Genomic DNA, 115,343 nt, shown 5'->3' on the forward strand with positions numbered 1-115,343 from the left:
GGAGTTCACGAACCCGGTGATCAGCAGGATCGAGCCGATCGCGATGAAGCAGTCCTCGCCGAAGAAGAGGCCGACGGTGTCGGCGGAGGCCGAGTAGGAGCGGACCTTCTCGCGCAGCTTGTCGGGGAGCCTGGCTCCGGCGGTGCGTTCGGCGGCGGCCTCGGCCATGGGCGCGACGAGGGGCCGCACGGTCTGCGCGGGGCCGCCGAGGTTGTTGAGCCCGAAGGCGGCCGTGACCTGGCGGACCAGCAGGTAGACGGTGAGGAAGCGGCCGGCGCTGAGCTTGCCGAGCTTCCCGATGAGGGTGCGGGCCTGCTCGCGCAGCCCGTAGCGCTCCAGGAGGCCGATCACGGGGAGCACGATGGCGAAGACGGTGACCGACCGGCTGTCGGCGAACGCGTGGCCGAAGGCGGCGAGGATCTCCCGCGGGTTCATCTTGCCGAGCAGCCCGGTGGCGATACCGGCGACGCCGACCACCAGGACGGGATTGCGGCGCGTGACGAATCCGAGGATCACCACGAGCACGCCGAGGAGCACGATCATGCGGCCGCCTTCTTCGGGACGAGGGGCACGGGGAGGGCACGGAACCGGACGGTCCGTCTCCGTGGGGATTGCACGGACCCTAGGTGATCGTTGAACGATCGAACAAGAGGTTGTGGCCCATCACCCATCAAAGTGACCCCTTGTCGGATTGTTGAACGATCGCTTACGTTGAGCGGGTGACCCAGGACCACCGCCCAGGCGGGACCGACGACCCCGGCGTGATCGACCTCAACGCCGATCTCGGCGAAGGCTTCGGCCGCTGGACCCTCACCGACGACGAGGCCCTGCTCTCGGTCGTCACCAGCGCCAACGTCGCCTGCGGCTTCCACGCCGGCGACCCGTCCGTGATGCGCCGCGTCTGCGACCTGGCCGCCGAGCGCGGCGTGCGGATCGGGGCGCAGGTCTCCTACCGGGACCTCGCCGGGTTCGGGCGCCGCGCGATGGACGTACCGCCGGACGAGCTGGCGGCCGAAGTCGCGTACCAGATCGGCGCGCTCAGGGTGTTCGCGCAGGCGGCCGGGGCCGACGTGAGCTACGTGAAACCGCACGGCGCGCTCTACAACCGCACGGTGCGCGACGACGCCCAGGCCCACGCCGTGGTGGCCGGGGTGCGGCTGGCGGGCGGCGCCCTCCCGGTGCTCGGCCTGCCCGGCTCGCGCCTCCTCGCCGCGGCCCAGGAGGCCGGTCTGACCCCCGTACGGGAAGCCTTCGCCGACCGCGCCTACACCCCCGAAGGCACCCTCGTGCCGCGCCGCGAACCGGGCGCGGTGGTCGAGGACCCGGACGCGGTGGTGCGCCGGGCCGTCGGCTTCGCCGTGGACGGCGGGGTCACGGCGGTCGACGGTACGCACGTCGTGGTCGCCGCCCGCTCGCTGTGCGTCCACGGCGACACCCCGGGCGCGGCCAGGACCGCCGCACGGGTGCGGGCCGCCCTCGCCGACGCGGGGGTCCCGGTGGGTGCGTTCGCGTGAGCGCGGACCACGGACTCGTCGTCCACCGCGCCGGACGGCACGCCCTCCTGGTGGAGCTGCCGGACGCCGAGCGCACCGGCGCCCTCCACGCGGAACTGCTGCGAAGGCGGGCCGCGGGCACCCTGCCCCCGGTCGGCGAGATCGTCCCCGGCGCGTGCACCGTGCTGCTCGACGGCGTGCCCGACCCCGCCGCGCTGGCCCGCCGCCTCACCTCCTGGACCGTCCCGGCGGCGCCCCCGGCCGACGGTGACGTGGTGACCCTCCCCGTCGCGTACGACGGCCCCGACCTCGCCGACGTGGCCGCGCTGTGGGGCGTGCCCGAGGACGAGGTGGCGGCGCGGCACGCCGCGTGCACCTACCGCGTCGCGTTCTGCGGCTTCGCGCCCGGCTTCGGTTATCTGACCGGCCTGCCGCGGGCGCTGCACGTGCCGCGCCGCGCCACCCCGCGCACCCGGGTCCCGGCGGGCGCGGTGGCCCTGGCGGGCCCGTACTCGGCGGTGTACCCGAGGGCGACCCCGGGCGGCTGGCAGATCATCGGCACGATGCGGGACCCGTCCCGGCTGTGGGACCCGGCCAGGGAGCAGGCGGCCCTCCTGTTCCCCGGGACCCGCGTCCGGTTCGCCCCGGCACAGGCGCGGGGCGGTGCCGACGAGCGGTTCCGGCACACGGGACGACAGCCGGGGGCGGACGGGCGATGACCGCGAAACTGACCGTCGTCCGGCCCGGCGCCCTCACCACGGTCCAGGACGCGGGACGCACCGGCCACGCCCACCTCGGCGTCCCCCGGTCCGGCGCCCTGGACGCCCCCGCCATGCGCCTGGCGAACCGGCTGGCCGGAAACCCGGAGGGCGCCGCCGTCCTGGAGACGACCCTCACCGGCTGCGCCCTGCGCCCCGACACCGATCTCACCCTGGTCGTCGGCGGAGCCCCGTGCGCGGTCACCGTCGACGGGCGCCCCGCGCCCTGGGGCGCCCCGGTCCGGGTCCCGGCGGGCGCCACCCTCGACATCGGCCCGGCCACGCACGGCCTGCGCACCTACGTCGCGGCAGCCGGAGGCATCGCCGTCCCGCCCGTGCTGGGCAGCCGCTCCACCGATCTCCTCTCGGGCCTCGGCCCCGCCCCGCTCGCCGAGGGCGACCTGCTCCCCGTCGGCCGGGCCGCCGACACCGCTCCCTGGGCGCTGCCCGTCGCCGCGCCCTGGCCCGCGCCCCCGACCGAACTGGTCCTGCCGGCCCGGCTCGGCCCCCGCGCCGACTGGTTCACCGCCACCGCCCTGCGGACCTTCCTGAGCGCGACGTACACGGTCTCGGTGCACAGCAACCGCATCGGGCTGCGGACGGAAGGGCCGGCCCTCAAGCGGAGGTCGGCGGGCGAACTGCCCAGCGAGGGCATGGTGCTCGGCGCGGTGCAGGTGCCGCCGGACGGCCGCCCGGTGGTCTTCCTGCACGACCACCCGACGACCGGCGGCTACCCGGTGATCGCCGTCGTCGCCGAGGAGGCGCTGGCCGCCGCGGCGCAGGCCGTCCCGGGCACTGCGGTGCGCTTCGCGCCCTGCTGAGCCCCCGGGCGCCGCAGGGCGTCACGCCTCGGGCACGGCCAGCGCCTCGTCGATGAACTCCCGCACGTGCGCCAGGGCGTGGGCCCGTTCGGCGCCCCGCAGCCCGATCGCGACATGGATGGCGAACCCGTCGAGCAGCGCCCGCAGCCGCGCCGCGAACCGGTCCGGGTCGACGGAGCGGAACTCGCCGCCCGAGATCCCCTCGGCGAGCAGCGCCACCAGATCGCGGTGCCAGGCCCGCTCGATGGCGGACTGCCGGGCGCGGGCCGAGGTGTCGGCGGCGGCGTTCTGCGAGCGGTTCCACACTTCGAGCCAGAGCGTCCAGTGCGGGTCGCGGTGCCCGTCGGGCACGTAGAGCTCCACGTACGCGTCGAGGCGTTCCCGCGCGCCGCCCTCCCGCACGAGCAACTGCCGCCGCTCCTCGCCGAGCCGGCCCTCGCTCCACTCCAGGGTCCGCAGCAGCAGCTCGTCCTTGGAGCCGAAGTGGTACGCGAGGTGCCCGCTGCTCATGCCGACCTCACGGCCGAGCGCGGCCATGGTGAGTCGTTCCATGCCGCTCTCGGCGATCATCGCCATGGTCGCGGCCAGCACGGTGTCCAGAGGCGGGGCGGGGGTACGGCTGTGGCGACGGGTCACGTCAGAAGCCTGCCACGGGCTGCTGCTGGGTGATGCAGTGGATGCCGCCACCGCCCGCGAAGATCGCCCGGGCGTCGACGAGGGTGACCTCCCGGGACGGGAAGAGGCGGCGGAAGAGCGCGGCGGCCTCCTCGTCGCGCGGGTCGTCGAAGCCGCACAGGACGACGCCGCCGTTGCACAGGTAGTGGTTGATGTAGGAGTAGTCCACCCAGCCCTCGTCGTCCGCGAGCACGGTCGGGGCGGGGACCTCGACGATCTCCAGGGGGCGGCCCTGGGCGTCGGTGCGCCCGGAGAGCAGGCCGATGATCTCCCGGCTCACCTCGAAGTCGGGGTGGGCGGGATCGCGCTGGGAGTGCACCATCACCACGCCGGGCGCGGCGAACGCGGCGACGATGTCGACGTGCCCGCGCGTGCCGAACTCGCCGTAGTCGCCGGTCAGCCCGCGGGGCAGCCAGATCGCCTCGGTCGTGCCGACCCGGGCGTGGATCTCGGCCTCGACCTGCTCCTTCGTCCAGCCCCGGTTGCGGTCGGGGTCGAGCTGCACCGTCTCCGTCAGCAGGACCGTGCCCGCGCCGTCGACATGGATGCCGCCGCCCTCGTTGACCAGGGGCGAGGAGTGCACGGGCACGCCCACGAGGTCGGCGACGTGCCCGGCGATCTTGGAGTCGTGTTCCCAGCGGGCCCAGTCCTGCGCGCCCCAGCCGTTGAACGTCCAGTCCACGGCGGCCAGTTCACCGCTGCCCCGGTCCTTGACGAAGGTCGGGCCGATGTCCCGCATCCACGCGTCGTCGAGGTCCCGCTCGACCAGCTCGATGCCGTCGGCGAGGAGGTCGCGGGCCGAGTCGAGTCGGCCCGTGCCGACCACCATGGTCAGCGGCTCGTAGCGGCGTACGGCGCGGGCGACCGAGGCCCAGGCGGTCCGCGCCTCGGCCAGTTCCCGCTCGTCGGTGAAGGTGGGGTTGGGCCCCGGCCACGCCATCCAGGTGCGCTCGTGCGGGGCCCACTCGGGCGGCATCAGATACGTCATGGCAGGTCCTCAGAGGAAGTAGAGACGGTTCAGGGCGACGGAGTCGGCGGGCTCGGAGCGCAGCGGTTCGCCGTCGAGGGTGACCAGGCCGGTGCGCTGGTCCACGTCGACCGCGCCGGTGCGGGAGTTGAGGCGCAGGTCGGCCGGGCCGATGCCCCGGGTGCCGCGCACGGCGACGCGGCGCCTGCGCGTGGGCATCCCGTCGTTGCCCTGGTCGACGGCGGCCCGCGCGACGAAGGCGACGGACAGCTCGGCGGCCGTGGCCCCGTGGGCGCCGAACTGGGGCCCGAGGACGAGGGGCTCGCAGGTGTCGGTGGCCGCGTTCGGGTCGCCGACGACGCCGTACGCGGGGAACCCGGACTTGAGGACGAGCTGCGGCTTCGCGCCGAAGAACTCGGGGCGCCACAGCACGATGTCGGCCATCTTGCCGGGCTCGATCGACCCGATCTCGTGCGAGAGGCCGTGGGCGATGGCGGGGTTGATGGTGAGCTTGGCGATGTAGCGCAGGACGCGCTCGTTGTCGTGGCCGACGCCCGGGTCGCCCAGCTCGGCCTTCATCTTCCCGGCCATCGCGAACGTACGGCGCACGGTCTCGCCCGCGCGGCCCATGCCCTGCGCGTCGGACGAGGTGATGCCGATGGCGCCCAGGTCGTGCAGGACGTCCTCGGCGCCCATCGTCCCGGCGCGGATCCGGTCGCGGGCCATGGCGGCGTCGCCGGGCAGGTCGGTCTTCAGGTCGTGGACGGAGACGATCATGCCGTAGTGCTCGGCGAGGGCGTCCCGGCCGAAGGGCAGGGTGGGGTTGGTGGAGGACCCGATGACGTTCGGGACGCCCGCCATCTTCAGCACGTTCGGTACATGACCGCCGCCGCAGCCCTCGATGTGGAAGGCGTGGATGGTCCGCCCCTCAAGGACCTTCAGGGTGTCCTCGACGGACAGGCATTCGTTCAGCCCGTCGCTGTGCAGGGCCACTTGGACGTCGTGCTCCTCGGCGACGCGCAGTGCGGTGTCGAGGGCGCGGGTGTGCGCGCCCATGTCCTCGTGCACCTTGAACCCGCAGGCGCCGCCCTCCGCGAGCGCTTCCACCAGGGGTGCCTGGTCGGAGGAGGAGCCACGGCCCAGGAAGCCGATGTTGACGGGCCAGGCGTCGAAGGCGGAGAAGGCGTGCTTGAGCGCCCACGGGGAGTTGACGCCGACGCCCCAGACCGGACCGAACTCCTGCCCGATGATCGTGGTGACCCCGGAGGCGAGCGAGGCCTCCATGATGCGCGGCGACAGCAGGTGGACGTGGGTGTCGACGGCCCCGGCGGTGGCGATCAGCCCCTCGCCGGAGACGATCGAGGTGCCCGTCCCGACGACCACGTCCACGCCGTCCAGCGTGTCCGGGTTCCCGGCGCGGCCGATCGCGTGGACGCGGCCCTCGCGGATGCCGATGGAGACCTTGCGGATGCCGAGCGCCGCGTCGATGACGACGACGTTGCTGATGACGACGTCGCAGGTGTCGCGGACGGCGGCGGCCTTGAGGTGCAGTCCGTCGCGCGCGGTCTTCCCGAACCCGGCCAGGAACTCGTCGCCGTACGCCTGGGCGTCCGTCTCCACCTCGATGGTCAGCCCCGAGTCGCCGAGCCTGACCCGGTCACCGGCGCGCGGGCCGTGCGTGGAGGCGTACTCGTGCGGGGTGAGGCGGCGGGCCTCTGCGGGGTGTCCTCCGGGGCGGCTCATCGGCCCGCCTCCTCGTCCTCGTCGCGGATGCCGAGATACCCGCAGGCCGCGGCGCGGCGCAGGGCTTCTTCGCGGGCGCCGGGGGCGTCGAGGGGTCCGTCCACGAGCCCGGCGAAACCGATGGCGACCCGGGCCCCGCCGATCGGCACGAGCCCCACGTCGTGGCTCTCCCCCGGCCCGAACCGCACGGACGACCCGGCGGGGACCGCGAGCCGCATGCCGTACGCCTCGGCGCGGGGGAAGTCGAGGCGCGGATTGGCCTCGAAGAAGTGGAAGTGGGAGGTCACGGAGACCGGCACGGGCGCGGTGTTGGTGACGGTGAGCGTCACGTGCGGTGCCGGGTCGGCGTGCTCGGGGCCGGGGAGCAGCGCGCCGGGGGCGTCCTGCCCGGCCGTGCCGCCGATCGGGTCGCCGACCACCGCGAGCCGCGAGCCGTCCTCGAAGACCGCCTCGACGTGTACCTCGGTGACGATGTCGGCGACGCCGGGCAGGACGTCGTCCGGGCCGAGGACGGACCGCGCCGCCTCGATCGCCTCGGCGAGCCGCTTTCCGTCCCTGGCCGCCTCGCAGACGGTGTCCGCGATCAGGGCCGTCGCCTCGGGCACGTTGAGCCGCAGCCCGCGCGCCTTGCGGGACCTGGCCAGTTCGGCCGCGCCGAACAGCAGCAGCCGGTCGCGCTCCGTCGGGGTCAGTCGCACAGCCGCCCACCTCCTCATGGTTTGAACGCCACTCTAAACACTGAGGCGGCGCGAGCAAAGCCATGGGAGGTGGTCAGCGGTTTTGTTCGTTAGAACGCTGCTCTATGAAGTTATAGGCGGGCGGGTGGGAGCGGGCTTTTCAGCCGAGCTGGTGCATCCAGCCGTGCGGGTCCTTCGCCGTGCCGCGCTGGATGTCCAGGAGCGCGTTGCGCAGCTTCATCGTGACCTCGCCGGCCACGCCGCCCGACTGCTGCCACTCGGCGCCCGCGCGCTTGACCGTACCGACGGGTGTGATGACGGCGGCCGTGCCGCAGGCGAAGACCTCGGTGAGTTCACCGGAGGCGGAGTCGGCCTGCCACTGCTCGATGGAGACGCGGGACTCCTCCGACTTGTAGCCGAGGTCCTCGGCGACCGACAGGAGCGAGTCGCGGGTGACGCCCGCGAGCAGCGAACCGGTGAGGGTCGGCGTGACGATCCGGTCCCCGTAGACGAAGTACAGGTTCATGCCGCCCAGTTCCTCGACCCACTTGTGCTCGACGGCGTCGAGGTAGGCGACCTGATCGCAGCCCTTGGCGGCGGCCTCGGCCTGCGCGAGCAGCGAGGCCGCGTAGTTGCCACCGGTCTTGGCGTCGCCGACGCCGCCGGGGACGGCGCGCACGCGGTCCTCGGAGAGCCAGATGGAGACGGGCCGCACGCCGCCGGGGAAGTAGGCGCCGGCCGGGGAGGCGATGACGATGAACAGGTACTCGTTGGCGGGCTTCACGCCGAGGCCGACCTCGGTGGCGATCATGAAGGGGCGCAGGTAGAGGGATTCCTCGCCACCGTGGGCGGGGACCCAGTCCCGGTCCTGGCGGACGAGCGCGTCGCAGGCCTCGATGAAGGTCTCGACCGGCAGCTCGGGCATACCGAGACGCCAGGCCGAGTGCTGGAAGCGCTTGGCGTTCATGTCGGGGCGGAAGGTGGCCACGGTGCCGTCGGGCTGGCGGTACGCCTTGAGCCCCTCGAAGATCTCCTGCGCGTAGTGCAGGACGTTCGTCGCCGGGTCGAGGGAGAGCGGGCCGTAGGGCACGAGCTGGCCGTCGTGCCAGCCGCGGCCCTCGGTCCAGCGGACCGTCACCATGTGATCGGTGAAGTGGCGGCCGAATCCCGGATTGGCCAGGATCGCCTCGCGCTCCGCGGCGGCCAGCGGGGTGGCGGTGGGCTTGAGCTCGATCGTGGGCGTCGTCATGGTTGCGTGTCCTTCACCGTTGGTTGTGACGGACCGCGTTCACGCCTGCACTCCTGGTACTAGGACGTCCGAGCTTCCCTACGTACATCGCGGCCCACGTTCGATTATCGCGCGTGGGGAGGTGTGCTCGGAACGGGCCTGGTGAGTGCCGTGGTGTGCGCGGCCCGGGGTTGTCGATGGTGACACCCGGGGCCGCGTACGAGAAGCCGCCGGGTGCGTCATGCGTCCCGGCGGCTTCTGCGGTAAGAGTCTGTCTTCGAGCGCCGGGGTCAGCCGGCTACTCGGCCGGCGAGCGCGTCGCCGATCTCCTCGGTGCTGCGGACCGTGTCGCCGCGTTCGCCGAGGTCGGCGGAGACGGCCGCCTCGATGCGGACGGCCTCGGACTCGTGGCCGAGGTGGCGCAGAAGCAGCGCGACGGACAGGACGGTGGCGGTGGGGTCGGCCTTGCCCTGGCCCGCGATGTCCGGGGCCGAGCCGTGCACGGGCTCGAACATGGACGGGAACTCGCGGCTCGGGTTGATGTTCCCGGAGGCCGCGACGCCGATGCCGCCGGAGACGGCCGCGGCGAGGTCGGTGATGATGTCGCCGAAGAGGTTGTCGGTCACGATGACGTCGAAGCGGGCCGGGTCGGTGACGAGGAAGATCGTCGCCGCGTCGACGTGCAGGTAGTCGGTGGTGACCTCGGGGAACTCCTTGGCCACCTTGGCGAAGATGTTCGTCCACAGGTGACCCGCGAAGGTCAGCACGTTGTTCTTGTGGACCAGCGTGAGCTTCTTGCGGGGGCGGGCCTGGGCGCGGGCGAAGGCGTCCCGGACCACGCGCTCCACACCGAAGGCCGTGTTGACGGAGACCTCGGTGGCGACCTCGTGCTCGGTGCCCTGGCGGATCGTGCCGCCGTTGCCCGTGTAGGGGCCCTCGGTGCCCTCGCGGATGACGATGAAGTCGATCTCCGGCTGGCCGGCCAGCGGCGTCGCGACCCCGGGCAGGAGCTTGCTCGGGCGCAGGTTCACGTGGTGGTCGAAGGCGAAGCGGAGCTTCAGCAGGAAGCCGCGCTCCAGGACGCCGGAGGGCACGCTCGGGTCGCCGATGGCGCCGAGCAGGATGGCGTCGTGCTTCTTGAGGGCGTCGATGTCGGCGTCGGTGAGCGTCTCACCGGTCGCGAGGTACCGCTTGGCGCCGAAGTCGTACTCCTCGGTCTCCAGCTTCACATCCTGCGGAAGGACGGCGGAGAGGACCTTGAGACCCTGAGCCACGACCTCTTGGCCGATGCCGTCACCGGGGATCACTGCGAGATTGATGCTGCGAGACATGCACAGCACCGTACTCCCGGTCCCATGGGATGACACGTCATGTCCAGAATGCGGACGTCGGTTCCGCGCGCGGTACCGCCTTGTCAGCGAGCGTTCACCCTTATGGCGCACGGGCGTTGGGCCGCGGCGGGAAGGGACCAGGACATGGACCTCCCCGACTTCGGCGTCCCGCCGCGGCTCGCGCGCCGGATGAGCATGGCCGAGCAGTACGAGTACGTGCGCACCAGGCTGACCCGGCGGCGCGCCCTGGTGACGGCGGGCGCGGTGGCCGGCGGCCTGCTCACCGGCTGCGCGCCGGGCGGGACCCAGGACGCGAAGGGCGCCGCCGCGTCGCGGGCTTCCGCCGCGCCGGTGGCCCGGCGCACCGCCGCCCCGCCCTTCGGCCGCCACCTCGCCTTCGGGGCCGACCCGAAGACCCAGATGCGGGTCTCCTGGCAGACGCCGGTCGCGGTGCGCGGGCCGTACCTGCGCCTCGGCACCTCCCCCGGCGACCTGAGCCGGAGGATCGAGGCCGAACTCCGCGACCTGCACACCCCCGGCGTGGACGGAGTGCGCCTCGGCCTCGACCAGTTCTACGCGCACGCGGCCCTGGACGGCCTGCGCCCCGGCACGACGTACTACTACGGCGTCGGGCACGACGGCTTCGACCCGGCCTCCCCCGCGCACCGCTCGACCCTCTCCGCCTTCCGTACGGCGCCCGCGCACCCGGCCGCGTTCACCTTCACCGCCTTCGGCGACCAGGGGGTCGGCGCCGCGGCGGCGGACTGCGGCCGTCTCGTGCTGCGCCAGGACCCGGCCTTCCATCTGCACGCGGGCGATCTCTGCTACGCCGACGGGTCCGGCCGCGGCAGGACGTCGGACGCCTACAACCCGGGGTCCTGGGACCTGTTCCTGCACCAGAACGAGCAGGTCGCGCGAGCCGTGCCCTGGATGGTGACCACCGGCAACCACGACATGGAGGCCTGGTACTCCCCCGACGGCTACGGCGGCCAACTGGCCCGCTGGTCGCTGCCGGACAACGGGTTCGACGCGCGCGCGGTCCCGGGCGCGTACTCCTTCGTCCACGGCAACGTCGGCGTCGTGGCGCTGGACGCCAACGACGTCTCGTACGAGATCCCGGCCAACCTCGGCCACAGCGACGGCCGGCAGACGGCCTGGCTGGACCGGACCCTGCGCACGCTGCGGGCCGCGCGGGGCGTCGACTTCCTCGTCGTCTTCTTCCACCACTGCGCGTACTCCACGTCCTCGCACGGCTCGGACGGCGGGGTGCGGGCGGCATGGCTGCCGTTGTTCGCGCGCCACCAGGTGGACCTGGTGATCAACGGGCACAACCACGTCTACGAGCGCACCGACGCCGTCAGGGACGGCGCGGTGGGCCGGGCGGTGCCGGTCGGCGGCACGACGGACCCCACGCGCGACGGCATCGTGTACGTGACCGCGGGCGGGGGCGGCCGCGACCTGTACGGCTTCCGTCCCGGCAGCAAGGAGAGCTACGAGGGACACGAGCACCACCACGAGTCCATCGACAGCCTGGTGTGGCGCAAGGGGCGGCGGTCCACGCCCGAGACGGTCGAGTGGTCACGGGTGCGCTACCGCGGGTTCTCCCTGCTCAAGGTGGAGGCGGTGAGCGGTGCGCAGCCGCGTCTGACGGTGTCGGCCCTCGCCCGGGACGGCCGCCGCATCGACCACTTCGAGGTGCGGCGGACGGCCGGCCGGAGCGGGCCGGGCCCTCAGTGACCGGTCTCGCCGCCGTTGTCCCTGCGGTCGAGAGCGCGCTGGAGGGCGGCGGCGGCGATCTTGGCGGTCTGCCGGTCAGTCTCGCTCGACGGGGAGACGTGACGGACTCGGCGGCGGACGGGCGTCGCAGTGGCCATGACGGATCGACTCCTTGAGATCACGGGGGATTTCGAGGGCCGGAAGGGGCGGGGGGCCAGGAGCTGCAGGGGTTGCCTGCCAGGTGCTCCGGCCCACGGCCGCCATTCGCCAGGTAAGCGATACGTTCGGCTCCTACAAAGCTAGGACAGGTCGCTGCTCCTGTCTCCACAATTACTCGGACTTCCTACTATCTGAGACGGACCTCACGCCCCGGCCTGTGCGCGCAGGGGTCAGAGGAGGTCGCCGTCGCGCCAGTCCAGGAGCAGGTCACGGGCCGGATCGAGGGCGTGCGCGGCGGGCGCGGGGAACAGGAACGGCGGCCCCTCGTCGTCGGGCAGCCGGACCGTGCCCGTCGGGCCGTACGCCGCGAACGGGCCGCTCCAGCGGGTCCAGCCGCGCCCCAGGTACAGCCGCTCGCCGTCGGACGACGCCGCAAGCGCCCCGATGTCGTAGGCGCCGACGATCACCCGTTCCAGGGCGTCCATCACCCGGCCGCCGAGGCCGGTGCGGCGCGCGTCGGCGCGGACGGCGACGGCCTCGACGTATCCGACGCGCAGCGTGCGCCCGTCGTGCACGGCATGGCGCTGGGCGACAGAGCCGTGGGCGAGGAGCGCGCCGGAGTCGTCGTGCACGAGGGCGTGGACGCCGCCGAGGCTGTGCGCCCAGTCGGCGTCGGAGAAGTCCCCGTCGAAGGCGTCGTCGAGCAGGGCACGGGCGGCGGCGAGCTCGGATCCGGTGAGGTCGGCGGTGTGGGCGGTGCGCAATGTGGTCACCGGGACACGATAACGGGCCCTAACTCCCTTCGTCCGAGGCGTGGTTGACGCCCGGCGCCCGCCCTGGACGATGGAGCCAGAACCGGCCGGGCGCCTCGGGACGGCCGGGCCCCTGGGGAGGAGTCCCACCATGCGTGTGCTCAGCCAGCGCCGTCTCGGCGGACCCGAGGTGCTGGAGGTGGTGGAGGTGGAGCGGCCCCGGCCGCGCGCGGACGAGGTGCTCGTCCGGGTGCACGCGGTGGGCGTGAACGCGGTGGACCGCCTCGCCCGCTCCGGCGCGTCCCCCTTCTTCGGCGATCCGCCGTTCGTCCTCGGCCGGGACGTCTCCGGGGTGGTGGTGCGGGCGGGCCGGGACGTCACCGCGTTCCGGCCGGGCGACGAGGTGTTCGCGATGACCGGGGGCGGCGGCTACGCCGAGTACGTCACCGTCCGCGCCGACCACGCGGCGCCGAAACCGGCCAGCGTCGACCACGTCCACGCGGCGGCGGCGCCCACGGCCTGCCTTCTCGCGTGGCAGGCGCTCGTCGGCGTCGGCCGGGTCGGCCCCGGCAGCCGGGTCCTGGTCCACGCGGCGGCGGGCGGCGTCGGGCACATCGCCGTACAGATCGCGAAGGTGGAGGGCGCGTACGTCATCGGCACGGCCCGCGCCGACAAGCACGGCTTCCTGCGCACGCTGGGCGTCGACGAACCGCTCGACTACACGACGACCGACTTCGCGCTGACCGTCCGGGGTGTCGACATCGCCTTCGACCTGGTCGGCGGCGACTACGGGCCGCGCTCCGTGGCCACCCTGCGCCCGGGCGGCCTGCTGGTCTCGGCGGCCCTGGACGATCTCGGCCTCTCGCCGGACGAGGCGGCGGTCCGCGGGGCCCGGTTCGAGCCCGTCGCGGTGCGGCCGTCGGGCAGCGTCCTCGGCAAGGCCGCGGCGCTGATGGCGGCGGGCCGCCTGCGCCCGCACGTCCTCGCGGTGCTGCCGCTGGAGGAGGCCGGCAAGGCGCACGAGATGGGGGCGACGGGCCGGACGCAGGGCAAGATCGTGTTGACGGTGACGGAGGAGGACCGGGCGCCTGGCCTCTAGGACTCCCCCTATGGACACCCCTTTAGGACACCCCTTTTGGACATGACACCGCCCCCGGCCGGGGTGGGGCCCGTGGCCGGGGGCGGAGTGCGGGGGGCGGGCGTCAGGCCCGCCGGGGCCTGGGTCAGCCCATGTGCGGGTACGTGTAGTCCGTCGGCGGGACCAGCGTCTCCTTGATGGCGCGGGTCAGCGTCCAGCGCATCAGGTTCTGCGGGGCGCCGGCCTTGTCGTTGGTGCCGGACGCGCGACCGCCGCCGAAGGGCTGCTGGCCGACGACGGCGCCGGTCGACTTGTCGTTGATGTAGAAGTTGCCCGCGGCGTAGCGGAGCTTCTCCATCGTGTACGCGGCGGCGGCGCGGTCGTTGGCGATGACCGAGCCCGTCAGCGCGTAGTCGGAGGCCGACTCCATCTGCTCCAGCATGGCGTCGTACTGGTCGTCCTCGTAGACGTGGACGGCGAGGATGGGGCCGAAGTACTCGGTCGTGAAGACCTCGTTGGCCGGGTCGGTGCACTCGATGACGGTCGGGCGCACGAAGTAGCCGACGGAGTCGTCGTAGGTGCCACCGGCGATGATCGTGCAGGCCGGGTCTTCCTTCGCGCGGTCGATCGCCGCCTTGTTCTTGGCGAAGGAGCGCTCGTCGATGACGGCGCCGATGAAGTTCGACAGGTCGGTGACGTCACCCATGGCGATGCCGTCGACCTCGGCCGCGAACTCCTCCTTGAAGCCGGAGTTCCAGATCGAGGCCGGGATGTACGCGCGCGAGGACGCCGAGCACTTCTGGCCCTGGTACTCGAAGGAGCCGCGGGTCAGCGCCGTCTTGAGGACGGCACGGTCGGCGCTCGGGTGGGCGACGACGAAGTCCTTGCCGCCGGTCTCGCCGACGAGGCGCGGGTAGGTGCGGTAGTTCTCGATGTTGTTGCCGACCGTCTTCCACAGGTGCTGGAAGGTCTTGGTCGAACCCGTGAAGTGGATGCCGGCCAGGTCGCGGTGGTTCAGGGCCACCTCGGAGACGGCGAGGCCGTCGCCGGTGACGAGGTTGATGACGCCCTTGGGGAGACCGGCCTCCTCCAGGAGCTGGAGGAGCAGCACGGCGGCGTGCGTCTGCGTCGGGGACGGCTTCCAGACGACCACGTTGCCCATGAGGGCGGGGGCGGTCGGCAGGTTGCCCGCGATGGCCGTGAAGTTGAACGGCGTGATCGCGTAGACGAAGCCTTCGAGCGGGCGGTGGTCCATGCGGTTCCACACGCCCGTGGAGTTGGCCGGCGGCTGCTCGGCGAGCAGGTTGCGGGCGTAGTGGACGTTGAAGCGCCAGAAGTCGACGAGCTCGCAGGGCGTGTCGATCTCGGCCTGCTGCGCGGTCTTGGACTGGCCCAGCATCGTGGAGGCGGCCAGCGTCTCGCGCCAGGTGGTGGAGAGCAGCTCGGCGGCGCGCAGGATGATCGCGGCACGGTCGTCGAAGGCCATCGCGCGCCAGGCGGGGGCGGCGGCCAGGGCGGCGTCGACCGCGTCCTTGGCGTCCTGCTCGGTGGCGTTGGCGTACGTACCGATGACGGCCTTGTGGTTGTGCGGCTGCACGACGTCGAAGCGCTCGCCGCCGCCCATCCGACGGACGCCGCCGATGGTGCAGGGCAGCTCGATCGGGTTCTCGGCCAGCTCCTTGAGCTTGGCCTCCAGGCGGGCGCGCTCCGGCGAACCGGGGGCGTAGCCGTGCACCGGCTCGTTGACCGGGGCGGGGACTCGGGTCACGGCGTCCAGCGTCATGGGTCCGTATCTCCTTCGGGGGGTCGGGGTGTCGGAAAGCGTGGGGGCCCGGTGCGGGAATCAGCCCTTGGTGAGGACCGAGCGGGCGAAGAAGAGCAGGTTGGCCGGCTTCTCCGCGAGGCGGCGCATGAAGTATCCGTACCAGTCGGTGCCGTACGCGGTGTACACCCGCATCCGGTGTCCTTCGGCGGCGAGCCGCAGGTGCTCGTCGCTGCGGATGCCGTACAGCATCTGGAACTCGTACTCGTCCAGCTTGCGCCCCGCGGTCCTGGCGAGCTCCTGCGCGATGGAGATGAGGCGCGGGTCGTGGGACCCGATCATCGGGTAGCCCGAGCCCTCCATGAGGATGCGCATGATCCGCACGTACGCCTTGTCGGTCTCGGCCTTGTCCTGGTACGCGACCTCGGCGGGCTCCTTGTAGGCGCCCTTCACGATGCGTACGCGGCTGCCCGCGGCGGCGAGACGGCGGGCGTCCGCCTCGGTGCGGAACAGGTAGGCCTGGATGACGCAGCCGGTCTGCGGGAAGTCCTTCCGCAGCTCCTCGTGGATGGCGAACATCGAGTCGAGGGTGGTGTGGTCCTCGGCGTCCAGGGTGACGGTGGTGCCGATGGCGGCGGCGGCCTCGACGACGGGCCGCACGTTGGCGAGGGCCAGCTCGTGGCCGCCTTCGAGCGACTGACCGAACATCGACAGCTTCACGGACATCTCGGCCTTCTCGCCGAGGCCCAGCTCCTCCAGGCGGCCGATCAGCTCCAGGTAGGCGTCGCGGGCGGCGTGCGACTGCTCGACGGTGGTGATGTCCTCGCCGACGACGTCGAGGGTGACTTCGAGGCCCTTGGCGGTGGCGTCCTCGATGACCGGCACGACCTGGTCGACGGTCTCACCGGCGATGAACCGGTCGACGACCTGCTTGGTGCCCGGCGCCGCCGACACGAAGGCGCGCATCTTGTCACTGCGCGACGCGGCGAGGATCAGGGGAGCCAGCACGGGGCACCTCCATGGAGCAAGAGTTGCGGAGAGGCCGGACCAGCACGCGGCGGGAACGGCACGGGGAACCACCGTGAAATCTAGGGATCCCCCCGATCCTGTGCCATCGACACCTGTCACGCATCCGTGGCCGTCACCTCAGACATCTGTATGAGGAAGGGCGCGGGCTGCGGGAGAATGGCGGGGTGAAAGGCGACTACCAGGAACTGGTCGACGAGATCTCGGCGCTGCTGGGCGCCCCCGCGACCCTGGAGAACCGCGACTTCCGGCTGATCGCCTTCGGGGCGCAGCTCAGCGACGCGGACGCCGAGAGCGACTTCGACGCCTCGGCCCTGGACCCCGTTCGCACGCGTTCGATCCTGACGCGCGGCTCCACCGCGGCCGTCCGCACCTGGTTCGAGGGCTTCGGCATCACCCGTGCGACGGAACCGGTCCGTATTCCCGCGACGCCCGAGGCCGGGGTCTACCGCGGCCGTATCTGTCTGCCCGTCCGCCATCGGGGCGTCGTCCTCGGCTACGTGTGGCTGCTCGACGACGATCCGGGGCCGACGCGGGAGCAGCTCGACGCGGCGATGGAGGTGGCGGGCCGGATCGGTGCGCAGCTCGCGGACGAGGCGCAGGCGGGCGCCGATCTGACCCGCGAGTTCCACTCGGTCCTGACGGCGGAGCGCGGCTGGCAGCGGGACATGGCGGTGGCCGCGCTGCGCACGGCGCTCGGCAGCCGCGCCGAGGGGCTGCACACGGTGGTGTGTGTCGCGCCCTGGCAGTCCGCCGACCCGCTGAACGCGCCGTCCGTCCGTACGATCCCGGCGGCGGACGCGCTGTGCACGGTGCCCTGGGGCGTGTCCGGCCAGTGCCTGGCGCTGCTGGTGCGGCTGCGGTCGGCGGAGGTCCTGGACCCGGCCCTCGGCGCGGCGGCGAAGCTGCGGGCGCGGGCCGGCGCGGGCTCGGCGGCGGGCATCGGGGCGCCCCGCACGGATCTCGCCGAGCTGGCCGCGGGCTGGCAGGAGGCGACGGCGGCGGCCCGGGCGGCGCTGGCCGAACCGCGGCTCGGGCCCGACACACGGTGGTCGGCGATCGGCCCGTACCGGCTGCTGACCGCGCTGCCCCCGGAGGCCGCCCACGACCCGGTGGTGGCGCCACTGCTCGCCCCCGCCCACCGGGAACTGGCCCGCACCGCCGAGGTCTTCCTCGACTGCGCGGGCCAGGCGGGCCGTACGGCGGCGGCGCTCGGCATCCACCGCCAGACGCTGTACTACCGGCTGTCGCGCGTCGAGCAGCTCACCGGCCTCGACCTGGACGAGGGCGAGGACCGGCTGCTGCTGCACATGGGGCTGAAGGCGTCACGCCTGTGACGGCCAGGCCGTTTCCATCAACTGCCTCAGCCCTTCGGTGAGTTGGTCGGCGCTCGGCGAGTACTCCTGGTCGAAGGTGTGCTGGGCGATCAGGCCGAGCACCAGGACCGAGAAGAACTTGCCGAGGGTGTCCACGCTCGGGTGGTCGGCGGGCGGCTCCTCGTCCCCCATGATCATGCCGATCAGGCCGCGGCCCGCCTCGCGCTGAGCCACCGCCAGGTCGGCGCGCACGGCCGGGAGCTTGTCCCCCATCGTCACCAGCTCGATGCTCAGGTGCCAGATGGAGCCCGGTTTGCCGAGGCTGTCGATGAGCCCGGCCATGACGCCGTGGAAGCGCTCCAACGAGCCGGGGGCGCCGGGCAGTTCGCGCGGTTCGCCCCACGCCTGCGCGGCACCCTCGGCCAGGGCCACGTACGCCTGCGCGAGCAACGCGTCCTTCGAGCCGTAGTGGTAGCCGATGGACGCCAGGTTCGTCCCCGACTCCCTGACGATGTCGCGCGCGGTCGTGCGCACGAACCCCTTCTCCAGAAGGCAGCGCTTGGCGCCTTCGAGCAGATCCTCGCGATGTCCCATGCGCCCACCCTACCCAGAGTCCAGACGAGCGTATTAGACGCCCGTACTAGACAAGCGTTTAATACGCCCGTACATTTCCTGGCATGACGAATCCGACGGGCACCGCCCCGACCCCCGACTCCCGTGCGGGGCGCCGCGAATGGGTCGCGCTGAGCGTCCTGATGCTGCCGCTCCTCCTGGTCTCCATGGACGTCTCGGTCCTCTACTTCGCGATCCCGGCGATCAACGCGGACCTGGCGCCGACCGGCACCCAGCAGCTCTGGATCTTCGACATCTACGCGTTCGTGCTCGCCGGCCTGCTCATGACCATGGGATCGCTCGGCGACCGCATCGGCCGCCGCAAACTGCTCCTGATCGGCGCCGCCGCCTTCGGCACCGCCTCCGCGCTCGCCGCCTACGCGGACAGCGCGGAGACGCTGATCGCCGCCCGCGCGCTCCTCGGCGTCGGCGGCGCGACCCTCATGCCGTCCACCATGGGCATCGTCCGCACGATGTTCACCGACCCCGGCCAGCGCGCGAAGGCGATCGGCCTGTGGTCGGGCGTCATGACCGGCGGCATCGCACTGGGCTCGGTGATGAGCGGCATCCTCGTCGAGCACTTCTGGTGGGGCTCGGTCTTCCTCGTCAACCTGCCCGCGATGGTGCTGCTCCTGGTCCTCGGCCCGGTCCTGCTGCCCGAGTCGAAGAACCCGGAGCCCGGCCGCTTCGACCTGCTGAGCGTGCCCCTGTCGATGGCGGCCGTCCTGCCCGTGATCTACGGCATCAAGGAGATTCCGTCCGAGGGCTGGAACGTGCGGTACGTCGTCTCGATCACCGTGGGCCTGCTGTTCGCCGCTCTGTTCGTGCACCGCCAGCGCACCGCGAGGTCCCCGCTGATCTCCCCCGCCCTGTTCCGCGGTCGCGGGTTCTCCCCCGCCGTCGCCCTGAACCTCGTCTCCGCCTTCGGGATGATGGGCTCCGCGTTCTTCACCACCCAGTACATCCAGTCCGTGCTCGGCAAGAGCTCCCTGTCGGCGGCGCTCTGGTCGCTGCTCCCCACGCTCCTGGTCGGCCTGGCGGCGCCCGTCGCCGCGCAACTCGTCGAACGGGGCGTGCACCGCGCCCATGTGGTCGGCGGCGGCTTCACCGTCGGCGCCTGCGGATACGCCCTGCTGGCCTTCGCCGGCACCGGCTCGCTGTGGCTCGTCCTGATCGGCGCCGGCATCCTCGCCGCCGGGATCGTCACCGTCATGTCGCAGATGATGGACCTGGCCCTCGGCACCGTCCCGGTCTCCCACGCGGGCTCCGCCGCGTCCCTGCTGGAGACGGGCACCGAGTTCGGCGGCGCCCTCGGCATGGCCGTCCTCGGCTCCATCGGCACCGCGGTCTACCGCCACGACATCCCGGCCGGCGCACCCGCGGCGGCCCGCGACACGCTGGGCGGCGCGCTGGCGGTCGCGGACCGGCTGCCGGGCGACGCGGGCCGTGCTCTGACCGCCGTCGCACGGGAGGCCTTCACGCACGGCATGCGGGCGGCGGCGGCCACCGGAGCGATCCTGCTGCTGGCCGCCGCGGTCCTCGCCGTCGTGACCCTGGGCAAGGTGGCACTGCGCGACCCCGCGCCGGAGCCGGCCGAGCCGGTCACCACCGACCCGGCGACCGTCTGACACCGGGCCCGCCGGGCCGCCGCCCACCCCCGGGCCCCGGCCCACGAGCGGCTCCGGCGGGGCGTGCCAGGATGGGCCCGTGGCACAGACATTCGATACGCCGTTCATCGGCCGGGCGGACGAACTCGCCGGGCTCAAAGGCGTGCTGGAACGGGCCGCGGCCGGTGACCCGCGCGCCGTCCTGGTCGCCGGGGACGCCGGTGTCGGCAAGACCCGCACGCTGACCGAGGCCGCCGCGCACGCCGCCGCCACCGGCATGACCGTCCTGATGGGCCACTGCGTGGACCTCGGCGACGTCGGCCTGCCGTACCTGCCGTTCACCGAGATCCTCGCCGCGGCCGCCGCCGACGAACGGCTCGCCCCCGCCTTCGCCGGACGCCCCGCGGTGGACCGCCTCATCGGCGCCGCCCCTGGCGGCGGCCCCGCGCCCGACCCCGGCAGCCGCCTCCAGCTCTTCGAGGGCGTCGCGGGGCTCCTCGCCGACCTGGCCGCCCTGACCCCGCTCCTCCTCGTCATCGAGGACCTGCACTGGGCCGACCGCTCCTCCCGCGACCTGCTCCGCTTCCTGCTCAGCCGGGGCATCCTCCAGCGCCCCACGCCCGGCGGCCCACCGCACCGCCTCGCGCTGTTCGCCTCCTACCGCGCGGACGACCTGCACCGCCGCCACCCCCTGCGTCCCCTGCTCGCCGAGCTGATCAGGCTCTCCGCCGTCGACCGGCTCGACCTGCGCCCGCTCGCCGACGCGGACGTGGCCCGGCTCGTGCGGGCCCAGCGCACCGGCCCCGTCCCCGACAGCACGGTCCGCCGCATCGTCGACCGCGCCGAGGGGAACGCCTTCTACGCCGAGGAGTTGCTCGCCGCGCTGCCCGGCGACGCCGCACCCGGCGCCCTGGCCGCACCCGGCGAACTCGGCGGGCTCGCCGATGTTCTCCTCATCCGGGTCGAGCAACTGACGGAGACCGCCCAGCAGGTCCTGCGCACGGCCGCCGTCGCGGGCCGCCGGGTCGGACACGACCTGCTGCGCGACGCCGTCCAACTGCCCCAGGAGGAGCTGGAGTCGGCGCTGCGCGAGGCGGTCGAACGCCAACTGCTGCTGCCCGGGGACGACGCGACGTACTCGTTCCGGCACGCCCTCACCCGCGAGGCCGTCTACGCGGACCTGCTGCCCGGCGAACGGGTCCGGCTGCACGGCCTGTTCGCCCGCCTCCTCGCCGCGGAGGGCCGGTCGGCCACGAGCGCGGCGGAGCGCGCCCACCACTCGCGCGAGAGCCATGACCTGGCCGACGCGCTGACCGCCTCCCTCGAAGCCGCCGACCACGCCCAGCGCGTCGGCGCCCCCGCCGAGGAACTGCGCCACCTGGAGACCGCACTCGAACTGTGGACCGTGGTCGACGCCTCCGCACGCCCCGGCAACACCGACACGGTCTCCCTCACCCTGCGCGCCTCGGCCGCCGCCGCCCGCACCGGCGAGCCCCACCGCGCGGTCCAGCTCACCCGCTCCGCGCTCGCCCGGGTCGGCTCGGACACCGACTCCGAACTCGCCGCACGCGTCCGCTACACCCTCGCCGGCAACCTCATGCGGATCGACCACCTGGAGGCCGCGTACGCCTACAGCAGCGAGGCGCTCGCGCTGATCCCCGCGCAGCCGCCCTCCGCCACCTGGGTGTGGGCGGCCTCGACCCATGTCATGGCCGCGCGGTACGTGGGACGGAACGCGGACGCCGAACGGGTCGCCCGCCAGGCCCTCGACGTCGCCGAACGGCTCGGGCTCGCCGACGCCCAGGCAGACCTGATCATCTCCCTGGTCGGCCTGGAACCGGACGACCGGCGTACGACACGGGGCCGGGACCGGCTGCTCGGGGCCCGTGAACTCGCCGCCTCCGCCAACAACCTCCCGGTCGAGATGCGGGCCCTGTACGGCCTCGCCCTCGGCTGTTACGAGTCCGGGGACCTGGACGCGTGTCTGACCTGGACCGCCGACGGACTCGACCGCGCCCGCCGCGCCGGACTCCTCTCCTCGCCGTACGCCCTGGAACTGCGCTACCTCCAGTCCCTGCTCCTGTACACGCTGGGCCGCTGGGACGAGTGCGCGCGGGCAGCCGCCGCCGACGCCGACCTGCTGCCGACCGCGGGTGGCTTCACGACCGCGCCCGCGCTGTACGTCGCCCTGGCCCGCGGCGAGTTCGAGACGGCCGGAGCCGGGGCGCGGGCGCTGCTCGCCGGTTTCCCCGACTGGATGGGGACGCTCGTCGCGAGCATCGTGCTGACCGACTCGGCGGCGCTGCGCGGCGACGCCGAGGACTGCGTACGGCAGATGCGCACCGCCGTCGAGGCGCTGATGGAGGGCTCAGGCGACGACCGGCCGGACGCCCTGGTCCGGCTCGCCGCGCTCGCCCTCGCGGCGGTCGCGGACGCGGCGGAGGAGGCCCGCCTGACCGGCGACGCGGAGGGCGTCGCCCGCTGGACGCGGACCGCCGCCGAGCTGGTGGAGCTGGCCCGCGACACGGCGGCCCGGCGCGCGGGCGGCACCGGGCAGGGCCCCGAGGGACTGGCCTGGCTCGCCCGCGCCGAGGCCGAGGCGGAGCGCGCCGCGAGCGGCCCGTCCGTCGCCGCGTGGGAGTCGGCCGTGACAGCGTTCGACTACGGCGAGCCGTACGAACAGGCCCGGTGCCGACGGCGGCTCGCGCAGGCCCTGCTGGTCGCGGGGCGCCGCGAGGAGGCCGCCGAACAGGCGCGGGCGGCCCGGTCGGCGGCGGTGCGGCTCGGCGCCGAGCCGCTGCGTGAGGCGCTGGACGCGCTGGTCCGGCGGGGCGGCCTCACCGACGCGCCGGCCGACGGGGAGCGGATCGCGGCGCTGACCGCCCGGGAGAGCGACGTGCTGCGGCTGCTCGGCCGGGGCCTGACCAACCGGCAGATCGGCGAGGAGCTGTTCATCAGCGGCAAGACGGCGAGCGTCCACGTCTCGAACATCCTGGCCAAGTTGGGCGCCGCGAGCCGCACCGAAGCCGTCGGCATCGCTTACCGCGAGGGCTTGATCGAGCCGGAGAACGCATGAGGGCCGGGCCACCCTGGGGTGGCCCGGCCCTCGGTCGCGTCTTTGCGACGGGTCTCAGACGAGGTTGACGGAGCGGGCCGAGGTGGCGCCGATCTCCGCTGCGACCTCGGTCAGGACGCTCTGCGGAACCGAGTCGTCGACCGTCAGCACGGCCAGCGCCTCGCCGCCGACATCGGCGCGGGCGACCTGCATGCCGCCGATGTTGATGCCCGCCTCGCCGAGCACGCGGCCGACCGTGCCGACGACGCCGGGACGGTCCTCGTAGCGCAGGACGACCATGTGGTCGGCGAGCGCCAGGTCCACGTCGTACTCGCCGACGGCGACGATCTTCTGGAGGTTCTTGGGGCCGGCGAGCGTACCGGAGACCGCGACCTCCTGACCGTCACCGAGGGTGCCGCGCACCGTCACGACGTTACGGTGGTCGGGCGACTCGGAGCTGGTGGTCAGACGCACCTCGACACCGCGCTCCTGCGCGAACAGCGGGGCGTTGACATAGGAGACCGTCTCGTCGACGACGTCCTCGAACACGCCCTTGAGCGCGGAGAGTTCGAGCACCTTCACGTCGTGCTGGGTGATCTCGCCGTACACCTCGACATCGAGCCGGACGGCGACCTCGCCCGCGAGGGCGGTGAAGATCCGGCCGAGGCGCTCGGCGAGCGGCAGGCCCGGCTTGACGTCCTCGGCGATGACACCGCCCTGCACGTTCACCGCGTCCGGCACCAGTTCACCGGCGAGCGCGAGCCGCACCGAACGGGCGACGGCGATGCCCGCCTTCTCCTGCGCCTCGTCGGTCGAGGCGCCGAGGTGCGGGGTGCAGACGACCTGGTCGAACTGGAACAGCGGGGAGTCCGTGCAGGGCTCCTTCGCGTACACGTCGAGGCCCGCACCGGCGACGCGGCCCTCCTTGAGCGCCGAGTACAGCGCCTCCTCGTCGACGATCCCGCCGCGCGCGGCGTTCACGATCCGCACCGAGGGCTTGACCTTGTGCAGCGCCTCGTCGCCGATCAGGCCGATCGTCTCGGGCGTCTTCGGCAGGTGCACGGTGATGAAGTCGGAGACCTCGAGCAGCTCGTCGAGCGAGAGGACCTTGACGCCCATCTGCGCGGCGCGCGCGGGCTGCACGTACGGGTCGTAGGCGACGACCTTCATGCCGAAGGCCGACATGCGCTGGGCGACGAGGGCGCCGATCCGGCCGAGGCCCACGACACCGAGGGTCTTCTCGGCCAGCTCCACACCGGTGTACTTGCTGCGCTTCCACTCGCCGCCCTTGAGGGCCTGGCTGCCCTGCGGGATGTTGCGCGCGGTGGCGATGAGGAGGCCGCAGGCCAGCTCGGCGGCGGTCACGATGTTCGACGTCGGGGCGTTGACGACCATCACGCCGGCCTTGGTGGCGGCGGAGACGTCGACGTTGTCCAGGCCGACGCCGGCTCGTGCGACGACCTTCAGCTTCTTGGCGGCGGCGACGGCCTCGGCGTCGACCTTGGTGGCCGAGCGGATCAGGATCGCGTCGACGTCGGCGATGGCGGGCAGCAGCTCGGCGCGGTCCCCGCCGTTGCAGTGGCGGATCTCGAAGTCCGGGCCCAGGGCGTCGACGGTGGCGGGCGACAGCTCTTCGGCGATGAGTACGACGGGTTTGCCGGTGGCAGCAGTGCTCACGTGAGTCCTCACAAGTCCCAATGCGGACGGCCGTCCCGACGGCCGCAAGCGGTGGAGGTGGCTAGCCGCGTGGAAGACGCACGACGCTGTGGGCCCGACGCGAATTTAGTTCAGCAGTCTAGTGGCGGGCGGGAGGTGTTCTTGCGCCTCCCTGGAAGGATCACTCGTCCGTGGCTGGACGGGATGGACAACGGGCCGCGGCATCCGCCGCGGCCCGTCGTCCCAAGGCTTACGCCTCCTCGTTGTCCACCCAGCTCATGAGCTTGCGCAGCTCCTTGCCCGTGGTCTCCAGGAGGTGGTTCTCGTCCTGGGTCTTGTACTCGTTGTACTTCTTCAGGCCCGAGTGGTACTCGTCCATCCAGTTCTTGGCGAACGTGCCGTCCTGGATCTCGGCGAGGACCTTCTTCATCTCGGCCTTGGTGGCGTCCGTGATGATCCGGGGGCCGGTGACGTAGTCGCCCCACTCGGCGGTCTCGGAGATCGACCAGCGCATCTTCTCCAGGCCGCCCTCGTACATGAGGTCCACGATGAGCTTCAGCTCGTGCAGGCACTCGAAGTAGGCGATCTCCGGCTGGTAACCGGCCTCGGTCAGCGTCTCGAAGCCCGCCTTGACCAGCGCGGCGGTACCGCCGCAGAGCACGGCCTGCTCACCGAACAGGTCGGTCTCGGTCTCCTCGGTGAAGGTCGTCTTGATGACGCCGGCGCGGGTGCCGCCGATGCCCTTCGCGTAGGACAGCGCCAGCTCGAAGGCCTTGCCGGTGGCGTCCTGCTCGACGGCCGCGATACACGGGACGCCGCGGCCCTCCTCGTACTGACGGCGCACCAGGTGGCCGGGGCCCTTGGGGGCGACCATGCAGACGTCGACACCGGCCGGCGGCTTGATGAAGTCGTAGCGGATGTTGAGGCCGTGGCCGAAGAACAGCGCGTCGCCGTCCTTCAGGTTGTCCTTGATGGACTCCTCGTAGACCTTCGCCTGGATCGGGTCCGGCACGAGGATCATGATGACGTCGGCCTCGGCCGCCGCCTCGGCGGGGGTGACCACGCGCAGGCCCTGCTCCTCGGCCTTCGCCTTGGACTTGGAGCCCTCGTGCAGACCGACGCGCACGTCGACGCCCGAGTCGCGCAGGGACAGCGCGTGGGCGTGGCCCTGGCTGCCGTATCCGATCACCGCGACCTTGCGGTTCTGGATGATGGACAGGTCGGCGTCGTCGTCGTAGAACAGCTCGGCCACTGGGGTTCTCCTTGGTGTGCTGGTGTTGCTCCCACCGTACGGCGGGCGAAGGGCGGAAAGTTTTCAGGTCTCGCTATGCGAGCGGTGGAGCCGGGGTTCAGGCCGTGCGGTCGAGCGCGCGCAGGCTCCGGTCGGTGATGGAGCGCGAGCCGCGGCCGATCGCGATGGTCCCGGACTGGACGAGCTCCTTGATGCCGAAGGGCTCCAGCATCTTGAGCATCGCCTCCAGCTTGTCGCTGGAGCCGGTGGCCTCGATGGTGACGGCCTCGGGCGAGACGTCCACGGTCTTGGCGCGGAACAACTGGACGATCTCGACGATCTGGGAGCGCGTCTCGTTGTCGGCGCGGACCTTGGCGAGCACCAGCTCGCGCTGGACGGCGGCGCCCGGCTCCAGTTCGACGATCTTCAGGACGTTGACCAGCTTGTTGAGCTGCTTGGTGACCTGTTCGAGCGGGAGTCCCTCGACGTTCACGACGATGGTGATGCGTGAGATGTCGGGGTGCTCGGTGATACCGACGGCGAGCGAGTCGATGTTGAAGCCGCGGCGGGAGAACAGAGCGGTGATACGGGCGAGGACGCCCGGCTTGTTCTCGACCAGGACGGAGAGCGTGTGCTTGGTGGACATGGTGCGTGTTCCCTCTTCCCTGACAGCTCTCAGTCGTCTTCGTTGTCGCCGAAGTCGGGGCGGACGCCGCGCGCGGCCATGACCTCGTCGTTGGAGGTGCCGGCGGCGACCATCGGCCACACCATGGCGTCCTCGTGGACGATGAAGTCGATCACGACCGGGCGGTCGTTGATCGAGTTCGCCTCCTCGATGCACTTGTCGAGGTCCTCGGGGCGCTCGCAGCGGATGGCGTAGCAGCCCATGGCCTCGGACAGCTTCACGAAGTCGGGGACGCGCGTGCCCTTGTTGGGCGGGGTCTCACCGTCGGGGCCCGCGTGCAGCACGGTGTTGGAGTAGCGCTGGTTGTAGAACAGCGTCTGCCACTGGCGGACCATCCCGAGGGCGCCGTTGTTGATGATCGCGACCTTGATCGGGATGTTGTTCAGGGCGCAGGTGGTGAGTTCCTGATTGGTCATCTGGAAGCAGCCGTCGCCGTCGATCGCCCAGACCGGCTGGTCCGGGGCGCCCGCCTTGGCGCCCATCGCGGCGGGCACCGCGTAGCCCATGGTTCCGGCGCCGCCCGAGTTCAGCCAGGTCGCCGGCTTCTCGTACTGGATGAAGTGCGCGGCCCACATCTGGTGCTGGCCGACGCCCGCGGCGAAGATGGTGTTCTCCGGGGCGAGTTGCCCGATGCGCTCGATGACCTGCTGCGGGGAGAGCGAGCCGTCGGCGGGCTGGTCGTAGCCGAGCGGGTACGTCTCGCGCCAGCGGTTCAGATCCCGCCACCAGGCGTCGTAGTCGCCGGTGTGGCCTTCGCTGTGCTCCTTCTGCACGGCCTGCACGAGGTCGGCGATGACCTCGCGGGCGTCGCCGACGATCGGCACGTCCGCGGCCCGGTTCTTGCCGATCTCGGCCGGGTCGATGTCGGCGTGTACGACCTTGGCGAAGGGGGCGAAGCTGTCCAGCTTGCCGGTGACGCGGTCGTCGAAGCGGGCGCCGAGGGCGACGATCAGGTCGGCCTTCTGGAGCGCGGTGACGGCGGTGACCGAACCGTGCATGCCCGGCATTCCCACGTGCAGCGGGTGGCTGTCGGGGAACGCGCCGAGCGCCATCAGGGTGGTGGTGACGGGCGCTCCGGTGAGCTCGGCGAGGACCTTGAGCTCGGCGGTGGCGTGCGCCTTGAGGACGCCGCCGCCCACGTACAGGACGGGCCGCCTGGCGCTCGTGATCAGCTTGGCGGCCTCGCGGATCTGCTTGGCGTGCGGCTTGGTCACCGGGCGGTAGCCGGGCAGGTCCGTCTGCGGCGGCCAGGAGAACGTCGTCTGCGCCTGGAGCGCGTCCTTCGCGATGTCCACGAGGACCGGGCCCGGCCGTCCGGTGGAGGCGATGTGGAACGCCTCCGCGATCGTCTTCGGGATGTCCTCGGCCTTGGTGACCAGGAAGTTGTGCTTCGTGATCGGCATGGAGATGCCGACGATGTCCGCCTCCTGGAAGGCGTCGGTGCCGATCGCCTTGGAGGCGACCTGGCCGGTGATCGCGACGAGCGGCACGGAGTCCATGTGCGCGTCGGCGATCGGCGTGACCAGGTTGGTGGCGCCCGGGCCCGAAGTGGCCATGCAGACCCCGACCTTGCCGGTGGCCTGGGCGTAGCCCGTGGCCGCGTGCCCCGCACCCTGCTCGTGACGGACGAGCACGTGGCGCACCCGGCTCGAGTCCATCATGGGGTCGTACGCGGGAAGGATCGCACCGCCGGGGATACCGAATACGGTGTCGGCCCCGACCTCCTCGAGCGAGCGGATGAGGGACTTCGCTCCCGTGACGTGCTCGACGGGGGCGGACTGCTGTCCTCCGGAACGGGGCCGCGGCTGCGGATGGTGGGCCCCGGTGGCCTGCTCGGTCATCGGCATTCTCTTCTCGATGCTGAGGGTTTTTGCGAGGGTTGTGCAGGGGTCTTACGGGTTGCGTCCTGTGCCGGTGCAACAAAAAACCCCTCGTGCCGGGAGGCAAGCGAGGGGAGCGCGCCGGGTGCGGTCGCTGGGGATTCTGATGGTCACATCAGTGGGTCCCAGCTTCAGCCGACGCGCTTTCCAAGTACGAGAATTCGGGTGCGCATGGCATTGACCCTCCCCCCGGCACGCATGGCGTGTCAAGTGGGTGGGACGGGAGTCTCATCATGTGAGCGCCGAGCGGGTGCTCCGGCGAACACCGGTTCGCCCTTCTCCCGGGGTACGGGGTACGCCCCCAGGACCAGCGCGCGCCGCAGCCGGTACTCGTCCAGCGCACCGGAGAACGCCATGCCCTGCCCGTGCGTGCACCCCATCGCCCGCAGCGCGAGGACCTGCTCGGGCCGGTCCACGCCGTCGGCCACCGACGCCAGTCCGAGATCGCCCGCGATCCGCAGCAGCCCACTGGTGATCTTGTGCAGCCGTGCGGACTCGACGACGCCCTCGACCAGTGACCTGTCCAGCTTCAGTACGTCCACGGGGAGGCGGCGCAGCGCGGTGATGGCCGCATAGCCGCTGCCGAACCCGTCCAGGGCGATACGGACGCCGAGCCTGCGCAGCGCGGTGAGACGGCGCTCCAGCTCGTCGAGGGGCACCCGCGGGTCGCTGTCGGCGAGTTCGATGACGAGCGCCCCGGACGGCAGCCCGTGCCGGGTCAGCAGCGCCTCGATGGAGCCGAGCGGCATGGCGCGGTCCAGGAGTCGGCGGGCGCTGATCCGCACGGCGACCGGCGTCGCGTGTCCGCTGCGACCGCGCTCGGCGGCCTGTTCGACGGCCTCCTCCAGGATCCAGCGGCCCAGTTCCGCGGTGCGCTCACTGTCGTCGGCCACGCGCAGGAACTCGCCGGGGGTGAAGAGGATGCCCTGGGAGGAGCGCCAGCGCGCCTGCGCGGCGACCGCCGTGATCCGGCCGTCGTCGAGCGAGACGATCGGCTGGTGCAGCAGCGCGAACTCGCCGTCGTGCAGCGCGGAGCGCAGCCGGGTGGCCAGCTCCGCCTTGCGCACGACATCGGCCTGCATCTGGGGCGCGTACAGCTCGACGCGGCCCTTTCCGGCGGCCTTGGCGCGGTACATCGCCAGGTCCGCGTTGCGCAGCAGCTCGCCCGCCGTGATGTCGGGCTCGGCGAAGGAGACGCCGATGGAGGCGGCGACGCGTACGTTGTCGTGGCCGTCGATGGTGTACGGCTGGGACAGGGTGATTCTGAGCCGGTCGGCCAGCTCGTAGATCTGCTGTTCCCTGGCGGTGTGGTCGCGACCTCCGTCGCCGACGATGAGCGCCGCGAACTCGTCACCACCGAGACGGGCCGCGGTGTCTCCGGATCTCACGGAGTCGGCCAGCCTTCTTGCCGCCTGCACGAGCAGTTCGTCGCCCGCCTGGTGGCCGATCGTGTCGTTGACCTGCTTGAAGCCGTCCAGGTCGATGAAGAGTACGGCGGTGCCCCGGTCGGTGGCCCGCCGCCCGGTCAGCGCCTGGCCGACCCGCTTGGTGAACAGGGCCCGGTTGGGCAGGTCGGTGAGCGGGTCGTGCTCGGCGTTGTGCTGCAACTGCGCCTGGAGACGCACCCGTTCGGTGACGTCTCTGCTGTTGAGGATCAGTCCGCCGTGGTGGCGGTTGATCGTGGACTCCACGTTCAGCCAGGCCCCGGTGCCGGACCGGAAGCGGCATTCGATGCGGGTGGTGGGCTCCTCCACCTGGCTCGCGGCGAGGAACCTGCGCACCTCGTGCACCACGCGCCCGAGGTCCTCGGGGTGGATGATCGAGGCCAGTTCGGACCCGACCAGCTCCTCCGCCTCGCGTCCGTAGACTCCGGCGGCGGCCGGGCTGACGTATCTCAGGATCCCGTTCGGAGCGGCGATCATGATGACGTCGCTGGAGCCCTGCACCAGGGAGCGGAAGTGGTTCTCCTTCTGTGCCAGTTCCTGGGTGAGCGTGATGTTGTCCAGGAGCATGATGCCCTGGCGCACGACGAGGGCGAGGACCACGGTGCAGGCCGTGAACAGCACGACCCGGTCCACGCTGTGCCCGTTCAGCACGTTGTAGAGAATGCCCAGCGTGCAGACGGCGGCGGCCAGGTACGGGGTGAGCGCGGCCAGCGAACCCGAGATGGGGCGGGTGTGACTGACCTGGTAGCGCCCCCCGGGCCCCTGGGCCCGCTCCTCGTACGTCGTCTCGTGCTCGGGTCCGACCCACGGCGCGTAGGCGAGCAGCAGCGACCCGGCGAACCAGCCCGCGTCGAGGATCTCCCCCGAGCGGTAACTGGCGTGCAGCAGCGGTGAGGTGAACAGGGCGTCGCACATCACGGTCAGGGCGAGCGCGCCGATCGCGGTGTTCACCGCCGTGCGGTTGCCGGGCGAGCGCCGGAAGTGCAGGGCGAGGACCATGCTGACCAGCGCGATGTCCAGCAGCGGGTAGGCGAGGGAGAGCGCGGTGCGGGTGACGCTCTGTCCCTCGAACTCGGCGGTGTGGGCGAGAGCCAGGCTCCACGACAGGGTCAGGAGCGACCCGGCGATCAGCCAGGAGTCGAGCCCGAGGCAGATCCAGCCCGCTTTGGTCACGGGCCGCTTCGCCAGCACGAGGAGGCCGATGATCGCGGGCGGCGCGAAGCAGAGGAAGAACACGTCGGCGAGGCCCGGAGTCGGTACGGGCACCCGCAGCACCACTTCGTACCAGCCCCACACCCCGTTGCCCAGCGCGGCCATCAGGGAGGACAGCGCGAACAGGAGCCAGGCGGGTCGAAAGCGGCTGCGCCGGCTGCGCGCGTACAGGAAGTTCGAGACAGCGGCGACGGCGGCGGCGACGCTCAGTCCGAAGTCCCCCATGAACAGGGCGACTTCCTCGCTGCCCCAGCCGAGCGCGGAGCCCATGGCGTAGCCCGCGCACAGGACGGTGAGCATCACCTGTGGTCCGGCGCCCGCGCCGCGCCGGGCGGCGCTCGGGCCGGCCGGGGTGCGCGCCTGCCGGGGTGCTGCCAGCGGGGCGGTCTCCGTCGGCTGGGCGGTCACCGCGCCGCCTCGGTCCGTCGAGCCGCTCCCGCGTCCCGCTCGCCGCGCCCGGTGTGCGCATGCCTTCTGCGTCCGCCGCGGGGCCCGATCCGGTGCGCGCCGCTCCTGCGGCGGCCCGGACTTCGTCCGCGCAGCGGTGCGTGTGAGGGTCGCCGTCGGCGGCCCCGCCGCGTCGGATCGTTCACCCATAGGCCGTGCATCGCCCGTCGCCCCCCTCGCAGTCCGTCATTCATCCCCGGCGCCGCGTACCCGAACGGCGCTGCCCCAGTCGGGACGATACACCAGTCTCGTCACTCAGGGACATAGTCGCTCTACTCTCCGTGACGACCAGCGGTGATGGAGACACAGGGTGCATCCGGGCGGGCGCGGAGCGTGCCCGCCGCGCCTCCGGCGACCGCACCCGAGGGGCGTACGGGGCCGCCGATCCGCCGGTCAGCTCACGGTGTGCACGATGTTGGCGAGGGGCTGCCCGGCCGCGAAACGGGTGAGCTGGGCGGCAAGCAGCCGCTTGGCGCGCGGCAGGAAGGCGGAGGTCGGGCCGCCCACGTGCGGGGAGATGAGCACCCCCGGGGCCTGCCACAACGGATGTTCCCGGGGCAGCGGTTCGGGGTCGGTGACGTCCAGGGCGGCGGTGAGGCGACCGCTCTCCAGTTCCGCGAGGAGCGCCTTGGTGTCGACGACGGGGCCGCGGCTGACGTTGACGAGGAGCGCCCCGTCCTTCATGCGGGCCAGGAACTCGGCGTCCACCAGGCCGCGGGTCTCCTCGGTGAGCGGCGTGACCACCACGACGACATCGGCCTCGGGGAGCAGTCCCGGCAGGTCGGCGAGGGCGTGCACGGGCCCGCGCTCCATCGTGCGTGCGGAGCGTGCGACGCGTGCCACCCGCGCGACCTCGAAGGGGACGAGCCGGTCCTCGACGGCGGAGCCGATCGCGCCGTAACCCAAAATCAGGACGTTCTTGTCGGCGAGCGCCGGACGGAATCCGGAGCGCCACTCCCCGCGCTCCTGGGCGCGGACGAAGTCGGGGATGCCGCGCAGGGAGGCGAGGATCAGGGCGAGGGCGAGTTCGGCGGTGCTGGCGTCGTGCACACCGCGCGCGTTGCACAACTGCACGCCGGGGCGCAGGTGGACGAGCCCGCTCTGGACGTGGTCGACGCCCGCGGAGAGGGTCTGCACCGCGCGCAGGGACGTCATGCGCGGCAGGGGGCGCACGGCGACCTCGGCGCCCTTCATGTAGGGGACGACGTAGTACGCGCAGTCGGCCGGATCGGCCGGAAAGTCCGGCTCACCGTTCCAGTAGCGGTAGTCGAGCCCGTCGGGGAGGCCCGGGATCTCGTCGGCGGGGAAGGGCAGCCACACATCACCAGTCATGGTCAGGAGGCTATGTCAGCCGCTCCGACGTGCAGAGGTTAGGTTGGTGGCCAAAGACAGGGAGGGTCACGAGCAGGTGGAGCGCAAGGCGATCGGGGCGGCGGCGCTCGAGGTGGGGGCGATCGGGCTCGGCTGTATGCCGATGCACTGGGCGTACACCGGCTCACGACAGCGTGGCGAGGAGTCGCTGCGCACCGTGCACGCGGCGTTGGACCGTGGCTCCAGTCTGCTCGACACGGCGGACATGTACGGGCCGTTCACCAATGAGCTGCTTCTCGGCCGGGCCTTGAAGGAGCGGCGCGCGGACGCGTTCGTGTCGACGAAGGTGGGGCTGCTCGTCGGGGAGCAGCACGTTGTCGCCAACGGCCGCCCCGGTTATGTGAAACGGGCGTGCGACGCGTCGCTGCGGCGTCTCCAGACGGACGTCATCGATCTGTACCAACTGCATCGGGCGGACCCGGAGGTCCCGGTCGAGGAGACCTGGGGCGCGATGGCGGAGCTGGTGAGCGCCGGCAAGGTGCGCTCGCTGGGGCTGTGTGCGGTGGGGGCGCGGGCCGCGCGCCGCGGTGGCCGGGCCGGAATGCACGCCGGAACGATTCGCCAATTGGAGCGGATCCAGCAGATCTTCCCGGTGAGCGCGGTGATGGCCGAGTTGTCGGTGTGGTCACCGGAGGCGCTGGAGTCGCTGTTGCCCTGGTGCGCGGTGCGCGGCGTCGGGTTCCTCGCCGCGATGCCGCTGGGCAACGGGTTCCTGACGGGCACGCTGACACCGGGCCAGGGTTTCGAGCCGGACGACGTGCGGGCCCGGCACCCCCGGTTCACCGCGGAGATGATGGCGGCGAACCAGCCGATCGTGGTGGGGCTGCGCCGGGTCGCGGCCCGTCTCGGCACGGACGTGACGCCCGCGCAGGTGGCACTGGCGTGGGTGCTCGCGCAGGGACGGAACGTGGTGCCGGTGCCCGGCGCCAAGCACGAGCGATGGGCGCGGGAGAACGCGGCGGCGGCCGAACTGGACCTGTCCGCGGCCGACTTGGCGGAGATCGCGGCACTGCCGAGGGCACAGGGCTCCTGGGACTGAGGGCGCGCGCGGTGTATGAACGGTGGAACCGTCGCGTCGAAGGGACCTGATCGTGCAACATCTAGCTGTGCGCCCCGCGTTGGCCGTGGCCGTCTGTGCCGCGCTCCTGTTCACGGCGGGGTGCTCCTCCGGTGACGACGGGCGGCCGGACAAGGCGCGGACGTCCGCGCCGAGCACGAGCGCGGACGGGTCGGCGACATCGCCGAAGCCGGGTGCCGTGCCGCCCGCCGAAGGGACCGTGACCGTGGGGCGCACGGCGGCCACCGGCCTCAGGTCGCCGTGGGGCCTGGCCCTGCTGCCGGACGACGACCTGCTGGTCTCCTCGCGCGACGAGGGCACCCTCACGCGCGTCGAGCCGCAGTCGCGGAAGAAGACGGAGCTCGGCTCGGTGCCCGGCGTCGCCCCGGGCGGCGAGGGCGGCCTCCTGGGCATCGCGCTCTCCCCGGACTACGCCACGGACCACATGGTCTACGCGTACTTCACGACGGAGTCGGACAACCGGATCGCGCGGATGCGGTACGACGCGAAGCAGCCCCCCGGTGAGCAGTTGGGCGCTCCGGACACGGTGTTCAAGGGCATCCCCAAGGGCACGAACCACAACGGCGGACGGATCGCGTTCGGCCCGGACGGCATGTTGTACGTGGGGACCGGCGAGACGTACAGGACCGAGCTGGCGCAGGACAAGAAGTCGACGGGCGGCAAGATCCTGCGCCTCACCCCGGAGGGCGAGCCCGCGCCGGGCAACCCGTTCGGCGACTCGCCCGTGTACTCCTACGGCCACCGCAATGTGCAGGGTCTGGCCTGGGACGGGAGTGGGCGGCTGTGGGCCTCGGAGTTCGGTCAGGACACCTGGGACGAGCTGAACCACATCGTGGCGGGTGACGACTACGGCTGGCCCGACGCCGAGGGCAGGAGCGGCCGGAGCGGCTACCACGACCCGATCGCGCAGTGGCGGACCGACGAGGCCTCCCCCAGCGGCATCGCCTACGCCGAGGGCTCGATCTGGATGGCGGGCCTGCGGGGCGAGCGCCTGTGGCGGATCCCGCTGCACGGTGCGAAGGCGGCGCACGAGCCGCGGGCGTTCCTGGAGGGGAAGTACGGGCGGCTGCGCACGGTCCTCTCCGCGGGCGGCGGCAAGCTGTGGCTGGTGACCAGCGAGACGGACTCCCGGGGCACGCCGAAGAAGGGCGACGACCGCATCCTGGAGCTGCGGGTGAGCTGACCGGCGCCGAGGTCAGCCCGTGCCGCCGGGCGGTACCAGGACCGGCCGCTCCGGGAAGAGGTGCAGGCGGTGGACGAGGGCGGCTGCCTCGCCCCGGCCCGCGACGTCGAGCTTGGCGAGGATGTTGGAGACGTGGACGCTGGCCGTCTTCGGGGAGATGAACAGTTCCTCGGCGATGCTCCGGTTGCTGCGTCCCGCGGCGACCAGGCGCAGGACGTCCCGCTCGCGGCTGGTGAGGCCGAACTCCTCGGCGGGGTCGGCCGGTGCCGCACGGCGCGGCTCGTCGCGGGTGAGGCTGAGCCGGGCGCGCTGGGCGAGCAGGGCGACGTACTCGGTGAGGGGGCGGGCGCCGAGCCGGTCGGCGACGGCGCCGACGAGGCGGAGCAGTTCGGTGGCGCGGTCGCGGTCGGCGTCGGTGGGGGCCGGGGCGAGCAGGGACTCGGCGAGGCGGAGTCGGGCGCGGGCCAGGTCGTGCGGGCGGGCGAGGGGTTCGAGGGCGTCGACCACGGCGGACCAGTCGTCCGGGGTGTCGCGGCCCTCGGCGCGCCGGAGTTCGGCCCGCACCCACCGTTCGTGCGCGTGCCAGACGGGGACCGGGGTGGCCTGGCGCTCGGCGGCGTCCCGGATGCGGGCGACGGCCTCGGCGCGGCCGGTGTCGGCGGCGGGCAGGCCGCGGGCGTCCGCCTCCGCGGCCGCGGCGGTGCGCAGCATCGGCCAGATGTAGCGGTGCATGGAGGGCGGCAGTCCGGCGGTGACGACGCGGTCGAGTGCGGCGCGGGCGTCGAGGACGCGGCCCTGCGCGGCGGCGAGCGCGAGGGTGAGATGGGCGAGCGGCAGAGCGTACTGCGGCATCGGGTCGTGGGTGCCGTAGTGCTCGTGGGCGGCGGCGAGATGTCCCGCCGCCTCCCCGAGGTCGCCGCGGCCCAGCGAGACGGTCGCGAGGTGCACGCAGGAGGTGCCGCGGGGTTTGGTGCTCAGGGACGAGCGGCGGGTCCAGTCCGCGGCCCGGACCGCCTCGTCCCAGCGTCCGAGGGAGAGCAGGGACTCGGCCTTGTTGGCGCGGACCCAGCCCTTGGTGTCGGTCAGGCCGTAGCGGCGGCACAGGGCGATGCCCTCGTCGCAGATGCGGACGGCTTCCTCGGAGCGGCCCACGCCTTCGAGTGAGGACGGCAGGTTGACGTTGACGTTGTTGATCCGGGCGATCAGGCCGAGTTCGATGGAGCGGTCCCGTACCGCGTGCATCTGGGCGAAGCCCTCCTCGACGGAGCCCGCGTCGACGAGGAGGCTGCCGAGGACGACACGGGCGTGGAGCTCGGTCTCCTCGTCGTCGACCATGTGCGCGTACTCGACGGCGCGCTCGGCGGCGGCGAGGGTCTCGGCGCCGGGGCTGTGCAGCATGCCCCAGGCGGCGGCGTGCGTGAGGACCTGGGCGTGCACCGCGGAGGGCGGCAGGCCGCGGACGAGTTCCTGGGCGGTGGCTATCTCGTCCCAGCCGTTGCCGCGGCCGGTGTGCGAGCTGATCCGGGAGCGCTGGATCCAGAACCAGGCGGCGCGCAGGGGGTCGCCCTCGCCCTGGGCGGCGGCCTCGTCGAGAATCCGGATCGCGCGCTTGCTGATCTTCAGCGCGCGCTCCCGTTCCCCGCACAGGCGGCCCGCGACGGCGGCCTCCCCCATCAGGTCGAGATAGCCGAGCGGGGTGTTGGCCGGGTCGCCGCCGTAGGCCGGGTAGGACTCGAAGTCGTCGCCGAGGCGCAGGGCGGCCCTGATCTCCTCCGGCGCCGCGTCCCAGAGCTCCATCGCGCGCTCCAGGAGCCGCAGTTGCTCGGAGTAGGCGTGCCGGCGGCGCGCCTCGGCGCAGGCGTCGAGGACGGCGGGCAGCGCCTTCGCCGGATCGTGGGCGTGGTACCAGTACGTGGCCAGGCGCATGGCGCGGGCGTCGGCGGGGACGAGCGCCGGGTCGGCCTCCAGGGCTTCGGCGTAGCGGCGATTGAGGCGGGAGCGCTCGCCGGGCAGCAGGTCGTCGCTGACGGCCTCGCGGACCAGGGAGTGGCGGAAGCGGTAGCCGTCGCCGTCCTCGGTGGCGAGGAGGATGTTGGCGCCGACAGCGGCGCGCAGGGCCTCGATGAGTTCGTCCTCGCCGAGCCGGGCGACGGCGGCGAGCAGCGGGTACTCGACGGTGGAGCCGCCCTCCGCGCAGATCCGGGCGACGCGCTGGGCGGACTCGGGCAGCGACTCGACGCGGACGAGGAGGACGTCGCGCAGGGAGTCGGTGAGCCCGGTGGCGCAGCCCTCGGTGGCGGCCACGGCGAGTTCCTCGACGAAGAAGGCGTTGCCGTCGGAGCGGCGGAAGATGTCGTCGACGACGGCCCGTCCGGGTTCCGCGGCCATGATCCCGGCGACCTGGCGGGCCACCTCGTCGCGGCTGAGGCGGCCGAGCTCGATGCGGGTGACGGTGCGCAGCCGGTCGAGTTCGGCGAGCAGGGGGCGCAGTGGGTGGCGGCGGTGCACGTCGTCGGCGCGGTAGGTGGCGACGACGGCGAGACGGCCGCTGCGCAGCGTGCGGAAGAGGTAGGAGAGGAGGTGGCGGGTGGAGGCGTCCGCCCAGTGCAGGTCCTCCAGGACGACCACGACGGTGTGTTCGGCGGCGACGCGCTCCAGGAGCCGCGCGGTGAGTTCGAAGAGCCGGGCCATGGCGCTCTCGTCGCCGCGTCCGTCGAGGCCGCGGCCGTGGGGCGTCATGTCGCCCAACTCGGGAAGCAGCCGCGCCAGTTCGTCCTCCCGGCCGGCGGCGGCGGTGTCGAAGGCGTCGGGCACCCTGCGGCGCAGCGCGCGCAGGGCCGCGGAGAAGGGCGCGAAGGGCAGTCCGTCGGCGCCGATCTCGACGCAGCCGCCGGTGACGACGACCGCGCCGTGCAGATGGGCCTCCGCGGCGAACTCCTCGACGAGCCGGGTCTTGCCGACCCCGGCCTCGCCGCCGAGCAGCAGCGCCTGGGGCGCACCGTCGGCGGCGCGCGCGAGGGCGGTGTTCAGTACGCCCAGTTCATCGGCGCGGCCGACGAACACCGGGCTGACGGACCTGGTCTCCACACCGCCGAGCATCGCACACGGATACGACGGCTCGGCGGTGTTTTCGACGCGGGGCGGGCGGCCCGCCCGGCGGGGCGGAGCGTTCACGCGGTGCGCGGGGCGCGGTGGCGGCGCGGGCCTCCCGTACTCACCCGCCCCTCGGTCTCCTGGCCGGCCGAGTGGCCCACCACGCGGCGGGCCTTGGCGGCGGCGCGGGCCGTGCGGGCCAGCCGGTACTCGTCGGCACGCCGGATGAGTTCGGCGGAGCGGGTCTGGTGGAGTTCGTACTCGAACATGTCGTCCCCCTGGTGACGATGGTCTGCGGTTCTCGCGGAGTGCTTTCCGCGATGCCTCAACTCTCGTTTCCCAGGGGGGTGCGCCACATCGGGAGAGTGCCGCATCTTCGGCGGCTCGGGTGCCTTAGGCGGGGTCTCAGGGTGCCTTAGGCGGGGCCGGGGATGCTTAGCTGGTCCTGGGGAGGCCCAGGAGCAGGTCCGTGTACTTGGCCGCGGCGAGCAGCAGGCCGAGGACGCCGAGCGAGACGCCGGCCCACGCGGCCGACTTGATCCAGGTCGCCTGGGCCCTGCCGGGTACGCCAAAGGCGGGCTTCACCAGGACGAACGCGCCGACGAGGAGGGCGAGCAGCGAGAAGGCGCCGCCGACCAGGGCGGCGGCGTGCCAGGAGTCGCCGTAGACCTCGGAGACCTGCTTGGCGACGCTCGCGGACTGCGCGGTGTTGAGCTGCCCGATGAGCGATTCGCGCGCCGAGGCGACGGTGCCGAGCCAGCTCCCGCTGAGGGCGATGACGCCCAGGCCCGCGGAGACGATGGCCCCCGCGCCCTGTCCTGCCCCGGCCGGGCGCGGAGCGGTGGCGGCGTCCTCCTCCGCCTGCTCGACGTCGGCCTCGGCCTCGACCTCGACCTCGGTGGGCTGGTCGGTCGCCTCGACGGCCTCCTCGTTCTCCTTCCGCTCGACGGCGTCGGGCTGCGCATCAGTCTTCGTAGTCATGCTGCGCACCGTACGGACGGAGTCTGAGAGGTGTCTTAACGTTCCCTGTGCGCGTCGCGTGCGCCGCGCCACTCCGGGGCCAGGAGCGACCAGACCTCGATGTCGTGGCGGACCTCCCGCCACAGGTCCGCCTCGCGCAGGACGCCGTCCCTGGTGAATCCGAGCCGCTTGGCGACGTTCAGGCTCGGTGTGTTGCCGGAGGCGGCGACCCATTCGACGCGGTGGATGCCGCGCTCCTCCACGGCCCAGTCGATCAGGGGCCGCATCGCGCGGGTGACGAGGCCGCGGCCCGCCGCGGCCGGCTCCAGCCAGCAGCCGACCTCGCAGGTGCCGGCGCCCGCGTCGAAGTTGAGCGTGAGGACGCCGCCGACGAGCGTCCCGTCCAGCCAGATGCCGTGGTGGGCGGCCTTGTCGGCGGCGCGCATGTCGGCGTACCGCTGAAGGGTCTCCCGCGCGGAGGCCAGGTCGGTGACCTGGGAGCCGAACGGGATGAACTGGTTGATGAAGTCCCGGCCGCGGTCGAGGTGGTGGAGAAACTCCTCCGCGTGCCAGGGCTCCAGGGGGCGCAGCTCGGCGCTGCCGTCACCCAGCGGTATCGCGTACATCGGGCTCCTTCGTCGGTACGTCGTCCCGCGCGTCGCCTGTCGCGTCGCGCTGCCCGGGGATCTTCGCACCGACGGCCGCCGCACGGCACTCCGGCGGCTCGATGCTGAGGCGCGGCAGGCGGCGCTCCAGCCAGCCGGGCAGCCACCAGTTGGCACCGCCGAGCAGGTGCATCAGGGCGGGGACGAGGAGCGTACGCAGGATGAACGCGTCGACGGCGACGGCGGCGGCCAGCGCGATGCCGAACATGGCGATCACCCGGTCGCCGCTGAGCACGAAGGCCAGGAAGACCGAGATCATGATGACGGCCGCTGAGTTGATCACGCGGCTGGTCTCGGCCAGGCCGACGCGCACGGCCCGCCGGTTGTCGCCGGTCTCCAGCCACTCCTCGTACATCCGGCTGACGAGGAAGACCTGGTAGTCCATGGACAGGCCGAACAGCACCGAGACCATGATGACCGGCAGGAACGGTTCGATCGGGCCGGACCGGCCGAGGCCCAGAAGGTCGCTCCCCCAGCCCCACTGGAAGATCGCGACGACGACCCCGAAGGCGGCGGCGACGGCCGCGACGTTCATCGCGGCGGCCTTCAGCGGGATGCCGAGGGAGCGGAACGCGAGCAGCAGCAGGACGCAGCCGAGACCGACCACGACGCCCACGAACAGCGGTAGCTTGCCGATGACGACCTCGGCGAAGTCGTCGTAGCTCGCGGTGACGCCGCCGACCTGGACATCGAGCGAGCTGCCTTCCTCGGCGCCGGGGACGACGTCGGCGCGCAGTCGGTCGACGAGGTCGCTGGTCCGGTCGGACTGGGGCGCCGAGTCCGGGACGACGGTGAGGTAGGCGGTGCTGTCGTCGTGGTTGTACGTCACCGGGGAGACGGCGGCGACGCCCTCCGTGTGGCGCAGCTCGCCCGCCAGGTGTCCGAGCGCGCGCTTGTCCTGGGCGCCGTCCACACCGCTGACCAGGGTGAGCGGCCCGTTCACGCCGGGCCCGAAGCTGCTCGCGAGCAGGTCGTAGGCCTGCCGGGTGGTGCTGGTTCTGGGGTTGTTGCCCTGGTCGGAGGTGCCGAGGTGGAGGGAGAGGGTGGGCAGCGCGAGGACCGTGATGACGGCGAGGGCGATGCCGCCGAGCAGTTTCGGGTGGCGCTCGACGAAGGCGGCCCAGCGGGCGGCGAGGCCGGTCGGCAGCTCGGGTTCGGGTCCGCGTTCGGCGAGGCGGCGCCGCTCGCGCCGGGACAGGGCCCGCATCCCGATGAAGGAGAGCAGGCCGGGCAGCAGGGTCACGGAGGCGGCGACGGTGAGCAGCACCGTCACGGACGCGGCGACGGCGACGCCGTTGAGGAAGCTGAGCCGCAGGACGAGCATGCCGAGCAGGGCGATGCAGACGGTGGCGCCCGCGAAGACGACGGCCCGGCCGGTGGTGGCCACGGCCTGTTCGGCGGCGACCGCGACGGGCAGGCCGCGCTTCAGTCCGCGCCGGTGGCGGGTCACGATGAACAGGGCGTAGTCGATGCCGACGCCGAGCCCGACGAGCATGCCGAGCATCGGCGCGAAGTCCGCGACGGTCATGGCGTGACCGAGCAGTCCGATGCCCGCGTAGGCGGTGCCGACGCCGATCAGCGCGGTGGCGATGGGCAGCGCGGCGGCGGCGAGCGAGCCGAAGGCCAGGAAGAGCACGACGGCCGCGACGACGACGCCGATGACCTCGGAGAGGTGGGCGGAGGTCGGCTCGGTGAGGGCGACGGCGCTGCCACCGAGCTCCACCTGGAGGCCGTCGGGGCCATGGGTCTCGGCGTCGCGCGCGGTGTCGACGACGGCCTGCGCCTGGCTGCGCGGGATGTCGTCGGCCTGCTCCCGGAAGGTGATCGTGGCGTAGGCGGTGTGTCCGTCGGCGCTGATCTGCGCGGCGCCCCGGGCTCCGTAGGGGGAGCCGACGGAGGAGACGCCGGGCAGTTCCCCGATGCGGTCCAGCGTGTTGCTCATCGCCGTCTCGACGTCGGCGGCCCGCACGGTGGAGCCGTCGATGTGCCAGACGACGGTGTCGCTGTCGCCGCCGAGGCCGGAGAAGCCCGCGTCCAGGAGCTGGGTGGCCCGCCCCGACTCGGTGCCGGGTGCCTCGTAGTCGTTGGAGTAGGCGGATCCGGCGGCCGTGGCCGCCGCGCTCGTGCCGCCGAGCGCGAGCAGCCACAGCAGAACGACGACGAGCCGGTGCCTGACACACCACCGTGCGAGTGCGGCCACGGATGTGCTCCCTGGGGTTTCTGTGGATCTTTATCGGGAGCGGCCCGCAAAGAACGCATGAGCAAGGGTCAGTCACTCTTGCAGGCAGAAATGATCCTTTGTCGCATTCGTGGGGTTACTCACACAGGTGGCCGTCAGCCGGACACGCTGGGCCGCCCGTTCTCGATGTGGCCCATGAGACGGCGGCGGAAGGCGTCGCCGGAGGTGATCTCGATGTCGTACCAGCCGTGCGTCCTCTCCGTCTCGTGGACCACGGTGACGGTCCTGCCGGGCCGCACGACGACCGTCCGCCCGTCCACGGTGAAGGTCCGCGGCGTCTTCCCCGTGCCGCGCAGCCGGATGCGCAGGGCACGCGCGCGTGCGTCCACGCTCGTCGTGACGTCGGCCCCGAAGTCGGTGCTCCCGCGGAACTCGCGCCGGAACCCGTTCGGCCCGGTCACCACGAAGTCGTACGTGCCCTCGCGCACCGGCACGGTCGCGTCCCGGACGACATCGAGGTGGAGCGGCGCCGGGAACTCCCCCGCGTACGGGTAGAGCGCGAAGTGCGTGCTGGAGCGGCCGGTGTTGGCCAGGCTCAGCGTCAGCTTTCCCTCGTGCACGCGCGCGTGGGCGTCGGGCTGGTAGGGCAGGGCGCGGGCGGGCCGGGTGCCGGGCTCCTGCTCGGGCATCGACTGCTTCACCGGCGGTCGCGGGGCCCAGCGGCCGGTGAACTCGGGGATGGGACCGGGCTGTTCGACCGCGGGCTGCCGGTGGCCGCGTCGGAAGTCGAAGGCGCCGGTCAGGTCGCCGGTGACCTGGCGGCGCCAGGTGCCGATGTTGGGTTCGCGGACGCCTGTCCACTGTTCCAGGAAGCGGATCACCGAGGTGTGGTCGAAGACCTCCGAGCACACGTACCCGCCCACCGTCCACGGCGAGACGACGAGCATCGGCACCCGCACGCCGAGCCCGGTGGGCAGCCCCTGCCACCGCTCCTGCGTGACGTCCGGTCCCGGCACGGGCGGCGGCACGTGGTCGAAGAATCCGTCGTTCTCGTCGTAGTTGATGAAGACGGCGGTCCTGCGCCACACCTCGGGGTGCGAGGCGAGCGCGTCGAGCACCTTGTAGACGATGGTCGCGCTGTGGGCCGGCGAGGAGACGGACGGGTGCTCGGAGTCGACGGCGGACGGCACGAGGTAGGAGACGCGGGGCAGCGTGCCGCGCGCGACGTCGCGCGCGAACGTCTCCGCCAGCTTCCCCGTCGGCACGCGCCGCAGGCCCCGCTCGAACAGCGACCGCTCGCGGCGGCCGAGCGTCGCGACCCCCTCGTCGAGCACGGCGAGCAGCTTCGCGCGCTCCGCCTCGTCGGCGGCGTCGCGCACCTTCGCGTAGAAGGCCTCCATGTACGTGAGACCGGTCTTGGCCAGGACCTTCCTGGCGATGGCCTTGAAGGTGGTGAAGAACTCGATCTGGTTGTCGGTGAAGTTCTCCCACTCCGTGTACGTCTGCCAGCTCACGCCCGCCCTCTCCAGGCGCTCGGCGTACGTGCCCCAGTCGTAGCCGGGGTGGGTGGCCTCGTCGTAGGCGTCGTTGCCGACGGCCCGCTCGCCGCCGGCCTCGTAGCCGGTCCTGCCGCTCCACAGGTGGTTGCGGTTCGGGCTGGTCGAGGAGTGGATGGAGGAGTGGTAGGCGTCGCAGACGGTGAAGGTGTCGGCGAGTTCGTAGTGCAGCGGGATGTCCTCGCGCGTGTAGTACGCCATCGTGGCCGCGGTCTTCGCGGTGACCCACCCGTCGTGCCAGCCGTCGTGCCACGCCTTGGCGCCGCCCGACCAGGAGTGGTCGAGGGCGCCTATGTACTGGAGGTCCTTCTTCTGCGTCGCCGCCGCTTCCCGCACGGGGAACGGCAGGACGGTGTGCGGCCCGCCCGGTTGCTCGAAGACGCTCGTGCCGCCGGGCAGCCGGATCGCGTTGCGGTCGCCGAAGCCGCGCACGCCGCGCAGGGTCCCGAAGTAGTGGTCGAAGGACCGGTTCTCCTGCATGAGGATCACGACGTGCTCGATCGCGTCGAGCCCACCCCGCGGAGGTGTGCCGTGCGCGGCCTGGGCGGCGAGGGCCTGCTGCACGGACGGCGGCAGGAAGGAGCCGGCCGCGGCGGCGCCCAGCGCGCCGCCGCCGAGGGCCATGAGGCGTCTGCGGGACAACTCGGGGGACTCTGAGGACGAGGACACGGGACCTCCGCGCATAAGGGGCAGCGCGTAATGGTCTGCGACTGACCCATTGACTGGTTCGGCGGGGACGGTAGCCACGCCAGATGACCCTGGGAAGTACGAGAACCAGCCGAAACGTAAACGTCCAAGCATCCGGTACAAAGGTCCAACCGCTCCCGGCGGTCAGCCGAGCAGCGCCAGCCCCGCCCAGAGGGCCACCGTCGAGGCGAGCAGCGTCGCGGGCACGGTCAGCAGTCCGAGGCGGGTGAAGTCGCCCAGCTCGGGTTCCGTGCCGTGGGCGTGGACGATGCGGCGCCACAGCAGGGTCGCCAGGGAGCCCACGTAGGTGAGGTTCGGACCGAGGTTGACGCCGATGAGCGCGGCGAGCACCGGGCCCGCTCCCGCCGGGGCGACGGCCGGCAGCAGGGCCAGGATCGCGGGCAGGTTGTTGATGAGGTTCGCGAGCACCGCGGCCACACCGGCGATCGCGAGCAGCGTGGGCAGTGACGAGCCGTCGGGCAGGACGTGCGCGATGCCGTCGCCGAGCCCGTTGTCGACGACGGCCTTGACCACGACGCCGAGGGCGAGGACGAAGAGGCAGAAGGGCACGTTGAGGGCGTTCGCCAGTTCCAGGGGGGTGCTGCGGCGCCGTCCGAGCGACCGGGCGCCGAGCACGGCGGCGCCCGCGAACGCCGCCCACAGCGGCTCGATCCCCGCGAAGGAGGTGACGACGAACCCGGCGAGGGTCAGCGCCAGCACCACGAGCGTGAACACCGGGACTCGCGTCGTCTCCCCGGGGTCGGGCTCGTGTGCGGGGGCCGCGAGGTCGTCGGCGAAGTACCGGCGGAACACGGCGTACTCGACGCCGATCGCGACCAGCCAGGGCAGCGCCATCAGCCCCGCGAACCGGCTGAACGTCAGGCCGCTCGCCGTGAACGCCAGCAGGTTCGTCAGGTTGGAGACGGGCAGCAGCAAGGACGCCGAGTTGGCGAGGTGGGCGCCGGCGTAGAGGTGGGGGCGGGGGCGGGCGCCGATCCGGGTCGCCGTGGCGAAGACGACCGGGGTGAGCAGGACGACGGTGGCGTCCAGGCTGAGCACGGCGGTGACCGCGGCGGCGACCGCGAAGACACCGCCGAGCATCCGCTTCGGGCTGCCGTGGCAGGCCCGGCCGACCGCTTCACCTGCGGCTTTGAACAGGCCGTCGTCGGCGCAGAGTTGGGCCAGGAGCAGGATCGCGGCGAGGAACCCGACGACGGGGAGCAGTTCTTTCGTCTCGTCCCAGGCGTGGGCGGCGGTGACGGTCCCCGTCCCGACGGCGAGGGCGGCTGCGGGTACGGCGACGACGGCCTCGGGCAGGTTGCGAGGCCGTAGGACGGCGAAAGCCAAGGTGACGGCAAGCAGAGCGAGGGAGATCAGCACGTGCAGGCCCCGTTTTTCGAACGAGAGGCAGCGGGGTCCGGGGCGGGGCCCCGTGAGGGTGCGGGCAGGCTGCCCGCACCCTCAGGATCACCTGGCGGCGCGGAACCGCTCAGCCGTCGGAGACGCCCAGCTTCTCCAGGATCAGCTCCTTGACGCGGGCGGCGTCGGCCTGGCCCCGGGTCGCCTTCATGACGGCGCCCACGAGGGCACCGGCGGCGGCGACCTTGCCGCCGCGGATCTTGTCGGCGACGCCCGGGTTCCCGGCGATCGCCTCGTCCACGGCCGTGTTCAGCGCGCCCTCGTCGGAGACGACCTTCAGGCCGCGCTTCTCGACGACCTCGTCCGGGGTGCCCTCGCCCTTGAGGACGCCGTCGATGACCTGGCGGGCCAGCTTGTCGTTCAGGTCGCCCTTCGAGACCAACTCGGAGACGCGCGCGACATGCTCGGGCGTGATGGGCAGTTCGCCCAGCTCGACGCCCTGCTCGTTGGCGTTGCGCGCCAGCTCGCCCATCCACCACTTGCGCGCGGAGGTGGCGTCCGCACCGGCGTTGATCGTGGCGACGATCGGGCCGATGGCCCCGGCGTTGCGGATCGACTGCATGTCGTGGGCGGTGATGCCCCACTCCTCGATCAGCCGGTTGCGCTGGGCGAGCGGCAGCTCGGGAAGCTCGGCGCGCAGCGCCTCGACCCATTCGCGGGACGGGGCGACGGGCACCAGGTCGGGCTCCGGGAAGTACCGGTAGTCCTCGGCGTTGTCCTTGATGCGGCCCGACGTGGTGGAGCCGTCCTCCTCGTGGAAGTGACGGGTCTCCTGCACGATGGTGCCGCCCGAGGACAGGACGGCGGCGTGGCGCTGGATCTCGTAGCGCGCGGCACGCTCGACGGAACGCAGCGAGTTCACGTTCTTCGTCTCGGAGCGCGTACCGAACTCCTCGCGGCCGTGGGGCCGCAGGGAGAGGTTGACGTCGCAGCGCATCTGGCCCTTGTCCATGCGGGCCTCGGAGACGCCGAGCGCCTTGATGACCTCGCGCAGCTCGGCGACGTACGCCTTGGCGACCTCGGGGGCCCGCTGGCCGGCGCCCTCGATCGGCTTGGTGACGATCTCGATGAGGGGGATGCCGGCGCGGTTGTAGTCGAGCAGCGAGTGCGAGGCGCCGTGGATACGGCCGGTGGCACCGCCGACGTGCGTCGACTTGCCGGTGTCCTCCTCCATGTGGGCGCGCTCGATCTCCACGCGGAAGACCTCGCCGTCCTCCAGCTGTACGTCGAGGTAGCCGTTGAAGGCGATGGGCTCGTCGTACTGGGAGGTCTGGAAGTTCTTCGGCATGTCCGGATAGAAGTAGTTCTTCCGGGCGAACCGGCACCATTCGGCGATCTCGCAGTTCAGCGCGAGGCCGATCTTGATGGCGGACTCGACGCCGATCTCGTTGACCACCGGCAGCGCGCCGGGCAGCCCGAGACAGGTCGGGCAGGTCTGGCTGTTGGCGTCCTGCTTCAGCTCGGTGGAGCAGCCGCAGAACATCTTCGTCTTGGTGCCGAGCTCGACATGGACCTCAAGGCCCATGACCGGGTCGTACGACGCGAGCGCGTCCTCGTACGGGAGCAGCTCGGGGGTGGTCGTGGCAGTCACGGTGTTGGTACTTCCCTCTCAGCCCAGCAGGACGTCGTCGTCGCCGATGCGCTTGAGCTCGCGCAGCAGCAGGGCGATACCGGTCGCGATGGCGGCGGCGGAGACGACGGCGTCGACGAGACGGAGCGTGTCGTTCTCCGTGCGGGCCTTCCTGGCCTGCTTCACGACGCTGATGGCGCCGAAGGCGGTCGTCCCGATCGACAGGTACGTGCCGGACTTGGACTTCTTGAATCCCTTGGCCTTACCGAATGCACTCACAGCGACGGAGCCTCCTCGAGCAGCGGGTGCCCCCACTTTTCCACGAAGGCGGCCTCGACGGCGGCACCCACCTTGTACAGGCGGTCGTCCTTCATGGCGGGAGCGATGATCTGCAGGCCGACCGGCAGGCCGTCCTCGGGGGCCAGGCCGCAGGGCAGCGACATGGCGGCGTTGCCGGCCAGGTTGGTCGGGATGGTGCACAGGTCCGCGAGGTACATCGCCATCGGGTCGTCGGCGCGCTCGCCGATCGGGAAGGCGGTGGTCGGCGTCGTCGGCGAGACGATGACGTCCACGGACTCGAACGCCGTCTCGAACTCGCGGGTGATGAGGGTGCGGACCTTCTGGGCGCTGCCGTAGTACGCGTCGTAGTAGCCCGAGCTCAGCGCGTACGTGCCCAGGATGATGCGGCGCTTGACCTCGTCACCGAAACCGGCCTCACGGGTCAGGGCGGTGACGTCCTCGGCGGACTTCGTGCCGTCGTCGCCGACGCGCAGGCCGTAGCGCATGGCGTCGAACCGGGCGAGGTTCGAGGAGCACTCGGACGGCGCGATCAGGTAGTACGCCGACAGGGCCAGGTCGAAGGTCGGGCAGTCCAGCTCGACGATCTCGGCGCCGAGCGACCTCAGCAGCTCGACCGACTCGTCGAAGCGCTGCACGACACCGGCCTGGTAGCCCTCGCCGCGGAACTGCTTGACGACGCCGACGCGCATGCCCGCCACGCTGCCGTTGCGGGCCGCCTCGACGACCGGCGGGACCGGCGCGTCGATGGACGTCGAGTCGAGCGGGTCGTGCCCGGCGATGACCTCGTGCAGCAGCGCGGCGTCCAGGACCGTACGGGCGCAGGGCCCACCCTGGTCGAGCGAGCTGGAGAACGCGACCATGCCGTAGCGCGAGACGCCGCCGTACGTGGGCTTGACGCCGACGGTGCCGGTGACGGCGGCGGGCTGGCGGATCGAGCCGCCGGTGTCCGTGCCGATGGCGAGCGGGGCCTCGAAGGCGGCGAGCGCCGCGGACGAACCGCCGCCGGAGCCGCCGGGGATGCGGGTGAGGTCCCAGGGGTTGCCGGTCGGACCGTAGGCGCTGTTCTCGGTGGAGGACCCCATGGCGAACTCGTCCATGTTGGTCTTGCCGAGGATGACGACGTCGGCGGCCTTCAGCTTCTTGGTGACCGTGGCGTCGTACGGCGGGATCCAGCCTTCGAGGATCTTGGAGCCGACCGTGGTCGGTACGCCCTCGGTGGTGAAGATGTCCTTCAGCGCGAGCGGGACGCCGGCCAGCGGGCCGAGCTTCTCGCCCTTGGCGCGCTTCTCGTCGACGGCGCGGGCCTGCGCGAGAGCGCCCTCCCGGTCGACGTGCAGGAAGGCGTGCACCTTCTCGTCGACGGCCTCGATCCGGGCCAGATGGGCCTCGGTGACCTCGACGGCCGTCAGCTCGCCGGAAGCGATCTTCTCGGCGGTCTGGGCGGCGGTGAGCTTGATGATGTCCGTCATGGTGATTAGTCCTCCCCCAGGATCTGCGGCACCTTGAAACGCTGCTGCTCCTGGGCCGGGGCGCCGGAGAGCGCCTGCTCGGGGGTGAGCGACGGACGGACCTCGTCCGCGCGCATGACGTTGGTCAGCGGCAGCGGGTGGGAGGTCGGGGGTACGTCTTGGTCGGCGACCTCGCTGACGCGGGCGACCGCGCCGATGATGTCGTCGAGCTGGCCGGCGAAGTGGTCGAGCTCTTCGGGCTTCAGCTCCAGACGCGCCAGCCGGGCGAGGTGGGCGACCTCCTCGCGCGTGATGCCAGGCATGCAGCGATCCTCTGGGTGGGAGTGTGTGGTTTGGCCTCAATCCTATGGGGCCCGAGGCCGTGCCAGGACCCGGGCCCGGCCGGGCCCTCAGTTCAGCGGCCGGGGCTCGTCCCCGGTGGCCGCCGGCAGCGCGGCCGGCTCCCGCTGCCAGCCGCGGGAGCCGCGGGCGCGCAGCCACGCCGTCGTCTCGTCGGGCGGCATCGCGGCGGCGACGAGCCAGCCCTGCACCGCGTCGCAGCCGAGGTCGCGCAACCGCTCCCACGTCTCGTCGTCCTCGACGCCCTCGGCGACGACCAGCAGCCCGAGCGAATGGGCCAGGTCGACGGTGCAGCGGACGATCTCCGCGTCCTCGTTGTCGATGGCGAGCCGGGCCACGAAGGAGCGGTCGATCTTCAGCTCGCTCACCGGCAGGCGCCGCAGGTGGACGAGGGAGGAGTAGCCGGTGCCGAAGTCGTCCAGGGACATCTTCACGCCGTGGCCGGTGAGTCCGGCGAGGGTGTCGGCGGCCCGCTGCGGGTCCTCCAGGAGCACGTGCTCCGTTATCTCCAGTTGCAGGGAGCCGGCCGGGACGCCGTGGCGCGCGAGCCGCGCCGCGACCGCGCCCGCGAAGCCGGGGGTGTGGACGTCGCGCGGCGACACATTGACCGCGACCGGTACGTACAACCCCTGCGCGCGCCACCGGGCGACCTGGGCGAGCGCCGTGTCCAGGACGTACTCGGTCAGGTGCGGCATGAGCCCGGACGACTCCGCGATGGCGATGAACTCGTCCGGCGGAACCTTCCCGCGCTCCGGATGCGCCCACCGTACGAGCGCTTCGAGACCCGCGACCTGTCCGTCGAACCGCACCTTCGGCTGGTAGTGCAGCTCCACGTCCCCGGCGTCGAGCGCGAGCCGCAGATCGCCCAGCAGACCGAGGCGGTCCGGGGTGTTGGAGTCCCGCTTCGACTCGTACACCTCCACGCCCGTACGGTCCCGCTTGGCCTGGTACATGGCGACGTCGGCGCGGCGCAGCAGCCCTTCCGCGTCGAGCGCGTGGTCGGGGAAGACGGCGAGCCCGGCGCTGGCCTCCAGGACGAGGGTCAGCCCGTCCAGGTCCAGCGGTGAGCCGAGCGCGGCGACGAGGTTGCGGGCGACGCGCGAGGCGGACGTCGTGGAGTCGGCGACCGGCAGCAGCACGGCGAACTCGTCGCCGCCGATCCGTGCGGCCTCCGCCCCGCGCGGCAGGGCGGCTCTGAGCCGATCCGCGATCTGGAGCAGGAGCCGGTCACCGGCGAGGTGTCCCAGTGTGTCGTTGACCGACCGGAAACGGTCGAGGTCGATCAGCAGGAGCGCGGTGCGCGCCCCGATCCGCTCCGCGTCGTCGAGCGCCATCCAGGTGCGCTCCAGGAGCCACTGCCGGTTCGGCAGACCGGTGAGGGGGTCGCGCAACTGCTCCTCGGCGCGGGCCCGCGCGATCCACAGCGTCGAGTCGAGCGCGACCAGCGGGATCGCGAACAGCGGCAGCAGCACCGGCAGGGCGATCGCGACGACGCAGACCAGGGGCGCGATGCCGAGCAGCGCGATCCCGACGAGGCCCTGCCGCATCAGCGCCGTCCGCGCCACGGTCGGCAGGCCGGAGGGGCGCGGCGCGTGGACGTACCAGAGCAGGGCGCGGGTGACCAGCAGATAGGCGGCCGCCACGAGGACGATCTCGGGCACGGCGGAGATCGTCCAGGTCTCCGGCTTCCACGGGGCCTCGACGGACGGTACGCGGCCGAACGCGGCGAGCACGAGGGCGCCCACGCCGATCCCGAGGATGTCGATGGCGCCGTGCAGCACGCCCTGGCGCCAGCGGTGGCGGCGGGCGGCGCCGACGAGGACGACGACGGTGAGGCTGACCATCCCGGCGGGCACCCAGCCGTACAGGAGCAGCACGGCGAGGGTGAGGGCCGCGCCGGATCCGGTGCCGCCCCACCAGCGGTCGCGGCCGAGCGCGACGAGGTGGCCGACGATGATGCCGGTCAGGACGGCGAGGGACCAGCCGGCCGTGCCGGACGGGAAGAGCGCGTGGTGGCCGGAGAAGGCGCGGTAGAACCCCGCGCCGAGGACGACCGCGGCGAGCGCGACGATCGCGCCGGGCAACAGTGACAGGGCCGCGGCCCTGGAGGTGGTGTCGGGCTGGCCGGTGAGCTGGTTCCTGGCGGGGGTGGCCACGCCCACGGTGCCGCCCGCGGGGGCTCCCGCGGAGGGCATGCCGGTGGGCACCACGGTGAGCGGCGCCGATCCGTTGGTGGACCAGGGGCCCGCCGGGTGCTTCCCGGCGCCGGGCGCGCCGGTGCCCGGCCCGGCCGCCGGGGCCTCGGAGCCCGCATTTCCGCGGGGCCTGCCGAAGCCCGTACGGGCCCGGTCTCCGCCGGGGCGGCGGAAGCCGCGCCCCGCCTCACGCCACCAAGTGCGCCAGTTCACCACATCACCGCGCTCGTTCTCCCCGCGACCGCTGTCGTTGCCGTCGCCCCCGCCACCGTGCGCCGTCCCGCGCCGCGCGCGTCGGCGCGGACGCAGCCGTGAGTTCGGGCCAGCGCTCTCGGTCGGTTCCATTCCCGTCCCTCTCACAGCCGGCGGTGCCCACGTCCACTGCCCGCTCCCCCGGCCTTTCCGAGAGCCAGGGAAATTGCCCCATCCGCAGCAGGACACGGCAGGCGCACACACTCAACAGTAGGCCGCAGAAGGCTTCCACGGGCACCAGACGACCGCGCCCGAACTCTGTTGCCCGAATGCGACCTGGCCATCCGTATGCATCTGGTATGCGCCGAACGGGTGGCCTTCAACCGCTACTCCGGGGTCGGTTCTTCGGCGGGAAGTGCCACTTCGGCGGCGGCTTCGGGGCCCTGGTCGAGGAGGACGACGAATCCGTCCTCGTCCAGAACCGGAACCTTCACCTGCATGGCCTTGTCGTACTTGGAGCCCGGGTTCTCCCCGACGACCACGAAGGACGTCTTCTTGGAAACGGAACCGGTCACTTTGGCACCTCTGGTCTGGAGCGCCTCTTTGGCACCGTCGCGCGTGTAGTTCTGGAGCGTCCCGGTGACGACGACGGTGAGCCCTTCGAGGGGCCGCGGCCCCTGCTCCTCGCCCGCGCCCTCCTCCTCCATGCGCACCCCGGCCTCCCGCCACTTGCGCAGGATCTCGCGGTGCCAGTCCTCGGCGAACCACTGCTTCACGGACGCGGCGATGATGGAGCCGACCCCGTCGGTCGCGGCGAGCTCCTCCTCGGTGGCCTGGTCGATGCGGTCGATGGAGCGGAACTCGCGGGCCAGTGCCTCGGCGGCGACGGGGCCGACGTGCCGGATCGACAGCCCGTTGATGACGCGGGCCAGCGGGCGGTCCTTGGCCGCCGCGATGTTCTCCAGCATCGCGAGCGCGTTCTTCTTCGGCTCGCCCTTCTGGTTGGCGAAGACCGTGACGACCTTGTCCTCGCCGGTCTTCGGGTCGCGCTTGGGCAGGCCGCTGTCGGGGTCGCGGACGTACGCCTTGATGGGCAGCAACCGCTCGATGGAGAGGCCGAACAGGTCGCCCTCGTCGGCGACGGGCGGTTCGGCGGGTTCGAGGGGCGCGGTGAGCGCGGCGGCGGCGACCGCCCCGAAGTTCTCGATGTCCAGGCACTGGCGGCCACCGAGGTAGAAGAGGCGCTCGCGCAACTGGGCGGGGCACGTGCGGGCGTTGGGGCACCGCAGGTCGATGTCGCCTTCCTTCATGGCCCGCAGCGGCGTGGAGCACTCGGGGCACTCGGCGGGCATCACGAACTCCCGCTCGCTGCCGTCCCGCAGATCGGCGACGGGCCCGAGGATCTCGGGGATCACGTCACCGGCCTTGCGGATGACGACGGTGTCGCCGATCAGGACGCCCTTCTTCTTCACGACCTCCTGGTTGTGCAGCGTCGCGAACTCGACCTCCGAGCCCGCCACGGTCACCGGCTCCACCTGCGCGTACGGCGTGACGCGGCCTGTGCGGCCCACGCCCACGCGGATGTTGACCAGCTTGGTGTTGACCTCTTCGGGCGGGAACTTCCAGGCGATGGCCCAGCGCGGGGCGCGCGCGGTGGAGCCGAGGCGGCCCTGGAGGCGGATCTCGTCGAGCTTGACGACGGCGCCGTCGATCTCGTGCTCCACCGAGTGGCGGTTCTCGCCGTAGTACGCGATGAACGCGCGGACGCCGTCGAGGTCGTCGACGACCTTGTTGTGCTTGGCGGTGGGCAGTCCCCACTCGTGGAGCAGGTCGTACGCCTGCGACAGGCGGTCGATGTCGAAGCCCTCGCGGGCGCCGATGCCGTGGACGACCATGTGCAGGGGGCGGCCGGCGGTGACGCGCGGGTCCTTCTGGCGCAGCGAACCCGCCGCCGCGTTGCGCGGGTTGGCGAAGGGCTTGTCGCCCGCCTCCACGAGCCGTGCGTTCAGCTCCTCGAACTTCTCCATGGGGAAGAAGACCTCGCCGCGGATCTCGACGAGGGCGGGGACGCGGTCGCCCTTGAGGCGGTCGGGGATCTCCGCGATCGTGCGCACATTGGGCGTGATGTCCTCGCCGACGCGGCCGTCACCGCGGGTGGCCGCACGGGTCAGCCGCCCGTTCTCGTACGTCAGGTTGACCGCGAGGCCGTCGACCTTGAGCTCGCACAGGAAGTGGTAGTCGGGGGTGCCGACGTCCTTGGCGACGCGCTCCGCCCAGGCCGCCAGCTCCAGGTCGTCGAAGGCGTTGTCGAGGGAGAGCATGCGCTCGCGGTGCTCCACCGACGTGAACTCGGTCTCGTAGGCACCCGCGACCTTCTGGGTCGGCGAGTCCGGGGTGCGCAGCTCCGGGTACTGCTCCTCCAGCGCCTGGAGGGAGCGCAGCAGCTTGTCGAACTCGGCGTCGGAGACGACCGGCGCGTCCTTCACGTAGTACCGGAAGCGGTGTTCCTCGATCTGCTCGGCCAGGCGGGCGTGCTCGTCCCGTGCCTCGGCGGGCACTGCGCTCTGCTGCGCGACCTTGTCGATCCTCTCGGCCTGTCCGGCCTCTTCAGCCTTTCCGGCAGCCACCGTCTCGTCCTCCCGTTGCCCTCTGTCCCCGGTCACTCAGGGTTGTCCGCGAGTGATCTCGCCGCCCGGCCGCAGTGGGCGAGTGCCGAGCGGGCGTACGCGGGGGAAGCGCCCGCGAGTCCGCACGACGGGGTGACCACGACCGCCTCCGCGAGCGAACCCGGATTCAGCCCCAGCCTGCGCCACAACGACCTGACACCCATGACGCTACCGGCAGGGTCTGACAACGGGCCGTCCACGCCCGGCACGACACCGGCGAAGAGCTTGGTGCCGCCCTCGACGGCCTCCCCGATCGTCTCGTCGTCACGCTCCGTGAGCAGGGAGAAGTCGAACGAGATCGCGTGGGCCCCGGCCCGGCGCAGCAGCGCGAAGGGGACGTCGGGGGCGCAGGAGTGGACGACGACGGGCCCGCCCCCGTGGACTGCCATGACGTCGCGCAGGGTGCTCTCGACGAGCTGGCGGTCGACGGCGCGGTGTGTGCTGTATCCGCTGGCGGTCTTGATCTGGCCGCGCAGGACGCCCACGAGGGACGGCTCGTCGAGCTGGAGGACGAGCTGGGCGCCCGGGACGCGGCGGTGGACGTCCGCCAGGTGGGAGCGCAGGCCCTCGGCGAGCGACCCGGCGAGGTCGCGGCAGGCGCCGGGGTCGGAGAGCGCGGCCTGCCCGTTCCTCAGCTCCAGCGCCGCCGCGAGGGTCCACGGTCCGACGGCCTGCACCTTGAGCGGGCCCTCGTACCCCTGCGTGAACTCCTCCAGCGCGTCGAGGTCCTCGCCCAGCCACGATCTGGCGCGCTTGGTGTCGCGGCCCGGCCGGTCGCCCAGGCGCCAGCCACTGGGCTCCACGCGCGCGTAGAGGTCCACGAGGAGCCCGGCGGTCCTGCCGATCATGTCGGCGCCCGGTCCGCGCGCGGGCAGCTCCGCGAGGAACGGCATCCCGTGTTCAGGACCCTCGAAGGAGCCGGTGACGGTCTTGGCGGCCTCTCGGGCATCGCCGCCGGGCATCGAGCCGACGCCTGTGGCCGGCCCCCACCTGAAGTCGCTCTTTTCGCTCACCCCGGAAGGGTACGTAACCCCGGCGGCGAGCCGTCCCTCAGCGTCCGTCAGCGTCCGGGACGGACCGTGAGGTCGTTGACCTCGGCGTCGCGCGGCAGGTCGAGGGCCATCAGGATCGAGGTGGCGATCGACTCGGGGTCGATCCAGCGCGACGGGTCGTACTCCTTGCCCTCCTGCTGGTGCACCTTGGCCTGCATGGCGCTGGCGGTGCGGCCGGGGTACACGGACGTGACGCGCACGCCGTTGCCGTGCTCCTCCTGGCGCAGCGAGTCCGCGAGGGCCTTGAGGCCGTGCTTGGAGGCGGCGTACGCGGACCACTCGGGGCCGGCGTGGAGGCCGGAGCCGGAGTTCACGAAGATCACATGGCCCTGGGCGAGGCGGAGCTGGGGCAGGAAGTGGCGGGTCAGCTCGGCCGGGGAGACCAGGTTGACGTTGAGTTGGCGGTGCCACGCCTTGGGGGTGAGTTCACCGACCGGGCCCAGGTCGACGACGCCCGCGATGTGCAGCAACGAGTCGATCCGGTCCGGCAGCGTCTGGTGCGAGAACGCCCAGGACAGCTTGTCGGGGTCGGCGAGGTCACCGACGAGCGTCCTGGCGCCGGGGAACTGGGCGGCGAGCTCCTTGGCGCGGCCCGCGTCGCGCGCGTGGAGGAAGAGTTCGTCCCCGCGCGCGTGGAGGCGGCGGGCGACGGCGGCGCCGATACCTGAACCGGCGCCGGTGATCACGTGGGTAGCTGTGCCTGTCATGACGGCCATGCTCGCATCACTCGGCGATCCGTACGCGGCGCGGCTATTCGATGCCCTGCGACTCCTCCAGGTAGGCCAGGGCGCCGACCGGCTCCTCGGCGAAGAACACCAGGTCGGTGAGGGGGACGGGCAGGAAGCCCTCGTCCTCCATGCGCCGGAACTGCTCCTTGAGCCCGTCGTAGAAACCGGCGGAGTTCAGCAGCACGACCGGCATGGTGGTCTTCCCGTGCTTCTTCAGCTCAAGGATCTCCGTCGCCTCGTCGAGCGTCCCCGTGCCGCCCACCATGATCACAACGGCGTCGGCCTTCTCCAGGAGCAGCGCCTTGCGCTCGGCGAGGTCCTTGGCGACGACCATCTCGTCCGGCGCGGTGACGGCACGCGCCTTCGCCGCGAGGAAGTCCACCGAGACCCCCATGAGCCGCCCCCCGGCCTCCTGCACCCCGTCGGCGACCACCTTCATGAGCCCGCTCTCGGAACCGCCCCACACCAGCGTGTGCCCGCCCCGGCCGAGCAGTTCGGCGAATGCGCGGGCGGGGCCGGTGTAGCGGTCGTCGAGATCGGCGGCGGAGAGGAAGACACAGATGTTCATGGGCTCCACGGTACGGCCCGGCGATCGGGAAGAACGGGGGCCTTCGCGGCGCTGCACCGGGTATGGCCGATGGACACACGATCACGATTGAGCAGGGTTCGCAGCGGGTGCGCGTGGTGCGCGACGGGCGGGTGGTCGCGGAGAGCGCGCGGCCGTTGCTGTTGCGCGAGACGGGCTGCCCGGTGCGCTACTACCTCCCCGGCGAGGACGTCGCCACGGAGCTTTTGACCCCCTCGGGGACGACGACGTACTGCCCCTTCAAGGGAACGGCCTCCTACTGGTCGCTCCCGGACGCCCCCGACCTGGTCTGGGCGTACCCCGAGCCGAAGGCGGAAGTGGCCGCCATCAAGGGGCACTTCTGCTTCTACGAGGTGGAGGTGGTGGAATGAGATCGGTGGGATGAGGCCGGTGGGCTGAGGCCGGCAGGTCGTCGCTGAGCAGGCAGAAACGGGTGGGCGTGGTGCAGGGGTCGGGGCAGTGGCAGGGCGGGTTCGGGGCGCCGCCGCCGATGTTCGAGCAGTCGGTGGTCGCCGGGCCGGAGTTCGTGGCGGCCGACGACCACAACGGGCTGGTCGTCGACGACCGCGGGGTCCACTTCGAACAGGGCCCGCACGCGATCGACCTGCCCTGGGCACGCCTGCGCACGGTCCAGTTCCATCCGCTGGACGCGGGCCTGTCGGTGGCGGCGGTGACGGTCGACGGCCCTGTCTACGAGTGCCGGGTGCGGGCGCGGCGCAGGTCGCAGGTGACGCGGTGGTGCGGTGAGCTGGCCGCTGTGCTCCACCACTACCTGGGCGTGCGGGACTGAACTTGCCGCCGCCCGCCCTTCGTTGACGTTTCCCCCGCTAGCCCGATCGGATGACCCGCCGCGACCGGGCCCGGTCAACGGCCCCATGGGCCGCGGTCGCTTCGTGCGCTGATCCCGCGCCACCGACGCGGTTCCACCGCCTTCCGGCATCACTACTGTGCCCCTCCCCGCGCTACCGCACCGAGGAGTCCCAGTGACCGCCGAGACGCCCCACCGGCTCGACCGAGCCACCTACATGGACCTGACCGACGACCCGGTTCAGCAACGCCTCCTGCGCAAGGCGATGGAGACCTTCCGCCGCGGCGACGCGGGCCCCGTCCTGAAGGAGATGGCCCAGGAGGTTCTTGCGGGGCGGGTGGGATTGCGGGAGGCGACACGGGTCTCCGCGTACGCGGAGGCGGTGATCGAGCGGGGGCGGGAGTTCCGGGAGCGCTGGGACCGCATGTCCGACCGGGAACGAGAGGAACTGGCTCGCAGCGGCGAACAGCAGGTCAGCGCGGAGCGGGCCCTGTGGCAGGCCGAGCGTTCCCAGGGTCGGCGCCCATGACTTTGGCTGTTGAACCTGGTGACCTGATCGGCTACGCGGGCTTGCTCCGCAGGGCCGGTGAGGACTGTGACAGTGCTCTCGCCTATCTGGACCGGAGCACACGAATCAGTTTCTCCCTGTCGGGGCCGGTCTGGGACATCGCTCTCGGTGATCACGCCGAGAGGAGTCGGGAGGCCAGGGACGTGCTGACACGGTTCGGTGTCATCCTCGGCGCTTCGAAGAAGGAACTCAAAAAGACGGCCTCGTGGTACAGGTCGGTGGATCTGGAGCAAGCTCGCGCACTCGACACCGCGTACCCGACGGGGAGTTATGCCGCGACGATCCACCGCATCCGCCCCAGCGGCACTCTTTCTTTCACCGATGTACACGATGCGGTCGGACATCTGAAACCAGCAGGCAGTTCGGGCGGCTGGCTCGAGGGGCACGCGGACGAATTCAAGTTCGCCCCGATCCACAAGACCGCCGGAACACTGCTGGACATCGGCAGCCCGTCCGCGCTGGCAAACGAAGGCATCAAGATGGCCTTCGGCTGGGACGTTCTGTCAGCCATCACGCAATGGCTTTCTGGCGACTGGCAGGAATACGCCGAATGCGCCGACGCCTGGGATTGCCTCGGGGACTTCTGCGCCGCCGCCGCGGACAATATCCGTCACGGGAACGAAGTACTCGGGACCACGTGGCGAGGCAACGCGGCCGACGCCGCCTGGAAGTACTTCGACAAGGTGGCGGCTCGACTGGACTCGGCACGCGACGCCTTCCACGAGCTGCGCGACCGCTACACAAGCGTCACGAAGATGGTCTTCTCCTTCGCCGAACTGGCCAAGGGAGCTCTGGCGGACCTCTGCGACAAGGGCGCGCAGGCAGCCATCGCGGCTGCGGCATCCACAGCCATGGCTCTCACGGGCGTGGGTTTCACGGGCTCGTTCGTCGGGGTGGCGTTGGCCGTGGAGCGAGTGAACTCGATGGTGCAGACGTACCACGAGCTCGTCAAGGATTACGACCGCTTCATCATCGCGCTGAATGCGCTTCTGGGCGGTATCGGTCTCGCCACAGTGGCTCTTTCCGATGAGCTCAAGAAGTTCCCCGTTGTCGGCAAGAGTTACGACAACAAGCTGGTATAAGAAACCGACACCCAGGAGCATGCCATATGGACTTTGCAGACCTTGATGACCAAGGGCGCAGGTTGTCAGTGCACGACAGTTGCAACAGAGCCCTTTGGGCAGTCGCTCTCGCGACATGGATGACCGCTTACGGTGAACTACTGATCAGGCGCGGAGAATTCAACGCGTGGGCGGTAGTCCTGATTCTGCTGGACGTGTGGTGCGTAGGTATCGCGATCACAAGTCTGGAGAATCTGTGGAGCGCCACGATCGGCGCTCCCGCCCTTCCGAGCCGGACCGAGGCCGACGTCAGACCCGCTCGGCAACCCGCGACGTCGTGGCGATAGTCGCCGACCCCACCACCCGCGTCCCGTCATACAGCACGATCGCCTGTCCCGGCGCCACCCCCCGGGCCGGTTCCGTGAAGGTGACCTGGAGTTCGTCGTCCACGAGGGTCGCCGTCACCTCCGTCTCGCCGCCGTGGGCGCGGAGCTGCGCCGTGTACGTGCCGGGGCCGGAGGGGGCCGCTCCGCACCAGCGGGGCTTGATCGCGGTCAGGGACGTCACGTCCAGGGCGTCCGCGGGGCCCACCGTCACCGTGTTGTTCACCGGGGAGATGTCCAGGACGTAGCGGGGCTTGCCGTCGGGGGCGGGGGTGCCGATGCGCAGGCCCTTGCGCTGGCCGATGGTGAAGCCGTACGCGCCCTCGTGCGTGCCGAGCTTCGTGCCCGACTCGTCGACGATGTCCCCTTCGGACTTGCCGAGGCGGGAGGCCAGGAAGCCCTGCGTGTCGCCGTCGGCGATGAAGCAGATGTCGTGGGAGTCGGGCTTCTTGGCGACGGCCAGGCCGCGCCGCTCCGCCTCCGCGCGGATCTCCTCCTTGGTGGTGACCGTGTCGCCGAGCGGGAACATGGCGTGGGCGAGCTGGCGGTCGTCCAGGACGCCGAGGACGTAGGACTGGTCCTTGGCCATGTCGGAGGCGCGGTGGAGTTCGCGGGCGCCGGACTCGTTCACGACGACCTGCGCGTAGTGGCCCGTGCAGACCGCGTCGAAGCCGAGGGCGAGCGCCTTGTCGAGGAGCGCGGCGAACTTGATCTTCTCGTTGCAGCGCAGACACGGGTTCGGGGTGCGCCCGGCCTCGTACTCGGCGATGAAGTCGTCGACCACGTCCTCGCGGAACCGTTCGGCCAGGTCCCAGACGTAGAACGGGATGCCGATGACGTCGGCCGCCCGGCGCGCGTCGCGGGAGTCCTCGATCGTGCAACAGCCGCGCGCTCCCGTGCGAAACGACTGGGGGTTCGCGGAGAGGGCCAGGTGGACGCCCGTCACATCGTGACCGGCCTCCGCGGCGCGGGCCGCCGCCACGGCGGAGTCCACGCCGCCGGACATGGCGGCCAGGACGCGGAGGGGGCGGTCGGCCTGCTGCGTGGTCTGCGAGATCTGCGAAGTCATAGCTCTCCCAGGGTACGGGGGTCCGGGAACCGAATCCCCCGGATATCCGTTCTGGATCTACAGCGGGACGGCCGGGGGACGACGGGGCGACGGGGATGCGGGGCGTCGGATGGGGAAGCAAGGAGCCACCGAGGGTGGCCGGGACCGGGACCGGGTGGTCAGTCGGCGGACCCTGGTCATCGGTGGGGTGGCGTCGGCCGTGGGCGTGGGGCTGCTCGCGCGCAGCGATCTCGCGCACATGTGGTGGCAGGTCCCGGGTGTCGACAAGCCGCGTACGCCCGGTGCGGTGGATTTCCGGGGCGCGGAGTGGGTGGCGGCGGCCTCGGCGAACTGGCGGCGGGCGGACCGGCCCGCCGACTACTCGATCGATCGGGTGATCGTCCATGTCACGCAGGGCAGTTACCAGGGGACCTTGAAGGTCTTCAAGGACCCGTGGCACGGGGCGGCCGCGCACTATGTGGTGCGTCAGGACGGGCACATCGCGCAGATGATCCGGGAGCTGGACGTCGCGTTCCACGCGGGCAACCGGGAGTACAACGAGCGCAGTGTCGGCATCGAGCACGAGGGGTTCGTGGACCGGCCCGCGGACTTCACGCAGGCCATGTACGCGGCGTCGGCGCGGCTGACGGCGGCGATCTGCCGTCGCTACGACTTCCCGCCCGACCGTGAGCACGTCATCGGGCACGTGGAGGTGCCGGGGACCGATCACACCGATCCCGGGCCGCACTGGGACTGGGACCGGTACATGCGGCTGGTCAGAGCCGCCTACGAGAAGGCGGGCGCCGCCAAGGCCTGAGGAGCCTGTGCGGGCGCCGCTCGCCTCGGCCGCGCGTCAGGTCAGGCCCGCGCTGCGCGCCCGCTCGACGGCCGGGCCGATCGCGGCGGCCACCGCTGCCACGTCCGCCCTCGTCGAGGTGTGGCCGAGCGAGAAGCGCAGGGTGCCGCGGGCGAGGTCCGGGTCGGTGCCGGTCGCGAGCAGGACGTGGCTGGGCTGGGCGATGCCCGCGGTGCAGGCCGAGCCGGTGGAGCAGGCGATGCCCTGGGCGTCCAGGAGCAGCAGCAGGGAGTCGCCCTCGCAGCCGGGGAAGGTGAAGTGGGCGTTGGCGGGGAGTCGGCCGGCGGGGTCCGGGTCGCCGCCGAGGAGTGCTTCGGGGACGGCCGTGCGGACGGCTGTGACCAGTTCGTCGCGCAGGGCGCCGATCTCGCGGGCGAACCACTCGCGCCGCTCGGCCGCGATCCGGCCCGCCGTGGCGAAGGCGGCGACGGCCGGTACGTCGAGGGTGCCGGAGCGGACGTGGCGCTCCTGGCCGCCTCCGTGGAGGACGGGGACGGGGCTGTGTTCCCGGCCGAGGAGGAGGGCGCCGATGCCGTAGGGGCCGCCGACCTTGTGGCCGGAGACCGTCATGGCGGCGAGGCCAGAGGCGGCGAAGTCGACCGGGACCTGGCCGTAGGCCTGGACCGCGTCGGCGTGCAGGGGGACGCCGAACTCCTGGGCCACGTCGGCGAGTTCGCGGACGGGCTGGATCGTGCCGATCTCGTTGTTGGCCCACATGACGGTGGCCAGGGCCACGTCGGCGGGGTGCCGGGCGATCGCCTCGCGCAGCGCTTCGGCGTGCACGCGGCCGTACGCGTCGACGGGCAGGTACTCCACCGTCGCGCCCTCGTGCTCGGCGAGCCAGTGCACGGCGTCGAGGACGGCGTGATGTTCGACGGGGCTGGCGAGGACACGGGTGCGGGCGGGGTCGGCGGCGCGCCGGGCCCAGTACAGGCCCTTGACGGCGAGGTTGTCGGCTTCGGTGCCGCCCGAGGTGAGGACGACCTCGCTGGGTCGGGCGCCGAGGGACGCGGCGAGGGTCTCGCGGGACTCCTCGACGGTGCGCCGGGCGCGGCGGCCCGCGGCGTGCAGGGACGAGGCGTTGCCGGTGACGCCGAGCTGGGCGGTCATCACCTCGACCGCCTCCGGGAGCATCGGAGTGGTCGCGGCGTGGTCGAGGTAGGCCATGGTGGGTCCGATTCTACGAGCCCTCCGGGCGACCCAGGGCGTCAGCCCGCGATGCTCAGCCCGCGATGCTCCAGGACAGGGTGTTGTCGGCGGCGACGAGCACGCCGAGCACGACGAGGTCGGCGACGCCGAGGCCCAGGCCGAGCAGGGCGCGTCCGCGGCGTGCGGTGCCGCGCCACAGGGCGAGGCTCGCGAGGGTGATCGCGATGGGGCCGAGGAAGACGTTGAGGACGAGCAGGCCGACGAGGCCGAGGACGAACGAGGCGACGGCCATGCCGTCGGTGTCCCGCCGCCCGGTGGGCCGGACCGCGGTCGTCTCCGCGGGCTTCGTCGTCTCGGTCGCCTCGGTCGTCTTGATCGGCTTGATCGCCTCGGTCGGCTCGGTGGTCTCCGGCGTCCGGTTCATGGTGCTGAGCTGCATGGTGGTGCCCCCTTCTCCGTTGCTGCGGGTCAGTGCTGGTGGCGGCGGCCGTGGCGCTCGCGGGCCGCGAAGACGGCCAGCCAGACGGCGATGACGCCGGCGGCGACCAGGGTGAAGGACAGCGGCGCGTGGGCCACGGTGCCGAGCGCGAAGCCGAGGAGCAGCAGGGCGGCTACGAGGAACAGCATGGAGGACCTCCCGTAGTGATCGGGTTACAACTGTTCACTGACTATGAAGTCTATCCCGCGCACGGCTTTTCAATTACGGAGAACAGTTGTTAACTGGATGACATGAGTCACACTCCCCTCGGCATCCGGCAGGCACAGAAGCAGAAGACCCGGCAGGCGCTCCTCGACGCGGCCCTTGAGCTGCTGGAGGAGCAGAGCCTCAGCAGCCTGGGCCTGCGGGAGGTCACGCGCGCCGTGGGGGTGGCGCCCACCGCGTTCTACCGGCACTTCGACAGCACGGCCGATCTCGGTGTCGCGCTGGTCGACGAGGCGCTCGGCAGCCTGCACGCGGTCGTCTCCGAGCTGCTGACGGCGACCTGGGACAGTGACGAACGGATCGCGCGCACCGTGGAGTTGATCGCCGCGCACGTCCGCGCCCACCCGGCCCACGTGCGGTTCATCGCGCGCGAGCGCCACGGTGGCGTGCAGCGGGTGAGCGAGGCGATAGGGGCGCAGCTCGGGCAGTTCGCCGAGGAGGTGCGCGCGGCGCTGAGCCATGACCCGGAGTCGGTGGGCTGGAGCCAGGAGGACCTGCTGATGCTGGCGGGTCTGTACGTGGACCACATGGTGATGACGGCGTCGGTCTTCCTCACCACGCCCCCGGAGGAGTTCGCGCGGGCGGCGGGGCTGGCGGAGCGGCAGCTCAGGCTGGTGAGCCTCGGCCGCAGACACTGGCTGGACGAGTCATGAGCAACTAGCCTGACACTCATGACAGCAGCGGACCGGAACGCGCAGCCGCCCCCGGACCCGAACGCCGACTGGAACCTCGACCGCTGCTACACGGGACCGTCCGGCGAGGTCCGCTGGGCCGCTCTCGGCCCGGCCGACGCGCCGCCCGTCGTCCTCGTGCACGGCACGCCGTTCTCGTCCTACGTATCGCGCGGCCCGGCCCGCGCGCCGGCCGCCGAGCACCGCGTCCACGTGTGGGACCTCGCGGGCTACGGCGCCTCCGCGATGTATGCCGGCCAGGACCTCACCCTGGACACGCTGGCCCGCGTCCTCGCCGAACTAATCGAGCACTGGGGCCTGGCCGAACCGGCCGTCGTCGCCCATGATTTCGGTGGCTGCGCCGCCCTGCGCGCCCATCTGCTGCACGGCGCCGCGTACTGCCGGCTCGCCCTGGTCGACCCGGTGGCGCTCGCGCCGTGGGGCTCGGACACGTATCGGCTGCCGGCCGAGCACGCCGACGTCTTCCGGGCGGTTGCCGGACGATCTGCACGAGGCGCTCGTGCACCGCTACGTCAGCTCGGCGGGCCACCGGGGGCTGCGTCCGGACACGCACGCGCGGCTCGTCGCGCCGTGGCTTTCCGAGGCGGGCAAGGACTCCTTCTACCGGCAGATCGAGCGGAACGACCAGCGGTTCACCGACGACATCCAGGGCCGGTACGGGGAGCTGGAGCTGCCCGTGCTGATCTGCTGGGGCGCCGAGGACGCCTGGGTCCCGGGGGCGAAGGGGCGCGAGCCGGCCGCGCTGATCCCCGGCGCCGAGCTGCGGGTCATCGAGGGCGCCGGACATCTGGTGCAGGAGGACGCGCCCACCGAACTCACGGCCGCGCTCCGTCGGTTCCTGCGTACAGAGCGGTGATCGCGGCGGCGCAGCGGGCCAGTTCGGCGCGTACCTCGGGCGGGTCGAGCACCTGCACGTGGTCGGCGAAGGGCGCGAGCGAGCGGGCCGCGCCGAGGCCCCCGTAGCCGAGCCGGACCGTGATCCAGTCGCCGGTGCCGTCGTCCTCGGGGTGTTCGGTCAGGGAGGCGCCGCACATCCGCAGGAACAGGTCGAAGCGGCTGCGCCGGACGCGGGCGGTGACGGCGATGCCGCCGGGCCGTTCCTCGACCTGTCGCTTCAACACCGCCCACGCGTCGGCGAGTTCGACGCCCTGGCGTCGCTCGACCGGGGCCCCGGTGACCGTCGCGGCGTGCATCCGGTCGGCGCGGAAGAGGCGGGGCACGGCCCGGCGGTCGGCGACCAGGTACCAGACGCCGGCCTTGCAGACGAGGCCGTAGGGGTCGACGGTGTACGTGCGGGGCGCGTCGGCGCCGCTGTGCCGGTAGCGGATGCGCAGCCGCCGGTCGGCGAAGACCGCGTCCTGGAGGGCGCTGACGTCGATCTCGCGGGGCGGCGGGCCCATCCAGCGCGAGGACTCGACCAGGATCCGGCGGGAGGTCAGCTCGGCGGCGGGGCGGTGCGGAGCGGGCAGCGCGGCCATGACCTTGCGCAGGGCGGAGCCGATCGCCGAGTCGAGGCCGAGGGCGGCGTGGGCGCCCTGCGCGGCGAGGATGAACAGGGCGCGGGACTCGTCGGCGGTCAGTCCGGTGACGTCGGTGCGGTAGCCGGGCAGCAGGGTGATGCCGCCGTGCCGCCCGCGCTCGGCGTAGACGGGCACGCCCGCGCCGCTCAGCGCCTCGATGTCCCGGTAGATGGTGCGGACCGAGACGTCCAGGCGCTCCGCCAGTTCGCGCGCGGGTACGCGGCCACGGGTCTGGAGGAGCAGCAGGACGGAGAGAAGGCGGTCGGACTTCACCGGGTCAGCCTCTCGCAGCCGACGAGGCCGGGGACACCAGGGGCCGGGGGAACTATCCGAGCCGCACTCGCGCCAGTTGCCTCGACTGGGCCACGAGGCGGTCCTCGCTGTCCCAGACCTCCGCGTCCTCCTCCAGGAAGCCGCCGGCCAGGTTGCGCGTGGTGATGGCGACTCGGAGCGGTCCAGGGGCCGGGCGGCGGCGGACGTGGACGGTCAGCTCGACCGTAGGGACCCAGCCCTTGAGGCCGAGTTCGAAGGCGGTCGGCGGCAGGGCGTCCACGGCGAGCAGGAGCGACAGCGGGTCCGCGTCGCGGCCGTCGGCCAGGCCGAACCAGGCCCGCATCTCGCCCTTGCCGGACGGCGCGCCGAGCGCCCAGCCCAGCGTGGCCGGGTCGAGCTTGAGGGCGAGGCGGTCGGTGATCGCGGAGCTGCCGGGGACCGGCGGCGCGCCCTCGGGTGCGTCGCCCGCGCCGAAGCACTGCTCGATGGGCGGGAAGTCCGGTACCCGCGCGCTGGTGCGCACGTCGTCGGGGAGCGCGTCCAGGTCGCCGTAGGAGGCGAGGACGCGGATGCGCTCGACCTCGGTGCCGTCCTCGGCGTACTGGAAGAGGGAGGCCTGGCCGGTGGAGAGGGTGCGGCCGGTGCGCACGACGTCGGTGCGGACCACGGCGGGGCCGGGCGTCGACGCCGTCAGGTAGTGCGCCGAGATGGTGAACGGGTCGCTGTGCGGCAGGGCGTCGGCGAGGGCGCGGCCGAGGACGGCGAGCAGGTAGCCGCCGTTGACGGCGTTGATGATCGTCCAGCCGGCGGAGAGGTCGATGTCGTAGACACCGGGCTCGCGGCGGATGACGGTCGTGTCGCGGTCGAACTCGCTGTCGCCGATCGTGGCCGCGCCCGTCGTCGTACGGTCCTGCGTGGACGTTGCTTCTCCCATACCGGCAACGTACAACAAGAAATTACTAAGCGGTAGCTTCGTATACCGGGAGGGCCGCTACGGAGTCTCCTCCGTCACGTCCACCGAGGCGGATCTGCGGTTCCACGCGCGGGGTGCGCGCCAGTGGAAGCGCATCGCGAGCAGGCGCAGGACGAACGCGGTGAGGACCGCGGCGCCGCTGGTGAAGGCGTTGAGGGTGTCGTAGCGGATGCACAGCACCACGATCACGGCGCCGACCATGGCGGGGACCGCATAGAGGTCGCGGTCCCAGCGGACCAGTGAGGGCACCTCGTTGGCGATGATGTCGCGCAGCACTCCGCCGCCGACCGCCGTGGCGAGGCCGAGGGCGGCGGAGGCGGTGAGGCCGAGCCCGTAGGCGTACGCCTTGGTGGTGCCCGTGACGGCGAACAGGCCGAGGCCCGCCGCGTCGAAGACGTTCACCGCGGTCTGCGTGCGTTCGACCTCGGGGTGCAGGAAGAAGACCAGGGCCGCGGCGACCAGCGGCGTCGAGAAGTAGCCGAGATCGGTGAAGGCGGCCGGTGGCACGGCTCCGATGATCAGGTCGCGGAGCAGCCCGCCGCCCAGCGCGGTGACCTCGGCGAGGACGGCGATGCCGAAGACGTCCCAGTTCTTGCGTACGGCCATCAGCGCACCGGAGATGGCGAACACGAAGATGCCGATGAGGTCGAGCCAATGCTGGACGGAGGGGGTGAACAGTTCCTGGAGCACCCGACATTCTTACCTGCCGGGTGCCCGGCGCCCGGCTACAGGCTCGGCTTGCCCTTGGTGAACAGCCAGGTGTCGAAGAGGCCGTCGAGCCGCTGACCGGAGATCCGCTCGGCGAGGGCGATGAAGTCGGACGTCCGCGCGTTGCCGTGGCGGTGCAGCTTCGTCCAGGCGGGCAGCAGCTCGAAGAAGGCCTTGTCGCCGATGCGCTCGCGCAGCACCTGGAGCGTCATCGCGCCGCGCTGGTAGACGGCGGAGGCGAACATCGTGTCGCGCTGCGGGTCCCCGACCACGATCTGCCAGAAGGCGGAGTCAGCGGGGCGGGAGTCGTAGCCCGCGACGAAGGAGTCGTGGGCGGAGCGGATGCCCTTGTGCTCGGACCACAGCCATTGCGCGTACGTGGCGAAGCCCTCGTTGAGCCAGATGTCCTTCCACCGGTCGACCGAGACGGAGTCGCCGAACCACTGGTGGGCCAGCTCGTGCACGATGGTCGTCTCGGAGCGGACGGCCGAGTAGCTGGGCTTCGTCTGGGTCTCCAGGGAGAAACCGGCCTGCGGCATGTCGTCGACGACCGCGCCCGTCTCCTCGAAGGGGTAGGGGCCGAAGACCTGGGACCAGTAGTCGGTGGCCTCGGCGGTGACGGCGTACACGTCGACGGTGCCGCCCGCGAGGACCGGGTCGATGGCGACGTAGATGGGCGTCCCGGCGGGGGTCCGGCCGGTCCGCACGTCGAACTTGCCGATGCTGGCGGTCGCGAGGTAGGTCGCCATCGGCTCGGTCTCGCGCCAGTGGTGGACGGTCTGGCCGCCCTTGGTGTCGTACGTGTCGACGAGCCGGCCGTTGGAGACACCGGTGAGGCCCTTGGGGGCCTTGATACGGATGTCGTAGGTCGCCTTGTCCGAGGGGTGGTCGCTGGACGGGAACCAGGTGGAGGCGGCGTTCGGCTCGCAGGCGACGAAGACGCCGTCGGCGGTCTTCATCCAGCCGTAGTCGGAGCCGAAGACGATCGGGCCGCTGAGGGGTTCGGGGACGCCGCCGTAGGTGACCTCCACGCGGAAGGTGTGACCCTTGCGGATCGGACCGCGCGGGGTGACCACCATCTCGTCTCCGGTGCGGGTGAAACCAGCGCGTCTGCCGTCCACCTCGATGCGGGTGACCGCCAGTCGCTGGAGGTCGAGGTCGAAGGAGGAGAGGTTCTGGGTGGCGCGCGCGGTGAGGGTCGTACGGCCGTCGAGGCGGTCGGTGGCGGGGTCGTAGGCGATGTCGAGGGCGTAGTGGCGGGCGTCGAACCCGCCGTTGCCGAGTTGGGGGAAGTACGGGTCGCCGATGCCCTCCGAGCCGGGGGTGGGGCCCGGGGACGCGGCGATCAGACAGAACGAGGCGGCGGCGACGGTGAGCGCGGCCGGACGTGCCGAACGGGAGAGTGCCATGGGCGTTCCCTTCGAACGTGTTCCGATGAATCGGACACGCCGACACTGCGCTTCGCGGAGCGGCGTGTACATGCCCCTTTCGGGCCATGTACACCGCACGTGCCGCGCCCTGGGCCGCCTACTTCTTCCCGGGCTCCTCGGCCGCCTCCGGGGCCTCGGACGGCTCCGGTGTTCCGGCGGGCGCCGGCGGCTCCTCGGTGACGGCGGCCGGGGCCGGGACCGTCACCACGTCGATCGCCTCCTTCGCCACCGAGAGCAGCGTGGTGTCCTCGGGGGCCTGGTCGGGGGCGTTCTCCGGGTGGTGGCAGGCGACCTGGTGGCCGGTGCCGAGCTGGAGCAGCGGGGGCTCCTTCGTCGCGCACACCTGCGTCGCCTTCCAGCAGCGCGTATGGAATCGACAGCCCGAGGGCGGGTCGATGGGCGAGGGGACGTCGCCGCGCAGCAGGATGCGCTCGCTCTTGGTCCCGCGCCGCTTCGGGTCCGGCACCGGCACCGCGGAGAGCAGCGCCTTGGTGTACGGGTGCATCGGCGTCGAGTAGAGGTCGTCGCGGTCGGCGAGCTCCACGATCTTGCCGAGGTACATCACCGCGATCCGGTCGGAGACGTGCCGGATGACGGAGAGGTCGTGCGCGATGATCACGTACGTCAGGCCGAGTTCGGTCTGGAGGTCGTCCAGCAGGTTCACGACCTGGGCCTGGATCGACACGTCGAGCGCCGAGACCGGCTCGTCCGCGACGACCAGCTTCGGGCGCAGGGCCAGCGCGCGGGCGATGCCGATGCGCTGGCGCTGGCCGCCGGAGAACTCGTGCGGGTAGCGGTTGTAGTGCTCGGGGTTGAGCCCGACGCGCTCCAGGAGCTCCTGCACCGCCTTGCGCACCCCGCCCTCGGGCTTGACGCCCTGGAGCTGGAAGGGGGTCCCGACGATGGTGCCGATGTTGTGGCGCGGGTTCAGCGACGAGTACGGGTCCTGGAAGATCATCTGCACGTCGCGGCGGAGCGGGCGCATGCCGCTGACGCCCAGGTGCGTGATGTCCGTGCCCTCGAACTCGACGCGTCCGGCGGTCGGTTCGAGCAGCCGCGTGATGAGCCGGCCCATCGTCGACTTGCCGCAGCCGGACTCGCCGACCACGCCCAGGGTCTCCCCCGCGCGCACGTCGAAGGTCAGCCCGTCGACCGCCTGCACCGCGGCGACCTGCCGCTTGAGCAGGCCCTTCTTGATGGGGAAGTGCTTGACCAGGCCCTCGACCTTGAGCAGCGGCTCGCCCTTGGCGGGGTTCAGCGAGGTGGCCGGCGAACCGCTCGCCTGCTGAGGGATCGTCATGTCGGGTCCTTTGGCGTCCGTCACAGCTTCGGCGCAATCTCTTCGGTCCAGATCCGCTCCCGCTGCTCGGCCGACATGTGGCAGGCCGAGTAGTGACCGGAGTCGATCTGCTGGAGTTCGGGGCGCTCGCGACGGGTGATGTCGTCCTTGGGGATGTCCGCGTACGGGCAGCGCGGGTTGAAGGCGCAGCCGCTCGGCAGGTTGATGAGGCTGGGCGGGGAACCCTTGACCGGGATGAGCCGCTCGGTCTGCTCCCGGTCGATGCGCGGCATCGAGCCGAGCAGGCCCCAGGTGTACGGGTGCTGGGGCGTGGAGAAGACCTGCGTGGCCGAGCCCCGCTCGACGCACCGGCCGCCGTACATGACGAGCAGTTCGTCGGCCATCTCGGCGACGACGCCGAGGTCGTGCGTGATCATGATGACGGCCGAGCCGAACTCCTTCTGGAGGTCCCGGATCAGGTCGAGGATCTGGGCCTGCACCGTCACGTCGAGGGCCGTGGTCGGCTCGTCGGCGATCAGCAGCTCGGGGTTGTTGACCAGCGCCATCGCGATCATGGCGCGCTGGCGCATACCGCCGGAGAACTCGTGCGGGTAGGCGTCGACCCGCTTGTCGGGCTGCGGGATGCCGACCCGGTCGAGCATCTCGATCGCCCGCTTGCGGGCCGTCTTCTTGTCGACGTCGTGGTGGACGCGGTACGCCTCCACGATCTGCCGGCCGATCGTGTAGTACGGGTGCAGCGCGGACAGCGGGTCCTGGAAGATCATCGCCATGTCGCGGCCGCGCAGCTTGCGGACCTTGTCGGGGTCCGCGGTGAGCAGTTCGGTGCCGTCGAGCCAGATCTCGCCGCTGATCTGGGCCTTGCGGCGGCCGTACTGGCCCGCGGTGTGCAGGCCCAGGATGCCGAGCGAGGTGACGGACTTGCCCGAGCCGGACTCGCCGACGATGCCGAGGGTGCGGCCCTTCTCCAGCTTGAAGGAGAGCCCGTCGACGGACTTGACCAGGCCGTCGTCGGTCGGGAAGTGCACCTTGAGGTCGCGGACCTCGAGGAAGGCGCTGGGGGCGCCCGGTGTGCTGACGGGTTCCCCGACAGCCGCACCGGTCTTGTGCAGTTCGGTCATCCCAGCCTCACTCGCGGGTCGATGACGGCGTACAGAAGGTCCACGGCGAGGTTGGCGACGGCGATCGCGAGAGCCGCGAACAGCGTCACGCCGAGGATCACGGGCAGGTCCTTGTTGCTGATGGCCTGGACCGCCGCGAGGCCGAGACCCGGCAGGTTGAACGTGGACTCGGTGAGCACGGCGCCGCCGAGCAGCACGCCGAGGTCGAGTCCGAAGACGGTGAGGATCGGGGTCATCGCGGAGCGCAGGGCGTGCCGGGTGATGACCGCGGACTCACCGAGTCCCTTGGAGCGCGCGGTGCGGATGTAGTCCTCGCCCAGGATCTCCAGCATGGTGGCTCTGGTGAGGCGGGCGTACATCGCGGCGTTGAGGAAGGCGAGCACGATCCACGGCAGGATCAGGGTTTCGAGCCAGACGCCGATGGAGTCGTCGGTGGAGAGGCTGTCGGCGATGTGCACCCAGCCCAGGCTGTGCACGAAGATCCCCATCGCGACCATGCCGGTGAAGAAGACCGGCAGGGAGACGCCGCCGAGGGCGATGGTCATGGCGGAGCGGTCCCAGATGGTGCCCCGCTTGAGGGCGGAGAGCACACCGGTGGCGACACCGGCGATCAGCCAGAGGACGCACGCGCCGGCGGCGAGCGCCAGGGTGACGGGCAGGGCGTCCTTGAGGGTGTCCCAGACGGGGGCCTCGGTGCGGAAGGAGTACCCGAAGCAGGGGGCACCGCAGTGGGTCACGTCGTTTCCGTTGACGTAGTCCCGGCCGAGCGGGATGCCCTTGACGAAGTCCCAGAACTGGACCATCACGGGGTCGTCCAGGCCTAGTTTGATCCGGATGCCCGCGAGCTGCTCGGCTCCGGTGGCCTTGCCGGCGAAGAGGACGGCGATGTCCTGACCCGCCCATTTGGGCAGCATGAAGAAGATGGTGAAGGTCGCCAGGAGGACGACGAGCACCATGATGACTACGGCGAACAGGCGCCGGATGAGATAAGCAAGCACTGTGCGCGGCCCGGCGGCGGCCGGGAGCCCCTTGTGAGGGCTCCCGGCCGCCGCCCGAGGCCATCACCTGCCCTTCGGACTGGCGGGTTTCGGCGGCTGACCAAGGAGGTTCCGGGCGACGGATCGAATCCGTCGCCCGGAAGGGGGACTACTTGACGACGCCGAGGGAGACGTAGTCGTAGCGACCGTTGTACGCGTCGGACATGTAGGCGTTCGTCAGACGGGGGCCGCGCCAGGTGATGTTCTTCTCGTAGATGAAGGGCATCCAGTCGGCCTGGTCGAGGATCCGCTTGTCGAGCTCTTCGTAGATCTTGCCGGCCGCCTCGGGGTCGGTCTCGGCGATCGCCTTGTCGAAGAGGCCGTCGATCTTCGGGTCCTTGATCTGGGACTCGTTGTAGTTACCCGTGTCCGAGAGGAAGCGGCTGTCCCACAGCGGCTGGCCGAAGCCCTGGCCGGACGGGAAGTCCGGGCCCCAACCGCTCATGGTCATGCCGTAACCGCGCTCCTTGACGACCTTCGGCGAACCGGTGATCGCGGAGGTCTCGGCGCCGTCCAGGGCGTCCACCTCGAGCTTGATGCCGACCTTGGCGAGCTGCTCCTGGAGCGCCTCGGCGGTGTCGACCTCGCCCGGGTTGTTGTTACGGGCGGTGATCTTCGTGGAGAAGCCGGCGGGCTTGCCGCACTCCTTCAGCTCGGCCTTGGCCTTCGCCGCGTCCGGCTTGCCCTTGCGGGCGATGACGCCGTACGGGTCGTAGTCCGTGTGGCCCTTGATGGAGACCGGCAGGGTCGAGTTGGCGATGTCGCCACCGGCCAACTGGCCGCCGCGGGTCTGCTGGAGACCGGCGAAGTCCGTCGCGTAGAACACGGCCTTGCGGCAGTGGACGTTGTCGAACGGCTTGGCGGTGTGGACCAGCGCGACGTAGCGGACGAAGGAGGTCCGCATGTTGTCGACGCTGTCACGGTGGTCCTGGACGGCGGAGACGCGACCCGACTGGGTCATGCCCGTGCCGTTCAGGTCGACGTCGTAGTCGCCGTCCATCAGGCGCTTGTCGTTCTCCTCCAGGTTGGCGGAGATCGTCACGTCGATCTTGTCCGGCAGCGCGGCGCGGATCGGGTCGGAGGCCTTCGACCACTTGTCGTTGCGGACAAGGACGATCTTCTTGTTCGCCTTGTACGACTCGAACTTGTACGGGCCCGAGGAGAACGGACGCTGGGTGTACTTGGCGCCCTTGTCCTCGGACTGCTTCACCGGGGAGCCGGACGGCATCGCCAGGAACTGCTCGAAGTCACCGTTGGGCTTGGGCAGCTTGAAGACGATGGTCTTGTCGTCGGGCGTCTGGATGGCCTTCAGACCGAGCTTGTCCTTGGACTTGTCCTTGTAGGGGCCCTTGTACTCGCCCTTGGGGTCCAGGTTCTGCTTCAGGTACTGCGGACCACCGGTGATGGTGTCCGTGGCCCAGACGCGCTCGATGCCGTACTTGATGTCCTTGGAGGTGATCGGCGAGCCGTCCTCCCACGTCACACCGTCGCGCAGCGTGTACGTGTACGTCTTGCCGCCGTCCGTGATCTTGGCGTTGTCCGTGGCCAGGTCGGGGACCAGCTCGGTGGAGGCGGCACCCGCCTTGGGCGCGTAGGTGACCAACTGACGCGTGTAGAAGCGCATGAAGTCCCACGACATGCCGTAGTAGGCACGCTGGGGGTCGGCGGAGTCGAGGTCCTGCTTGCCGACCATCTTCAGCGTGCCCCCCTTCTTCGTGGAGGCGTTGGCGACCTTGTTGTACGCCGCGTCGTAGCCGGCGCCCTTCGACGAGTCCTTGGAGTCGCCGTCGTCGCCGCCGCCGCACGCCGTGGTCGTCACCAGCGCCGCGACCACGAGGGCCGCGCCGGCGGCGAGCCGTCGTTTCGAGGAACTTGTGGGCATTTTCTCGTAACCTCCGAGATCGCGGTCACCGGGCACATGCCGGAGAACCATGGAGTCAAGCCACCTGACTGTGCGGCAGGGGCAGTTCTGGGGAAGCCCGTCGGGCTTCTCGGGCTTGCGGCTCTACCGGGTCCCCTTCGGGTCGAGGGCGTCGCGCAGCCCGTCGCCGAAGAGGTTGAACGCGAGGACGGTGATGAAGATCGTGACGCCGGGGAAGACCATGAACATCGGGTCGTGCTCGTAGGTCTCCAGGGCGTCCCGGAGCATGCCGCCCCAGGACGCGGTGGGCGGCCGGACGCCCGCGCCGAGGAAGCTGAGCGCCGCCTCCGTGAGGATGTTGGTCGGAATCATCAGCGTCATGTAGACGACGATCGGCGCGATCAGGTTCGGCAGCAGCTCGCGGAAGAGGATGTGGCGCGAGCCGCCGCCCAGTGACCGGGCGGCCTCGACGTACTCGCGCTCCCGCAGCGAGAGCGTCTGGCCGCGGACGATACGGCCGATGTACGGCCAGCCGAAGAATCCGATGACCAGGACGAGCACGGCGATGCGTACGCCGCTGCCGGTCAGGCCCAGCAGGTCGTCGGGGAGGACCGAGACCAGGGAGATGATGAAGAGGAGCTGCGGGAAGGAGAGCAGCACGTCCATGACGCGGCTGATCACGGCGTCGACCCAGCCGCCGAAGTAGCCCGCCATGATGCCGAACAGGGTGCCGAGGGCCACCGCGACGATCGCCGCGAGGAAGGCCACGAGCAGGGAGATCCGGGCACCGTAGACGATGCGGCTGAACACGTCGCGGCCCTTGTTCGGCTCGACGCCGAAGAGGAAGTCGCTGCTGACACCGCCGAGGGACCCGCTGGGCAGGTTGGTCAACGGGTCCAGCTTGTCCTGGTGGAACTCGTTCGGCGGATGCCCGAGCAGGCTCACGATGAGCGGGGCGAAGACCGCCACCAGGACAAGGAAGACGACAACGATGCCACCGGCGAGGGCGACCTTGTCGCGCTTGAGGCGGTTCCAGGCGATCTGCTTCAGCGACCGCCCTTCGACCTTGCCGCCCGCGCCGCTCGCGGCAGCGTCGACCGGCGCCGCCGGCTCCACTTCCGCGGTCGTGTCGTGCAATGGTGCCGTCATCGTGGCAAGGACCCCTCTCAACCGGCGGTGACCGGCCCGCACTTGCCGCTGTAGCGGCGTGGTTCAGTCCGTCGTACACAGAGGCGAAGCCCCTTGCTGCGGGAGTCTTCAACCTGTGTGCGATCTGTTGCCAGACTTGACGGGGAAAGGATGCCTAAACGTGATGCGGTCAGGGGTGTTCCGTTATCCGGACAGCCGTGAACGGGGTGCGAACAGTGGGCAGTTGGGGCGTAAGGGGTGTCAGGCCGGACATTGGGGCCACAACTGTCCATAGTGTGACGGCCGTTGTGGGAGGGTCGGGACGGCCGCGCCGCGCTCAGGCTCCGTAGGGCGGCGGGAAGCCGTAACCGCCGCCGGCCGGGGCGGCCGGCGCGGCGTGCGCCTCACGGTCGTAGAACGGGCGCGCGTTCGCCCGCAGCCACATCGCCACCGGGTCGTACGGGTCGGACATGGCGACCGTGGAGACCGGCAGGCCGTCCGGGACCGCCGCGACGGACTGCTGCATCATGGCGCGGACCGCGTCCACCGACGCGGGCGAGGTGTCGTACACGTCGAGGCCGATCGCCAGGTACGGTGCGCCGATCGCGGGCTGCACCCAGGCGCGGCGCAGCGAACGGATCGCGGTGGTGCGGTGCGCGTTCTGCGCGAGCAGCGCGTAGAACTGGGGGATCTCGATGGTCGGTTCGGCCAGCCGCAGCGGCCCGGCGGCCTGCCGGTCGAGGCCGCCCGCGATGCGCCGCAGGTCGAGCCAGGGCACGCCGACGCCGCCGCCGGGTGCGTGCGGGTTGAGCCACAGGCCGTAGTGGTCGGGGTAGAGGGTGCGGGCCGCGTCGACGCCGCCGACCACCTCGTAGGCGCGGGACCAGCCGGACGCGGAGAGTTCCTGGGCGGAGGTGACGCAGGGGGCGTAGGAGAAACCGTCCACGTCCATGTTCCCGTACTGGGCGTCGGGTGAGCCGGCCTGGCCGTGCCAGAGCAGCATCCAGACCTGTCCGGCGGCGAGGGCCGCGAGGAGCGCCTCGTACGCGTCGTAGCGCCCGGGGGTCACCTGGCGCAGCATGTGCTCGACCTGTCCGGCCGCGGCCGTGCCCGACGCACTCACCCGTAACCGCCCCTTCGTGAACGTCCGTGTCCCGCCCGTGCCCGGGGGCGCAGCGCCGCCCGGTCAGGTCATGAAACCAGCTTAAGCGGCGTTCCTGACACCGACTTGACGGACGGCCTCACCGTTCCCGCGCGTAGAACGGCTGTACGCGGGTGCGCAGGAAGTCGGCGACCGGGTCCTGGGTGACGTCGAGGAAGACGAGGTTCACCGGCCAGGCGACCGGCGTCCGGCCGAGGGCGCGGCCCAGGGCGTCCAGCGGGAGGTCACGCGCGGAGCCCTCCCACTGGGTCAGCCGCACGCCGATGAAGAGCGACGGGGCCGCGTCCTCGACGACGGCGAGGCAGCGGTGGGCGCTCAGCACGGTGCCGACCGCCTCGAACTCCTCGCGCACCGCCGCCAGGAAGTCCACCGGGTCGTGCTGCCAGTCCGGCTCGGAGAGCACGACGCGGCCACCGGTGGCCGGGCCGTCCAGCGGGGTGCGGCCACTGCGGGCCAGTTCGGCGACGGCGGCCGGGGGCAGCGGGATGCCGACGGCGCCGTCCGGGTTGAGGGCGAGCCCGACCTGGGCGGGAAGACCGCGGGCGAACTCGACGGCCGGGGCCACCGCGCAGTGCATACGGCCACCGGTGACCTGCGTGAACTGCTGCTCGGAGCTGAAGACGGGCACGTACGCCTGCCCCTCGATCTCCAGCGTCGGCAGGTCGAGGTCGCGGCTCTCGGTGCTGCCGCCCTGGGGCAGCGGAATCCAGATCGGGCTGCGGCCCAGGACCTCGACGATGCGGGCGCCCGCCCCTTCCACGCCGAGCGCCGCGGCGAGGACCTGCTCCAGCTCGTTGGCCGGCCAGCCGTGCGTCGGATGGGGGTGCGCGTCCTCGTGAAATGCCGGGTGTTCCATAGCCGCCGACGATAACCCGTGCCGCCGACGGCCCCTATCCCCGGAACGTGATCCCGCCGAGGGCGTCGGTCGCCGCGCGGTCCAGGAGCACCGCCGACTCGATGCCCGCCGGCAGTTCGCCCCGCTCGGTCGAGGTGACCAGCGCGCCCACCGCCCGGCGATGGCGCGCGAACGCGTACCGCGACACCCCGCGGCCCCGCCGCAACTGACCCTCCCGCGCGGTCTCCGGCGGGACGTCGAGGAGCAGGAGGTGGACGGCGGCGCCGCGGCGCCGGGCCACGCGGATCATCCAGCGGCGCACCCAGGCCTGGGTGCCGCAGTCGTGGACGACGACGCTGGCGCCCGAGCGCATCGCCCGCCGCAGGCCCGCGTAGTGCGCGATGCGGACCAGCGGCCGGTACAGGGCGTACGGCACGCCGCGCGGGAGGCGGGCCGCCCAGCGCTCCCTGGCGTCCTGGGAGTCGATGCGCCGGACCGTGACCGTCCGGCGCATCAAGGTGGACTTGCCGCTGCCGGGCAGCCCCGAGAGGACGACGAGGTCCCCCGCCGCGAACCCGATCCGGCGTGGTGTGCGGCCCGCTCGCCCGCGCAGGTCGCGCACCTGGCGCCGCCGCGGGGTCCGTGCCCCCGGCACCGCCGCGGGCGCACTCGGAGCCGTCGTCGCGTACGCCCCCACGATCGCCTTGCGCACCGTGATCGTCCTCCCCGTTCCGCTCAGGCACTTCTGCCCGCCAAGTGTAAAGAGAAGGTAATGCCCGGCGTGGGGTTTCCCCGTTCGACGGGCATGCAATGATGTGCGCGCCACACGCACACAGCGCCACACGCGCACAACCGCATACCGGCCGCTTGAATCCGCGCGGGAGAGTTCCGGGACCCACCAGCACGACGGGTACCCGGGCGCCGAAGGAGCAAGTTCCTCCCTTGAATCTCTCAGGCCCCGTACCGCGCGGGCGAGGCACATCTGAAAAGCGGGCCGTCCGTCCAGTACGGCGGCCCCACCCAAGGTGCAAGCCATGACCAGCAGTACGTGGGGTCGGGGCGAACCTCTCAGGTTCCGATGACAGATGGGGAGGCCTCCGCCACGGGGGACCCCTCGCCATCGCCGTCACGCCCGGGAGCACCAGCCATGACCCGTACGACCGCACTCGACGCCCTGCACCGCTCGCTGGGCGCCACCATGACCGACTTCGCCGGCTGGGACATGCCGCTGCGCTACGCCAGCGAGCGCGAGGAACACAACGCCGTGCGCACGAGGGCCGGACTCTTCGACCTGTCGCACATGGGCGAGATCACGGTGTCGGGACCGGACGCGGTGGAGCTGCTGAACTTCGCGCTGGTCGGCAACATCGGCACCGTCGGCGTCGGCCGCGCCCGGTACACGATGATCTGCCGCGCCGACGGCGGCATCCTCGACGACCTGATCGTCTACCGGCTGGCGGAGACGACGTACATGGTCGTCGCCAACGCGGGCAACGCGCAGACCGTGCTCGACGCCCTGACCGAGCGCGCCGAGGGGTTCGACGCCGAGGTCCGCGACGACCGGGACGCGTACGCGCTGATCGCCGTGCAGGGCCCGCACTCCCCCGCCATCGTGAAGTCCGTCACGGACGCCGATCTGGACGGGCTGAAGTACTACGCCGGTCTGCCCGGCACCGTCGCCGGTGTCGAGGCGCTCATCGCCCGCACCGGCTACACCGGCGAGGACGGCTTCGAGCTGTTCGTCGCCCCCGCCGACGCGGAGAAGCTGTGGCAGGCGCTGACCGAGGCGGGCGCCGAGCACGGCCTCGTCCCGTGCGGTCTGTCCTGCCGTGACACGCTGCGCCTGGAGGCGGGCATGCCGCTGTACGGGCACGAGCTGACCACCGAGCTGACCCCCTTCGACGCGGGCCTCGGCCGGGTCGTGAAGTTCGAGAAGACCTCCCACGCGGACGACTTCGTGGGCCGCGAGGCCCTGGCCGCCGCCGCCGAGCGCGCCGAGACAGCGCCGCCCCGCAAGCTCGTCGGCCTGGTCGCCGGGGGCCGCCGCGTCCCGCGCGCGGGCATGCCGGTCGTCCACGAAGGACAGGTGATCGGCGAGGTCACCTCCGGCGCCCCCTCCCCCACCCTGGGCAAGCCGATCGCCATGGCGTACGTCGACGCCGCGCACGCCGAGCCGGGCACGGCGGGCGTGGGCGTGGACATCCGCGGTACGCATGAGCCGTACGAGGTCGTGGCGCTGCCGTTCTACAAGCGCCAGAAGTAGCCCGCGCGCCCCGGCCGCCCGCCCCACTGTCACCAGCACCTTCCCGCGTACAGGAGAATTCGCCTCATGAGCAACCCCCAGCAGCTTCGCTACAGCAAGGAGCACGAGTGGCTGTCGGCCGTCGAGGACGGCGTCGCCACGGTCGGCATCACGGAGCACGCGGCCAACGCGCTCGGTGACATCGTGTTCGTCCAGCTCCCCGAGGTCGGCGAGACCGTCACCGCGGGCGAGACCTGCGGTGAGCTGGAGTCCACCAAGTCGGTCTCCGACCTGTACTCCCCGGTGTCGGGCGAGGTCACCGAGGCCAACCAGGACGTCGTCGACGACCCGTCCCTGGTGAACTCGGCCCCCTTCGAGGGCGGCTGGCTGTTCAAGGTCCGGATCGCCGACGAACCGAAGGACCTGCTCACCGCCGACGAGTACACCGAGTTCTCCGGGAGCTGAACCGCATCATGACCGACAAGTCCGTTCTGAACGAGTCCCTGCACGCGCTCGACCCGGAGGTCGCCGTCGCGGTCGACGCCGAGCTGAAGCGCCAGCAGTCGACCCTGGAGATGATCGCGTCGGAGAACTTCGCCCCGGTCGCCGTCATGGAGGCCCAGGGTTCGGTCCTCACCAACAAGTACGCCGAGGGTTACCCCGGCCGCCGCTACTACGGCGGCTGCGAGCACGTCGACGTCACCGAGCAGATCGCGATCGACCGGGTCAAGGAGCTGTTCGGCGCCGAGTACGCCAACGTGCAGCCGCACTCGGGCGCCTCCGCGAACCAGGCGGCCCTCTTCGCGCTCGCCAAGCCCGGCGACACGATCCTCGGCCTGGACCTGGCGCACGGCGGCCACCTCACGCACGGCATGCGCCTGAACTTCTCCGGCAAGCAGTTCGACGTGGTCCCGTACCACGTCGACGACAACGGCCTGGTCGACATGGCCGAGGTCGAGCGGCTCGCCAAGGAGCACCGCCCCAAGGTGATCATCGCCGGCTGGTCGGCGTACCCGCGCCAGCTCGACTTCGCCGAGTTCCGCCGCATCGCCGACGAGGTCGAGGCGTACCTCTGGGTCGACATGGCGCACTTCGCGGGCCTCGTCGCCGCGGGCCTGCACCCCAACCCGGTGCCGCACGCCGACGTGGTCACATCCACCACGCACAAGACGCTGGGCGGCCCGCGCGGCGGCATCATCCTGGCCCGCAGCAAGGAGTTCGCGAAGAAGCTGAACTCCGCCGTATTCCCGGGCTTCCAGGGCGGCCCCCTGGAGCACGTGATCGCGGCCAAGGCGGTCTCCTTCAAGATCGCCGCGAGCGAGGGCTTCAAGGAGCGCCAGCAGCGCACCGTCGAGGGTGCCCGCATCCTCGCCGAGCGCCTGACCTCGGAGGACTCCCGCGCCCACGGCGTGAACGTGCTCTCCGGCGGTACGGACGTGCACCTCGTCCTGGTCGACCTGCGCGACTCCGAGCTCGACGGGCAGCAGGCCGAGGACCGCCTCCACGAGGTCGGCATCACGGTCAACCGCAACGCCGTCCCGAACGACCCGCGCCCGCCGATGGTCACCTCGGGCCTGCGCATCGGCACACCCGCCCTCGCCACCCGCGGCTTCACCGCCGAGGACTTCACCGAGGTCGCCGACGTGATCGCGGAGGCCCTCAAGCCGTCCTACGACGCCCAGGCGCTCAAGGCCCGGGTGACCGCCTTGGCCGAGAAGCACCCGCTGTACCCCGGCCTGTAAGGATTCGGCCGGAGTTACGTACCCTTGTGTACGTACACACTTCCGGGGCACCGCGCACACTGGAACCACAAGGAACCAGGACGCGCGGTGCCCCGCGCCATGCACCGCCCCGCACACCGCACCACCCCGGCAGACAACGGCGTCCGCCACCCACCCATTGGAGTTCTCACCGTGGCCATCTCGGTCTTCGACCTGTTCTCGATCGGCATCGGCCCGTCCAGCTCACACACGGTCGGCCCGATGCGCGCGGCCCGGATGTTCGCGAGCCGCCTGAAGAACGAGGGCCTGCTGGCCCACACCGCCTCTATACGCGCCGAGCTGTACGGCTCGCTCGGCGCGACCGGCCACGGACACGGCACCCCCAAGGCCGTCCTCCTCGGTCTGGAGGGCGAGTCGCCGCGCACCGTGGACGTGGAGCACGCCGACGAGCGGGTGGAGGAGATCAAGTCCGCCGGCCGCATCAACCTCCTCGGCGTCCACGACATCGCCTTCTCCTTCGACGACGACCTGGTCCTGCACCGCCGCGAGACGCTGCCCTACCACGCCAACGGCATGCGGCTGTGGGCGTACGACACCGACGGCGGCGAGCTGCTGACGAAGACGTACTACTCGGTCGGCGGCGGCTTCGTCGTCGACGAGACCGTGCTCTCCCAGGACGCCGTCGCGGGCGAGAACCCGGTCGTGCCGGACGACACCGTCCTGAAGTACCCGTTCCGCACCGGCGACGAGCTGCTGCGCCTCACCCGTGAGACGGGCCTGTCCATCCCGGCGCTGATGCTGGAGAACGAGAAGGCCTGGCGCACCGAGGACGAGATCCGCGCCGGCCTGCTCGAACTGTGGCGTGTGATGCAGGCGTGCGTGGCGCGCGGCATGTCCCGGGAGGGCATCCTGCCGGGCGGCCTGAAGGTCCGCCGCAGGGCGGCGGGTTCGGCTCGCAAGCTGCGGGCCGAGGGCGAGCCGCTGGCGCACGCCATGGAGTGGCTCACGCTGTACGCGATGGCGGTGAACGAGGAGAACGCGGCGGGCGGCCGGGTGGTCACCGCCCCGACGAACGGCGCGGCCGGCATCATCCCCGCGGTCCTGCACTACTACGTGAACTTCGTGCCCGGCGGCTCCCCGCAGGAGAAGGAGGAGGGCGTCGTCCGCTTCCTGCTCTCGGCGGGCGCGATCGGCATGCTGTTCAAGGAGAACGCCTCGATCTCCGGCGCCGAGGTCGGCTGCCAGGGCGAGGTCGGCTCGGCCTGTTCGATGGCGGCGGGCGCGCTCGCCGAGGTCCTTGGCGGCAGCCCCGAGCAGGTGGAGAACGCGGCCGAGATCGGCATGGAGCACAACCTCGGGCTGACCTGCGACCCCGTCGGCGGCCTCGTCCAGATCCCCTGCATCGAGCGCAACGGCATGGCCGCCGTGAAGGCCGTCACCGCCGCCAAGATGGCGATGCGCGGCGACGGCTCCCACAAGGTCTCCCTCGACAAGGTCATCAAGACCATGAAGGAGACCGGCGCCGACATGTCCGTCAAGTACAAGGAGACGGCGCGCGGCGGGCTCGCGGTGAACATCATCGAGTGCTGATCACCGGGCGCCGGCCCGCCGCGCGGGGTCAGAGGGCGGCGGTGGTGGACTCGCCCGAGCCGCTGCCCGCGAGCCACTGGTCCCAGCTCAGGTTGAACGACGCGTAGCCGTTGTCGGCCGGGGCCTTGGCGCGCGGGGAGCCGGTGATGGTGACCGGGTCGCCCTGCTTGACCTGCTGGTAGAACCACTTGGCGTCGGACATCGACAGGTGGACGCAGCCGTGCGAGCCGCGGGCGCTGCCGCTGCCCGGGCTCGGGTCACCGGTCGAGTAGTGGACGTAGGTGCCGGACTGGGTGAGGTGGACGTCCCAGGGCAGCGTCAGGTCGTAGTAGTTGGCGTCACCCTTGTTGCAACTGATGCCGACGCTGCACGAGGTCATGTGGACCTTCTCCTGCTTGTCGATGACGGCCATCGTGCCGTTCCAGGTCGGGTACTCGGCGCTGCCCGCGTTGATCGAGAGCGTGCGCAGCGCCGAACCGTTCTTGGTGACCTTCAGGGTGTGCCCGGTGACGGAGACGTCGGCCCGGACGTCGTCGCCGACCTTGAAGGTGTGGGTGTACGTGCGCACGCCGTACCGGCCGTTGCCGTTGGCGACGCCCTTCATGTCGGCTTCGACCTTCACCTTCGTGCCGGAGGGCCAGTACTCCTTCGGCCGCCAGTCGGCGCGCTTGTCGCCGAACCAGTGCCAGGCGCCCTCGACCGGCTGCGACGCGCTCACCTTCATGTGCTTCTCGACGGAGGCGCGCGCCTTGGCGGCCACCGGGTTGGTGAAGACCACCGAGACCGGCATGGCCACGCCGACCGTGGCGCCGGTCTGCGGGGTGATCGTCTCCAGGAGCATCGGCGGTCCCTTGGGTTTCTCCGGTGACGGAGACGCGCTCGCGCTCGGCTTGCCCGACGCCTTCGCGTCGTCCCCGCCCGCCTTGTCGCCGCCGCTGCCGCCACAGGCGCTCACGCCTGCCAGCGCCGCGACCGTCATCAGCGCGATCCCTATGCCGCTGCCCTTGCGCCGTCCCACGAACTGCCCCGCTCTCTTCGTCATGCGCCCATTGCCCCCCGCCTCCCTGTCAGACAGCGGAAGGGGCGACGTCAGTTGCATGTCGCCGTGTAAAGCGTGTTCCAAGAGTGGGGGTCGGCAAACGACGATGGGTAGGTCGACTTCGTCGCCCCATTCCCAGGAGGCTCAGCCATGATCCGTGGCATCGACGTCAGCTCGCACCAGTCCTCGTTCGACACCGACGGCCTGTCGTTCGTCTTCATCAAGGCGACGGAGGGCCGCAGTTACGTCAATCCCCGGCTGACCGCGCAGACCAAGCGGGCGCGGGACGCGGGCTGTGTCGTCGGTTTCTACCACTTCCTGTGGCCGGGGAACCTCACCGCGCAGGCCGAGTACTTCGTGAGCAAGGCCCCCGAGAGGGCGGGCGATCTGCTGGCCGTGGACTGGGAGACGACCGGGGACGGCACGCACGCGAGCAACGCGGAGAAGGACAGATTCATCCGCGAGGTGAAGCGGCTGCGGCCCCACCACCGGGTCCTGCTCTACTGCAACCGCAACTACTGGCTCAACATCGACACGACGTCCTACGCGGGCGACGGTCTCTGGATCGCCGACTACGTGGCCTCGGGCAAGCCGCGCATCAAGGCCAAGTGGCGCTTCCACCAGTACACCGATCACCCCCTCGACAAGGACGTGGCCGACTTCGCGAGCGAGGCGGCGCTGCGCGAATGGGCCACGCCCTGACGAGGGTCGAAGGGACGGCGGGTCAGGCGCGCCACTCCGCGGTGCGCTCCGGGGACGCCGCCTCCAGGGCCTTGCGGACGGCGATGGCGTCGGAGGCGAGGCCGTAGACGGGGGTACCGGGCTGCTGGCGCCACGACTCGTCCTGGCCGCCCGCGTCGACGGTGTCGAAGCCGATCTCGTCGAGGAGGGCGGTGACCACCTGCTTGGCGGCGGTGTCGTCGCTCGCGATCGGCAGGGCGACGCGCGCCGGGTCGCCGGAGGGGCGCGGCTTGTCGAGGATGTCCTGGGCGTAGGTGCCGTTGAACACCTTGACGACCTCGTGGCCGATCTGCCGTTCGGTCCAGCGGCTCTCGGTGAGGCCGTCCTCGATCTCGGCGATCTTCCCGTCGCGCTGCTGCGGGTAGTAGTTGCCGGTGTCGAGGACGGTGACGTCGGGTGCGGCGGCGTCGAGGAAGCCCTCGGGGAGGTTCGGGACGGCCTTGAGCGGGACAGTCACGACGACGACCTGCGCGTCGCGCACCGCGTCCTCGATGGTGGCGGGCGTGGCGCCGGTCTCCTCCGCGAGTTCGGTCAGGGTGTGCGGGCCGCGCGAGTTGGCGACGTGGACGTCGTGCCCGACGGCGGTGAAGCGCCGGGTGAGGTTGCCACCGATGTTGCCCGCGCCGATGATGCCGATCTTCATGTCATGCCCTTCGAGAGATCCATGCATGTGCATGGATTGCCAACCCCGGTGGACCGACGGCTATTCCGCGGTTGCGCCCAAAGAGTGACGACGGGCCCGCCGCCGCAGCCGTGGCCCACGGAGTTGGGCGGGCCCCGGCGCGGACGACCTGTACGAGCTGTTCCGCACGGCCTGTCTGGACGTCACGGGGTCGGTCGCGCTCGTCGAGTGGAGCACCCGGCAGGACGGCGCCGTGCACCGCTTCACCGGCACGGCCGAGATCGACGGCGTCGTACGGGACCTCGACGGCAAGGGCAACGGCCCGCCGGCCGCCTTCACCGACGCGCTGCGCGCGGCCGGTCTCGAGGTCGGCATCGAGTCCTTCGCCGAGCACGGCCTCACCGAGGGCCCGGACAGCGAAGCCGTCGCCTACGTCCGCTGCCGGGTCGGCGGGACGCACGCGTGGGGTGCGGGCCGCTCCACCTGGGTCCTGACCGCCTCCGTGCGGGCGGTGCCGGCGGCGGTCAACAGGGCCGTGTCCGCGGCGGGTTGAGAGAACCTGTCCGCCGGGGCGGGAGCACACCGCTCCCGCCCCGGCGGACAGGGCACCGCACTCAGGCCTTGTTCAGGTTGGCCCAGAACTCGTCGAAGGAGAGGAGCTTGTCGCCGTCGGTGTCCTGCCGGGCGATGAGGACCTCGGCCACCGACTCCGTGACGTTGAAGTCGCCCATCTGCGCCATGGCGCTCTTGTACTCGGCCGCCGTGATGAAGCCGTCGCCGTCCGCGTCGAACCGCTCGAACGCCTTGCGTGCTTCCTCGATGTCCGCCACCGGGACCACCCCTCGTTTGGTACGTACTGCTCGTTCTGCCGTATTGACGGGGTCAGATTATCCGGCGGGGTGGGCACGCGGTGCGGCCAGGACCCAGGCGGACTCGGCGTCATAGAGTCGGTGGCCGGTGGGTGGGGACGCGAGCGAGGAGCCAAGGTGAATCTGCGCGACATTCTGGACGCGGCGGCCAAGGGTGTCTTCCCGCCGCCGGACGGCGGGACGACGGTCGTGCCGCAGATGTGCGCGCGGGACGCGGGGGTGCTGGCGTTCACGGCGCACAGCGTGGTGTTCACGGACGAGCCGGAGAGCTGGGTGCGCGAGGCGCTGGCGGCGGTGGACTGCGACCCGCTCGCGGCGTCCATGAACGCCCGGTTCCTCACCGCGTTCATGGACCGCACGGGCCGCGCCCACGACACGATCGACCTGCTGACGGTCGCACCGGCGCTCGCGGGCCCGCCGCCCCTGGAGCTGCGCGAGATCCGGGACCGGGAGCACCCCCGGGTGGTACGGGCCCTCGCGCACCGGGACGAGGTGCGGGTGTGGGAGGCGGCCGGCGGTGTCCTGGTGCTCGGGCGCGGGATCGGCGGGCGTCTGGAGGCCGCGATCGAGGTGGACGAGGACCTGCGCCACCGGGGCCTTGGGCGGCGACTGGCGCTCGCCGCCCGCCACTTGGCGGACGACGAGTACGTGTGGGCGCAGCAGTCGCCGGGCAACGCGCGCAGTGTCCGGGTCTTCCGGGCGGCGGGCTACGGTCCGGTGGGGTCCGAGGCGCTGATGCTCACCCGGTGACCGGGCATGACCTAGCGGAAGATGCCGGTGTGGCCGAGCGAGTAGCGGCCGGGCTGTGGATAGACCGCGAGGCCGTGCGGGCCGCGGCCGACCGGGATGCGGGCGACCTGGGCGCCGGTGCGGGTGTCGACGGCGTATACCTCGGCGTCGTAGCGGCCGGACAGCCAGAGCGTGGTGCCGTCCGCCGAGACGCCGCCCATGTCGGGGCTGCCGCCCTGGGGGAGCTTCCACTTCTTCGTCAGCTTGTCCTGGGCGAAGTCGAAGACCGAGATGGAGCCCTCACCGCGGTTGGTGACGTACATCTCCTTGGAGTCGCGGCTCACGTAGAGGCCGTGCGTGCCCTTGCCGGTCGGCAGCAGGGTGGGCTTGGAGAAGGTGTTCCCGTCCAGCACCCACATGCCGTCGGCCATCATGTCGGCGACGTAGAACTTCTTGCCGTCGGGGGAGATCTTCACGTCCTGCGGCATGGCTCCCTGGAAGGGGAGCTTCTGCTGGGCGACGACCTTCATGCGTGCCGTGTCGACCTTGAGGAGTTCGCCGCTGAACTCGCAGCTCACGATGAAGTAGCGGCCGTCGGGCGAGAAGTCGGCGTGGTTGACGCCGTAGCAGCTCACCGGTTCGGTGTGTCTGATCTTCATGGTGTGCGGGTCGCGGAAGACGAGCTGGCGGTCGAGCGAGGCCATCACGACCGCGTTCTTGCCGTCGGGCGTGAAGTACAGGTTGTACGGGTCGTGCACGTCGACGGGCTTGCCCGCCTTCCCCGTCCTCGGGTCGATCGGGGTGAGCGTGTGTCCGCGGTTGTTGTTGACCCAGAGCGTCTTCAGGTCCCAGGAGGGGACGACGTGCTGGGGCTGGTGTCCGACCGGGATGGTCCCGATGACCTTGCGGGTCTTCGGGTCGATGACGGTGACCGTGTCGGACTCGGTGTTGGGCACGTAGATCCGGGACGGGAAGGCCTTCACCACCGGCGACAGCTTGCCGGGCCGGTCCGCCGCGTACACGTCGCGGGGGTCGAGGACGGGCGGCATGCCGGGCAGTCCGCGCACGGCCGGCGGCTTCGGTGACGCGGTCGGCGCGGTCGCCCTGACCGGCTTGACGGGGCCTTCGGCGGCGCGGTCCGCGGGGGCGTCGGTGCCGCAGCCGGTGAGCGCGGCGAGGACGGCGGCGGCGCCGAGCAGGACGGTGGTGCGCCGCACCGGCCGGGCCTGCGGGGAGGGGGGCGGGGTGGTGTTCACGTGAGCAGCTCCGTGCAGGTCACCGCGGTCAGGCCGCGACGGTCGAGGTGGTCCAGGAGGGGCGGCAGGGCGGCGACGGTGTCCCGGTAGCCGAGGTGGAGGCTGACGACCGAGCCGGCACGTGCGGCGGCGGAGACGGTGGCGACGACGGCCGGTGCGCCCGGTGAGGTGTGGTCCAGCGAGTCGACGTCGTACGAGAGGACGTGCGGGTAACCGGCGCGCCGGGCGAGGCGGGTGACGAGCGGGGTCGACCACTGGGTGCGGGAGGGCCTGAACCAGGTGCCGATGGAGCCGGTCAGGCGGCGCAGGCGGTCGGCGCAGCCGGTGATCTCGGCGTAGGCGTCGGCCTCGGACATGGTGGTGATGGAGCGGTGGTGCAGGGTGTGGTTGCCGAGGTCGTGTCCGCCGTCGAGGATGCGCCGGGCGAGGTCCGGGTGTGCGTCGAGCCAGGTGCCGACGGCGAGGACGGTGATGTGGGCGCGGGCGCGCTCGGCCTCGCTCAGGACGGCGCGGGCGATGGCGGGGTCGCCCTGGCCGTGGAAGGTGAGGGCGACCCGGCCCGTGGTGCGCGGGCCGTGGTCGATCTCGGTGGGCAGGCCGGGGATGCGGTGGGGGGCGGGGGCGGCGCGCGCCGGGTGCGGGGACGCGGGGTGGGCGGCCGGGGCGGCGGTGGGCGCCTGTCGTTCGGCGGCGCAGCCGGTGGCGAGGGCGGCTGCGAGGCCGGTGGCGAGGCGCAGGGCCGAGCGTCTTCGGGTCGGTTCTGCCGTGGTCACGCCGCACATTTAACGGGGATAGCGGACAAAATACTCTTACCGACCCGGCAGCTTTAACGATTACTGGATGCCACCTGTATTTGTTCTTCATTTGCGAGGCTAGTGGCTCACATCACCGTTGATTCATTTGGACCGCACCGACTCCATCTGCCATGATCGGTGCCACGACCCCCATTGACCCGGGCCAGGTCGTCGTCAGACGCCGCGGACTACACCCCCCACTGTTCGCGGCGCACCACACGAAAGCCCCCGCGGCGCCGCACGACGGCGAGAACGGGGGCTTTCGTGCGTGTGGGCCGGGTACCGACCGGGCTCAGCGGTCGGCGACCCGCATCTCGAACCAGGTGGTCTTGCCGCGCGGCAGCAGGTCGACGCCCCAGCGGTCGGAGAGCTTGTCGACGAGGAAGAGGCCCCGGCCGGAGACGTCGAAGGGCTGGACGGGCATCAGGCACGGCAGGCCGCGGGACGGGTCGCGCACCTCCACGCGGATCCAGCCGCGGCGGCGCAGCATACGCAGGCCGAAGACGCGGGCGCCGGTGTGGCGCACGGCGTTGCCGACCAGTTCGGAGACGAGCAGGACGGCGTCCTCGGTCATCTTCGGGGACAGACCCCAGTGGCGCAGGACCACGACCTGGGCGAGCCGCCGCGCGGTCGCCGCCGATTCGGGGCGCGACGGCAGACGCACCTCCGCCTCGGTCGGATTCCCGAACAACTCCAGCGCCCGCAGCGCGTATTCGTCCTCGACCGCGGGAGACCAGCGCGCCGCGGTCGCACTGCCGTGCCGCCGCGGTTGTTCGACACCCTCAAGCCCCGCCATGCCCTCCATGATGGCCGCAGAGATGGCGCCTTGGGGCCGTTCCGGCTGAATAAGCCCCCCGGAACGCCTCATTCCGGGGGGCCTGTTTGGCATATGCCAGTGGCACTTAAGAGGGTTGGACACCCGCTCCGACCTGCGGTGACTTGGCGTGCGTGACTGATTCTTGATCGTCACCGGCAAGGTGCGCTTAAGGTTCCCTTAAGGTTCGGCTAATGCGCTCCAATGAGGTACGACAACAAGTCGACTCGGCCTCAAGGGAGTTGACGCCGCCTCTCGAAGACTCCTCAGGCGAACGTCGCCTTGCCCGGGCCCTCCTCCACGAAGCTGCGCATCCCGGTCTCGCGGTCCGCCGTCGCGAACAGGCCCGCGAACCAGGTGCGTTCGATGGCGAGACCGGTCTCCAGGTCCGTCTCCAGACCCGCGTCGATGGACTCCTTCGCGGCGCGCAGCGCGATCGCCGGGCCCTTCGCCAGCTTCGCCGCCCACGCGTGCGCCGCCGCGAAGACCTCCTCGGCGGGGACGACCCGGTCCACCAGGCCCATGGCGAGCGCCTCGTCGGCCCTCACCTGGCGGCCGGTGAAGATCAGGTCCTTCGCCTTGGAGGGGCCGACCAGACGGGCCAGGCGCTGGGTGCCGCCCGCGCCGGGGATCAGGCCGAGCAGGATCTCGGGCTGGCCCAGCTTGGCGTTGTCGGCGGCGATCCGGAAGTCGGCGCAGAGCGCCAGCTCGCAGCCGCCGCCCAGCGCGTAACCGGTGACGGCGGCGACGACCGGCTTGGGGATGCGGGCGACCGCGCTGAAGGAGTCCTGGAGGGCGCGGGACCTGACGACCATGGCCGCGTGGTCCATGGCCTGCATCTCCTTGATGTCCGCACCGGCCGCGAAGACCTTCTCGCTGCCGCGGACGACGACGGCCCGTACGTCGGTACGGGCCGTGGCCTCCGCTGCCAGTTCCTTGATGCGGTCCTGGACGGCGACGTCCAGGGCGTTCATCGGCGGGCGGTCGAGGCGGATCGTGCCCACCCCGTCGGCGATTTCCAGGTGTACGGTCATGGCCCGCAGGTTAGCGGGCGTTCACACCGGGACGGGGTCGCCCCCTACTTCTTCCAGTCCGCCCAGGACATGTTCCAGCCGTTGAACCCGTTGTCCGGCGCGACGGTCCTGTCGCCGGTGTGCTTGACGACGACCACGTCACCGATCATCGACTGGTCGAAGAACCAGGCCGCGGAGACCTTGCTGTCGTAGCCGCCGCGGACGTCGCGCAGGCCGACGCAGCCGTGGGAGGCGTTGTAGTTGCCGAAGGCGTCGCCGCCCCAGTAGTTGCCGTGGATGAAGGTGCCGGACGTGGTCAGGCGGATGGCGTGCGGGACGTCCTTGATGTCGTACTCGCCGCCGTAGCCGACGGTCTCGCCGTTCATCCGGGTCACGGCGAGCTTCTCGCTCATGACCATCTGGCCCTCCCAGGTCTCGTACCCGGGCTTGCCGGTCGTGACCGGGATCTTCTTCAGGGTCTTGCCGTCGCGCTCGACGGTCATCATGTGCGTCTTCGCGTCGACCGTGGAGACCTGGCTGCGGCCGATGGTGAACTTCACCGTGCGGACCTGCTTGCCGTAGACGCCCGGGCGCCCCTCGACGCCGTCGAGGTTGAGCTTGACCGTCACCTCGGTGCCGGGCGCCCAGTACTTCTCGGGGCGGAAGTCGATGCGGTCGTTGCCGAACCAGTGCGGTTCGACCGGGACCGACGGTTCCGTCTTCACGCTGATCGCCTTCTCGACGTCCTCGGGGTGCGTGATGCCCCGGGTGAAGCGGATCGAGAACGGCATGCCCACACCGACCTTCGACCCGTCCTCCGGCGTGAACATGCCGACGAAGGTGTTCTTCGGGGTGAGCGTGGTGAAGGTGGTGTCCTTGGCCGACTCCCGCCCGTCCTTGTCCTTCGCCACCGCGTGCACCCGGTACTTGGTGGCCGCGGCCAGGTGGTGGGCGGGTGTCCAGCTCGTGCCCCCCGTGATGTCACCCGCCACCGGATTGCCCTTGGTGTCGGCGACCTTCACCTCGGTCAGCCTGCCCTTGTCCGCGGTTATCTTCAGGGCCCCGCTGGTGGCGACGGAGTCGGCACCGTCCTTCGGTGCCACGGTCACCACGGCCTGCGACGGCTTGTTCGCCTCGGCCGCCTTGTCCGACGTGCCCTTGCCGTCCCCGTCCGTACCGTTCCCGCCCCCGCACGCGGTGACCAGCAGCAGTGCCGCCCCCAGCAGTGCCGCCGATATCGGTCGTCGCCCGTTCACGATGTTCTCCCCTCGCAGGGCCTCGGTCCCAAGGCCCGCACCCCTGCGCGTCTGCGCGCGCACTGCGAAAGATTAACCTCACGACCTGGGAAAACGGATCCCCGCTTATGTCACCGTTTAGTCCCAACGCCCGTGCGGCGGCCTCCCTTTCCGCGGTCACGCGGGCTACGAACCGCTCGCGCCCCCGGCCTTCCACTCCGCCCAGTCCATGTTCCAGCCCCCGAGCCCGTTGTCAGGAGCCACTTTCTTGTCAGCGCTGTGGCGCACCTCGACGACGTCGCCGATGAGGGTGCGGTCGAAGAACCAGCCCGCCGGGGTGAGCGGACTGCCGCCCTTCACGTCGCGCAGACCGACGCAGCCGTGGCTGACGTTGCTGGAGCCGAAGACGCCGCCCGACCAGTAGTTGCCGTGCAGGAACGTGCCGGAGTCCGTCAGGCGCAGGGCGTGCGGCACGTCCGGGATGTCGTACTCGCCGCCGAAGCCGACGGTGCGGCTGTTCATCCGGGTCACGTCGAGCATCTCGGAGACGACCATCTTCCCGTTGTACGTCGTCGAGCTCGGCGCCCCCGCCGTGATCGGGATGGCGGAGACCAGCCTCCCGCCCCTGCGGACCTCCATCATGTGCGTCCTGGCGTCGACCAGGCTGACCTGGCTGCGGCCGACGGTGAACGAGAACGACTTGTGCTGGAGACCGTAGACGCCCGGGGCCGCCTCGACGTCGCGCAGGTCCAGGTCGACGGTGACCCGGGTGCCCGGCCTCCAGTACCGCTCGGGGCGGAAGTCGAGACGCGTCGCGCCGAACCAGTGCGGGGCGACCTCCACCGCGGGCCGGGACCTGACCCGCACGGCGCGTTCGACGGCGGCCCGGTTCCCGATCCGCCGGTTGAACTCCAGTTTCACGATCATGCCCGTGCCGACGGTGGCCCGGTTCTCCGGTGTCACGTAGCCGATGAACCGCTCGCCGGGGACGGCCGTCGTGAAGGTGGTGCGGCGGGCCGTGCGGCGGCCGTCGCCGTCGAGGGCGACCGCGTCGACCGTGTACTTCGCGGCGAGCGTCAGCCGGTCGGCGTCCGCACCCGTGGGCCGCCAGCGCCGGCCGTCGTCCACCAGCCGCCCCGGCACCGCCTCCTCCCGTGCGTCCTGCACCTTGACGACCTTGACGGACTCCAGCCGGCCCTCGGGCACCTGGACCTGGAGCCGCCTGCCCGCCCGCACGTTCTTGTCCGCGTCGTCCGGTGCGACCCGGATCAGCTCCGCGGGCGAGCGGGGCTTGCCGAACGCCCCGCCCGCGTCACAACCGGCGAGCCCGCCGACCAGTCCTGCCCACGTCAGTACGGCGGCCAGTGTCGCCCCTGCGCGCCGCGCGCGCCTCACAGCTCTTCTCACGCCAGGCCAACGACGCTCCCCCCACCGGGGAAACGTGAGTGCGACCCGAGCTGTGGGCAGAACAGAGGGGAGGGGACCAGGGGCAGCGGTGGGGACGCCGTACGCCCCGCGCCCATCCTTCGTGGAGCCGCGGGAGGCTGTCAGGTGTCGAGCGCACCCGAGCAGGAGGCAGTGCAGACCGGCGTGCCGGCCGGCCGGACAGGGAACGGGCGGCCCCCCGTCCCCGCGCCCGCGCCGTACGGACCGGAGCGGGGGCGCACTCCCCCGGTCGGACCCGTCTGGCCGGGGACGTCCATGCCGCTCGGCGCCCGGTTCCGGGTCGGTCCGGACGGGGTCGCGGGAACCAACTTCGCCCTGTGGGCCGGGGGCGCCGAAGGCGTCGACCTGTGCCTGTTCGACGACCAGGGGCGCGAACGCCGGTCGCCGCTGACCGAGACGACCCACGGGATCTGGCACGGCTTCGTACCGGGTGTGCGGCCCGGACAGCGGTACGGGTTCCGGGTGCACGGCCGCTGGGACCCGTGGACGGGCGCCCGCTGGAACCCGGCGAAGCTGCTCCTGGACCCGTACGCGCGGGCCGTGGACGGCGCCCCGGGCAACGACTACGGCCGGCTGCCGCCCGAGGTGTACGGGCACGTACGGGACTGGCCCGAGCAGCACGTGGCCGACACCGTGCGCGACGACCGGGACTCGGCGCCGTACGTCCCGAAGGGGGTCGTGGTCCACGACGACGCGCCCGACGACGAGTGGGTGGACGACCGGCGGCCGAAGACGCCCTGGTCGGACTCGGTCATCTACGAGCTGCACGTGCGCGGCTTCACCCGCCGCCACCCGGGGATACCCGAGGAGCTGCGGGGCACGTACGCGGGGCTCGCGCATCCGGCGGCGATCGAGCACCTGACACGTCTCGGCGTGACGGCGGTGGAGCTGCTGCCGGTCCACCAGTTCGCCCACGAGGACCACCTGCTGCGGCGGGGACTGCGCAACTACTGGGGCTACAACTCGATCGGCTACTTCGCCCCGCACGCGGCGTACGCGGCGTCCGGCACCGCCGGGCAGCAGGTCGGCGAGTTCCGGCGGATGGTGCGGACGCTGCACGACGCCGGGATCGAGGTGATCCTCGACGTCGTCTACAACCACACGGCGGAGGCGGGCGAGCTGGGCCCGACGCTGTCGCTGAAGGGCATCGACAACCGCGGCTACTACCGGCTCCAGGACGACGCGCGCCGCTACGCCGACTACACGGGCTGCGGCAACACCCTGCACGTGGTGCAGCCGCACGTGCTGCGCCTGATCACCGACTCGCTGCGGTACTGGGTGACGGAGATGGGCGTCGACGGTTTCCGCTTCGACCTGGCGGCGGCGCTCGCCCGCTCCATGCACGACGTCGACATGCTGTCGCCGTTCCTCGCGGTCATCGCCCAGGACCCGGTGCTGCGGCGCGTGAAGCTGATCGCGGAGCCGTGGGACGTCGGCTCCGGCGGCTACCAGGTCGGCGCGTTCCCCCCGCTGTGGACGGAGTGGAACGACCGCTACCGCGACGCCGTACGGGACTTCTGGCGCGGCGCGCTCCCCGACGTACGGGACCTGGGGTACCGGCTCTCCGGGTCGAGCGACCTGTACGCGTGGGGCGGGCGGCGGCCGTACGCGTCGGTCAACTTCATCACCGCGCACGACGGCTTCACCCTGCGCGACCTGGTGAGCTACGAGCGCAAGCACAACGAGGCGAACGGCGAGGGCAACCGGGACGGCACGAGCGACAACCGGTCCTGGAACTGCGGCGCCGAGGGCGAGAGCGCCGACGCGTCCGTACGTGCTCTGCGCAGGCGGCAGTTGCGGAACCTGCTGACGACGCTGCTGCTGTCGACGGGTGTGCCGATGCTGGTCGCGGGCGACGAGTTCGGGCGTACGCAGGGCGGCAACAACAACGCGTACTGCCAGGACAACGAGGTGAGCTGGGTCGACTGGGAGCTTCTGGACGACCCGGGCTGGAGGGCGCTGTTCGACCTCACGTCCCGGCTGATCGCGCTGCGGCACGCGCACCCCGTCCTGCGGCGCGGCACGTTCTTCTCCGGTCGCGCGCGGCCGGCGGACGGGCTGCGGGACCTGGCCTGGTTCACGTCGCGCGGCACCGAGATGACCGAGGCGGACTGGTACGCGCCCACGGCCACGATCAGCATGTATCTGTCCGGCCGGGACCTGCCCGGCCGGGACGCGCGCGGCGAGCGGGTGGAGGACGACAGCTTCCTGGCCGTCCTGCACGCGGGCGACGGGCCCGAGCGCTTCGTGCTGCCGGACGAGCCGTGGGCCCGGTCGTACGAGGTGCTGGTGGACACGGGCGCGGAGGACCAGACGGCGGCGCCGGGCACGGTCCACGACGCCGGGGCGGTGATCACGGTGGAGCCGCGGACGGTGCTGCTGCTGCGGGTGCGGTGGACGCGGTGAGCGGCGGGAAAGACGGGCAGGACCCGCTCAGCCGAGGATCTTGCGGTCGTACGCCACCGCCACCGCCGCCGCGCGGTCCTTCACGCCCAGTTTGGCGTAGAGGTGCGTGAGGTGGGTCTTGACCGTCGCCTCGCTGATGAACAGCTCACGCGCGATCTCCTTGTTCGAGGTGCCCTTCGCGACCAGGACCAGGACCTCGCGCTCACGGGCGGAGAGGGCCGCGTCGGCGGGGGCGGGCGCACGGACCGCGGTGACCAGGCGGGAGGCGACCGCCGGGGAGAGGACGGTGCGGCCCTCGGCGGCGGCGCGGACGGCGGTGAACAACTCCTCGCGCGGGGCGTCCTTGAGGAGGTAGCCGGTGGCGCCCGCCTCGATCGCGGGCAGCGTGTCCGAGTCCGTGTCGTACGTGGTGAGGACCAGGACGCGGGCGCGGGTGCCGCGGCGGGTCAGCTCCTTGATGGCGTCCACGCCGCCTCCGCCCGGCATGCGCAGGTCCATCAGGACGACGTCCGGGTCGAGGGCGAGGGCGCGTGTCACGCCCTCCACGCCGTCGGCCGCCTCGCCGAGGACGGTGAATCCGGCGGCCGACTCGAACATGCCGCGCAGGCCGTCACGGACCACGGGGTGGTCGTCGACGATCAGGAGCGTGATCACTGGGTCAGTCATGGCGCACCAACGGTACGCGAGCCGAGATCGCCGTGCCGCCGCCCGGTTCCGACTCGACGGTGACGTCGCCCGCGAGGCGTTCGGCGCGGGCGCGCATGCCGTCGAGGCCGAACCCGGAGGTGCCGGTGCGGGCGGGCAGGGCGATCGGGTCGAAGCCGCGGCCGTCGTCGCGGACGTCGAGGGTGACCTCGCCCGCCATGAAGGAGAGGGTGACGCCGATCCGGGTGGCGCCCGCGTGCCGGGCGGCGTTGGACAGGGCCTCCTCGGCGATCCGCAGCAGGGACGCCTCGATCTCGTCGTGCAGGGGTTCGGCGGTGCCGGTGACGGTGAAGTCGGCGCGTACGCCGGTGCGACCGGCCCATTCGGCGACGGTCTTCTTCAGCGCCTCGGCCAGGGTCGCGTCGGCGAGGGCGGCGGGCGAGAGGTTGTGCACGGAGCGGCGGGCCTCGCCGAGGCTGTGCCGGGCGAGGTCGCAGGCGCGGTCCAGGTGCTCGCGGGCGACCTCCAGGGTGGGTGCGCTCGCGACGACCTGGAGCTGGGCGATGATGCCGGCGAGGCCCTGCGCGATGGTGTCGTGGATCTCGGCGGCGAGCCTGCGGCGTTCGTCGGCGACGCCCGCTTCCCGCGCCTGGACGAGAAGTTGGGCGTGGAGCTGCGCGTTCTCGTCCACGGCCTGCTGGAGGGCGGTGTTGGTGCGCTCCAGTTCCTGGATGGTGTCGTGCTGGCGGCGGTTGCGCTCCTCCTCCTTCGTGTTGAGGTGCATCATCGTCGACACGATCGCCATGTTGACGGCGAGCAGCGCGCCGAAGATGCCCCATGTGAGGGAGCCTTCGGGCGGCATTCCACCGGATTCGGAGCCGGCCATGACGACGGCGGTGGCGAACAGGCCGGTCCGTACGAAGCGGCGCGGCAGCAGTCGTTCGGCGCTGAAGTAGCCCATGACGGCGTAGAACACGAAGAACGGGTTGAGCCACGTCAGGACGAAGGCGAGGGCCCAGCGGACGGTGAAGTACACCGCGCCTGTGGCGGAGGCGCCGGGGTGGCGCAGGGCGCGCGGTCCGCACAGCAGCTCCAGGACCAGGGCGGCCGCGACCAGGCACCACACGGCGGTCCAGTCGGTCCGGCTCATGTCGACGACCGTCGAGGTCGCGAGTGCCATCGGGATGCTGAACAGGAGCAGGACGAAGGGCCCGTAGCGATGCATGGCCGTCCACCGCTGCTGGACGGTGCTGCCCGCCTCCCCGGCGCGTTGCCTGTTCACGGATCCAGTCTGCCTCGCGGGCCCGGTGTCCACGCGCTCACTCCCAGCGGAACCAGCGCGCCGCCGCGCCGGACAGGAGCGCCGCCCACAGGACGAGGACGGCCAGGTGGGACCAGCCGGGCCAGTCCCCGGCCGCCGCGTCGCTGAGGGCCTGGGACGCGGCGCCGAACGGGGTGCACTCGACGACGCGGGCGAGGGTGTCCGGCATCGACTGCACCGGCAGCCACACCCCGGCGCAGAACATGCTGGGGAAGAAGACCGCCGAGCCGATGGCACCGGCGACCTTCTGGGTGCGGGCCCGGGCGGCGACCAGCGCGCCGAGCGAGAGCGCGACGACGACGGAGAGCACGAGCGCGAGCAGGTAGCCGAGGACCTGCGGGGGCAGCCGTACGTCGAACGCGAGGCGCCCGATGGCCAGCGACAGCAGCGAGGAGACGAGGGCCGCGACGCCGTGGATGGCCATTTGCGCGCCGAGCAGCGCGGGCGGCCGTACCGGCGTCGCCGACATGCGGCGCAGGATGCCGCGCTCCCGGTATCCGGCGATGACCGGTGCCATCGCCTGGAGCCCGGCCACGATCAGCGGGAGCAGCACGGTGACGGGCACGTACGCGTCGATGAGGCGCAGGCCGTCGGGGCCCGAGCCGGACTCGCGGAACGCCGGGATGCACCCGAGGACCACGAGCAGCACGGGCGGGAAGACGGCGATGCCGAAGAGGGAGCCGGGTTCGCGCAGGAACAGCCGGAACTCGCTCCTGAGGACGGCGGAGTGGGCGCCGGGCAGGCGCGCCGGGGTGGCGGCGGTGACGCTCATGACTGGCCGGCTCCTGTCAGGTCGAGGAACGCGTCGTCCAACGTGGCGTCGGCGACGCGGAGTTGGTGCGCGGTGATGTGGTGGCGGGCGAGCAGGGTGAGGACGGCGTCGACGGTCTCGTCGCCGCCGGTCAGGGTCGTGCGGCCGTCCCGGTGCTCGACGGCGGCGAGACCGGGCAGGGCGGCCAGTTCGCGTTCGTCGAGCGGCGCGGACGGTGTGAAGGAGATGACGGTCGCCCCGGCGGCCCGGCTGATCAGCCCGGCCGGGGTGTCGAGGGCGGCGACGCGTCCCTTGTCGATGACGGCGACGCGGTCGCACAGCCGCTGCGCCTCCTCCATGAAGTGCGTCACGAGGAGCACGGTGACTCCGCTGTCCCGGACGTCCTCGATGAGCTGCCAGGTGTCGCGGCGGGCGCGCGGGTCGAGCCCGGTGGTCAGTTCGTCGAGGACGACGACCCGCGGGTTGCCGACGAGGGCGAGCGCGATGAACAGGCGCTGCTTCTGGCCGCCGCTGAGCCTTGCGAACCGGGTGGTCAGCTTCTCGTCGAGCCGCAGCCGCTCGGCGAGCGGCCGCCAGTCGAGCGGGTCGGGGTAGAAGGCGGAGTACAGCTCCAGTGCCTCGCGCACGGTCAGCTTCGCCTGGATCTCGCTCTCCTGGAGCTGGGCACCGAGCATCCTGGTGACCTTCTCGTGGTCGCGCACGGGGTCGAGCCCGGCGACGCGGACGCGTCCCGCGTCGGGCAGGCGCAGCCCCTCGACGCACTCCACGGTGGTGGTCTTCCCGGCGCCGTTCGGCCCGAGGACGCCGAAGATCTCGCCCTCTTCCACGGCGAAGGAGATCCCGTCGACGACGGCCCGTCCGGCGTACGTCTTGCGCAGCCCGGTGACCTCGATGAGCGGTGCACTGGTGGTGGTCATGGCTCCAGCGTCGCCCGGCGGGGGCGGCCGGGGCATCGGCCATCGCGCTCGAAGGCACATCAGCCGATCGGTTGAGGGGCGCTACGACCGCGGCTGCCGGTGGCGGGAGCGGGCCGCCGGAAACCCGCTGCGCGCTGTCGGTGCCGAACCGTAGTCTCACTCCCGATGGCGACTTCAGATGCAGCTACCACGGACCCCGGCCGGACCGATGACGAGGAGCAACTCGCGGCGCCCGCGGAGCAGTCGGCGGCGCGGACGCTGCTGCGCCTGTGGCCGTACGTGCGGCCGGTGCGGGCGCGGTGGGCGAGCGCCGCCGCGGTGGCGGTGGTCGCGTCCTGTCTGGGGCTGCTGTTCCCGCTGGTGCTGAAGTGGATCGTGGACGGACCGGTCACCCACCACGATCCGGGCGGGGTGTGGCTCGGCGCCGGGGTGCTGCTCGCGCTCGGCGTCGTGGAGGCGCTGCTGTTCGGTCTGCGGCGCTGGCTCATCGCGCGGCCCCTCGCGGGCGTCGAGGCGGCGATGCGCGCCGACCTGTACCGGCACCTCCAGCGGCTGCCCGTCTCCTTCCACGACCGCTGGGCGTCGGGGCAGTTGCTGTCGCGCGGCACGACGGACCTCATGGTCGTCCGGATGTTCCTGGCCTTCCCGCTGACGTTCCTGTTCGTGAACGGGGTGACCATCCTGGCCGGGCTCGCCCTGCTCGTCGCGCAGGACTGGGGCCTCGGCCTCGTGCTGCTCGCGCCCGCGGTGCCGCTGATCGTGGTCTGCTACCGCTTCGAGCACGGGTACGCGCAGGCGTCGCGCCGCGCCCAGGACCAGGTCGGCGATCTGACGACGGTCGTCGAGGAGTCGGTGCTCGGCATCCGCGTCATCAAGGGGTTCGGCCGGCACCGCAGCCAGGCCCGCGCCTTCCACGACCTGTCGCGGACGCTGCGCGGCACGGAGCTGACCAAGGCGCGGCTGCTCGCGGGCATCCTCGCGGTGATCACGCTGCTGCCGGAGGCGGCCCTGGGCGCGGCCCTCGTCGTCGGCACCCTGCGCGTCGCCGACGGCGCGCTGTCGGCGGGCACGCTCGTCGCGTTCCTGTCGACGGCGCTCGCGCTGCGCTGGCCCATCGAGTCCATCGGTTTCCTGCTGGCGATGAGCCAGGAGGCGGCGACGGCGACACGGCGCTACTTCGAGGTGATGGACGCCGCCGAGGAGGACCCCCGGGTGCTGCCCGACACCGGTGAGCGGGACGGGGACGGGCTCCGCTTCGACGGCGTCGAGTTCCGCTACCCGGACGCCGCCGCGGACTGCGAGCCGACGCTGCGCCGGATCGACCTGCACGTACGCTCGGGCGAGACCATGGCCCTGGTCGGCGCGACCGGCAGCGGCAAGACGACGCTGACCGCGCTCGTGCCCCGCCTGTACGACGTCACGGCCGGGCGCATCACGCTCGACGGGCGGGACATCACCGCCGTCCCGCGCGAGGAGCTGCGCACCCTGGTGTCGGTGGCGTTCGAGGAGCCGACCCTGTTCTCCGCGTCGGTCGCCGAGAACGTCCTGATGGGGGCGGAGGACGGCACGCCGGAGCAGGTGGAGCGGGCCCTCGCGGTGGCGCAGGCCGACTTCGTGCGGCACCTGCCCGACGGCGTCGACACGGAGGTCGGCGAACAGGGGCTGAGCCTGTCGGGCGGCCAGCGCCAGCGTCTCGCACTGGCCCGTTCCGTCGTCGGCTCGCCCCGCTTCCTGATCCTGGACGACCCGCTGTCCGCGCTCGACGTGCACACCGAGGCGGCGGTGGAGGCCGCGCTGCGGCGGGTGCTCGCGGACAGCACCGCCCTCGTCGTCGCGCACCGCCCCTCCACGGTGCTGCTCGCCGACCGGGTCGCGCTGCTCTCCCGGGGCCGCGTCACAGCGGTGGGCACGCACCACGAACTGCTGCGCACGAGCGCGGAGTACCGGTACCTGATGTCGGGCGACACGGCGGACGACAGCCGAGAGGCGGCGCATTCATGACGACCACCGCGAACACCGGCCTCTCCACACAGCCGGACGACCCGGACGGCACGGGCGACCCGGTCGACCCGGTCGACGACGTACGGCTCCCCTCCCCCGGCGACCCGTTCGACCAGGACGATCTGCCCACGCCCCAGGGCGCCACGCGCCTGCTGCTGCGCTCGCTGCTCACGCCCCACCGCCGCACGGCCTGGCTCACGGTGCTCGCGCTGCTGCTCCAGCAGGCGGCCGTGCAGTCCGGGCCGCTGATCGTCGCGTACGCCATCGACAGCGCGGTGCCGGCGCTGCGCCGGGACGCCTACGGGCCCCTGGTCGTGGTCGGCGCCGGGTTCCTGCTGACCGCGTGCTGCTCGGCCGCGTTCCAGTACGCGTACATCCAGTTCTCCGCGCGCGTGAGCCAGAACGTGCTGCTGGACCTGCGCGGCCGGATCTTCCGCCACGCGCAGGCGCTCAGCGTCGACTTCCACGACCGGTACACCTCGGGCCGGGTCATCTCGCGGGCCACGACGGACGTGGAGTCCCTGCGCGAGCTGCTCTCCGAGGGCCTTCAGGAACTGGTCAACGTCGTCCTCGCCTCCCTCTACATCACGGCGATGCTGCTCTGGCTCGACCTCGGCATCGGCGCGGTCGCGGCGTTCTCCTTCCTCCCCCTGTCCGTCCTGATCCGGCTGTACCGGCGGCGGGCCGCGCGCGCGTACGGCGAGCGGTCCTCGGCGATCGCGGCCGTCATCGTGAAGTTCGTCGAGACGATGAACGGCATCCGGCCGGTCCGGGCGTTCCGCCGGGAGCAGGCCAACGACGAGCACTTCGGCGCGTTGAACCACCGCCACGAGCGGGCCAACGGCACGGCCATGCTGGAGATGGCGCGCTACGTCGTCGGCTCCCGCCTCCTCGCGAACACGGCGGTCGCCGGCATGGTCCTGTGGGGCGCCTACCGGGTCGCGAGCGGCACGCTCGCCCTGGGTGTGCTGGCCGCCGCGGTGCTCTACATCCGCCGCCTCTACGACCCCATCGACCGGCTCGCGATGTTCCTCAACTCCTACGAGTCGGCCGCCGCGTCCCTGAAGAAGATCGCGGGCCTGCTGGAGCAGACGCCCTCAGTACCCGAACCCCGGTCGCCGCGCCCCCTGCCCGCCGCGCGCGGGGGCCGGCCCGGCCGCGACGTGGAGTTCGCCGACGTCTCCTTCGGCTACCGCACGGGCGGCGAGGTGCTGCCCCGCTTCGACCTGCGGCTCCCGGCCGGGCAGACGGTGGCCGTGGTCGGCTCCACGGGTGCGGGCAAGTCCACGCTCGCGAAGCTGCTCGCCCGCTTCTACGACCCGTCGCACGGCAGGGTCCTGCTCGACGGCGTCGACCTGCGCGAGCTGTCCCACGCCGAGCTGCGGCACGGGGTGGTGATGGTGACGCAGGAGGCGTTCCTGTTCTCCGGGACGGTCGCCGACAACATCGCGATCGGGCGTCCGGAGGCGAGCCGCGAGGAGATCGAGGAGGCCGCGCGGGCGATCGGCGCGCACGCCTTCATCGCCGCGCTGCCCGACGGGTACGACACGGACGTGCGCAAGCGCGGCGGGCGGATCTCGGCGGGCCAGCGGCAGTTGGTGGCGTTCGCGCGGGCGCTGCTCGCGGACCCGGCGGTCCTCGTCCTCGACGAGGCGACCAGCTCCCTGGACGTGCCCGGCGAGCAGGCGGTGCAGCAGGCGATGCGGACGGTGCTGCGCGGGCGGACGGCGGTGGTCATCGCGCACCGCCTGTCGACGGTGGAGATCGCGGACCGCGTCCTGGTCATGGAGAACGGCCGGATCGTGGAGGACGGCCCGCCGGCCGAACTCATCGCGGGCGAGGGCCGCTTCGCGCACCTGCACCGGGCCTGGCGGGACAGCCTGGTGAGCTGACCGAGCCGCGGTCAGGCCCCTCCGGCGATCGAGGAGCGGGGTCCGGGGCAGAGCCCCGCGACCCGCGCCCGGTCACGGACAGCCGATTTCCAGCCACGCGACCCCCCGCCCGGCCGACCGCACCCCACCCCGGGGAGCCTCACGCCCTCGCCCCCACGCCCCCGCAGGCCCGCCCTCAACCCACCCCGCATATCGAACACGCTCCCCCGCGCACCGAACTATTTCCGGCCAACCTGTTGTCGCGCTCCTGACAGACCGCGCTCTCTGCTGCCACTCTTCCCAACGGCCGCCGCTCAGCCGCCTCCCGGTAACCGGGCGTCGGCCGCGACGACACACCCGCTCCACCCCTGAATCCCGCACTGCCTGCACTGCGTTCTGCCCGGCCGGCCACCCGCCGGCCGGTCCCCACTGGCCGCACACCCATGCGGCCGCGCAGAAGGAGTCAGCGTTGAGAAGCACCTCCACCTCCCACAGACGCCGGGCCACTGCCGCCGCGGCCGTGGGCGCCGTCACCGCCCTGCTCGCCGTCGCCTTCCAGTCGGGTCCGGCCACCGCGGCCGACGCCCGGGACGCGAGCCCCACCGCACAGGCCACGGCGAACGCCACCCGCGGCGCCGACCCGGGCGCCCTGCCCGTGAAGCTCTCCCCGGCGAAGCGAGCCGAGCTGCTGCGCGCGGCGAACTCCACGAAGGCCAAGGCCGCCACGGCGAAGAAGCTCGGTCTGGGCGCGCAGGAGAAACTCGTCGTCCGGGACGTGCTCCAGGACAAGGACGGGACGACCCACACCCGTTACGAGCGCACCTACGGCGGACTGCCCGTCCTGGGCGGCGACCTGATCGTCGACACGGCGAAGTCCGGTGCCGCGCAGGGCGTGACGAAGGCATCCAAGGCGCAGCTCAAGGGCGTGGACACGACGGCCGACGTGAAGCCGGCCGCCGCCGAGACGCAGGCCCTGAAGCTGGCCAAGGCCGACGGTTCGAAGAGGACCGAGGCGGACCGGGCGCCGCGCAAGGTCGTGTGGCTCGGCCAGGGCGCGGCCAAGGGGCAGCCCACGCTCGCCTACGAGACCGTGGTCGGGGGGCTCCAGCACGACGGCACGCCGAACGAGCTGCACGTCATCACCGACGCGACCACCGGCAAGAAGCTGCACGAGTGGCAGGCCATCGAGACCGGCACCGGCAACACCCAGTACAGCGGCACCGTGACCCTCGGCACCGCGCAGTCCGGATCGTCGTACACCCTCACCGACACCGCGCGCGGCAGCCACAAGACGTACAACCTCAACCGAGGCACGTCGGGGACGGGGACCCTGTACTCCGGCCCGGACGACGTGTGGGGCAACGGCTCGGCGAGCAACACCGAGACGGCCGCCGCCGACGCGCACTACGGTGCCGCGCTGACGTGGGACTACTACAAGAACGTGCAGGGCCGCACCGGTATCCGCGGTGACGGCAAGGGAGCGTACTCGCGCGTCCACTACGGCAACGCGTACGTCAACGCGTTCTGGGACGACAGTTGCTTCTGCATGACGTACGGCGACGGCACCAGCAACACGCACCCGCTGACGTCGATCGACGTGGCCGCGCACGAGATGACGCACGGCGTCACCTCGAACACCGCGGGCCTCAACTACAGCGGTGAGTCGGGTGGTCTGAACGAGGCGACCTCGGACATCTTCGCGGCGGCCGTCGAGTTCTACGCGGCCAACCCGTCGGACCCGGGCGACTACCTGGTCGGCGAGAAGATCAACATCAACGGTGACGGCACCCCGCTGCGCTACATGGACAAGCCGAGCAAGGACGGCGCGTCCAAGGACGCCTGGTACTCCGGTATCGGCAGCGTCGACGTGCACTACTCGTCGGGCCCGGCCAACCACTTCTTCTACCTGCTCAGCGAGGGCAGCGGCGCGAAGGTCGTCAACGGGACGAGCTACAACTCCCCGACCTCCGACGGCCTGCCCGTCACCGGGATCGGCCGCGACAAGGCGGCGTTGATCTGGTTCAAGGCGCTGACCACGAAGTTCACCTCGACCACCAACTACGCGGGCGCGCGCACCGGTGCCCTCGCGGCCGCCGGTGAGCTGTACGGGACGACGTCCACCGAGTACAAGGCGGTGCAGGACGCGTTCGCCGCGATCAACGTCGGCGCCCGCTCCGGCGGCGGCGACCCGGGCACCGGCAAGACGTTCACGAACGACACGGACGTGAACATCCCCGACTCGCCCGGCGCGGCGGTCACCTCCTCGGTCACCGTCTCGGGCGTGAGCGGCAACGCGCCGTCCACCCTGAAGGTCGGCGTCGACATCGTGCACACCTGGAGCGGTGACCTCCAGGTGGACCTGGTCGGTCCGAGCGGCAAGACGTACCGGCTGCACTCGTCCGTCTACGACCCGACCCCCAACATCCAGACCACCTACACGGTCAACGCCTCCACGGAGACGGCGAACGGCGTCTGGAAGCTGAAGGTCCAGGACCTCGGTCCGCAGGACACCGGCTACATCAACAGTTTCAAGCTGACGTTCCCGTAGGCAGGCCACGGCCCCGCACGGTCTGGGCGCGTCGTTCCGGTGGAGCAACTTCCCGGAGCGGCGCGCCCGTTCACGCGCGGGGTTGTTCATGTTCCGTTCGCAATACGTGCGTCAGTTTTCGCTCAACGAACGAATTCCGGCCAACCTGCGATCACGTACATGACATGTCCGGTCCTCAACTGCCAAAGTTTCCCCACCCGCACCACCCGCACCACCCGCACGGCAAAGCTCACTCCCCCACTTCACTCAAGGAGCTTTCTTCGTGACTTCCCCCACGTCTGGCCGCATATCCCGCCGCACCACCCTCTCCCTCGCCACGGCCGTCGCCGCCGGCGCCCTGATCGCCGGGTCGTTCACCGCCACCGGCGCCGCCGCCCAGCCCGCCGCCCCCTCGGCCGCGCCGCTGGCCCTGAGCGCGTCGGCCCGCGCCGACCTCGTCAAGGACGCGAGCGCCGAGACGGCCGCCGCGGCACGCGAGCTGAAGCTCGGCTCCAAGGAGAAGCTGGTCGTCCGCGACGTGGTCAAGGACCGCGACGGCACGACCCACACCCGCTACGAGCGCACCTACGACGGCCTGCCCGTCCTCGGCGGCGACCTCGTCGTCCACGAGACGAAGTCCGGCAGCCGCAAGGGCGTCACCCGCGCGACCTCCAAGTCCATCGAGGTCCCCACCACCGGCGCCTCCCTCAAGGCCGCCCCGGCCGGCGCCCGCAAGGTCGTGTGGGCCGCGACCGGCACGCCGAGACTCGCCTACGAGAAGGTCGTCACCGGCACGCAGAAGGACGGCACGCCGAGCAAGCTGCACGTCATCACCGACGCGGCGACCGGCGAGAAGATCTTCCAGTACGACACGGTCCACACCGGCACCGGCGTCTCCGAGTACAGCGGCAGCGTGACCATCGGCACCACCAAGGGCACCTCGTCGTACTCCCTCACGGACGCGACCCGCGGCGGCCACTCCACGTACAACCTCAAGAACGGCTCGTCCGGCAAGGGCACGCTGTTCACCGACGCCGACGACAAGTGGGGCAACGGCACGACCAGCGACCCCGCCACCGCCGGCGTCGACGCCGCCTACGGCGCCCAGGCGACCTGGGACTACTACAAGAACGTCTTCGGCCGCAGCGGCATCAAGGGCGACGGCAAGGGCGCCTACTCCCGCGTCCACTACGGCAACGCGTACGTCAACGCGTTCTGGGACGACAGTTGCTTCTGCATGACCTACGGCGACGGCGAGGGCAACAAGAACCCGCTCACCTCGCTCGACGTGGCCGCGCACGAGATGAGCCACGGCGTCACCTCGAACACCGCCGGCCTGGTCTACAGCGGCGAGTCCGGCGGCCTCAACGAGGCGACGTCCGACATCTTCGGCACGTCGGTGGAGTTCTACGCGAAGAACACCGCGGACGTCGGCGACTACCTCATCGGCGAGAAGATCGACATCAACGGTGACGGCACCCCGCTGCGCTACATGGACAAGCCGAGCAAGGACGGCGCCTCGCTCGACGCCTGGAGGTCCGGCGCGGGCAACGTCGACGTCCACTACTCGTCGGGCATCGCCAACCACTTCTTCTACCTGCTCAGCGAGGGCAGCGGCAAGAAGACGATCAACGGCGTCGCCTACGACTCCCCCACCTCGAACGGCTCCACCGTCACCGGGATCGGCCGCTCCAAGGCCGAGCAGATCTGGTTCAAGGCCCTGACGACGTACTTCACGTCGAACACCAACTACGCGGCGGCGCGCACCGGCACGCTGAACGCGGCGAAGGACCTGTACGGCGCGACCTCGGCCGAGTACAAGGCCGTGGCCGCGGCGTGGGCGGCCGTCAACGTCAAGTAGTCGACACGGCACGACCGTCGTACGGCGCCCGGGCCTCACGGTCCGGGCGCCGTCGCGTTCACCGCAGGAGGACGCCCGCGCCCTCCCCCACGCTCTCCGACGGCACCGTCACCAGGCCCGGCTCCGCCGCCGACGCGAGGAGACGGTGGGTGGGCAGGATGCGGACCGTGTAGCCGTAGGGGCCCGTGCGGTCCAGGGAGAGGGGACCCTCGTAGGACCAGCGGCCCTCCTCGTCGGGGCCCGCGACCGGCTTCAGCGGGACCGTGGTGGCCTCCGCGATGCTGTCCTCGGCGTCCACGCGACCGGCCACCGCCTGCACCTCGACGTCGTCGGGGCCGAGGTCGCCGAGGGCCACCCGGACATGCAGGGAGAGCGTCGCACCGAGCTCCGCCGACGGCGCTCCCGCCTCGACGTGGTCGACCGCGACGCGCGGCCACGCCCCGCGGACCCGGGACTTCCAGACGGCAAGCTCCCGGGCCGCGTCCGGGGTGAGCGCCCGGTCGGCGCGGGCCGCGGGCGCGTACAGCCGCTCGACGTACTCGCGGACCATCCGGCCGGCCAGGACCTTCGGGCCGAGGTGCGTGAGCGTCTGGCGGACCATCTCGATCCAGCGGTCGGGCAGCCCCTCGGGACCGCGCTCGTAGAAGCGGGGCGCCACCCGGCGCTCCAGCAGGTCGTAGAGCGCCGCCGCCTCCAGGTCGTCGCGGCGGTGCTCGTCGGTCGCCGTACCGTCGGCGGTGGGGATCGCCCAGCCGAAGTCCGGCTCGAACCACTCGTCCCACCAGCCGTCCAGGACCGACAGGTTGAGGCAGCCGTTGAGCGCCGCCTTCATCCCGGACGTGCCGCACGCCTCCAGCGGGCGCAGCGGATTGTTCAGCCAGATGTCGCAGCCCGGGTAGAGCTTCTGCGCCATCGCCATGCCGTAGTCGGGCAGGAACACGATGCGGTGGCGCACGCGCGGGTCGTCGGTGAAGCGGACCAGTTCCTGCACGAGCCGCTTGCCGCCGTCGTCGGCCGGATGCGCCTTGCCCGCGACCACGATCTGCACGGGCCGCTCCTCGTCGAGCAGCAGCCGCATCAGCCGGTCCGGGTCGCGCAGCATCAGCGTGAGCCGCTTGTAGGAGGGGACGCGGCGGGCGAAGCCGATCGTCAGGACGTCCGGGTCGAGGACGCCGTCGATCCAGCCGAGTTCGGCGCCGCCCGCGCCGCGCTGGCGCCAGGACGCCGCGAGCCGGGACCGCACCTCGTCCACCAACTGGCCGCGCAGCTCGCGGCGCAGCTCCCAGATGTCCCGGTCGGGGATCTCGCCGACCGCGTCCCAGCGGTCCGAGCCGCCCACCGACAGGGCGTCCTCGGTGCGCCGTTCACCGATCTGGCGGGCGCCGAGCCGCAGCACCTCGGGGGCCACCCAGGTCGGCGCGTGCACCCCGTTCGTCACGGAGGTGATCGGCACCTCCTCGGGGTCGAAGCCCGGCCAGAGCCCGGAGAACATACGGCGGCTGACCGCGCCGTGCAGCGTGGAGACGCCGTTGGCGCGCTGGGCGAGCCTGAGCCCCATCACGGCCATGTTGAAGACGTTCGGGTCGCCGCCGGGGTACGTCTCCATGCCGAGGCCGAGGATGCGCTCCACGTCGACGGCGGGGAGTTCGGCGGCGGCGCCGAAGTGCCGGGCGACCAGTTCGCGGTCGAAGCGGTCGATGCCGGCCGGGACGGGGGTGTGCGTGGTGAAGACGGTGCCGGCCCGGACCGCTTCGAGCGCCGCGTCGAAGTCGAGCCCCTGCCCGGCCAGCTCGGCGATGCGCTCGACGCCGAGGAACCCCGCGTGCCCCTCGTTGGTGTGGAAGACCTCGGGGGCGGCGTGCCCGGTGAGACGGCAGTACGTGCGCACGGCCCGGACCCCGCCGATGCCGAGCAGCATCTCCTGGAGCAGCCGGTGCTCGCTGCCGCCCCCGTACAGCCGGTCGGTCACCTCGCGCTCGTGCGCGCCGTTCTCCTCGACGTCGGAGTCCAGCATCAGCAGCGGCACGCGGCCGACCTGCGCCTGCCAGACGCGGGCGAGCAGCCGGCGCCCGCCGGGCAGCGCGATCGCGATGTGCGCGGGGGTGCCGTCCGGTTCGCGCAGCAGGGACAGCGGCAGTTCGTTGGGGTCGATGACGGGATAGGTCTCCTGCTGCCAGCCGTCCCGGGACAGCGACTGCCGGAAGTAACCGTGCCGGTACAGCAGCCCTACGCCGATGAGGGGTACCCCGAGGTCGCTCGCGGCCTTGAGGTGGTCGCCGGCGAGGATGCCGAGGCCGCCCGAGTACTGCGGCAGCGCGGCGGTGATGCCGAACTCGGGCGAGAAGTAGGCGACGGCGGCCGGCAGGTCGCTCTGCCGGTCCTGGGTCTGGTACCAGCGGTCGTCCCGGAGGTAGCCGCGCAGATCGTCGGCGACCGCGCGGAGCGTGGCGAGGAAGCCCTCGTCGGCGGCGAGCTCGGCGAGCCGGGTCGAGGTGACGCTGCCGAGCAGCCGCATCGGGTCGCCGCCCGAGGCGGCCCAGTGCTCCGGGTCGACGGTGGCGAACAGGTCACGGGTACCGGCATGCCATGACCAGCGCAGATTGCGGGCCAGGTCGTGGAGCGGAGCGAGTGGTTCGGGCAGGACCGGGCGGACGGTGAAACGACGGATGGCCTTCACAGTTCCCCTTTCGCGCGTGCAGCGGGGGCGTCGGCGGTCGGGCGTGTCCGGGCGCGTCCGGGCGCGTCCGGGCGCGCCGCGGCGGGACGCACCCCGTCGTACGTCCCGGTGTTCCTCCATGACGGTAATGGTCCACGGCGCCGCGGGCCACGGCGCACGGAACCGGCCGCGCCGCGCGGGCGTGGAAGACTGACGGAACACGTGGGAGCGGCAAGGGACTTGGGGGGCACGCGATGCCGGAGCGGTTGCGCGAGTCGTCTCCGCGAACCGTGGGACCGTACGTGACGCTGGCCCGGCTCGGGGCGGGCGGCATGGGCGAGGTCTTCCTGGCCCGCCCGGAGCGCCTGGCCGCCGGGTACGGTCCCGACGACCTGGTCGCCGTGAAGGTCATCCGCAACGAGGCGGCGCGCGACGAGGCGTATCTGCGGCGCTTCCGGCGCGAGGCGGCGGTCGCGGCGGCGGTGACGAGCCCGAACGTGGCGCGCCTGGTCGCCGGCTCGGTCGACGGGGACGCCGGGACGATGTGGCTGGCGACCGAGTACGTGGGCGGTCCGACGCTCGGCCAGGCCGTCGGCCGGCACGGCCCGCTGCCCGCCGGGGCCGTGGCCCGGCTCGGCGAGGGCATGGCCCGCGCCCTGTCCGCGGTGCACGCGGCGGGCGCCCTGCACCGCGACCTGAAGCCCGCCAACGTGCTGCTCGGCGCGGACGGCCCCAAGGTCATCGACTTCGGGGTGGCACGGCTGCGCGCGGCGACGACCCTGACCTCGACGGGCCGCATGGTCGGCACCCCCGCCTACATGTCGCCGGAGCACATCGCCGGTGGCCGGCACGTGGTGGCGGCCTCCGACGTGTTCTGTCTGGCCTCGGTGCTGGCGTACGCGGCGACGGGTGTCGACCTGTTCGGCGAGGGGCCTCTCGCGGCCGTGCTGTTCCGGGTGGCGCAGGCCGAACCGCCGCTCGACGCGGTGCCCGGCGCGCTGCGGCCCCTGCTCGCCGCGTGTCTGGCGAAGGAGCCGGGGGCCCGGCCCGGCGCGGACGAGCTCGTGGAGCGGTTCGCCGCCCTGCGGCCGGGGTTCGGCGGGCCCGGCGACGCCTGGCCCGAGCCCGTCACCCGCGCCGTCGCCGACGCCGACCGCGAGGTCCGGCGGCTCTGTGCGACGGGGGCGCCGCTGCTGCCGCTCCCGCCCGCGCCCCCGCAGCCCGCCGGGCCCGGGCTCGGCGCCGGGACCCTGGCCCCACACCAGTTCCCGACGATGGGCCCGACACCGCCGCCCGCCGCGCCGCCCGCCGCGCCCCGCCGGGGGCGGGCCCGGGCGCTCGCGGTGGTCGCGGCGCTGGCCGTCGCGGGTGCGGGCGTCGGTGTGTTCCTGGCCCTGCGCGGACAGGACGGCGGGGACGAGGCGGGCGCGGGCGGCGTCACCGCGGCGCCGGGGCCGACGACCACGCTCGACCCGGCGCAGCTCAGGGCCCGGGCGGGCGTGGACGCGGCCGGGCTCAACGACCGCAGCGGTTACGTCCCGCAGTTCCCCGCCCAGCGCGCCGACGGCTGGAGACCGTGGACCGGGCGCCTCGGGCACGCCCCGATGGGCTGCTCGGCCGACACCCGCGCGGTCGTCTGCCTGCGGACCGACGGCACGTACCAGGCGCTCTCGGCCACCGACGGGCATCCCCTGTGGACGTCGCGCGGCGCGCCCGGCGCGTCCGGTGACGTCGAGGAGGCGTACATCGGCCCGAGCGGCACCCTCTTCATGCCCGGTGACGCCGTCGCGCCGCAGAGCAGGGGCGGCCGGACCGCCGTCGCCTCCCACGGTGAGCTGCGCCTGCTCGACTCCGGCACGGGACGCGTCCGGTGGAAGGCCGAACCGCCGCCGGGCCGCGGGCAGTTCAGCGCGCCCGCGCTGCTCACCGACGACACGGTGATCGCCACCGTCGGCGGTGTCTCCCTGGCGGCGGAACCGGCGGGCGCGTCCTTGCGCGCGTACGACATCGAGGACGGTTCGGTCCGCTGGGACCTGCCGCTCGCCGGCGCGGCGCGGGGGCAGAGCGACGACTACCGGTTCGGGGCCCGCGCCCTGGTCGACGGCGTGGTCTACGCGCAGACGCCCGAGGGGATCTCGGCGGTCGACGCCCGCGACGGCGACGTACTGGGCCGTGCCGCCGTGTCGGCGCCCGGTGGCTGCCGCCTGGTGACCTCGGGCGGGGGCACGATCCGGTGCACGACCGCCGAGCAGATACCGCCCGGCGACGACGGCATCGCGCGCGCCACGGTGCGCGTCGACCGGTTCGCCCCGCGCACCCTGACGCCCGCGGGGCACTCCACGTATCCACCGGACGAGGCGCACGCCGACCCCACGCGGGTCGGGCCGTCCGCGACCGGCGGCACGCTGTCCCTCGCCTACGAGACCGCCTCGGACGCGGTCGTCGTCACCGACCAGCGCAGTGGCCGGCGGACCGGGTCGGTCAAGGTCCCCCACGAGGGGCCGGGCGTCTCGGCGGCCCTCCTCGTCGACGGCCGCGCCGTGTTCGCCGACAACCACGCCCTGTACCTGCTGCCGGTCGACGCGTCCGGCCGGCCGGGGAAGCTCCGCTCCGTGCCGCTGCCGAAGGCGCCGGGCGACCGCGGCGAGCCGCAGCCGGACCAGAACGGGACCGTCCTGCGGGACCGGCTGCACAGCCCGCAGGTGCTGCTGCTCGGCGGCGTCGCCCACATCGTCTTCGACCAGGGGGCGGTCACCTCGGTCGCCCTCCCCGACTCCTGAGGTGCCGTGATGCCGACCCCGCTCCTTGGCCCGGTACGACGCGTCGGACCGTACCGGCTGCTCGGCCGGATCGGCGCGGGCGGCATGGGCGAGGTGTTCCTGGCACAGCGCGAGGCCGCCGGAGGTGTGGTGGCGGGCCCGCTGGTCGCGGTGAAGACGGTGCGCGGCGACCTCGACCCGGACGGGCAGTTCCGTGTCCGCTTCCGTCGTGAGATCGCGGCGGCGCGCGCCGTGACCGGGCCGTGCACGGCGGCCCTGGTCGACGGGGACGCGGACGCCGAACTCCCCTGGCTGGCGACGGAGTACGTGGCCGGGCCCGCGCTCTCCGAGGCGGTGGCCCGGTGCGGCCCGCTGCCGGTGCCCGCCGTCCGGGCACTCGGCGCCGGGCTGGCCGGGGCGCTGACCGCGGTGCACGGGGCTCGCGTCCTGCACCGCGACCTGAAACCCGCCAACGTGCTGCTCGCTGCGGACGGCCCGCGCCTGATCGACTTCGGGATCGCGCAGGCATTCGATGCCACCGCGCTGACCGCGACCGGCCTGTTCCTCGGGACGCCGGGCTATATGTCACCCGAGCATCTGACCGGCAGCCACGCGGTGTCGGCGGCCTCGGACGTGTTCTGCCTGGGCGCCGTGCTGTGCTGCGCGGCGACGGGCCGGGGCCCCTTCGACGACGAGGAGCCGGCGTCGGTCCTGTACCGCATCGCGTCCGGTGCGGCGGACCTCTCCGCGCTGCCGCCGCCGCTGCGCGACGTGGTGACCCGCTGCCTCGACCCCGATCCCGCGGCACGCCCGACGGCACCCGCGCTGGCCGCGGAGCTGACCGGCGCCGGTGACCCGTCCTGGTCCTGGCCCGCGTCCTACCTCTCCCTGATCGCCGAGCACCGCGAGGCCGTCCTGCGGTGTGAACAGGCGGCGGGCACGGTGCGGCTGGCGGACGCGGCGACGACGGCGGGCACCGCGCCGCCCGCGCTCGTCGTGCCGCCCTCCCCGACCGCCCCCGGGGCCCGGCAGGACGCCCCGCCGCCCCCGGTGCGGGCGGCGCGGGACACCCGGCGCCGGTGGCCCTGGCTCGCCGCGGTCGCGGCGCTGGTCACCGCGGTCGCCGTCACCGTGGCGGTGCTCCTGCCCGAGGGGACGCCCGCGGCCCGCACCCCGGGCGCCGCGGACGGGAGTCCGGCGGCGAAGGCGAAGGTGTCAGGGCCGGTGGCGGTGCCGGACGCCGACGCCGCGCACAGCGGTGAGTTCACGGCGGCGGCGCTCGACAGGAAGCGGCGCCCCACCGGCTGGCGGCCCTGGGCCCGGCGCGTCGAGGGCGCCGGACAGACCGGGGGCTGCACGGCGGGCGCGGGGCTGCTGGTCTGCGGTGACGGGCACGGCGCCGCCCGCGCCCTCGACCTGGCCACCGGCAGGGAGAAGTGGCGTACGAAGGGCTTCGACGCGACGCGGACGGCCGACGACCTGTACCCGCGGACGCGCTCCGGAGACCCGGCCATCGCACCCGTGACGGACGGCACGCTGATCTACGTGCCCGCGCGGGCGGGCATCGTCGCGGTGGAGGCGGCCACGGGCCGGGCCCGGTGGTGGTACCAGCGGACGAGCTTCACCGGCCTGCTCGGGCTCACCTACGCCGACGGCCGCCTCTACGTGGCGCGCATCGAGGACACGGCCGTCGACGCCTCCCGCCTCGTCGAGGTGCAGGTCCTGCGGGCGAGCGACGGACAGCAGCAGTGGCTGGCCGACATCCCCGACGTCCGCGGGCCGCTGGTCGTCCGCGGGCGCACGGTGTACATGGCGTCGGCCGCGGGCGGGGTCGTCGCCCTGGACACGGGCGCCGCCCCGGCCCGGTCGCGGACCAGCGGCGGCGCCCTCGACTGCGCCGGGCTCCTCGCCCACGACGACGCCCTGCTGTGCTGGTCGCCCCGGCGCCGCGGCATCACCGTGCTCGACCCGGCCACGCTGACCGTGCGCCGCACGCTGGCGACTTCGGTGACGCCCGCCGCGCCCCCGCTCGTCGGCGACCGCGGCGTCCTGCTGGTCCGGTCCGCCGACGACCGCCTCCACGGCTACGACTGGCGCACCGGGGCACGTATGTGGGCGGCCACGGCCCCGCGGGCGACCGGCGCCCTCGCGCTCGCCGGGAGGCGGCTCGTCGCGGTGGGCCGCAGGGAGGTACGGACCGTGGACGTCACCGACGGCGCCACCGTGGGCTCCGTGGACCTGCCCGCCCCGTCGGGCCTCCGAC

General features: G+C 72.0%; 94 protein-coding genes, 1 pseudogene and 1 riboswitch (2 of these 96 running past the window's edge). Of the genes and pseudogenes, 31 read left to right on the forward strand and 64 right to left on the reverse strand.

Features of this window, described 5'->3' with window-relative positions:
• Positions 1 to 543, reverse strand: partial view of a DUF969 domain-containing protein gene (locus ACIRF8_RS26955; RefSeq protein WP_404218591.1) — the 5' portion only. Its footprint begins 201 nt before the window's first position; only the first 543 of its 744 coding nucleotides appear in the window; the start codon lies at positions 541 to 543; its stop codon lies off the left edge, out of view.
• Positions 544 to 761: 218 nt separating this feature from the next.
• Between ACIRF8_RS26955 and ACIRF8_RS26960 the strand changes: the two genes are divergently transcribed.
• Genes ACIRF8_RS26960 through ACIRF8_RS26970 form a run of 3 tightly spaced genes read left to right on the forward strand, consistent with a single transcriptional unit; the run spans position 762 to position 3,072 of the window.
• Entirely contained in the window at positions 762 to 1,514 is a 753-nt protein-coding gene (locus tag ACIRF8_RS26960; RefSeq protein ID WP_404218788.1) for a LamB/YcsF family protein, read from the forward strand.
• On the forward strand, positions 1,511 to 2,212 hold the full coding sequence (locus ACIRF8_RS26965) for an allophanate hydrolase subunit 1 (RefSeq protein WP_404218593.1): 702 nt from the start codon (positions 1,511 to 1,513) through the stop codon (positions 2,210 to 2,212). The genes ACIRF8_RS26960 and ACIRF8_RS26965 overlap by 4 nt, the downstream gene beginning before the upstream one ends.
• Positions 2,209 to 3,072, forward strand: coding sequence for a biotin-dependent carboxyltransferase family protein (locus ACIRF8_RS26970; RefSeq protein ID WP_404218595.1), 864 nt, complete (start codon positions 2,209 to 2,211; stop codon positions 3,070 to 3,072). Before ACIRF8_RS26965 ends, ACIRF8_RS26970 begins: the two co-directional genes overlap by 4 nt.
• Positions 3,073 to 3,093: 21 nt before the next feature.
• Here ACIRF8_RS26970 and ACIRF8_RS26975 read toward each other — a convergent pair whose 3' ends face one another.
• The 6 genes from ACIRF8_RS26975 to ACIRF8_RS27000 all read right to left on the reverse strand — a co-directional run bounded on the left by ACIRF8_RS26975 (position 3,094) and on the right by ACIRF8_RS27000 (position 9,693).
• The gene (locus ACIRF8_RS26975; RefSeq protein WP_404218790.1) at positions 3,094 to 3,648 is read right to left on the reverse strand and encodes a TetR/AcrR family transcriptional regulator; all 555 of its coding nucleotides are present in this window, start codon (positions 3,646 to 3,648) and stop codon (positions 3,094 to 3,096) included.
• A 61-nt stretch (positions 3,649 to 3,709) separates the two neighbouring features.
• Entirely contained in the window at positions 3,710 to 4,735 is a 1,026-nt protein-coding gene (locus ACIRF8_RS26980; protein ID WP_404218597.1) for an agmatine/peptidylarginine deiminase, read from the reverse strand.
• A gap of 9 nt (positions 4,736 to 4,744) precedes the next feature.
• Positions 4,745 to 6,457 carry an urease subunit alpha gene (locus ACIRF8_RS26985; RefSeq protein WP_404218599.1) on the reverse strand — a complete coding sequence of 571 codons (1,713 nt, stop codon included), beginning with the start codon at positions 6,455 to 6,457 and terminating at the stop codon, positions 4,745 to 4,747.
• Complete coding sequence (ureA, locus tag ACIRF8_RS26990) at positions 6,454 to 7,155, reverse strand: urease subunit gamma (protein ID WP_404218601.1); 702 nt, start codon at positions 7,153 to 7,155, stop codon at positions 6,454 to 6,456. The genes ACIRF8_RS26985 and ureA overlap by 4 nt, the downstream gene beginning before the upstream one ends.
• A gap of 139 nt (positions 7,156 to 7,294) precedes the next feature.
• Positions 7,295 to 8,383: a branched-chain amino acid aminotransferase gene (locus ACIRF8_RS26995; protein WP_404218603.1), complete on the reverse strand. Its 1,089-nt coding sequence runs from the start codon at positions 8,381 to 8,383 to the stop codon at positions 7,295 to 7,297.
• A gap of 269 nt (positions 8,384 to 8,652) precedes the next feature.
• Complete coding sequence (locus tag ACIRF8_RS27000) at positions 8,653 to 9,693, reverse strand: 3-isopropylmalate dehydrogenase (RefSeq protein ID WP_404218605.1); 1,041 nt, start codon at positions 9,691 to 9,693, stop codon at positions 8,653 to 8,655.
• A 144-nt stretch (positions 9,694 to 9,837) separates the two neighbouring features.
• On the opposite strand from ACIRF8_RS27000, the gene ACIRF8_RS27005 reads away from it, so the two are divergent.
• Positions 9,838 to 11,430 carry a purple acid phosphatase family protein gene (locus ACIRF8_RS27005; protein WP_404218607.1) on the forward strand — a complete coding sequence of 531 codons (1,593 nt, stop codon included), beginning with the start codon at positions 9,838 to 9,840 and terminating at the stop codon, positions 11,428 to 11,430.
• Here the strand turns inward: ACIRF8_RS27005 and ACIRF8_RS27010 are convergent.
• Together ACIRF8_RS27010 and ACIRF8_RS27015 are read right to left on the reverse strand one after the other, a co-directional pair.
• On the reverse strand, positions 11,424 to 11,567 hold the full coding sequence (locus ACIRF8_RS27010) for a hypothetical protein (RefSeq protein WP_404218609.1): 144 nt from the start codon (positions 11,565 to 11,567) through the stop codon (positions 11,424 to 11,426). The two genes, ACIRF8_RS27005 and ACIRF8_RS27010, sit on opposite strands and share 7 nt — an antisense overlap.
• A gap of 231 nt (positions 11,568 to 11,798) precedes the next feature.
• Positions 11,799 to 12,413 (reverse strand): GNAT family N-acetyltransferase, encoded by a 615-nt coding sequence (locus ACIRF8_RS27015; RefSeq protein ID WP_404218792.1) that lies wholly within the window; start codon positions 12,411 to 12,413, stop codon positions 11,799 to 11,801.
• Positions 12,414 to 12,471: 58 nt separating this feature from the next.
• On the opposite strand from ACIRF8_RS27015, the gene ACIRF8_RS27020 reads away from it, so the two are divergent.
• Entirely contained in the window at positions 12,472 to 13,419 is a 948-nt protein-coding gene (locus ACIRF8_RS27020) for an NADP-dependent oxidoreductase (RefSeq protein WP_404218611.1), read from the forward strand.
• 124 nt (positions 13,420 to 13,543) lie between these two features.
• Here the strand turns inward: ACIRF8_RS27020 and pruA are convergent, their stop codons facing one another.
• Together pruA and ACIRF8_RS27030 are read right to left on the reverse strand one after the other, a co-directional pair.
• Positions 13,544 to 15,175: an L-glutamate gamma-semialdehyde dehydrogenase gene (pruA, locus tag ACIRF8_RS27025; protein WP_404218794.1), complete on the reverse strand. Its 1,632-nt coding sequence runs from the start codon at positions 15,173 to 15,175 to the stop codon at positions 13,544 to 13,546.
• A gap of 66 nt (positions 15,176 to 15,241) precedes the next feature.
• On the reverse strand, positions 15,242 to 16,168 hold the full coding sequence (locus ACIRF8_RS27030; protein ID WP_404218613.1) for a proline dehydrogenase family protein: 927 nt from the start codon (positions 16,166 to 16,168) through the stop codon (positions 15,242 to 15,244).
• 185 nt (positions 16,169 to 16,353) lie between these two features.
• On the opposite strand from ACIRF8_RS27030, the gene ACIRF8_RS27035 reads away from it, so the two are divergent.
• Complete coding sequence (locus tag ACIRF8_RS27035) at positions 16,354 to 17,523, forward strand: PucR family transcriptional regulator (RefSeq protein ID WP_404218615.1); 1,170 nt, start codon at positions 16,354 to 16,356, stop codon at positions 17,521 to 17,523.
• Here ACIRF8_RS27035 and ACIRF8_RS27040 read toward each other — a convergent pair.
• Positions 17,512 to 18,096: a TetR/AcrR family transcriptional regulator gene (locus tag ACIRF8_RS27040; RefSeq protein WP_404218617.1), complete on the reverse strand. Its 585-nt coding sequence runs from the start codon at positions 18,094 to 18,096 to the stop codon at positions 17,512 to 17,514. The genes ACIRF8_RS27035 and ACIRF8_RS27040 overlap by 12 nt on opposite strands.
• Before the next feature lie 83 nt (positions 18,097 to 18,179).
• On the opposite strand from ACIRF8_RS27040, the gene ACIRF8_RS27045 reads away from it, so the two are divergent.
• Together ACIRF8_RS27045 and ACIRF8_RS27050 are read left to right on the forward strand one after the other, a co-directional pair.
• The gene (locus ACIRF8_RS27045; RefSeq protein WP_404218619.1) at positions 18,180 to 19,742 is read left to right on the forward strand and encodes an MFS transporter; all 1,563 of its coding nucleotides are present in this window, start codon (positions 18,180 to 18,182) and stop codon (positions 19,740 to 19,742) included.
• A gap of 79 nt (positions 19,743 to 19,821) precedes the next feature.
• On the forward strand, positions 19,822 to 22,797 hold the full coding sequence (locus ACIRF8_RS27050) for an AAA family ATPase (RefSeq protein WP_404218621.1): 2,976 nt from the start codon (positions 19,822 to 19,824) through the stop codon (positions 22,795 to 22,797).
• A 54-nt stretch (positions 22,798 to 22,851) separates the two neighbouring features.
• Here the strand turns inward: ACIRF8_RS27050 and serA are convergent, their stop codons facing one another.
• The 6 genes from serA to ACIRF8_RS27080 form a co-directional block, all read right to left on the reverse strand.
• Positions 22,852 to 24,453, reverse strand: a complete 1,602-nt coding sequence (gene serA, locus ACIRF8_RS27055) for a phosphoglycerate dehydrogenase (RefSeq protein WP_404218623.1) — start codon at positions 24,451 to 24,453, stop codon at positions 22,852 to 22,854.
• Positions 24,454 to 24,682: 229 nt separating this feature from the next.
• A complete protein-coding gene (gene ilvC / locus ACIRF8_RS27060) occupies positions 24,683 to 25,684 on the reverse strand; it encodes a ketol-acid reductoisomerase (RefSeq protein ID WP_404218625.1) in 1,002 nt (333 codons plus the stop codon).
• 97 nt (positions 25,685 to 25,781) lie between these two features.
• On the reverse strand, positions 25,782 to 26,309 hold the full coding sequence (gene ilvN, locus ACIRF8_RS27065) for an acetolactate synthase small subunit (RefSeq protein ID WP_363198694.1): 528 nt from the start codon (positions 26,307 to 26,309) through the stop codon (positions 25,782 to 25,784).
• A gap of 29 nt (positions 26,310 to 26,338) precedes the next feature.
• Positions 26,339 to 28,189: an acetolactate synthase large subunit gene (locus ACIRF8_RS27070; protein WP_404218627.1), complete on the reverse strand. Its 1,851-nt coding sequence runs from the start codon at positions 28,187 to 28,189 to the stop codon at positions 26,339 to 26,341.
• Between the two features lie 245 nt (positions 28,190 to 28,434).
• Entirely contained in the window at positions 28,435 to 31,185 is a 2,751-nt protein-coding gene (locus ACIRF8_RS27075; RefSeq protein ID WP_404218796.1) for a putative bifunctional diguanylate cyclase/phosphodiesterase, read from the reverse strand.
• 540 nt (positions 31,186 to 31,725) lie between these two features.
• Positions 31,726 to 32,664 (reverse strand): 2-hydroxyacid dehydrogenase, encoded by a 939-nt coding sequence (locus ACIRF8_RS27080; RefSeq protein ID WP_404218629.1) that lies wholly within the window; start codon positions 32,662 to 32,664, stop codon positions 31,726 to 31,728.
• A 76-nt stretch (positions 32,665 to 32,740) separates the two neighbouring features.
• Here ACIRF8_RS27080 and ACIRF8_RS27085 point away from each other — a divergent pair, with 76 nt between their 5' ends.
• Positions 32,741 to 33,742, forward strand: coding sequence for an aldo/keto reductase (locus tag ACIRF8_RS27085; RefSeq protein ID WP_404218798.1), 1,002 nt, complete (start codon positions 32,741 to 32,743; stop codon positions 33,740 to 33,742).
• 46 nt (positions 33,743 to 33,788) lie between these two features.
• Complete coding sequence (locus ACIRF8_RS27090; protein ID WP_404218800.1) at positions 33,789 to 34,964, forward strand: PQQ-dependent sugar dehydrogenase; 1,176 nt, start codon at positions 33,789 to 33,791, stop codon at positions 34,962 to 34,964.
• A 12-nt stretch (positions 34,965 to 34,976) separates the two neighbouring features.
• Here ACIRF8_RS27090 and ACIRF8_RS27095 read toward each other — a convergent pair whose 3' ends face one another.
• The 16 genes from ACIRF8_RS27095 to ACIRF8_RS27170 all read right to left on the reverse strand — a co-directional run bounded on the left by ACIRF8_RS27095 (position 34,977) and on the right by ACIRF8_RS27170 (position 56,602).
• A complete protein-coding gene (locus ACIRF8_RS27095; protein ID WP_404218631.1) occupies positions 34,977 to 38,063 on the reverse strand; it encodes an AAA family ATPase in 3,087 nt (1,028 codons plus the stop codon).
• 71 nt (positions 38,064 to 38,134) lie between these two features.
• Positions 38,135 to 38,326 (reverse strand): hypothetical protein, encoded by a 192-nt coding sequence (locus ACIRF8_RS27100; RefSeq protein ID WP_404218633.1) that lies wholly within the window; start codon positions 38,324 to 38,326, stop codon positions 38,135 to 38,137.
• Between the two features lie 166 nt (positions 38,327 to 38,492).
• The gene (locus tag ACIRF8_RS27105; protein WP_404218636.1) at positions 38,493 to 39,038 is read right to left on the reverse strand and encodes a hypothetical protein; all 546 of its coding nucleotides are present in this window, start codon (positions 39,036 to 39,038) and stop codon (positions 38,493 to 38,495) included.
• Between the two features lie 35 nt (positions 39,039 to 39,073).
• Positions 39,074 to 39,643: a GNAT family N-acetyltransferase gene (locus ACIRF8_RS27110; protein WP_404218638.1), complete on the reverse strand. Its 570-nt coding sequence runs from the start codon at positions 39,641 to 39,643 to the stop codon at positions 39,074 to 39,076.
• A complete protein-coding gene (locus ACIRF8_RS27115) occupies positions 39,621 to 41,882 on the reverse strand; it encodes an MMPL family transporter (protein ID WP_404218640.1) in 2,262 nt (753 codons plus the stop codon). Before ACIRF8_RS27115 ends, ACIRF8_RS27110 begins: the two co-directional genes overlap by 23 nt.
• Positions 41,883 to 42,016: 134 nt before the next feature.
• A complete protein-coding gene (locus tag ACIRF8_RS27120) occupies positions 42,017 to 44,041 on the reverse strand; it encodes a phosphocholine-specific phospholipase C (RefSeq protein ID WP_404218802.1) in 2,025 nt (674 codons plus the stop codon).
• A 207-nt stretch (positions 44,042 to 44,248) separates the two neighbouring features.
• Positions 44,249 to 45,481, reverse strand: a complete 1,233-nt coding sequence (locus ACIRF8_RS27125; protein WP_404218804.1) for an SLC13 family permease — start codon at positions 45,479 to 45,481, stop codon at positions 44,249 to 44,251.
• Positions 45,482 to 45,593: 112 nt separating this feature from the next.
• Positions 45,594 to 47,114 (reverse strand): Asp-tRNA(Asn)/Glu-tRNA(Gln) amidotransferase subunit GatB, encoded by a 1,521-nt coding sequence (gene gatB / locus ACIRF8_RS27130; RefSeq protein ID WP_404218642.1) that lies wholly within the window; start codon positions 47,112 to 47,114, stop codon positions 45,594 to 45,596.
• Between the two features lie 18 nt (positions 47,115 to 47,132).
• Complete coding sequence (locus tag ACIRF8_RS27135) at positions 47,133 to 47,372, reverse strand: hypothetical protein (RefSeq protein ID WP_404218644.1); 240 nt, start codon at positions 47,370 to 47,372, stop codon at positions 47,133 to 47,135.
• Complete coding sequence (gene gatA, locus ACIRF8_RS27140) at positions 47,369 to 48,862, reverse strand: Asp-tRNA(Asn)/Glu-tRNA(Gln) amidotransferase subunit GatA (RefSeq protein ID WP_404218646.1); 1,494 nt, start codon at positions 48,860 to 48,862, stop codon at positions 47,369 to 47,371. The genes ACIRF8_RS27135 and gatA overlap by 4 nt, the downstream gene beginning before the upstream one ends.
• 5 nt (positions 48,863 to 48,867) lie before the next feature.
• On the reverse strand, positions 48,868 to 49,164 hold the full coding sequence (gene gatC, locus ACIRF8_RS27145) for an Asp-tRNA(Asn)/Glu-tRNA(Gln) amidotransferase subunit GatC (protein WP_018531282.1): 297 nt from the start codon (positions 49,162 to 49,164) through the stop codon (positions 48,868 to 48,870).
• Positions 49,165 to 49,251: 87 nt separating this feature from the next.
• Positions 49,252 to 51,741 (reverse strand): putative bifunctional diguanylate cyclase/phosphodiesterase, encoded by a 2,490-nt coding sequence (locus ACIRF8_RS27150; RefSeq protein WP_404218648.1) that lies wholly within the window; start codon positions 51,739 to 51,741, stop codon positions 49,252 to 49,254.
• Positions 51,742 to 51,974: 233 nt separating this feature from the next.
• Complete coding sequence (ligA, locus tag ACIRF8_RS27155; protein WP_404218806.1) at positions 51,975 to 54,173, reverse strand: NAD-dependent DNA ligase LigA; 2,199 nt, start codon at positions 54,171 to 54,173, stop codon at positions 51,975 to 51,977.
• A gap of 74 nt (positions 54,174 to 54,247) precedes the next feature.
• Positions 54,248 to 55,267 (reverse strand): methionine synthase, encoded by a 1,020-nt coding sequence (locus ACIRF8_RS27160; protein ID WP_404218650.1) that lies wholly within the window; start codon positions 55,265 to 55,267, stop codon positions 54,248 to 54,250.
• 47 nt (positions 55,268 to 55,314) lie between these two features.
• Positions 55,315 to 56,013 carry an SDR family oxidoreductase gene (locus ACIRF8_RS27165; protein ID WP_404218652.1) on the reverse strand — a complete coding sequence of 233 codons (699 nt, stop codon included), beginning with the start codon at positions 56,011 to 56,013 and terminating at the stop codon, positions 55,315 to 55,317.
• A 43-nt stretch (positions 56,014 to 56,056) separates the two neighbouring features.
• Positions 56,057 to 56,602, reverse strand: a complete 546-nt coding sequence (locus tag ACIRF8_RS27170) for a TIGR00730 family Rossman fold protein (RefSeq protein WP_404218654.1) — start codon at positions 56,600 to 56,602, stop codon at positions 56,057 to 56,059.
• A 62-nt stretch (positions 56,603 to 56,664) separates the two neighbouring features.
• On the opposite strand from ACIRF8_RS27170, the gene ACIRF8_RS27175 reads away from it, so the two are divergent.
• The 4 genes from ACIRF8_RS27175 to ACIRF8_RS27190 all read left to right on the forward strand — a co-directional run bounded on the left by ACIRF8_RS27175 (position 56,665) and on the right by ACIRF8_RS27190 (position 59,078).
• Complete coding sequence (locus ACIRF8_RS27175; protein ID WP_404218656.1) at positions 56,665 to 56,991, forward strand: DUF427 domain-containing protein; 327 nt, start codon at positions 56,665 to 56,667, stop codon at positions 56,989 to 56,991.
• Positions 56,992 to 57,053: 62 nt separating this feature from the next.
• On the forward strand, positions 57,054 to 57,410 hold the full coding sequence (locus tag ACIRF8_RS27180; protein ID WP_404218658.1) for a hypothetical protein: 357 nt from the start codon (positions 57,054 to 57,056) through the stop codon (positions 57,408 to 57,410).
• Positions 57,411 to 57,603: 193 nt separating this feature from the next.
• Complete coding sequence (locus ACIRF8_RS27185; protein WP_404218660.1) at positions 57,604 to 57,957, forward strand: hypothetical protein; 354 nt, start codon at positions 57,604 to 57,606, stop codon at positions 57,955 to 57,957.
• The gene (locus tag ACIRF8_RS27190; RefSeq protein WP_404218662.1) at positions 57,954 to 59,078 is read left to right on the forward strand and encodes a hypothetical protein; all 1,125 of its coding nucleotides are present in this window, start codon (positions 57,954 to 57,956) and stop codon (positions 59,076 to 59,078) included. The genes ACIRF8_RS27185 and ACIRF8_RS27190 overlap by 4 nt, the downstream gene beginning before the upstream one ends.
• A 288-nt stretch (positions 59,079 to 59,366) precedes the next feature.
• Here ACIRF8_RS27190 and mnmA read toward each other — a convergent pair whose 3' ends face one another.
• Positions 59,367 to 60,509, reverse strand: a complete 1,143-nt coding sequence (gene mnmA, locus ACIRF8_RS27195) for a tRNA 2-thiouridine(34) synthase MnmA (protein ID WP_404218664.1) — start codon at positions 60,507 to 60,509, stop codon at positions 59,367 to 59,369.
• Between the two features lie 109 nt (positions 60,510 to 60,618).
• Between mnmA and ACIRF8_RS27200 the strand changes: the two genes are divergently transcribed.
• Positions 60,619 to 61,305 carry an N-acetylmuramoyl-L-alanine amidase gene (locus tag ACIRF8_RS27200; RefSeq protein WP_404218667.1) on the forward strand — a complete coding sequence of 229 codons (687 nt, stop codon included), beginning with the start codon at positions 60,619 to 60,621 and terminating at the stop codon, positions 61,303 to 61,305.
• Positions 61,306 to 61,341: 36 nt separating this feature from the next.
• Here ACIRF8_RS27200 and ACIRF8_RS27205 read toward each other — a convergent pair whose 3' ends face one another.
• The 3 genes from ACIRF8_RS27205 to ACIRF8_RS27215 all read right to left on the reverse strand — a co-directional run bounded on the left by ACIRF8_RS27205 (position 61,342) and on the right by ACIRF8_RS27215 (position 63,120).
• Complete coding sequence (locus tag ACIRF8_RS27205) at positions 61,342 to 62,511, reverse strand: cysteine desulfurase family protein (protein ID WP_404218669.1); 1,170 nt, start codon at positions 62,509 to 62,511, stop codon at positions 61,342 to 61,344.
• A 55-nt stretch (positions 62,512 to 62,566) separates the two neighbouring features.
• On the reverse strand, positions 62,567 to 62,785 hold the full coding sequence (locus ACIRF8_RS27210; protein WP_404218808.1) for a DUF4190 domain-containing protein: 219 nt from the start codon (positions 62,783 to 62,785) through the stop codon (positions 62,567 to 62,569).
• Positions 62,786 to 62,961: 176 nt separating this feature from the next.
• Positions 62,962 to 63,120, reverse strand: a complete 159-nt coding sequence (locus tag ACIRF8_RS27215) for a hypothetical protein (protein WP_404218671.1) — start codon at positions 63,118 to 63,120, stop codon at positions 62,962 to 62,964.
• Positions 63,121 to 63,222: 102 nt separating this feature from the next.
• Here ACIRF8_RS27215 and ACIRF8_RS27220 point away from each other — a divergent pair, with 102 nt between their 5' ends.
• Both ACIRF8_RS27220 and ACIRF8_RS27225 read left to right on the forward strand, forming a co-directional pair.
• On the forward strand, positions 63,223 to 63,849 hold the full coding sequence (locus tag ACIRF8_RS27220) for a TetR family transcriptional regulator (RefSeq protein WP_404218673.1): 627 nt from the start codon (positions 63,223 to 63,225) through the stop codon (positions 63,847 to 63,849).
• 18 nt (positions 63,850 to 63,867) lie between these two features.
• Positions 63,868 to 64,744, forward strand: a pseudogene (locus tag ACIRF8_RS27225) (alpha/beta fold hydrolase).
• Here the strand turns inward: ACIRF8_RS27225 and ACIRF8_RS27230 are convergent.
• The 12 genes from ACIRF8_RS27230 to ACIRF8_RS27285 form a co-directional block, all read right to left on the reverse strand.
• On the reverse strand, positions 64,704 to 65,681 hold the full coding sequence (locus tag ACIRF8_RS27230) for a helix-turn-helix transcriptional regulator (protein ID WP_404218675.1): 978 nt from the start codon (positions 65,679 to 65,681) through the stop codon (positions 64,704 to 64,706). The pseudogene ACIRF8_RS27225 and the gene ACIRF8_RS27230 sit on opposite strands and share 41 nt — an antisense overlap.
• Positions 65,682 to 65,733: 52 nt before the next feature.
• Positions 65,734 to 66,615 carry a thioesterase family protein gene (locus ACIRF8_RS27235; protein WP_404218677.1) on the reverse strand — a complete coding sequence of 294 codons (882 nt, stop codon included), beginning with the start codon at positions 66,613 to 66,615 and terminating at the stop codon, positions 65,734 to 65,736.
• Positions 66,616 to 66,672: 57 nt separating this feature from the next.
• The gene (locus ACIRF8_RS27240; RefSeq protein ID WP_404218679.1) at positions 66,673 to 67,344 is read right to left on the reverse strand and encodes a trimeric intracellular cation channel family protein; all 672 of its coding nucleotides are present in this window, start codon (positions 67,342 to 67,344) and stop codon (positions 66,673 to 66,675) included.
• 35 nt (positions 67,345 to 67,379) lie between these two features.
• Positions 67,380 to 68,771, reverse strand: coding sequence for a M1 family metallopeptidase (locus ACIRF8_RS27245; protein ID WP_404218681.1), 1,392 nt, complete (start codon positions 68,769 to 68,771; stop codon positions 67,380 to 67,382).
• 118 nt (positions 68,772 to 68,889) lie between these two features.
• Complete coding sequence (locus tag ACIRF8_RS27250) at positions 68,890 to 70,092, reverse strand: ABC transporter ATP-binding protein (RefSeq protein WP_404218683.1); 1,203 nt, start codon at positions 70,090 to 70,092, stop codon at positions 68,890 to 68,892.
• 20 nt (positions 70,093 to 70,112) lie between these two features.
• Entirely contained in the window at positions 70,113 to 71,210 is a 1,098-nt protein-coding gene (locus tag ACIRF8_RS27255; RefSeq protein WP_404218684.1) for an ABC transporter ATP-binding protein, read from the reverse strand.
• Positions 71,207 to 72,208 carry an ABC transporter permease gene (locus tag ACIRF8_RS27260; protein ID WP_404218685.1) on the reverse strand — a complete coding sequence of 334 codons (1,002 nt, stop codon included), beginning with the start codon at positions 72,206 to 72,208 and terminating at the stop codon, positions 71,207 to 71,209. Before ACIRF8_RS27260 ends, ACIRF8_RS27255 begins: the two co-directional genes overlap by 4 nt.
• Positions 72,209 to 72,356: 148 nt before the next feature.
• A complete protein-coding gene (locus tag ACIRF8_RS27265) occupies positions 72,357 to 74,129 on the reverse strand; it encodes an ABC transporter substrate-binding protein (protein ID WP_404218686.1) in 1,773 nt (590 codons plus the stop codon).
• A gap of 123 nt (positions 74,130 to 74,252) precedes the next feature.
• Entirely contained in the window at positions 74,253 to 75,257 is a 1,005-nt protein-coding gene (locus ACIRF8_RS27270) for an ABC transporter permease (RefSeq protein WP_404218687.1), read from the reverse strand.
• Positions 75,258 to 75,573: 316 nt separating this feature from the next.
• Positions 75,574 to 76,359 (reverse strand): enhanced serine sensitivity protein SseB C-terminal domain-containing protein, encoded by a 786-nt coding sequence (locus ACIRF8_RS27275; protein ID WP_404218689.1) that lies wholly within the window; start codon positions 76,357 to 76,359, stop codon positions 75,574 to 75,576.
• Between the two features lie 118 nt (positions 76,360 to 76,477).
• Positions 76,478 to 77,254 carry an enhanced serine sensitivity protein SseB gene (locus tag ACIRF8_RS27280; RefSeq protein WP_404218692.1) on the reverse strand — a complete coding sequence of 259 codons (777 nt, stop codon included), beginning with the start codon at positions 77,252 to 77,254 and terminating at the stop codon, positions 76,478 to 76,480.
• A gap of 34 nt (positions 77,255 to 77,288) precedes the next feature.
• On the reverse strand, positions 77,289 to 77,951 hold the full coding sequence (locus tag ACIRF8_RS27285) for an AAA family ATPase (RefSeq protein WP_404218810.1): 663 nt from the start codon (positions 77,949 to 77,951) through the stop codon (positions 77,289 to 77,291).
• 150 nt (positions 77,952 to 78,101) lie between these two features.
• Positions 78,102 to 78,209, forward strand: a riboswitch (glycine riboswitch).
• 171 nt (positions 78,210 to 78,380) lie between these two features.
• Between ACIRF8_RS27285 and gcvT the strand changes: the two genes are divergently transcribed.
• The 4 genes from gcvT (at position 78,381) to ACIRF8_RS27305 (ending at position 82,786) form a co-directional block, all read left to right on the forward strand.
• Entirely contained in the window at positions 78,381 to 79,496 is a 1,116-nt protein-coding gene (gene gcvT, locus ACIRF8_RS27290) for a glycine cleavage system aminomethyltransferase GcvT (RefSeq protein ID WP_404218694.1), read from the forward strand.
• A gap of 66 nt (positions 79,497 to 79,562) precedes the next feature.
• Positions 79,563 to 79,940, forward strand: coding sequence for a glycine cleavage system protein GcvH (gcvH, locus tag ACIRF8_RS27295; RefSeq protein ID WP_404218696.1), 378 nt, complete (start codon positions 79,563 to 79,565; stop codon positions 79,938 to 79,940).
• 8 nt (positions 79,941 to 79,948) lie between these two features.
• A complete protein-coding gene (gene glyA / locus ACIRF8_RS27300) occupies positions 79,949 to 81,217 on the forward strand; it encodes a serine hydroxymethyltransferase (protein ID WP_404218698.1) in 1,269 nt (422 codons plus the stop codon).
• A gap of 171 nt (positions 81,218 to 81,388) precedes the next feature.
• A complete protein-coding gene (locus tag ACIRF8_RS27305) occupies positions 81,389 to 82,786 on the forward strand; it encodes an L-serine ammonia-lyase (protein WP_404218700.1) in 1,398 nt (465 codons plus the stop codon).
• Positions 82,787 to 82,814: 28 nt separating this feature from the next.
• Here the strand turns inward: ACIRF8_RS27305 and ACIRF8_RS27310 are convergent, their stop codons facing one another.
• Positions 82,815 to 83,828: an Ig-like domain-containing protein gene (locus ACIRF8_RS27310; protein ID WP_404218702.1), complete on the reverse strand. Its 1,014-nt coding sequence runs from the start codon at positions 83,826 to 83,828 to the stop codon at positions 82,815 to 82,817.
• 147 nt (positions 83,829 to 83,975) lie between these two features.
• Between ACIRF8_RS27310 and ACIRF8_RS27315 the strand changes: the two genes are divergently transcribed.
• A complete protein-coding gene (locus ACIRF8_RS27315) occupies positions 83,976 to 84,527 on the forward strand; it encodes a glycoside hydrolase family 25 protein (RefSeq protein ID WP_404218704.1) in 552 nt (183 codons plus the stop codon).
• A gap of 22 nt (positions 84,528 to 84,549) precedes the next feature.
• Here the strand turns inward: ACIRF8_RS27315 and ACIRF8_RS27320 are convergent, their stop codons facing one another.
• Complete coding sequence (locus tag ACIRF8_RS27320; protein WP_404218706.1) at positions 84,550 to 85,242, reverse strand: NADPH-dependent F420 reductase; 693 nt, start codon at positions 85,240 to 85,242, stop codon at positions 84,550 to 84,552.
• A 115-nt stretch (positions 85,243 to 85,357) separates the two neighbouring features.
• Between ACIRF8_RS27320 and ACIRF8_RS27325 the strand changes: the two genes are divergently transcribed.
• Positions 85,358 to 85,741, forward strand: coding sequence for an alpha-isopropylmalate synthase regulatory domain-containing protein (locus ACIRF8_RS27325; RefSeq protein WP_404218812.1), 384 nt, complete (start codon positions 85,358 to 85,360; stop codon positions 85,739 to 85,741).
• A 61-nt stretch (positions 85,742 to 85,802) separates the two neighbouring features.
• On the opposite strand, the gene ACIRF8_RS27330 is transcribed toward ACIRF8_RS27325, so the two are convergent.
• The gene (locus tag ACIRF8_RS27330) at positions 85,803 to 86,018 is read right to left on the reverse strand and encodes an EF-hand domain-containing protein (protein ID WP_404218708.1); all 216 of its coding nucleotides are present in this window, start codon (positions 86,016 to 86,018) and stop codon (positions 85,803 to 85,805) included.
• A gap of 156 nt (positions 86,019 to 86,174) precedes the next feature.
• Between ACIRF8_RS27330 and ACIRF8_RS27335 the strand changes: the two genes are divergently transcribed.
• Positions 86,175 to 86,807, forward strand: coding sequence for a GNAT family N-acetyltransferase (locus ACIRF8_RS27335; protein ID WP_404218710.1), 633 nt, complete (start codon positions 86,175 to 86,177; stop codon positions 86,805 to 86,807).
• An 11-nt stretch (positions 86,808 to 86,818) separates the two neighbouring features.
• Here ACIRF8_RS27335 and ACIRF8_RS27340 read toward each other — a convergent pair whose 3' ends face one another.
• From ACIRF8_RS27340 to ACIRF8_RS27365, 6 genes are all read right to left on the reverse strand, one after another.
• The gene (locus ACIRF8_RS27340; RefSeq protein ID WP_404218712.1) at positions 86,819 to 88,042 is read right to left on the reverse strand and encodes a hypothetical protein; all 1,224 of its coding nucleotides are present in this window, start codon (positions 88,040 to 88,042) and stop codon (positions 86,819 to 86,821) included.
• Entirely contained in the window at positions 88,039 to 88,824 is a 786-nt protein-coding gene (locus ACIRF8_RS27345) for a polysaccharide deacetylase family protein (RefSeq protein WP_404218714.1), read from the reverse strand. Before ACIRF8_RS27345 ends, ACIRF8_RS27340 begins: the two co-directional genes overlap by 4 nt.
• A gap of 304 nt (positions 88,825 to 89,128) precedes the next feature.
• A complete protein-coding gene (locus tag ACIRF8_RS27350) occupies positions 89,129 to 89,632 on the reverse strand; it encodes an ATP-binding protein (protein WP_404218716.1) in 504 nt (167 codons plus the stop codon).
• Between the two features lie 284 nt (positions 89,633 to 89,916).
• A complete protein-coding gene (locus ACIRF8_RS27355) occupies positions 89,917 to 90,684 on the reverse strand; it encodes an enoyl-CoA hydratase/isomerase family protein (protein ID WP_404218718.1) in 768 nt (255 codons plus the stop codon).
• A 44-nt stretch (positions 90,685 to 90,728) separates the two neighbouring features.
• A complete protein-coding gene (locus tag ACIRF8_RS27360) occupies positions 90,729 to 91,922 on the reverse strand; it encodes an Ig-like domain-containing protein (RefSeq protein ID WP_404218814.1) in 1,194 nt (397 codons plus the stop codon).
• Between the two features lie 162 nt (positions 91,923 to 92,084).
• Positions 92,085 to 93,305 (reverse strand): Ig-like domain-containing protein, encoded by a 1,221-nt coding sequence (locus ACIRF8_RS27365; RefSeq protein ID WP_404218720.1) that lies wholly within the window; start codon positions 93,303 to 93,305, stop codon positions 92,085 to 92,087.
• 144 nt (positions 93,306 to 93,449) lie between these two features.
• On the opposite strand from ACIRF8_RS27365, the gene glgX reads away from it, so the two are divergent.
• On the forward strand, positions 93,450 to 95,750 hold the full coding sequence (gene glgX / locus ACIRF8_RS27370) for a glycogen debranching protein GlgX (RefSeq protein WP_404218722.1): 2,301 nt from the start codon (positions 93,450 to 93,452) through the stop codon (positions 95,748 to 95,750).
• 27 nt (positions 95,751 to 95,777) lie between these two features.
• On the opposite strand, the gene ACIRF8_RS27375 is transcribed toward glgX, so the two are convergent.
• The 4 genes from ACIRF8_RS27375 to ACIRF8_RS27390 all read right to left on the reverse strand — a co-directional run bounded on the left by ACIRF8_RS27375 (position 95,778) and on the right by ACIRF8_RS27390 (position 99,405).
• Positions 95,778 to 96,416, reverse strand: a complete 639-nt coding sequence (locus ACIRF8_RS27375) for a response regulator (protein WP_404218724.1) — start codon at positions 96,414 to 96,416, stop codon at positions 95,778 to 95,780.
• Complete coding sequence (locus ACIRF8_RS27380) at positions 96,409 to 97,620, reverse strand: sensor histidine kinase (protein ID WP_404218816.1); 1,212 nt, start codon at positions 97,618 to 97,620, stop codon at positions 96,409 to 96,411. Before ACIRF8_RS27380 ends, ACIRF8_RS27375 begins: the two co-directional genes overlap by 8 nt.
• Positions 97,621 to 97,714: 94 nt before the next feature.
• The gene (locus ACIRF8_RS27385; RefSeq protein WP_404218728.1) at positions 97,715 to 98,488 is read right to left on the reverse strand and encodes an ABC transporter permease; all 774 of its coding nucleotides are present in this window, start codon (positions 98,486 to 98,488) and stop codon (positions 97,715 to 97,717) included.
• A complete protein-coding gene (locus tag ACIRF8_RS27390) occupies positions 98,485 to 99,405 on the reverse strand; it encodes an ABC transporter ATP-binding protein (RefSeq protein ID WP_404218730.1) in 921 nt (306 codons plus the stop codon). Before ACIRF8_RS27390 ends, ACIRF8_RS27385 begins: the two co-directional genes overlap by 4 nt.
• 165 nt (positions 99,406 to 99,570) lie before the next feature.
• Between ACIRF8_RS27390 and ACIRF8_RS27395 the strand changes: the two genes are divergently transcribed.
• The 4 genes from ACIRF8_RS27395 (at position 99,571) to ACIRF8_RS27410 (ending at position 107,665) form a co-directional block, all read left to right on the forward strand.
• Complete coding sequence (locus ACIRF8_RS27395; RefSeq protein ID WP_404218732.1) at positions 99,571 to 101,406, forward strand: ABC transporter ATP-binding protein; 1,836 nt, start codon at positions 99,571 to 99,573, stop codon at positions 101,404 to 101,406.
• The gene (locus tag ACIRF8_RS27400; RefSeq protein WP_404218734.1) at positions 101,403 to 103,298 is read left to right on the forward strand and encodes an ABC transporter ATP-binding protein; all 1,896 of its coding nucleotides are present in this window, start codon (positions 101,403 to 101,405) and stop codon (positions 103,296 to 103,298) included. Before ACIRF8_RS27395 ends, ACIRF8_RS27400 begins: the two co-directional genes overlap by 4 nt.
• Positions 103,299 to 103,746: 448 nt before the next feature.
• Positions 103,747 to 105,825 carry a M4 family metallopeptidase gene (locus ACIRF8_RS27405; protein WP_404218736.1) on the forward strand — a complete coding sequence of 693 codons (2,079 nt, stop codon included), beginning with the start codon at positions 103,747 to 103,749 and terminating at the stop codon, positions 105,823 to 105,825.
• A gap of 262 nt (positions 105,826 to 106,087) precedes the next feature.
• Positions 106,088 to 107,665 (forward strand): M4 family metallopeptidase, encoded by a 1,578-nt coding sequence (locus ACIRF8_RS27410; protein WP_404218739.1) that lies wholly within the window; start codon positions 106,088 to 106,090, stop codon positions 107,663 to 107,665.
• Positions 107,666 to 107,723: 58 nt separating this feature from the next.
• On the opposite strand, the gene glgP is transcribed toward ACIRF8_RS27410, so the two are convergent.
• Positions 107,724 to 110,342 carry an alpha-glucan family phosphorylase gene (gene glgP, locus ACIRF8_RS27415; RefSeq protein WP_404218741.1) on the reverse strand — a complete coding sequence of 873 codons (2,619 nt, stop codon included), beginning with the start codon at positions 110,340 to 110,342 and terminating at the stop codon, positions 107,724 to 107,726.
• A 269-nt stretch (positions 110,343 to 110,611) separates the two neighbouring features.
• Between glgP and ACIRF8_RS27420 the strand changes: the two genes are divergently transcribed.
• Both ACIRF8_RS27420 and ACIRF8_RS27425 read left to right on the forward strand, forming a co-directional pair.
• Positions 110,612 to 113,101 carry a protein kinase gene (locus tag ACIRF8_RS27420; RefSeq protein ID WP_404218743.1) on the forward strand — a complete coding sequence of 830 codons (2,490 nt, stop codon included), beginning with the start codon at positions 110,612 to 110,614 and terminating at the stop codon, positions 113,099 to 113,101.
• A 9-nt stretch (positions 113,102 to 113,110) separates the two neighbouring features.
• Positions 113,111 to 115,343, forward strand: the 5' portion of a protein-coding gene (locus ACIRF8_RS27425; RefSeq protein WP_404218745.1) for a PQQ-binding-like beta-propeller repeat protein. 98 nt of this gene lie beyond the right edge of the window; the window shows 2,233 of its 2,331 coding nt (coding positions 1–2,233); its start codon is at positions 113,111 to 113,113; its stop codon lies beyond the right edge, outside the window.

Source organism: Streptomyces sp. NPDC102406, from assembly GCF_044765725.1.
In the GTDB taxonomy this organism is placed as follows: domain Bacteria; phylum Actinomycetota; class Actinomycetes; order Streptomycetales; family Streptomycetaceae; genus Streptomyces.

Coding starts and splice junctions, on each gene's coding strand:
- ACIRF8_RS26970 (WP_404218595.1), top strand. CDS start 2,209: ATGACCGCGAAACTGACCGTCGTCCGGCCCGGCGCCCTCACCACGGTC.
- ACIRF8_RS26975 (WP_404218790.1), bottom strand. CDS start 3,648: ATGGCGATGATCGCCGAGAGCGGCATGGAACGACTCACCATGGCCGCG.
- ACIRF8_RS26980 (WP_404218597.1), bottom strand. CDS start 4,735: ATGACGTATCTGATGCCGCCCGAGTGGGCCCCGCACGAGCGCACCTGG.
- ACIRF8_RS26985 (WP_404218599.1), bottom strand. CDS start 6,457: ATGAGCCGCCCCGGAGGACACCCCGCAGAGGCCCGCCGCCTCACCCCG.
- ACIRF8_RS26995 (WP_404218603.1), bottom strand. CDS start 8,383: ATGACGACGCCCACGATCGAGCTCAAGCCCACCGCCACCCCGCTGGCC.
- ACIRF8_RS27000 (WP_404218605.1), bottom strand. CDS start 9,693: ATGTCTCGCAGCATCAATCTCGCAGTGATCCCCGGTGACGGCATCGGC.
- ACIRF8_RS27005 (WP_404218607.1), top strand. CDS start 9,838: ATGGACCTCCCCGACTTCGGCGTCCCGCCGCGGCTCGCGCGCCGGATG.
- ACIRF8_RS27010 (WP_404218609.1), bottom strand. CDS start 11,567: ATGGCCACTGCGACGCCCGTCCGCCGCCGAGTCCGTCACGTCTCCCCG.
- ACIRF8_RS27020 (WP_404218611.1), top strand. CDS start 12,472: ATGCGTGTGCTCAGCCAGCGCCGTCTCGGCGGACCCGAGGTGCTGGAG.
- ACIRF8_RS27040 (WP_404218617.1), bottom strand. CDS start 18,096: ATGGGACATCGCGAGGATCTGCTCGAAGGCGCCAAGCGCTGCCTTCTG.
- ACIRF8_RS27045 (WP_404218619.1), top strand. CDS start 18,180: ATGACGAATCCGACGGGCACCGCCCCGACCCCCGACTCCCGTGCGGGG.
- ilvN (WP_363198694.1), bottom strand. CDS start 26,309: ATGTCCACCAAGCACACGCTCTCCGTCCTGGTCGAGAACAAGCCGGGC.
- ACIRF8_RS27070 (WP_404218627.1), bottom strand. CDS start 28,189: ATGACCGAGCAGGCCACCGGGGCCCACCATCCGCAGCCGCGGCCCCGT.
- ACIRF8_RS27075 (WP_404218796.1), bottom strand. CDS start 31,185: ATGCTCACCGTCCTGTGCGCGGGCTACGCCATGGGCTCCGCGCTCGGC.
- ACIRF8_RS27080 (WP_404218629.1), bottom strand. CDS start 32,664: ATGACTGGTGATGTGTGGCTGCCCTTCCCCGCCGACGAGATCCCGGGC.
- ACIRF8_RS27095 (WP_404218631.1), bottom strand. CDS start 38,063: ATGCTCGGCGGTGTGGAGACCAGGTCCGTCAGCCCGGTGTTCGTCGGC.
- ACIRF8_RS27100 (WP_404218633.1), bottom strand. CDS start 38,326: ATGTTCGAGTACGAACTCCACCAGACCCGCTCCGCCGAACTCATCCGG.
- ACIRF8_RS27105 (WP_404218636.1), bottom strand. CDS start 39,038: ATGACTACGAAGACTGATGCGCAGCCCGACGCCGTCGAGCGGAAGGAG.
- ACIRF8_RS27110 (WP_404218638.1), bottom strand. CDS start 39,643: ATGTACGCGATACCGCTGGGTGACGGCAGCGCCGAGCTGCGCCCCCTG.
- ACIRF8_RS27120 (WP_404218802.1), bottom strand. CDS start 44,041: ATGGCCCTCGGCGGCGGCGCGCTGGGCGCCGCCGCGGCCGGCTCCTTC.
- gatA (WP_404218646.1), bottom strand. CDS start 48,862: ATGACGGACATCATCAAGCTCACCGCCGCCCAGACCGCCGAGAAGATC.
- gatC (WP_018531282.1), bottom strand. CDS start 49,164: ATGCCTGGCATCACGCGCGAGGAGGTCGCCCACCTCGCCCGGCTGGCG.
- ACIRF8_RS27150 (WP_404218648.1), bottom strand. CDS start 51,741: ATGGAACCGACCGAGAGCGCTGGCCCGAACTCACGGCTGCGTCCGCGC.
- ACIRF8_RS27165 (WP_404218652.1), bottom strand. CDS start 56,013: ATGACAGGCACAGCTACCCACGTGATCACCGGCGCCGGTTCAGGTATC.
- ACIRF8_RS27170 (WP_404218654.1), bottom strand. CDS start 56,602: ATGAACATCTGTGTCTTCCTCTCCGCCGCCGATCTCGACGACCGCTAC.
- ACIRF8_RS27175 (WP_404218656.1), top strand. CDS start 56,665: ATGGCCGATGGACACACGATCACGATTGAGCAGGGTTCGCAGCGGGTG.
- ACIRF8_RS27190 (WP_404218662.1), top strand. CDS start 57,954: ATGACTTTGGCTGTTGAACCTGGTGACCTGATCGGCTACGCGGGCTTG.
- mnmA (WP_404218664.1), bottom strand. CDS start 60,509: ATGACTTCGCAGATCTCGCAGACCACGCAGCAGGCCGACCGCCCCCTC.
- ACIRF8_RS27200 (WP_404218667.1), top strand. CDS start 60,619: ATGGGGAAGCAAGGAGCCACCGAGGGTGGCCGGGACCGGGACCGGGTG.
- ACIRF8_RS27205 (WP_404218669.1), bottom strand. CDS start 62,511: ATGGCCTACCTCGACCACGCCGCGACCACTCCGATGCTCCCGGAGGCG.
- ACIRF8_RS27210 (WP_404218808.1), bottom strand. CDS start 62,785: ATGGCCGTCGCCTCGTTCGTCCTCGGCCTCGTCGGCCTGCTCGTCCTC.
- ACIRF8_RS27215 (WP_404218671.1), bottom strand. CDS start 63,120: ATGCTGTTCCTCGTAGCCGCCCTGCTGCTCCTCGGCTTCGCGCTCGGC.
- ACIRF8_RS27220 (WP_404218673.1), top strand. CDS start 63,223: ATGAGTCACACTCCCCTCGGCATCCGGCAGGCACAGAAGCAGAAGACC.
- ACIRF8_RS27235 (WP_404218677.1), bottom strand. CDS start 66,615: ATGGGAGAAGCAACGTCCACGCAGGACCGTACGACGACGGGCGCGGCC.
- ACIRF8_RS27245 (WP_404218681.1), bottom strand. CDS start 68,771: ATGGCACTCTCCCGTTCGGCACGTCCGGCCGCGCTCACCGTCGCCGCC.
- ACIRF8_RS27250 (WP_404218683.1), bottom strand. CDS start 70,092: ATGACGATCCCTCAGCAGGCGAGCGGTTCGCCGGCCACCTCGCTGAAC.
- ACIRF8_RS27255 (WP_404218684.1), bottom strand. CDS start 71,210: ATGACCGAACTGCACAAGACCGGTGCGGCTGTCGGGGAACCCGTCAGC.
- ACIRF8_RS27265 (WP_404218686.1), bottom strand. CDS start 74,129: ATGCCCACAAGTTCCTCGAAACGACGGCTCGCCGCCGGCGCGGCCCTC.
- ACIRF8_RS27270 (WP_404218687.1), bottom strand. CDS start 75,257: ATGACGGCACCATTGCACGACACGACCGCGGAAGTGGAGCCGGCGGCG.
- ACIRF8_RS27280 (WP_404218692.1), bottom strand. CDS start 77,254: ATGGAACACCCGGCATTTCACGAGGACGCGCACCCCCATCCGACGCAC.
- gcvT (WP_404218694.1), top strand. CDS start 78,381: ATGACCCGTACGACCGCACTCGACGCCCTGCACCGCTCGCTGGGCGCC.
- gcvH (WP_404218696.1), top strand. CDS start 79,563: ATGAGCAACCCCCAGCAGCTTCGCTACAGCAAGGAGCACGAGTGGCTG.
- glyA (WP_404218698.1), top strand. CDS start 79,949: ATGACCGACAAGTCCGTTCTGAACGAGTCCCTGCACGCGCTCGACCCG.
- ACIRF8_RS27310 (WP_404218702.1), bottom strand. CDS start 83,828: ATGACGAAGAGAGCGGGGCAGTTCGTGGGACGGCGCAAGGGCAGCGGC.
- ACIRF8_RS27315 (WP_404218704.1), top strand. CDS start 83,976: ATGATCCGTGGCATCGACGTCAGCTCGCACCAGTCCTCGTTCGACACC.
- ACIRF8_RS27320 (WP_404218706.1), bottom strand. CDS start 85,242: ATGCACATGCATGGATCTCTCGAAGGGCATGACATGAAGATCGGCATC.
- ACIRF8_RS27345 (WP_404218714.1), bottom strand. CDS start 88,824: ATGTGCGGCGTGACCACGGCAGAACCGACCCGAAGACGCTCGGCCCTG.
- ACIRF8_RS27350 (WP_404218716.1), bottom strand. CDS start 89,632: ATGGCGGGGCTTGAGGGTGTCGAACAACCGCGGCGGCACGGCAGTGCG.
- ACIRF8_RS27355 (WP_404218718.1), bottom strand. CDS start 90,684: ATGACCGTACACCTGGAAATCGCCGACGGGGTGGGCACGATCCGCCTC.
- ACIRF8_RS27375 (WP_404218724.1), bottom strand. CDS start 96,416: ATGACTGACCCAGTGATCACGCTCCTGATCGTCGACGACCACCCCGTG.
- ACIRF8_RS27380 (WP_404218816.1), bottom strand. CDS start 97,620: ATGCATCGCTACGGGCCCTTCGTCCTGCTCCTGTTCAGCATCCCGATG.
- ACIRF8_RS27385 (WP_404218728.1), bottom strand. CDS start 98,488: ATGAGCGTCACCGCCGCCACCCCGGCGCGCCTGCCCGGCGCCCACTCC.
- ACIRF8_RS27390 (WP_404218730.1), bottom strand. CDS start 99,405: ATGACCACCACCAGTGCACCGCTCATCGAGGTCACCGGGCTGCGCAAG.
- ACIRF8_RS27395 (WP_404218732.1), top strand. CDS start 99,571: ATGGCGACTTCAGATGCAGCTACCACGGACCCCGGCCGGACCGATGAC.
- ACIRF8_RS27400 (WP_404218734.1), top strand. CDS start 101,403: ATGACGACCACCGCGAACACCGGCCTCTCCACACAGCCGGACGACCCG.